General features: G+C 58.0%; 91 protein-coding genes and 9 pseudogenes (1 of these 100 only partly in view). 42 read left to right on the forward strand and 58 right to left on the reverse strand.

Annotated elements, in window-relative coordinates:
- The 6 genes from IEY38_RS16465 to IEY38_RS16490 all read right to left on the reverse strand — a co-directional run.
- Window positions 1–642: the 5' portion of a disk-shape morphogenesis protein volactin gene (locus IEY38_RS16465; protein WP_188979571.1), read on the reverse strand. Its footprint begins 387 nt before the window's first position; only the first 642 of its 1,029 coding nucleotides appear in the window; its start codon is at window positions 640–642; its stop codon lies off the left edge, out of view.
- Between the two features lie 162 nt (window positions 643–804).
- Window positions 805–1,761 carry a DUF7139 domain-containing protein gene (locus IEY38_RS16470; RefSeq protein ID WP_229775345.1) on the reverse strand — a complete coding sequence of 319 codons (957 nt, stop codon included), beginning with the start codon at window positions 1,759–1,761 and terminating at the stop codon, window positions 805–807.
- A 97-nt stretch (window positions 1,762–1,858) separates the two neighbouring features.
- Window positions 1,859–2,209 carry a hypothetical protein gene (locus IEY38_RS16475; RefSeq protein ID WP_188979573.1) on the reverse strand — a complete coding sequence of 117 codons (351 nt, stop codon included), beginning with the start codon at window positions 2,207–2,209 and terminating at the stop codon, window positions 1,859–1,861.
- Between the two features lie 488 nt (window positions 2,210–2,697).
- A complete protein-coding gene (locus IEY38_RS16480; RefSeq protein ID WP_326838520.1) occupies window positions 2,698–3,087 on the reverse strand; it encodes a DoxX family protein in 390 nt (129 codons plus the stop codon).
- 73 nt (window positions 3,088–3,160) lie between these two features.
- Window positions 3,161–3,742: a VIT1/CCC1 transporter family protein gene (locus IEY38_RS16485; protein ID WP_188979575.1), complete on the reverse strand. Its 582-nt coding sequence runs from the start codon at window positions 3,740–3,742 to the stop codon at window positions 3,161–3,163.
- A gap of 6 nt (window positions 3,743–3,748) precedes the next feature.
- Window positions 3,749–4,039, reverse strand: a complete 291-nt coding sequence (locus IEY38_RS16490; protein ID WP_188979577.1) for a DUF211 domain-containing protein — start codon at window positions 4,037–4,039, stop codon at window positions 3,749–3,751.
- A 756-nt stretch (window positions 4,040–4,795) separates the two neighbouring features.
- Between IEY38_RS16490 and IEY38_RS16495 the strand changes: the two genes are divergently transcribed.
- Complete coding sequence (locus IEY38_RS16495) at window positions 4,796–5,692, forward strand: universal stress protein (RefSeq protein WP_188979579.1); 897 nt, start codon at window positions 4,796–4,798, stop codon at window positions 5,690–5,692.
- Between the two features lie 114 nt (window positions 5,693–5,806).
- The gene (gene rdfA, locus IEY38_RS16500; RefSeq protein ID WP_188979581.1) at window positions 5,807–6,421 is read left to right on the forward strand and encodes a rod-determining factor RdfA; all 615 of its coding nucleotides are present in this window, start codon (window positions 5,807–5,809) and stop codon (window positions 6,419–6,421) included.
- An 83-nt stretch (window positions 6,422–6,504) separates the two neighbouring features.
- Here the strand turns inward: rdfA and IEY38_RS21945 are convergent, their stop codons facing one another.
- Entirely contained in the window at window positions 6,505–6,840 is a 336-nt protein-coding gene (locus tag IEY38_RS21945) for a DUF7576 family protein (protein ID WP_446685132.1), read from the reverse strand.
- A gap of 1,275 nt (window positions 6,841–8,115) precedes the next feature.
- Here IEY38_RS21945 and IEY38_RS21690 point away from each other — a divergent pair.
- Window positions 8,116–8,247, forward strand: coding sequence for a hypothetical protein (locus tag IEY38_RS21690; protein WP_268237885.1), 132 nt, complete (start codon window positions 8,116–8,118; stop codon window positions 8,245–8,247).
- Window positions 8,248–8,446: 199 nt separating this feature from the next.
- Here IEY38_RS21690 and lpdA read toward each other — a convergent pair whose 3' ends face one another.
- The 10 genes from lpdA to IEY38_RS16550 all read right to left on the reverse strand — a co-directional run bounded on the left by lpdA (window position 8,447) and on the right by IEY38_RS16550 (window position 20,984).
- Window positions 8,447–9,880, reverse strand: coding sequence for a dihydrolipoyl dehydrogenase (gene lpdA / locus IEY38_RS16505; protein ID WP_188979583.1), 1,434 nt, complete (start codon window positions 9,878–9,880; stop codon window positions 8,447–8,449).
- Window positions 9,880–11,415 carry a dihydrolipoamide acetyltransferase family protein gene (locus IEY38_RS16510; RefSeq protein WP_188979585.1) on the reverse strand — a complete coding sequence of 512 codons (1,536 nt, stop codon included), beginning with the start codon at window positions 11,413–11,415 and terminating at the stop codon, window positions 9,880–9,882. Before IEY38_RS16510 ends, lpdA begins: the two co-directional genes overlap by 1 nt.
- A 1-nt stretch (window position 11,416) precedes the next feature.
- Window positions 11,417–12,433 (reverse strand): alpha-ketoacid dehydrogenase subunit beta, encoded by a 1,017-nt coding sequence (locus IEY38_RS16515; protein ID WP_188979587.1) that lies wholly within the window; start codon window positions 12,431–12,433, stop codon window positions 11,417–11,419.
- Window positions 12,430–13,578: a pyruvate dehydrogenase (acetyl-transferring) E1 component subunit alpha gene (gene pdhA, locus IEY38_RS16520; RefSeq protein WP_188979589.1), complete on the reverse strand. Its 1,149-nt coding sequence runs from the start codon at window positions 13,576–13,578 to the stop codon at window positions 12,430–12,432. The genes IEY38_RS16515 and pdhA overlap by 4 nt, the downstream gene beginning before the upstream one ends.
- A gap of 678 nt (window positions 13,579–14,256) precedes the next feature.
- On the reverse strand, window positions 14,257–14,961 hold the full coding sequence (locus IEY38_RS16525; protein ID WP_188979591.1) for an ABC transporter ATP-binding protein: 705 nt from the start codon (window positions 14,959–14,961) through the stop codon (window positions 14,257–14,259).
- Window positions 14,958–15,785, reverse strand: coding sequence for an ABC transporter ATP-binding protein (locus IEY38_RS16530; RefSeq protein WP_005538682.1), 828 nt, complete (start codon window positions 15,783–15,785; stop codon window positions 14,958–14,960). The genes IEY38_RS16525 and IEY38_RS16530 overlap by 4 nt, the downstream gene beginning before the upstream one ends.
- Window positions 15,778–17,085, reverse strand: coding sequence for a branched-chain amino acid ABC transporter permease (locus IEY38_RS16535; RefSeq protein ID WP_005538684.1), 1,308 nt, complete (start codon window positions 17,083–17,085; stop codon window positions 15,778–15,780). Before IEY38_RS16535 ends, IEY38_RS16530 begins: the two co-directional genes overlap by 8 nt.
- Window positions 17,082–18,179 (reverse strand): branched-chain amino acid ABC transporter permease, encoded by a 1,098-nt coding sequence (locus IEY38_RS16540; RefSeq protein ID WP_188979593.1) that lies wholly within the window; start codon window positions 18,177–18,179, stop codon window positions 17,082–17,084. The genes IEY38_RS16535 and IEY38_RS16540 overlap by 4 nt, the downstream gene beginning before the upstream one ends.
- 297 nt (window positions 18,180–18,476) lie before the next feature.
- On the reverse strand, window positions 18,477–19,595 hold the full coding sequence (locus IEY38_RS16545) for a pyridoxal phosphate-dependent aminotransferase (protein ID WP_188979595.1): 1,119 nt from the start codon (window positions 19,593–19,595) through the stop codon (window positions 18,477–18,479).
- Between the two features lie 189 nt (window positions 19,596–19,784).
- On the reverse strand, window positions 19,785–20,984 hold the full coding sequence (locus IEY38_RS16550; RefSeq protein ID WP_188979777.1) for an ABC transporter substrate-binding protein: 1,200 nt from the start codon (window positions 20,982–20,984) through the stop codon (window positions 19,785–19,787).
- A 1,094-nt stretch (window positions 20,985–22,078) separates the two neighbouring features.
- On the opposite strand from IEY38_RS16550, the gene IEY38_RS16555 reads away from it, so the two are divergent.
- The 6 genes from IEY38_RS16555 (at window position 22,079) to IEY38_RS16580 (ending at window position 29,881) form a co-directional block, all read left to right on the forward strand.
- Window positions 22,079–23,782: a thiamine pyrophosphate-binding protein gene (locus IEY38_RS16555; protein ID WP_188979597.1), complete on the forward strand. Its 1,704-nt coding sequence runs from the start codon at window positions 22,079–22,081 to the stop codon at window positions 23,780–23,782.
- A 61-nt stretch (window positions 23,783–23,843) separates the two neighbouring features.
- Complete coding sequence (locus IEY38_RS16560; RefSeq protein ID WP_188979600.1) at window positions 23,844–24,806, forward strand: NAD-dependent epimerase/dehydratase family protein; 963 nt, start codon at window positions 23,844–23,846, stop codon at window positions 24,804–24,806.
- A gap of 112 nt (window positions 24,807–24,918) precedes the next feature.
- Window positions 24,919–26,187, forward strand: a complete 1,269-nt coding sequence (locus IEY38_RS16565) for a M24 family metallopeptidase (protein WP_188979602.1) — start codon at window positions 24,919–24,921, stop codon at window positions 26,185–26,187.
- Between the two features lie 86 nt (window positions 26,188–26,273).
- On the forward strand, window positions 26,274–27,278 hold the full coding sequence (locus IEY38_RS16570) for an LLM class flavin-dependent oxidoreductase (protein WP_188979604.1): 1,005 nt from the start codon (window positions 26,274–26,276) through the stop codon (window positions 27,276–27,278).
- Between the two features lie 164 nt (window positions 27,279–27,442).
- On the forward strand, window positions 27,443–27,826 hold the full coding sequence (locus tag IEY38_RS16575) for a PaaI family thioesterase (protein ID WP_188979780.1): 384 nt from the start codon (window positions 27,443–27,445) through the stop codon (window positions 27,824–27,826).
- A 54-nt stretch (window positions 27,827–27,880) separates the two neighbouring features.
- A complete protein-coding gene (locus tag IEY38_RS16580; RefSeq protein WP_188979606.1) occupies window positions 27,881–29,881 on the forward strand; it encodes an AMP-binding protein in 2,001 nt (666 codons plus the stop codon).
- A 113-nt stretch (window positions 29,882–29,994) separates the two neighbouring features.
- On the opposite strand, the gene npdG is transcribed toward IEY38_RS16580, so the two are convergent.
- Window positions 29,995–30,666, reverse strand: coding sequence for an NADPH-dependent F420 reductase (gene npdG / locus IEY38_RS16585; RefSeq protein ID WP_188979608.1), 672 nt, complete (start codon window positions 30,664–30,666; stop codon window positions 29,995–29,997).
- Between the two features lie 135 nt (window positions 30,667–30,801).
- Complete coding sequence (locus IEY38_RS16590) at window positions 30,802–32,163, reverse strand: NAD-dependent succinate-semialdehyde dehydrogenase (protein WP_188979610.1); 1,362 nt, start codon at window positions 32,161–32,163, stop codon at window positions 30,802–30,804.
- A gap of 104 nt (window positions 32,164–32,267) precedes the next feature.
- Here IEY38_RS16590 and IEY38_RS16595 point away from each other — a divergent pair, with 104 nt between their 5' ends.
- A complete protein-coding gene (locus IEY38_RS16595; protein WP_188979612.1) occupies window positions 32,268–32,987 on the forward strand; it encodes an EthD domain-containing protein in 720 nt (239 codons plus the stop codon).
- A 1-nt stretch (window position 32,988) separates the two neighbouring features.
- Entirely contained in the window at window positions 32,989–33,573 is a 585-nt protein-coding gene (locus IEY38_RS16600) for an HD domain-containing protein (RefSeq protein ID WP_188979614.1), read from the forward strand.
- Between the two features lie 385 nt (window positions 33,574–33,958).
- Here the strand turns inward: IEY38_RS16600 and IEY38_RS16605 are convergent, their stop codons facing one another.
- From IEY38_RS16605 to IEY38_RS16620, 4 genes are all read right to left on the reverse strand, one after another.
- Window positions 33,959–35,017: a glucose 1-dehydrogenase gene (locus tag IEY38_RS16605; RefSeq protein WP_188979616.1), complete on the reverse strand. Its 1,059-nt coding sequence runs from the start codon at window positions 35,015–35,017 to the stop codon at window positions 33,959–33,961.
- Window positions 35,018–35,473: 456 nt separating this feature from the next.
- Window positions 35,474–36,220, reverse strand: coding sequence for an IclR family transcriptional regulator (locus tag IEY38_RS16610; protein WP_188979618.1), 747 nt, complete (start codon window positions 36,218–36,220; stop codon window positions 35,474–35,476).
- A gap of 52 nt (window positions 36,221–36,272) precedes the next feature.
- Window positions 36,273–37,421: a galactonate dehydratase gene (gene dgoD / locus IEY38_RS16615; protein WP_188979620.1), complete on the reverse strand. Its 1,149-nt coding sequence runs from the start codon at window positions 37,419–37,421 to the stop codon at window positions 36,273–36,275.
- Between the two features lie 170 nt (window positions 37,422–37,591).
- The gene (locus IEY38_RS16620) at window positions 37,592–38,599 is read right to left on the reverse strand and encodes an SIS domain-containing protein (protein ID WP_188979622.1); all 1,008 of its coding nucleotides are present in this window, start codon (window positions 38,597–38,599) and stop codon (window positions 37,592–37,594) included.
- Between the two features lie 245 nt (window positions 38,600–38,844).
- Here IEY38_RS16620 and IEY38_RS16625 point away from each other — a divergent pair, with 245 nt between their 5' ends.
- From IEY38_RS16625 to nagZ, 4 genes are all read left to right on the forward strand, one after another.
- On the forward strand, window positions 38,845–40,212 hold the full coding sequence (locus IEY38_RS16625) for an extracellular solute-binding protein (RefSeq protein WP_188979624.1): 1,368 nt from the start codon (window positions 38,845–38,847) through the stop codon (window positions 40,210–40,212).
- A gap of 251 nt (window positions 40,213–40,463) precedes the next feature.
- Window positions 40,464–41,324: a carbohydrate ABC transporter permease gene (locus tag IEY38_RS16630; protein ID WP_188853619.1), complete on the forward strand. Its 861-nt coding sequence runs from the start codon at window positions 40,464–40,466 to the stop codon at window positions 41,322–41,324.
- Between the two features lies 1 nt (window position 41,325).
- On the forward strand, window positions 41,326–42,243 hold the full coding sequence (locus IEY38_RS16635) for a carbohydrate ABC transporter permease (RefSeq protein ID WP_188979626.1): 918 nt from the start codon (window positions 41,326–41,328) through the stop codon (window positions 42,241–42,243).
- Window positions 42,244–42,318: 75 nt separating this feature from the next.
- A complete protein-coding gene (nagZ, locus tag IEY38_RS16640) occupies window positions 42,319–43,890 on the forward strand; it encodes a beta-N-acetylhexosaminidase (protein ID WP_229775348.1) in 1,572 nt (523 codons plus the stop codon).
- A 39-nt stretch (window positions 43,891–43,929) separates the two neighbouring features.
- Here nagZ and IEY38_RS16645 read toward each other — a convergent pair whose 3' ends face one another.
- Both IEY38_RS16645 and IEY38_RS16650 read right to left on the reverse strand, forming a co-directional pair.
- Complete coding sequence (locus IEY38_RS16645; protein WP_188979628.1) at window positions 43,930–44,634, reverse strand: PIG-L deacetylase family protein; 705 nt, start codon at window positions 44,632–44,634, stop codon at window positions 43,930–43,932.
- Between the two features lie 44 nt (window positions 44,635–44,678).
- The gene (locus IEY38_RS16650) at window positions 44,679–45,896 is read right to left on the reverse strand and encodes an aminotransferase class V-fold PLP-dependent enzyme (protein WP_188979630.1); all 1,218 of its coding nucleotides are present in this window, start codon (window positions 45,894–45,896) and stop codon (window positions 44,679–44,681) included.
- Between the two features lie 131 nt (window positions 45,897–46,027).
- Between IEY38_RS16650 and IEY38_RS16655 the strand changes: the two genes are divergently transcribed.
- Together IEY38_RS16655 and IEY38_RS16660 are read left to right on the forward strand one after the other, a co-directional pair.
- Entirely contained in the window at window positions 46,028–47,158 is a 1,131-nt protein-coding gene (locus IEY38_RS16655; RefSeq protein ID WP_188979631.1) for an ABC transporter ATP-binding protein, read from the forward strand.
- A gap of 1,087 nt (window positions 47,159–48,245) precedes the next feature.
- The gene (locus IEY38_RS16660; RefSeq protein WP_049944162.1) at window positions 48,246–48,998 is read left to right on the forward strand and encodes an IclR family transcriptional regulator; all 753 of its coding nucleotides are present in this window, start codon (window positions 48,246–48,248) and stop codon (window positions 48,996–48,998) included.
- Window positions 48,999–49,246: 248 nt separating this feature from the next.
- Here the strand turns inward: IEY38_RS16660 and IEY38_RS16665 are convergent, their stop codons facing one another.
- From IEY38_RS16665 to IEY38_RS16685, 5 genes are all read right to left on the reverse strand, one after another.
- Window positions 49,247–49,969, reverse strand: a complete 723-nt coding sequence (locus IEY38_RS16665) for an ABC transporter ATP-binding protein (RefSeq protein ID WP_188979634.1) — start codon at window positions 49,967–49,969, stop codon at window positions 49,247–49,249.
- Window positions 49,966–50,730, reverse strand: coding sequence for an ABC transporter ATP-binding protein (locus IEY38_RS16670; protein ID WP_188979636.1), 765 nt, complete (start codon window positions 50,728–50,730; stop codon window positions 49,966–49,968). Before IEY38_RS16670 ends, IEY38_RS16665 begins: the two co-directional genes overlap by 4 nt.
- Entirely contained in the window at window positions 50,723–52,747 is a 2,025-nt protein-coding gene (locus IEY38_RS16675) for an ABC transporter permease (RefSeq protein WP_188979638.1), read from the reverse strand. Before IEY38_RS16675 ends, IEY38_RS16670 begins: the two co-directional genes overlap by 8 nt.
- Window positions 52,748–52,755: 8 nt before the next feature.
- On the reverse strand, window positions 52,756–54,003 hold the full coding sequence (locus IEY38_RS16680) for an ABC transporter substrate-binding protein (RefSeq protein ID WP_188979640.1): 1,248 nt from the start codon (window positions 54,001–54,003) through the stop codon (window positions 52,756–52,758).
- A gap of 129 nt (window positions 54,004–54,132) precedes the next feature.
- Window positions 54,133–56,982 (reverse strand): penicillin acylase family protein, encoded by a 2,850-nt coding sequence (locus IEY38_RS16685; protein WP_188979641.1) that lies wholly within the window; start codon window positions 56,980–56,982, stop codon window positions 54,133–54,135.
- A gap of 194 nt (window positions 56,983–57,176) precedes the next feature.
- Here IEY38_RS16685 and IEY38_RS16690 point away from each other — a divergent pair, with 194 nt between their 5' ends.
- On the forward strand, window positions 57,177–57,647 hold the full coding sequence (locus IEY38_RS16690) for a VOC family protein (RefSeq protein ID WP_188979642.1): 471 nt from the start codon (window positions 57,177–57,179) through the stop codon (window positions 57,645–57,647).
- Window positions 57,648–57,704: 57 nt separating this feature from the next.
- On the opposite strand, the gene IEY38_RS16695 is transcribed toward IEY38_RS16690, so the two are convergent.
- Window positions 57,705–58,031: an EthD domain-containing protein gene (locus tag IEY38_RS16695; protein ID WP_004966576.1), complete on the reverse strand. Its 327-nt coding sequence runs from the start codon at window positions 58,029–58,031 to the stop codon at window positions 57,705–57,707.
- 112 nt (window positions 58,032–58,143) lie between these two features.
- On the opposite strand from IEY38_RS16695, the gene IEY38_RS16700 reads away from it, so the two are divergent.
- Complete coding sequence (locus IEY38_RS16700; protein WP_188979643.1) at window positions 58,144–58,914, forward strand: IclR family transcriptional regulator; 771 nt, start codon at window positions 58,144–58,146, stop codon at window positions 58,912–58,914.
- Window positions 58,915–59,018: 104 nt separating this feature from the next.
- On the opposite strand, the gene IEY38_RS16705 is transcribed toward IEY38_RS16700, so the two are convergent.
- From IEY38_RS16705 to IEY38_RS16715, 3 genes and pseudogenes are all read right to left on the reverse strand, one after another.
- Window positions 59,019–59,831, reverse strand: a complete 813-nt coding sequence (locus IEY38_RS16705; protein WP_188979644.1) for an enoyl-CoA hydratase/isomerase family protein — start codon at window positions 59,829–59,831, stop codon at window positions 59,019–59,021.
- Complete coding sequence (locus IEY38_RS16710; protein ID WP_188979785.1) at window positions 59,828–60,712, reverse strand: 3-hydroxyacyl-CoA dehydrogenase family protein; 885 nt, start codon at window positions 60,710–60,712, stop codon at window positions 59,828–59,830. The genes IEY38_RS16705 and IEY38_RS16710 overlap by 4 nt, the downstream gene beginning before the upstream one ends.
- 79 nt (window positions 60,713–60,791) lie before the next feature.
- A pseudogene (locus IEY38_RS16715) lies at window positions 60,792–61,338 on the reverse strand (hypothetical protein); the annotation flags it as partial.
- Window positions 61,339–61,846: 508 nt separating this feature from the next.
- On the opposite strand from IEY38_RS16715, the pseudogene IEY38_RS16720 reads away from it, so the two are divergent.
- Together IEY38_RS16720 and IEY38_RS16725 are read left to right on the forward strand one after the other, a co-directional pair.
- Window positions 61,847–62,052: pseudogene (locus tag IEY38_RS16720) on the forward strand (IS6 family transposase); the annotation flags it as partial.
- A gap of 62 nt (window positions 62,053–62,114) precedes the next feature.
- On the forward strand, window positions 62,115–63,257 hold the full coding sequence (locus tag IEY38_RS16725; protein WP_188979645.1) for a thiolase family protein: 1,143 nt from the start codon (window positions 62,115–62,117) through the stop codon (window positions 63,255–63,257).
- 9 nt (window positions 63,258–63,266) lie between these two features.
- Here IEY38_RS16725 and IEY38_RS16730 read toward each other — a convergent pair whose 3' ends face one another.
- Entirely contained in the window at window positions 63,267–64,703 is a 1,437-nt protein-coding gene (locus IEY38_RS16730) for a zinc ribbon domain-containing protein (RefSeq protein WP_188979647.1), read from the reverse strand.
- Window positions 64,700–65,872 carry a thiolase domain-containing protein gene (locus tag IEY38_RS16735; RefSeq protein ID WP_188979649.1) on the reverse strand — a complete coding sequence of 391 codons (1,173 nt, stop codon included), beginning with the start codon at window positions 65,870–65,872 and terminating at the stop codon, window positions 64,700–64,702. The genes IEY38_RS16730 and IEY38_RS16735 overlap by 4 nt, the downstream gene beginning before the upstream one ends.
- Before the next feature lie 131 nt (window positions 65,873–66,003).
- On the opposite strand from IEY38_RS16735, the gene paaK reads away from it, so the two are divergent.
- Window positions 66,004–67,293, forward strand: coding sequence for a phenylacetate--CoA ligase PaaK (paaK, locus tag IEY38_RS16740; protein ID WP_188979651.1), 1,290 nt, complete (start codon window positions 66,004–66,006; stop codon window positions 67,291–67,293).
- Between the two features lie 3 nt (window positions 67,294–67,296).
- Here paaK and paaI read toward each other — a convergent pair whose 3' ends face one another.
- Window positions 67,297–67,692 (reverse strand): hydroxyphenylacetyl-CoA thioesterase PaaI, encoded by a 396-nt coding sequence (paaI, locus tag IEY38_RS16745; protein ID WP_188979653.1) that lies wholly within the window; start codon window positions 67,690–67,692, stop codon window positions 67,297–67,299.
- A 110-nt stretch (window positions 67,693–67,802) separates the two neighbouring features.
- On the opposite strand from paaI, the pseudogene IEY38_RS16750 reads away from it, so the two are divergent.
- From IEY38_RS16750 to IEY38_RS16770, 5 genes and pseudogenes are all read left to right on the forward strand, one after another.
- Window positions 67,803–67,994, forward strand: a pseudogene (locus IEY38_RS16750) (IS6 family transposase); the annotation flags it as partial.
- Between the two features lie 225 nt (window positions 67,995–68,219).
- Complete coding sequence (locus IEY38_RS16755) at window positions 68,220–68,705, forward strand: NUDIX hydrolase (protein WP_188979787.1); 486 nt, start codon at window positions 68,220–68,222, stop codon at window positions 68,703–68,705.
- A 100-nt stretch (window positions 68,706–68,805) separates the two neighbouring features.
- A pseudogene (locus IEY38_RS16760) lies at window positions 68,806–68,984 on the forward strand (IS6 family transposase); the annotation flags it as partial.
- A 55-nt stretch (window positions 68,985–69,039) separates the two neighbouring features.
- Entirely contained in the window at window positions 69,040–69,498 is a 459-nt protein-coding gene (locus IEY38_RS16765) for a MaoC family dehydratase (RefSeq protein WP_188979655.1), read from the forward strand.
- A gap of 147 nt (window positions 69,499–69,645) precedes the next feature.
- Complete coding sequence (locus tag IEY38_RS16770) at window positions 69,646–71,097, forward strand: aldehyde dehydrogenase family protein (RefSeq protein ID WP_188979657.1); 1,452 nt, start codon at window positions 69,646–69,648, stop codon at window positions 71,095–71,097.
- A 107-nt stretch (window positions 71,098–71,204) separates the two neighbouring features.
- Here IEY38_RS16770 and paaE read toward each other — a convergent pair whose 3' ends face one another.
- The 6 genes and pseudogenes from paaE to paaA all read right to left on the reverse strand — a co-directional run bounded on the left by paaE (window position 71,205) and on the right by paaA (window position 74,103).
- Window positions 71,205–71,372, reverse strand: coding sequence for a 1,2-phenylacetyl-CoA epoxidase subunit PaaE (gene paaE / locus IEY38_RS16775; RefSeq protein ID WP_004594293.1), 168 nt, complete (start codon window positions 71,370–71,372; stop codon window positions 71,205–71,207).
- On the reverse strand, window positions 71,369–71,803 hold the full coding sequence (paaD, locus tag IEY38_RS16780) for a 1,2-phenylacetyl-CoA epoxidase subunit PaaD (protein WP_188979659.1): 435 nt from the start codon (window positions 71,801–71,803) through the stop codon (window positions 71,369–71,371). The genes paaE and paaD overlap by 4 nt, the downstream gene beginning before the upstream one ends.
- Window positions 71,796–72,629 (reverse strand): 1,2-phenylacetyl-CoA epoxidase subunit PaaC, encoded by an 834-nt coding sequence (gene paaC / locus IEY38_RS16785; protein WP_188979661.1) that lies wholly within the window; start codon window positions 72,627–72,629, stop codon window positions 71,796–71,798. The genes paaD and paaC overlap by 8 nt, the downstream gene beginning before the upstream one ends.
- A pseudogene (locus tag IEY38_RS21835) lies at window positions 72,629–72,928 on the reverse strand (PacF protein); the annotation flags it as partial. The pseudogene IEY38_RS21835 and the gene paaC, both read right to left, overlap by 1 nt.
- A gap of 48 nt (window positions 72,929–72,976) precedes the next feature.
- Window positions 72,977–73,156, reverse strand: a pseudogene (locus IEY38_RS21840) (PacF protein); the annotation flags it as partial.
- Between the two features lie 5 nt (window positions 73,157–73,161).
- Window positions 73,162–74,103, reverse strand: a complete 942-nt coding sequence (gene paaA, locus IEY38_RS16795) for a 1,2-phenylacetyl-CoA epoxidase subunit PaaA (protein ID WP_188979663.1) — start codon at window positions 74,101–74,103, stop codon at window positions 73,162–73,164.
- 106 nt (window positions 74,104–74,209) lie between these two features.
- Here paaA and IEY38_RS16800 point away from each other — a divergent pair, with 106 nt between their 5' ends.
- Both IEY38_RS16800 and IEY38_RS16805 read left to right on the forward strand, forming a co-directional pair.
- Window positions 74,210–74,866, forward strand: a complete 657-nt coding sequence (locus tag IEY38_RS16800) for a helix-turn-helix domain-containing protein (RefSeq protein WP_188979790.1) — start codon at window positions 74,210–74,212, stop codon at window positions 74,864–74,866.
- Between the two features lie 108 nt (window positions 74,867–74,974).
- The gene (locus tag IEY38_RS16805) at window positions 74,975–75,736 is read left to right on the forward strand and encodes an enoyl-CoA hydratase/isomerase family protein (protein ID WP_188979665.1); all 762 of its coding nucleotides are present in this window, start codon (window positions 74,975–74,977) and stop codon (window positions 75,734–75,736) included.
- On the opposite strand, the gene IEY38_RS16810 is transcribed toward IEY38_RS16805, so the two are convergent.
- Window positions 75,733–76,608 carry an amidohydrolase family protein gene (locus tag IEY38_RS16810; protein ID WP_188979667.1) on the reverse strand — a complete coding sequence of 292 codons (876 nt, stop codon included), beginning with the start codon at window positions 76,606–76,608 and terminating at the stop codon, window positions 75,733–75,735. The two genes, IEY38_RS16805 and IEY38_RS16810, sit on opposite strands and share 4 nt — an antisense overlap.
- Before the next feature lie 215 nt (window positions 76,609–76,823).
- On the opposite strand from IEY38_RS16810, the gene IEY38_RS16815 reads away from it, so the two are divergent.
- Together IEY38_RS16815 and IEY38_RS16820 are read left to right on the forward strand one after the other, a co-directional pair.
- A complete protein-coding gene (locus tag IEY38_RS16815) occupies window positions 76,824–77,657 on the forward strand; it encodes an HpcH/HpaI aldolase/citrate lyase family protein (protein ID WP_188979669.1) in 834 nt (277 codons plus the stop codon).
- A gap of 42 nt (window positions 77,658–77,699) precedes the next feature.
- A pseudogene (locus IEY38_RS16820) lies at window positions 77,700–78,422 on the forward strand (class I SAM-dependent methyltransferase).
- Window positions 78,423–78,462: 40 nt separating this feature from the next.
- Here IEY38_RS16820 and IEY38_RS16825 read toward each other — a convergent pair.
- The 8 genes from IEY38_RS16825 to IEY38_RS16860 form a co-directional block, all read right to left on the reverse strand.
- Window positions 78,463–78,927, reverse strand: a complete 465-nt coding sequence (locus tag IEY38_RS16825) for a MaoC family dehydratase (protein WP_188979672.1) — start codon at window positions 78,925–78,927, stop codon at window positions 78,463–78,465.
- Between the two features lie 3 nt (window positions 78,928–78,930).
- Window positions 78,931–80,649, reverse strand: a complete 1,719-nt coding sequence (locus IEY38_RS16830) for an acyl-CoA carboxylase subunit beta (RefSeq protein WP_188979673.1) — start codon at window positions 80,647–80,649, stop codon at window positions 78,931–78,933.
- 2 nt (window positions 80,650–80,651) lie between these two features.
- Window positions 80,652–82,436: an acetyl/propionyl/methylcrotonyl-CoA carboxylase subunit alpha gene (locus IEY38_RS16835; RefSeq protein WP_188979675.1), complete on the reverse strand. Its 1,785-nt coding sequence runs from the start codon at window positions 82,434–82,436 to the stop codon at window positions 80,652–80,654.
- Window positions 82,436–83,602 (reverse strand): acyl-CoA dehydrogenase family protein, encoded by a 1,167-nt coding sequence (locus tag IEY38_RS16840; RefSeq protein WP_188979677.1) that lies wholly within the window; start codon window positions 83,600–83,602, stop codon window positions 82,436–82,438. Before IEY38_RS16840 ends, IEY38_RS16835 begins: the two co-directional genes overlap by 1 nt.
- A 45-nt stretch (window positions 83,603–83,647) precedes the next feature.
- Window positions 83,648–85,330 carry an acyl-CoA synthetase gene (locus tag IEY38_RS16845; RefSeq protein ID WP_188979679.1) on the reverse strand — a complete coding sequence of 561 codons (1,683 nt, stop codon included), beginning with the start codon at window positions 85,328–85,330 and terminating at the stop codon, window positions 83,648–83,650.
- A 170-nt stretch (window positions 85,331–85,500) separates the two neighbouring features.
- Entirely contained in the window at window positions 85,501–86,904 is a 1,404-nt protein-coding gene (locus IEY38_RS16850) for a UbiD family decarboxylase (RefSeq protein WP_188979681.1), read from the reverse strand.
- Window positions 86,901–88,406, reverse strand: a complete 1,506-nt coding sequence (locus tag IEY38_RS16855) for a UbiD family decarboxylase (RefSeq protein ID WP_188979683.1) — start codon at window positions 88,404–88,406, stop codon at window positions 86,901–86,903. The genes IEY38_RS16850 and IEY38_RS16855 overlap by 4 nt, the downstream gene beginning before the upstream one ends.
- A gap of 3 nt (window positions 88,407–88,409) precedes the next feature.
- Window positions 88,410–88,904, reverse strand: a complete 495-nt coding sequence (locus tag IEY38_RS16860) for a ubiD operon protein (RefSeq protein WP_188979686.1) — start codon at window positions 88,902–88,904, stop codon at window positions 88,410–88,412.
- A gap of 292 nt (window positions 88,905–89,196) precedes the next feature.
- Here IEY38_RS16860 and IEY38_RS21845 point away from each other — a divergent pair.
- Window positions 89,197–89,596, forward strand: a pseudogene (locus IEY38_RS21845) (ABC1 kinase family protein); the annotation flags it as partial.
- Window positions 89,587–90,122: pseudogene (locus IEY38_RS16865) on the forward strand (DUF4010 domain-containing protein); the annotation flags it as partial. The pseudogenes IEY38_RS21845 and IEY38_RS16865, both read left to right, overlap by 10 nt.
- A gap of 292 nt (window positions 90,123–90,414) precedes the next feature.
- Here the strand turns inward: IEY38_RS16865 and IEY38_RS16870 are convergent.
- The 4 genes from IEY38_RS16870 to IEY38_RS16885 form a co-directional block, all read right to left on the reverse strand.
- Entirely contained in the window at window positions 90,415–91,602 is a 1,188-nt protein-coding gene (locus IEY38_RS16870) for an orc1/cdc6 family replication initiation protein (protein WP_005538780.1), read from the reverse strand.
- A 715-nt stretch (window positions 91,603–92,317) separates the two neighbouring features.
- Entirely contained in the window at window positions 92,318–92,749 is a 432-nt protein-coding gene (locus tag IEY38_RS16875; RefSeq protein WP_188979793.1) for a Zn-ribbon domain-containing OB-fold protein, read from the reverse strand.
- Window positions 92,750–92,781: 32 nt separating this feature from the next.
- On the reverse strand, window positions 92,782–93,951 hold the full coding sequence (locus IEY38_RS16880) for a thiolase C-terminal domain-containing protein (protein WP_188979688.1): 1,170 nt from the start codon (window positions 93,949–93,951) through the stop codon (window positions 92,782–92,784).
- Window positions 93,952–94,190: 239 nt separating this feature from the next.
- Window positions 94,191–95,309 (reverse strand): oxidoreductase, encoded by a 1,119-nt coding sequence (locus IEY38_RS16885; RefSeq protein ID WP_188979690.1) that lies wholly within the window; start codon window positions 95,307–95,309, stop codon window positions 94,191–94,193.
- Window positions 95,310–95,758: 449 nt separating this feature from the next.
- On the opposite strand from IEY38_RS16885, the gene IEY38_RS16890 reads away from it, so the two are divergent.
- The 5 genes from IEY38_RS16890 to IEY38_RS16910 all read left to right on the forward strand — a co-directional run bounded on the left by IEY38_RS16890 (window position 95,759) and on the right by IEY38_RS16910 (window position 101,098).
- Entirely contained in the window at window positions 95,759–96,955 is a 1,197-nt protein-coding gene (locus IEY38_RS16890) for an ABC transporter substrate-binding protein (RefSeq protein WP_188979795.1), read from the forward strand.
- On the forward strand, window positions 96,955–97,839 hold the full coding sequence (locus IEY38_RS16895) for a carbohydrate ABC transporter permease (protein ID WP_188979692.1): 885 nt from the start codon (window positions 96,955–96,957) through the stop codon (window positions 97,837–97,839). The genes IEY38_RS16890 and IEY38_RS16895 overlap by 1 nt, the downstream gene beginning before the upstream one ends.
- A 1-nt stretch (window position 97,840) precedes the next feature.
- Window positions 97,841–98,743, forward strand: a complete 903-nt coding sequence (locus tag IEY38_RS16900) for a carbohydrate ABC transporter permease (protein ID WP_188979694.1) — start codon at window positions 97,841–97,843, stop codon at window positions 98,741–98,743.
- A 10-nt stretch (window positions 98,744–98,753) separates the two neighbouring features.
- Complete coding sequence (locus IEY38_RS16905; protein WP_188979696.1) at window positions 98,754–99,893, forward strand: ABC transporter ATP-binding protein; 1,140 nt, start codon at window positions 98,754–98,756, stop codon at window positions 99,891–99,893.
- A gap of 293 nt (window positions 99,894–100,186) precedes the next feature.
- Complete coding sequence (locus IEY38_RS16910) at window positions 100,187–101,098, forward strand: glycerophosphodiester phosphodiesterase (RefSeq protein ID WP_188979698.1); 912 nt, start codon at window positions 100,187–100,189, stop codon at window positions 101,096–101,098.
- Window positions 101,099–101,151: 53 nt separating this feature from the next.
- Here the strand turns inward: IEY38_RS16910 and IEY38_RS16915 are convergent, their stop codons facing one another.
- Together IEY38_RS16915 and IEY38_RS16920 are read right to left on the reverse strand one after the other, a co-directional pair.
- Window positions 101,152–101,943 (reverse strand): HAD-IIA family hydrolase, encoded by a 792-nt coding sequence (locus IEY38_RS16915; RefSeq protein ID WP_188979700.1) that lies wholly within the window; start codon window positions 101,941–101,943, stop codon window positions 101,152–101,154.
- A gap of 121 nt (window positions 101,944–102,064) precedes the next feature.
- Entirely contained in the window at window positions 102,065–103,366 is a 1,302-nt protein-coding gene (locus tag IEY38_RS16920) for an MgtC/SapB family protein (RefSeq protein WP_188853494.1), read from the reverse strand.
- Between the two features lie 300 nt (window positions 103,367–103,666).
- Between IEY38_RS16920 and phnD the strand changes: the two genes are divergently transcribed.
- The 4 genes from phnD to phnE (IEY38_RS16940) are packed head-to-tail and all read left to right on the forward strand — an operon-like array spanning window position 103,667 to window position 107,291.
- On the forward strand, window positions 103,667–104,845 hold the full coding sequence (gene phnD, locus IEY38_RS16925; protein ID WP_188979703.1) for a phosphate/phosphite/phosphonate ABC transporter substrate-binding protein: 1,179 nt from the start codon (window positions 103,667–103,669) through the stop codon (window positions 104,843–104,845).
- 15 nt (window positions 104,846–104,860) lie between these two features.
- Window positions 104,861–105,676, forward strand: coding sequence for a phosphonate ABC transporter ATP-binding protein (gene phnC / locus IEY38_RS16930; protein WP_188979705.1), 816 nt, complete (start codon window positions 104,861–104,863; stop codon window positions 105,674–105,676).
- Between the two features lie 5 nt (window positions 105,677–105,681).
- On the forward strand, window positions 105,682–106,497 hold the full coding sequence (phnE, locus tag IEY38_RS16935; RefSeq protein WP_188979707.1) for a phosphonate ABC transporter, permease protein PhnE: 816 nt from the start codon (window positions 105,682–105,684) through the stop codon (window positions 106,495–106,497).
- Window positions 106,497–107,291 carry a phosphonate ABC transporter, permease protein PhnE gene (phnE, locus tag IEY38_RS16940; protein ID WP_005538798.1) on the forward strand — a complete coding sequence of 265 codons (795 nt, stop codon included), beginning with the start codon at window positions 106,497–106,499 and terminating at the stop codon, window positions 107,289–107,291. Before phnE (IEY38_RS16935) ends, phnE (IEY38_RS16940) begins: the two co-directional genes overlap by 1 nt.
- The last annotated feature ends 480 nt before the right edge of the window (window positions 107,292–107,771 follow it).

Below are 107,771 nucleotides of genomic sequence, written 5' to 3' on the forward strand. Positions count from 1 at the left end.
ATCGACGGGCGTGCCGGTCGCCTGTGCAGCCTGCTCGTCGATCCAGTCGCCACCGCGTGCGATGGAGAACTTCATTACGGGGACTGCATAGTACGACAGACAGACGTTGGTCATCCCAGCGCCAAAGCTGATACCGAGGCCGGTGAACTCACGGTTGGCAAGCTCGGAGTAGATGACGGCCATCCCCTCATTGATCGGTTCCGGGCTGTAGCCCATATCAGTGAGTAGGGATTCAATCGTCTTTTGATGATATAGCGTCGAGACATCGGCATCGATTGGGTCCGCGGGAACCGAGAAAAACAGGCGCTCATTCGGGAACTCCGGCTGTCCCACCACCTGTTCAGTAATGAGCTTAATCATCGGAATAGCTGACTGCTCGTCGCTTGAGAGAATCCCGGCTTGCATCGGGCGGCGTGTCTCCTCACTGAAGATATTCGCGAAGTTCAGGGCGTCATCACCAACGATGTAGACCCGATCATCCTTGCGGATGTGGAGAACATCACTTCTCGACAGCATCTGTTCGGCCATGTCGCTGTAGTCAATTTCGACGAAGGAGTTCCGCTGCTGCACGAATACCGTTTCGTTACCATCTTGGCGTGCAGACAGGAGGTTCATCGTACCGACATCGAGACCTTGGGGCATACAGTTGCATTCCTCCCACCAAGTTGAAAAAACTATCTTGTTTTGTTGCAATAGTTTACATGTTATTTATGATAACAGACGGAATGGTTCGTAGGAACATATTAGTACAATATAAACCAAACAACAAGAGAACCACCGCGGAGTGTCTAGTGAGCAGACGACTTATTCAAAGAGCAATGACCGAAGACGAGTAACAATGCTTCGTTGCTCTTTGACACCGGTTTCCACATCGTCGTCTTCGCCCTGCTCATTTCGAAACTGCGTGAGAGCGTTGACCTGTTCTTCGGTACCGGTGCTTCGGTCCGTCTTTGATTGGCCACCCTGTAGTTGCCTGAGTCCATCTACTGCGTCATCAACGTCATTGCTGTCGGCTCGTGTCGTGGTCGCCTCGGAGTTCTCGATAGCCGTCCGATCGAGATCAGAGTCCGTTTCTGGCATATCCAGATTTAGCCGCTTAGTTTTTGGCTGCTGTTCGACACCACCCCACGATAGTTCCGCTCCGTCTAGTGCCTGTTCGATATCGTCGTCCACATCTGCTTTGCTGACAGACTCTGACTCGCTCTCGACCGACTCAACTGGTTCAGCTGCGTCGCTTGGGGTTGCCGCTTTCTCGAGGTAGTGTGCAACCAGCGCTGCTCCTGTGGAGGCCGCAAGCATGACTAAGCCAGAGGCGTAAACGCTAATCGTCCAGACACTACCGTTGATTCCGCCACTGTTCGTCCATCCATACGGAAAGACGCTAATCAGAATTATCGTTGCGGCGAGACAGAACAACGTGCCGGCGGCACTGACGACCCAGGTCTTGAAGCCGACTGGCAGGAGTACGACGACGCTCAACAGCACGGAGGGCAGTCCGACGAATCCGACGACGAGTGCAACCTCGCGAATCTGCCAGTACGGTGCGCTCCCGGACTCCAGAGCGTTACTGTACAGAAAGAGGCAGAATCCGACGACGGCAAGCGTAACTCCAGCAAAAAAGAGTCCGAACCCAACATAGATATCTCGCTCTTTAGCTGGTTCACCGATATATTCGTGATAAATCGACGCAAGCGTGTCGCGATAGCCCGACACTGGGTCGGCAGACTCGGGGGACCTGTCCGATGTAGATGCAGAGCTCATTCCATTTGTTATTTGGTTCCGATGGGTGTTAAAGATGGGCTTACCCTATTTCGTTCGATCCTGCGCGCGGGAGACGAGGGGGAGGCGACACGCTAGTTCAGGGGCGCGGGGGAGTCACCCCTTCCTTGATCGTGACCCCGTCGTTCTGAATGTGGACGAAGATCGTCTGTTCGGGCTCGTCGGAGACTGTCACGGCAGCGACTGACTCGTGTTGTCGATCGAGAACGGCCTTAACCCTGTAGCAGCCAGCCTGTAACAAGTTGACCGAACAGCCAGACTGGCCTGACAAGAGCTGATAGCGGGCTGTATGACAACACACCTCACTGTCGTATATTTCTATGCGGACATCATGTTTGGTATCGCTGGTGTTTCTGATGTGGAGGTCTTCATGCGCTAGACGCCACTGTTCGCTGTTCGTCGGGAGGAGTTTACGACTTCTGGAGGGCATATCGACATGTATCTATGCTGCAGTTACGAATATGTCTTATGGATTGACAGTATATCTCTGTGTCATTAGTGTGAATCCACGTGTAGTGTCAATGTGTACCGGTTTCCAATCACTATCCATTCACATTTAATCTGTCAAAGTAGATCCCCAGAGTGTTGGAAACGCAAAAAGCCAAATGTCATCTGTGCCGTGCATCCTCTTCGCGGATGACTCCACTGTCGTAGACACGGGCATCGCGTTGCGTCTTCCAAGCGGATATCCGCTGAAAAACTGGCGGTCGCTCGCGGTAGTTCTGGGTCTCGGCATGATGGTGGTGAGCAGCTCTCCCGGCCTCGTTGGGAAATCCTCAGGGCCCAGCGGCGCTGGCTACCAGTCACGTCCACGCCGACAGCTTCGGCTCACAACTAGTGACGACGGTGATGTTCAAATCCATCGTAGACGATGAAATACGACCGAGCCGGCCCGGCCACTCGGGGCGTTCTCCACGCTCAGTCGGTGTACCAGTACGCCCAGAGAATCAACACGCCTTGCAGCGGCAACCGTGCCCAGCGGGCCAGCGCAGACGGATCGCCGCCACCCGTCCCCTCAATGGTAACCATGGAGACGGCCATATACACGTTCGCGGGAAAGATTGCGAGGAGCAATGCGATCGTCGCCCATGCAGCGTACGAACGCGTCCGGGGCACCAACAGGCCGAGCCCGACAGCGATTTCGGCGACACCGGACAGGTACACCAGCGCAAGTGGCGCCGGCAAGACCGGTGGCACGATCTGGACGTATAAGTCTGGCACGACAAAATGCAAACCTCCCGCGGCGACATACAAGAGCGCCATCACGTAGCACAACGGCCGTTTGAGCTGCCGCAAGCCAACACGCATCTACAACCATGTATGGCGGCCAATGGAAAGCAAGTTGGGATTTGTCCTCCAGTCAGAACAGAGTCGCAGTCTCTCACCCCGGAAGAAAGAGATTAAGAATTGCGACGACCAACCCGGCGAGTCCCATCCGCGCTGCGGCAACGTACCACCGCTGGCCCGAAATCGAACCCATGTAAGCGCCGAACGCACCCAACACACCGATACCCAGGCCGACCGCGATGAGTGCCGCCTCTGCCATTGTGACAACGGTCCCCTCGACAACGAACGGGGTCAGTGGAATCAGAACACCGATGAGTGGCCCCAGGCCGCTCATTATGGCGTGTACGAAGCGGGCACCGCTCTGGTCGCGTTGAACGCGGGTATCGTCGAGATCTTTGAGCATCGCTCGCTCGGTGCGCCTGATTTCGGCCCGGGTTTCGGCTCGTTCGATTTCCCAGACGCTCCAGACCGCAGAGGTCCCGAGACCGACTGCCGCGCCCAGTCCGATTTTGATTACAGTGTACCCATCGGGGACCCCAGAAAGGACAGCGCCGACGATAATGCCGATGCTCGTCAGCGTCCCGTCGAAGCCGTTCGAGATGAAGTACCGGCGCGAGATCGCACGGACATCTTCCTTCCCGAGAAGACGCCTGAGGAATTGTCGAATGGACGCCACTGCGCATCAGGCATCCTGTAACGTCCGTCGATCTCTCACGATGCTGTCACCGCAGGCAACCTGATCCACGGAGTGTACTGACCCGCCGAGATTATCGATCGTTTCTTCGATCGCTTCGAAGTCCAAGTCTTCACTTTCGAACGTGAGCTTGACGTTTTGCACTTCCTGATCTAATTCGATCAGTGACGAAGTGACGCCCTCGACGCTCTCAATGTCGGCCAGTTGGTTGGTGAACGTCAGTAACGGCGGGTCATGTGGTTTCAGTACATCGATGACAAGGCGTCGGACTGCTGCCATATCACATCACGGGAGGGGGTACAGTAAAAATGTGAGGAGTGTTTAGTTTGTATCATTGTGCCAACCAGCAAGTTGGGCCAGTACACAATAATTGTTGATCGATATATGATCGGCTATAATCTCTCAAACAGAAGTCAAATTGCGCTGGCTTTAGTTGGCGGTTCACTGGCAATGATAATCATTATGAGTAGGATAATACGAGCTAATACAATAAGTAAATTTGGGCTTTGGAATTATTGAATGATAATTGGAATAGTTCTCTTAAATGGCATCCCTATATATTTGTTCTTGAAATACGTTCTAGTACTTCCTCTACTAGCCACAATTTTAATGATTGGACTTGTGCTGTGGAAAGATTGTGCGGCGGTTGTCGATAGTCCAGCACCACTCTTTTTTGGGTGGTGGTTTGTACCGTTAGCAGTGGCGCTCGTCTTGGGTGTTGTTGAGTATCTCGCACGTTGAATAATCACATAGTACCATTCACCTGTGTGTTACTGCTTTTTGTCGGCTGTTACGTGAATGTCAATCAGGCAAGATGTTATTAAACCACACTGTGTAGCTCTTCGAACAGCGTCTCTGAAAGACCATGCATCTGAAAAGACGTCGAAAGACAGTTTGCTGCGCAGATAATGGCACAGCAGGATCTCAGAGACCACAATCGAGGCGGGGACGCAAGCAGGGAGCCCGCTCCGACCACCGCGCTACGTCCGCCGCCGCGAAGATAGCGGACCGGCAATCAAACAAGCGACTCCCAGTATGTACGACACCATCCTGTTCCCGACTGACGGGAGCGACGCAGCAGAATCGGTCCTTGAATACGCACTACAGATTGCAGCCGAACACGAGGCGACGATTCACATCCTCAACGTCGCAGACACTGGCCGAGACAGCGTCACCACAATCCGTGGTGAGGTCATTGACGTTCTCGAAACAGAAGGGGAGCGCATCGTGGCGGAAGCCGCACAATATGCGAAAGACGAAGGCGTCCCTGTCGTCTCTGCGGTCCTTCAGGGAGACCCGCACAAGTCAAGAGTCGACTACAGCAAACAGTCCGACATTGACTGTATCGTTATGCCGACGCACGGACAGCGTGGGATCAAGCGAATCCTGCTCGGAAGTGTCACCGAACGTGTCATCAACACGGCAGCGGTTCCCGTCGTTTCGGTCAACCCTGCCGGAGATCGACCATTCGTGTATCCCCCCAAGCACGTCCTCGTCCCAACGGATGGAAGTCGTGGCGCAGCACTCGCAGTGGCAGAGGGGATCAATGTCGCGAGGGCAACGGGAGCAACGCTCCACCTATTTCACGTTGTCGAGACCGGCGGCCTCGGGCCGGATGCACGCTCCGTCTTGAAAGAGGGCGAGTTGACTGAACGGGCAAATGAAATGCTGGCCGAAGCGACCGAGAAAGTCGAGGAGACGTCGCTTGACTCGGTCACCAGCGTCATCGAACACGGGAACCCCGCGAAGGTGATTTGCGACGACATCGACGAGAACGAAATCGATCTCGCGATCATGGGGACACACGGACAGACTGATTTCAGCAGGTACGTCATGGGTGGTGTCAGCGCCAAGATCATCCGGCAGTCCCCGGTCCCGGGGACGTGGGTTCGCGAGCCCGAATCCGAATCAGATGAGCAATCCAGTTCGTGAATCGGCCAACTTGTTCCAGAGCACGAGCTTGATAAAGCTCTCCGTGTGAAAGCTCGACAGTCCTCACGGTATGCGGGAGTGTTTAGTAACTATGGGGTTCATCTAAATCGGAACATGACCACAGACGACTCACAGTCCGGGGGGGGAACGAACAAGATCGATGCCGTAATTCGAAAATACGATCTTGTCGGGATGGGTGCAGAGCTCGAAGATCGGTGGGTCGGCGCCGACGGAGAGGAAGAAAGTACCCGAGACCTCGCTGACTATTTCAATCGATCGGTGCTCGAGTCCGCCATCGAAGGGAGCGACGCTCCGACATTGAGTGGGGACATCCAACAGGTCTATCAGTCACTTCGCGAAGACGACGCGGACGCCCCACTCATACGCTCACGTCTCGAACAGAGCGGGGTCGATATCGAATCGGTGATGGACGACTTTATCTCCCACCAGACGGTGTATCGCTATCTCAAGAACGACCGTGGGGCGGCCCGGCCCGAGCAGACGCCCGCAGAACGGACAGAAAACGCCATCGACTCAATACAGCGTCTTCGGGGCCGAACCACCGCTGTAACGAGGCAGACTATCGAGAGCCTCGAAAAGAACAACGCCATCTCGGCAGGCGATTTCAACATCATCAACGAGGTACAGGTGCTGTGTGAGGACTGCGGCCGTAGCTACGATATTGTGGCGTTTCTGGAACAGGGTGGCTGCGACTGCCACTCCGAATGAGGACTCGGGCCGTAGTATCAAAACGAAGCCGGTTCCCAAGTCAGTCGTTCTGTAAACTGACAATGCGCCACGCCAGCCAGCGATCAGCCAAGCCTCGGGAACCGAGCAGTCTTACAGTCGACACCGCAGAACGCGTATTCCGAAACGTTGCCAGCACTATCTCTGGTCGTGACATTACGGTACCGGACGTTTTCGTCAATTGATGCCCCGCAGTGGTCACAGTGTCGCGTTTCAATCGAGCTAATTACGATCCTGATAGATTGGCTCTCAACGCTTTCGGGGGTTGCACTCCGCGCTCGGTCTGCGTTTGCGATGTCTGCTGATTGTTGGCTACGGTACTCCTGCGTGTTTTGTGCGTTCATGATGTCGCTGATTATGGGTTTGTAGTTAGTGTCGCAGCGCTTCGTGAGATGGGTCATCGCGACCCGAAAACCGTCGGCTGGTGTTTGGGAACCAGCCAGGACCGACGTTTTCCACCTGTGTGCCGGCGTTTGCCCGCACTGTGGTGGTCTACGTCAGTTTAAAATTTGAAAAATGTAAAAAACGTAAAGCCGGATGTGAAAGGATCTGCACCGATCAAGTGCCGGGACAGCGGGCTTGCCTGCCAAGCCATACAGTTGACGCCCGGATTCATGCGATTATCTTTAATGGATGTACACTTAATAGTTTTGTGAGTGGTGTTCACACTCGACGAATATAATTGGACGAGACCTGTGAGTACAGCAAGGCTGCACAACGTAGCTAGGGTCTGCAGCAGTCATCCCTATAAAACGCCTGGCTCGCTTTGAGCTTATGAGCGAGCCCATCTCAGTGGCGAAACCATAGGCACTAACCAAATGATTAAATACGAAAGTTCCGTACCGGATAGTATGGAACCGGGTACCAAAACGGTAGAAACGCCCCGGAAAGCGAGCCAATTAGCGACTGTAGCGTCCGGTTATACGATCTTTACACTTTCTCCCTGATAACCCACGTAGACCACCACAGTCCGGGCAGTAACCCGGTATAGGCGGAAAACGTCGGTGAAGCGACAGTAGCGGCCCCAGAGTACTGTGTAACAGTAGACGGAACAAGTCCGACCCCTGTCAACAACGAATCGATACAAACGATGAATGGACAAACTGAGCTGGACCAGTCACTAGCAACTGTTCGTTGCACTATGGAAGCCAGCAGCAACACGGCCGCTGCCGAACCGAATATCCAAAATAAGTCAACTCGAATCTTGGTCGGCGGGTCACCGAGCTACCGCTGTGATTACTGTGGACAAGTGATCAGCGAACAGATGCAGTTCAGCGGGGTTACGATACGTGATCCGGACGGAGAGATAACAGAGCATTTCTTCTGTGAAGAGAACTGCATGACATCACAGTACCCCGACATCTAACCCACTTGTTTTGATTGCGACCAGACCAAATCGTAGATATTCGACGATATGGTACATAATTCAAGATTTTCTGATTGTATCCGACGCTATAGAAAAATCAAATGACAGGAAATAGCAGCATACGATACAATGACTGAACTTTGTCCTCAAATAATGGGTTGAGTGCATCCACAGCTACACTAAATCCAAACAGATACTCTATTGCCTCGTTCTGAAACATTGGTCGATATATAAATATTCTCGGAATGTTAATATTGGACGGTACAGAATAAGGGACGGTTTTATTTGTTTCCATCAGCCATGACATCTCATGACATGCTACAACGCGAGCAAGGGAATTCTGTACGAAAACCTTCCAACAGACGTACCGAGACCCGAAGAAGAGGAGAACAAGCTGAGCGCCAGTGACGGTGGCGCAAGCCAGACGGTCGCTAACGACTGAATCCGGAACGTGTCTGGTGTCCGACGCTGGGGACTAGCTTCGATCTCTACCTACAAAATAACGTAGTGGTCACTCAGCGGATGTTCTGTTCCCAAACTGTTGTTTCGTCTCAGTAAACAATATCCGATAGGCTATAGCTGGGTATAGATACATCGGTTTTGAGGGTGAATCTGATTCCTGAGGTATCAATATCGACAAGTCAGTTTTGTCTGTGGATCGCTTTCCCTCTCGCATTCTGTGCGGCTTCCATTACCGCTTCACTTAATGTTGGATGCACATGGACAGTGGAACCGATGTCCTGAAGCTTTGCACCCATTTCGATCATGACCGCGATTTCTGCAATCAGTTCGGATGCCTCCGGACCGACAATCTGTGCACCGATCACACGCTCAGTTTCTTTTGCGGCGACAATTCGGACAAAGCCTTCTGTCCGGTTTGCTGTTAGTGCCCGTCCAGACGCCTGGAACTGGAACTCACCTGTAACTGGAGTAATACCCTCGTTTGCAGCTTCGTCCTCGGTCAGCCCAACGGTTCCGATTTCCGGATCAGTGAACACCGCAGCCGGGAGTGCACGGTAATCGACTGCGGCGGGCTCACCGGCGATTACTTCCGCTGCAACTTCCCCCTCTTTCGATCCCTTGTGTGCCAGCATCGGCTCACCCGCAACGTCACCGACTGCGAAAATGTGCTCCTTATTCGTCCGACATCTGCTATCCGTTGGAATGAACCCCTGAGCATCGGTTTCGACGCCGACAGCTTCGATACCGAGCGTTTCAGTCACCGGGCGTCTGCCCACGGCAACGAGTATTTTGTCAGCAGTGAGTTCTATCTCGCTATCATGCGCCGCTTCGTCGGTGGGAACAGCAGTCAGGACGGCTTCACCCTCCGATTCTGCCCAGCTGTCCGCCGTGTACCCGAAGTAGAAGTCAACACCGAGACGCTCTGCTCGCCTCCGGACTATCGAGGCAATATCTTCCTGATAGCTGGGAAGCGCCTGCTCTAGCATCTCGATTACCGAGACGTCGCTCCCGAGTCGGCTGTAGACTGTTGCTAGCTCCATACCGATGTATCCGGCACCAACGATCACGAGTTCGTCGGGTACCGTTTCGAAGTTCAGAGCGCCATCGGAGGAAACGATACGGTCGTCGTCGAAGTCGAACCCTGGGACTTCAATCGGCCTGGACCCCGTTGCGATGATGCAGTGGTCGAATTTCAGTGATTCAGAGCCCTGCCCCTCTCCCTGATGGACGATTCTGATCTTGTTTTCATGGGCAAATTCGGCTGTTCCTTTCATCAGATTCACGCCGGCTGCCGTACATAATTGCTCGATACCGCTCGTTAGTTGATCGACGAGTCCGTCTTTCCAGCTAATCATCTCGTCGAGCGCAACTGTTGGGTCTGCGTAAATCCCCAGTTCCTCCGCCTGTCCCGCCTCTGTTGCCAGTTCTGAACCGTTGAGCAGCGCTTTAGAGGGGATACAGCCACGGTTGAGACAGGCTCCCCCATACTCACCCTTTTCAACGAGCGTGACATCGAGATCGAGCTGTGCAGCACGGATTGCGGCAACGTATCCGCCAGGGCCCGCGCCGATAATCAGTACGTCAGTCGAGGTAGTGACATCTCCAACGACCATTATTCTAGTAGTAGCAGGTTTGGATTTCGTAGGTACTTCTGTACGGAGTTCGTGAACCGTGCGGCGTCTGCGCCGTCGAGCACTCGATGGTCGAACGAGAGCGATAGTGTCATCACGTGACGTGGTTCTATCGTTTCTTCACCATCGGCTTCGACGACCCGTGGCTTCTTTTTGATCTCTCCCAGTGCCAGAATGGCGCTTTCCGGCTGATTGATGATCGGGGTTCCGTACTCCCCGCCGATCCCGCCGATGTTCGAGATCGTGAACGTCCCGCCACGCATTTCCTCCGGCGAAAGACTCCGTTCCCTCGCTCTCTGGGTTTTTTCGTTAGTTTCCGATGCGACTTCGAGCAGGCCCTTCGCATCAACATCCTCGACAACGGGAACCAGCAGCCCGGCATCAGTCGCCGTTGCGACACCGATGTTGTAATACTGCTTTTCGACGATTTCCTCGTTTGCTTCGTCGAGAGAGACGTTTACCTGTGGGTTCTCCTGCAGGGCCGCGGCACACGCTTTCATCACGAACGGCATGTACGTCAGTCGGATATCGTGCTCCTCGGCCGCCTGTCTGAGGGTCGAACGAGCGTCGACCAGCGCAGTCACGTCGACCTCGTCCTGATGAGTGACGTGTGGGGCCGTAGATTTCGACTCCGTCATCGCGGCTCCGATCGTCTGCCTGATCCCGTTGTACGGCGTCCGAGACTCCGGGCGTGCCGACTCGTCAGCCGCTGCCCTCTCGGCTACTGCTTCTTTATCGTTTTTCTGTGCCTGCTGTTGGGCCTTTGCGTACTCTTGGACCGCTTCGAGCGTGACAAAGGGTTCTCCGTCCTTTCGTTCATCAGTGGGGACAGTATCGAGATCGATCCCTTCCTCCGCTGCGACGTGTCTGGTTTTCGGGACGGCCACCGTCGTCTCCCGGTCTGCCGTTTCTCTCGCCTGAACTGAGCTGACAGACTGCGTCGAAGGTGCCTGCTGTTTTTGTCGCTCTGCAGCAGCGGTCTGCTGGTTTGACTGCTCCTGAGTTGAGGAGTAAGAGTCCGTGTTCGCGTGCGCGCGAACATCCGATTCTGTTATGCGTCCCAGAGACGAGTCCGCAATGTTGGAGATATCGACGCCCAGTTCGCGGGCCAGACGCCGTACAGACGGCGGAGCGGCGACCTGGACGCGCTGTGTCACCGCTGGTTCTGACTGCGTATCTTCGGCTGGCTGTGTTGGTGCTTCGTCGTCGGTTTGGTGCCCGCTGTCCGCAGTAGCGTCGTCTGCAGGCGTTGGTTCAGTTCCGTCCGGTTCGTCTTCACCATCGACCTGGAAGACGATAATCACATCACCAACTGGGACTAGCTCTCCTTCCGCGGCGCGAAGTTCTTCGACAACACCGTTTACCGGAGATGGGACGTCAACGACAGCTTTGTCAGTCTCGACTTCCGCTACTGGCTGGTCTTCCGAAACTGAGTCGCCCGGCTCGACCCGCCATCGAAGCAGTTCGCCCTCAGCGACGCCTTCACCGACATCGGGTAGTTCGAATTCACGTACCATATTAGAACTCGACTGTTTCGCGGATGCCGTCCTGGATACGGACCGCCTGTGGTAAGTAGTAATCCTCCAGCGAATGGAGTGGCATGGGGGCATCGAAGCCGGCGATTCGTTTGATTGGCGCTTCCTGATGAACGAGCGCTTCTTCCTGAATCGTCGTTGCGATTTCCGCCCCTAGTCCGCCGGTCTTCGGCGCTTCGTGTACAATCGCGGCTCTTCCGGTCTTTTTGAACGAGTCAGTAATCGTCTCTGTATCGAGGGGTGACAGGGTCCGCAAGTCGATGACTTCGGTATCGATGCCGTGTGACTGGCTGAGATTCTCCGCGGCGATCAGGGCGGGGCGGGTCATTGCTCCCCACGTGTAGACTGAAATATCGCTTCCGTCACGCCGGACAGCAGCCTCACTCAGCGACACTTCATACGGTTTCGTTGGGACATCTTCACGGAAGGCGCGGTAGATCAACTTCGGCTCTAGGAAGATGACTGGATCCGGGTCGTGGATAGACGCCGCCAGGAGCCCCTTCGCGTCGTAGGGCGTGCTCGGCGAGACGACCTTGAGGCCGGGCTCGTGCACGAAGAACGCTTCCTTTGACTCGGAGTGGTGTTCTGGGGCGCGAATCCCGCCGCCGTATGGAGCCCGTATTACCATCGGCACCGAATACTGCCCCTGGCTACGGCTCCTGAGGCGCGCAGCGTGACTGACGATCTGGTCGAACGCAGGGTACATGAAGCCCATGAACTGCATTTCGGGAACAGGCTTCATACCGGTCTGGGCGAGACCGATCGATGCACCGACGATGCCGGCTTCTGCCAGTGGCGTGTCGATGACGCGGTCTTCGCCGAACTCTTCGTACAGCTGGTCGGTGGCTCTGAAAACACCACCGTTCTTCCCGACGTCTTCGCCCAGAACGACGACGCTATCGTCCTGTGCCATCTCTGTGTACAACCCGTCCTGTATCGCCTCCACGAGGGTGAGACTCTGGGCTTTCTGGCCCGTCTGCGTACTGGCTGTCGAACTCATTCCAGCACCTCCGAGAACGCGCCGTCGTCGTACTTCTCGCGCAGCCTGTTCAGTTCGTCCCGCTGTTGTTCGAGCCGCGCTGGAACGTCCTCGTACACGTGCTCGACGATATTGTCCGGACTCGTCTCTGTCTGCTCCGCCGTTTCTATCGCCTCGCTGACTTCCTGTTCGATTCGGTCTTGGATCTCACTCTCGAGGTCGGAGTCGAGGATGCCCTCGTTGTACAGATACGTTTCGATGCGATCCACAGGGTCGCGGTCCCGCCAGACCTCCTCCTCCGATTCGTCTCTGTAAACAGACGGGTCGTCCGCAGTGGTGTGCGCACCGAAGCGATACTGGACGGACTCAATAAGGGTTGGGCGTAGCTCCCCGGGACCCGGATTCCGGGCTTTCTCCAGTGCCTCACTAGCGACTTTGTAGACCGCCAGCGGGTCCAGCCCGTCGACTCGAACCCCGTCGATACCATATGCCTGTGCCTTTTCAGCGATGGTTTCGCTCGCGGTCTGTCGTTCTCGGGGGACCGAAATCGCCCATTGATTGTTGTTGCAGACGAACACTGCGGGGACATCGAACACCCCGGCGAAGTTCAGTCCTTCGTGGAAATCTCCTTCGGAGGTCGCACCATCACCGAGATGACACAGGACAGCCGTATCGGTCTTTCCCTGTAGCTTGTGTCCCCACGCCATTCCCATGGCCTGTGGAACCTGGGTCGCAATCGGAATATACTCCGGCATCACGTTGACGCCCTCGGGGATTGCGTATCCTTCTCGATGGCCCCTCAGTGGCTCGAAAAGGGATGCAAGGTCCATCCCATGAGCGTACTTCGCCGCGTGTTCCCTGTAGGTCGGGAACAACCAGTCTTGCTCGGCAAGTGCCAGGCTCGTAGCGACCTGTGACCCTTCTTGTCCGGTCATTGGTGCGTACGTCGCTAGCCGCCCCTGTCGCTGGAAGCTGATCGCCCGCTGATCGAAGTGACGAGCGAGCTTGATTGTCTCATACAACTCAAGTAACTGCCTGTCTGAAATATCCGGAACAGACGCCTGTGGTAAGACGTCGCCTTCAGCATCCAGTATCTGGACTATATCCGAGTCTTCTCTGACGGCCGCTGGCACATCTTTACTTCCTGCTTCGTTTTTCATGTTCATTGTTTTCGATGATGTTTTATATTCGACAGACGCTCCCTCAACAGACCCTGATAACCCGAACAGCCGCTGAGTACGGCTCTCCGAGCGTGTTCAAGGCTGGCGTTTTCCACCGGGCACAGGGACCACCTGTGCGCCGGCAGTCTACGCCAGTTTAAATGTCGAAAATGTAAAAGATGTAGCTGTGGAAGAGGGCAGTGCCCAATCCATTAACTGCCGGGGCAGCTGACCTGCAGGGCAGGCGATAGGGTTCAAGCCCGGATGCATATGTGGAGTCTGACATGGTAGATACTTATTGTTTGTGCGATACTCGTTCACACGCCACAGTAGCTATCCCAGCGTGAACGGGGACAGGTACTGGTCCGAGGAGTCGTGGCGACAGCAATAAGTAAAACATAGTTGACCATTATATCCGCGTGTCCTATCTTGTGATGATGGTAACACAACATATATTCAGACGCTAATACGGGTAAGTCGATATAACGAGGTGCTGTGAAGAATTAAATACATTCAAATATCTATAATTTCACGGGATCCAGATCCGCAGTATGGAAATCGGCTTGCTGATTATAGACCGTCAAGGACTCAACGACCCATCCGTCTCAACGGCCCGACAGTTTCTCGCGTAGACGCTCTCCCGTGGCAATTGGCAGTTTCCAAGCCAGCGCTGGAGTCCAGAAGCTACCCGCCGAGGAAGTCCTCGCGAACCTGTTGGTCGTTGAGAAGTGCTTCACCACTGTCTTCGTGTCGATTCTGTCCCTGCACGAGGACATACCCTCGGTCGCACCGCCGCAATGCCTCTTTGGCGTTTTGTTCGACGAGGAGAACGGCGGTTCCGGCGTCGTTAATCTCGTCGATGCGGTCAAACATCTCATCGACGAGGTCTGGTGCGAGGCCTGCGCTGGGCTCGTCAAGTAGTAATAGATCCGGATCGAGCATGAGCGCCCGCCCCATTGCCAGCATCTGCTGTTGCCCTCCAGACAGCGTCCCTGCCTTCTGCCCTGATCGCGTTTCGAGTATCGGGAACCGGTCGTAAACCGCCTGTAGCCGCTCTTCCGGGAACTGGTCCAGCGTGTATGCACCCATCTTGAGGTTCTCCGTGACCGTCAGCGGCTCGAACACGTTGTTGCTCTGAGGGACGAAGCTCAGCCCATACGAGATGATATCTTCCGGCTGTTCGCCGGCGATATCCCGGTCATTGAATACGATCTCGCCCCCCATATACGTCGTCAGTCCGAACACTGACTTCATCACAGTGGATTTGCCCGCACCATTAGGGCCGACGATGGTGATGTACTCCTCCTGCCCGACTTCCATATCGACGTCTGTGAGAATCTGCAGATCACCGTACCCGGCGTCGAGTTGCTGGACTGACAACAGACTCATATTTTCACCTCTTCTCCGAGGTAGGCATCAAGCACTTTGTCGTTGTTCTTCACTGCGTCCGGTTGCCCCTCTGTGAGCACACTCCCCTGATGCATCACGATGACCGTATCGCAGTTGTTCATGATGACGTCCATGTCGTGTTCGACGAAGAGGAAGGTGTAGCCCTGCTCTTTGAGCGTATGTAACCGGTCGATGAGTTTCTCCTCGAGCGTCGGATTGACTCCCGCAAGCGGTTCATCCAGCAGTACCATCTCGGGGTCGGTCATGAGCACACGCGCCATCTCCAGCAGCTTTCGTTGGCCGCCTGAGAGATTGCCGGCGGATTCGTGCGCGACGTGCTCGATCTCGAACAGTTCAAGCATCTCCCAGGCCTGTTCTCGGAGTTCCTTTTCCTGTTCGACGACCTGTGTTCTGGCTCGCGGGAGGACTGCCCGCCAGACTGCTTCGCCAGCCTGATTCTGTGGTGCCAGCATCAGGTTTTCCAGTACGGTCATCTCCGATAGCTCTCGTGCGATCTGGAAGGTCCGGACGAGGCCCTGGTTTGCGACCTGATCCGACCGGTACCCCGTTATCTCCGTGTCGTTGAACTCGACTTCACCCCCATCCGGACGTTGCACACCGGTAATCAGGTCGAACGTCGTCGACTTGCCAGCTCCATTCGGACCAATCAGACCGGTGATCGACCCTTTTTCGACGTGGAAAGAGACATCAGCGACAGCGGTAATACCGCCGAACGTCTTTCGTAGGTTCTCCACTTTGAGTATCTGTTCTTGCTGTCCCTTCTGAGTCTGGTCGTTCCGTGCTGAGTGTGCGTTCTTACTCATTGTCGTCCTCGCGAGTCGCCTGTTGTGAGAGGGCAACGCTCGATGCGATCGCTTTTCGATGGCCGAGCAGGCCGTCCGGATGCCGTTGCATGAGATACACCAGAACGATACCTAATAGCATGAGACGGAGCGCGGAGATGCTCACGTCTTGCACGGAATAGGCCAGCAGCGGCGTGATATCAAGGGTCCCCAGTTCGGCAAGCGCACCGACAAGCGTGTCGGGGGCGTTGCTAAGCTGGAGGTACTCCGCCACGACCCGGCGGATGAACGAGGGTCCCTCGAAGAGCAGGCTCGCGAACAGGGCACCGCCGACGATACTCCCCGTTGGTGACCCGGTCCCACCGATAAACAGCGCAATGAAGATGTAGAACGTCTGTATCGGTTTGAACATCCGTGGCGATGCATAGCCCCCGGAGAGCCGCCAGAGGATAGCGATCAGGCCCATGAGCGCACAGCCGAGCGCGAACGTCTTGATCTTGAACAGGCGCGTGTCTTTGCCCAGCGCCTGCGTGACCTGCTGGTCCTCGCGGATGCTCTTGAGGACCCGTCCGAAGGGAGACTTCCCGATACGGATCATCAGCCAGTACAGGAGGCCGAGACAGAGACACAACGCAACCACGTACGCCCAGCCGATGACCAGCGTCTGCTCAATTCCCAGTGGTTCCACGGCGCTGAATATCGCCGCACCCAGGGCATTTGGCGCTGGGGCTGTTGCGGCCGGATCTGTGTAAAAGAGAATCCGGATCGGGTTCGATGGCAGGGACAGCCCCGTCGCACCGCCCGTTCCGAATGCAACGCCGGCGATGCGAGTGTTCGCAAACTCCGGCGCACGGAGTGTGAGGCGTACGATTTCCGAGAACGCGACAGTGACAATCGCAAGATAGTCGGCACGAAGTCGGATCGCAGGCAACGCTGCGAGGCCGCCGACGATCCCAGTCACGAGGATAGCACCCACAATCGCGACCGGGAGCGGCAGCCCGAAACCGGGCGGACTGGCCGTCACTGGGGCGGTCAGTATCCCCATCGTGTACACACCGATCGCCATGAACCCGGCCGCTCCGAGATTGAACAGGCCCGCGTATCCCCACTGGAGGTTCAGTGCCAGCGCTAACATTGCATAGATCGCCGAGAGGAACGCGACACGACGGAGCGTGTTGACTGTGCCATTCAGCTGGAATCCAAGCACGACACTGAAAAGCGCGTACAAGCCCCCGATCGCGAGTGCCAGGGCGATGAGCAAGCGCACGTCGTTGTTACCAAGCCAGCCCTCAGCCCACGTCTGGAGAGAGCCAGTACTCATGCCGTCGTCCTCCCACTGAACAGTCCCGACGGGCGTACGAGCAGCATGACGATCATGATAACAAACGCCGCAACCAGCAGGAAGCTGGCTGGAATCCAGACGAGTGCGAGTCGGCTCGCGATGCCGAGAATGACGCCGCCGACCATGGCGCCGTAGATCGAACCGACACCGCCGAGGATGACCGCTGCGAACACCAGTAACAGCAGGTCCCACCCCATCGTCACTGTGAGCGTCCCCTGCTGTAGTGCAATAAGAAAGCCTGCACACCCGGTAAGCCCGCCGCCGATAATCCACGTGAGCTTGACAACGCGCTCCGTCGGGATGCCCGTGACTTTTGCGAGATCCTTGTTCGCAGCCATTGCACGCATCGCCGTGCCGATTTTGGTGTACTGGAGCAGAATGTGAGTGCCAAGCATCAGAAGTGCGGCAACGACGACCAGCGTAATCTGGTGTCCGCCGAACGTGACGCCCGCGACAGTAAACTGAGGGACGTTGCCACCTGTCAGCCCACGACTGTCGGTCAGGAACGAAAAGGTGAGGAAGTTACGAAGGAACAGTGCGACGCCGACGCTGGCAATCATCAGTGTCACACCATCGGCACTGCGCATCGGTTTGAACACGATGCGATCCAGCAAAAGCGAGAGGGCAGCTGTCAGGACCGCAGCGACGAGTAAGCCAGCCAGAAGCGCCAGTGGGGTATTGACGACATTGATCCCAAGCTCGTTCGAACCGACTGCGATTGGGCCGCCGATAAGGATGAGCGATTCGACAGAGAACTCACCGAGTCCGGCAATCAGAAACGCCGTCGCCCAGCCGGCGAACGCACCGCTCGTAATCAGATCACCGTGGGCAAAGTTCGCGAAGTTGAGGATACTGTATGTCATCGAGAGGCCGACACCAGCCAGTCCAAGTGACATTCCAAGCACCAACCCGTTCCAGAGATAACTGACGAGGTCTGTGACGGCAATTGTTCCAGTGCCTAACTGTCGAAAGATGTCGAATACGAGAAACACGCCGATAACTGCGAATATAGCGAGTACTGGGCGGTTATATACCAGATTCTGTCCACGGCTGTAGTAGTCTCGTGCCGCCATACTTTGGTGCTCTGTACCCAGTGTTAAAAATCTTGATGTAAAATCGTCATAGAATCTCAGGGAACCAAAGATATGCGGCGATTTCGTGCTAGTGTTACACACGGTACCAGTTGACACCACCAGACAGGTGACAGATAGATCAGACGGGCTTTGCAACCGCAGGTGTCGATAGCAGGATTCGGTTGCACGATTGCGTACGCATACGCCCGCGACGAGAAATATGACACCGCTCATCGGATGACGAATATGAAACCGCTTGCTGGACGAAGCAGTCAGTCGCGACTCCCTGGTGTTGCCCTACAGAGAGTTCGTGACCGTTCGCATCACTTCCAGCGCCTCTTTCAGTTCAGCTGTACTCGTGGCATACGAAATGCGCGCCTGCCCCTTGCCACTCGGCCCAAACGCTTCGCCGGGGACGACGATAACATCGTTGTCCAGCATCTTCTGAGTCCATCCGTCCGGGACGTGTGGCATCGCGTAGAACGCACCCTTCGGCACTGGCGTGTCGAGGCCGATATCCTCCAACCCATCGAGAAGGACATCTCGACGCTCTTCGAAGGCCGATACCATTTCTCTCACCGGTTCCTGTGGGCCGGTAAGCGCCGCTTCGGCAGCGTACTGTGATGGGGCACTGGCACACGCCTGCACGTACTGGTGCACCCGGAGCATCCGTTCGATTCGCTCCGAACTGGCCGCCACCCACCCGAGCCGCCACCCTGTCATCGAGTACGTTTTCGAGCACGCACTGGCCTGAATTACCCTATCGGAGCTGGCGAATTCCGCCGGAGAATGGGGTTCACCATCGAAGACGATCTTCTCGTAGACCTCATCGGAGAGGCAAATGACTTCGTGTTCATCCGCTATCCGCGCGAACTCTGCCATGTCTCGCTTCGATTGCACTGCACCGGTGGGGTTCGCGGGGCTGTTAACGATAAACAGAGACGTGTTGTCCGTAATGGCATTCTCGACAGCAGCGGGGTCGAGGGTCAGGTCGTCTCTGAGTTCGACCCGCTTTGGCTCGCCGCCGGCGAGTAGCACCAGTTGTTCATAGGCCAGAAACCCGGGGTCGGGGCAGAGCACTTCGTCGCCTGGCTGGACGTGGGCTTCGATCGCGACGTGAATCGCCTCGCTTGCGCCGGCAGTAGCGATGATGTTTTCCGGCGGTATGTCCTGACCGTTATCAGTTGCATAGCGGTCACTGATGGCCTCTCTGAGTTCTGGAATGCCCTTGTTGGACGTGTATGAATCACCCATCCCGTCCCGAATCGCACTCACCGCTGCCTCCCGGGCGTGTTCTGGAGTTGGGAAATCAGGCTGACCGAGACCCAGATTGATTGCGTCTTCGCCTGCCGCCTCGAAGACTTCTCGGATGCCGCTGATATCCATCTCTTCGACGCGTGCTGCGTACTGAGACATCAGTTCATGAGTATAACGGTATTTGATTATAGTCTTTCGGTTGTACGACAGGTGCCGTCCCTCCAATCTTGCCAGACGGTGGGATGAATAGTTTCTATCTGTGTTACGACAATGGTACAAAAGCCACCTGAGTTATCATATCTGAAGAGTAATTGTAGTCAGGAGTGGGAATGCCCAGCGGTACTTCGATTACACCTGCACCTGCTCGATATTCTCTGTGCCGTCCTCTGTGTACCTGAAGTAGTTGTACACGGCGCTGGCCAGGTCCCCATTGTCGTCGAACTCAACTGGGCCCGAGACACCCTGATAATTGATTTCGTTTCCGTCGGCCGCCAGCGAAACGCCTTCTCCCAGGTTTTCAGGCCCGACTGTTTCGCCACCGGGATCTGTGACTGCCCGCATTTGATCGCGAATTGCGGTCCCGGCAGCTTCACCGGCTGCCGCGCGTGCCAGCATCAGAACCGCCGCAGCATCGAACGACTGCTGATTGAACGGTCCCGGTGCAGAGCCGTACTCCTCTTCGTATGCAGATCTGAAGTACTCGATCCCCGGTCCGGCCGAGGACGGATTGGTCCCGCGGACGTTTGTCATGTCGTGTCCCACATTCCCGGGTAAGTCGTCGGCTCTGAGTCCATCCGGCACCAGAATATCCATGTCCGCTCTGTCGAAGTTCCCGTAGAAGTTCCGGAAGATCTTGTTCCCGCTCTCCGGGTAGCCGATAATCACGAGCGTCTCCGGGTCACCGTCAAGGGCGTTTTGCAACTGTGACGTGTAGGAGGAACGACCCGCCGAGTACGAGACCTGATTCAGAACCTCACCACCGTACTCTTCTTCAAACGTCTTCGTGAATCCGTTCGATAGGCCGTTCCCGTACGCGTTATTGAGAAAGAGGATAGCTGCGCTCTCTTTCTCGAGCCGTTCGGCCGCGATCTGTGCCAATAGCGATCCCTGCAGCTTGTCCGTTGGCGGCGTCCGGTACACGAAGTCGTTATCTTCCAGTGTGGAGACATCCGGCGACGTCGCCGATGGTGAGCACATCACGGTCTGATTCGGAATTGCGACGTTCTCTGCGACCTGCAGTGTCACCGATGACGCCAATCCCCCGCAAATCATCGGATACCCACCATTCACGAGGGCTTCTGCGCCACTCACACCCCGGCTCGGCTTGGTCTCCGTATTCTCAAACTGCGTATCGACCGAGAACCCGTTGTCCGCGTCTCGGACCTGTTTGACAGCTAGTTCTGCTGCATCCCGAATTGCGGGGCCCACTTCAGACAAACCACCCGTTACCCCCATTAGGATGCCCATGCTGATGGTGTTACCACTACTACCACCGTCTGTCGAACAGCCTGCAAGTCCGACAGCGCCTGCGGCACCAATGCTCTTCATGACAGTTCGACGGCTGACTGTATCGTGCATCGCAACACTCCCCATGACACAATCTTTCGTGATAAACGTTATTATGAACCGTAGCGGTTCTGTGCAGATACGAAACGAGCCCCGAGAGGGAACGAGTCCGAGCCAGTCTCGAACACACCGATACGTAGACGGTCATCATCTGACGGACTCGTGTTGTCCGCGCTGTCGAGTGCGTGCCGCACCAATCCCGATACCCGTTCGAATTATACGAACGGTGTCGAGACAGGGCGTCGTACGTACCCTGTGACCTCGACAGCGCGCTTCTAGCCCACATAGGTACAGGTATCCGATGCGAGAGTTCTGATTCGACCATGTAATCGGCCACCAGCGCTGGACTAGCTATGCCGAACGTGTAGTCCGGTTCTCGCATCGGAATGCAGTCTCAGATTCGGCGATCCGTCGTCACTCTCCGCTGGCACAGGCAACTATCCGGAGGACTCTGGTATATAAATCAATCGTAGAGCATCGTGGTTCGAATCAGTAGAACAAACAGACAGCCAGACCCACTGTAACCCCCGTATGTAACTTGATGGCTGAGTTCCATCTGCGACGGGCCCCTCGAAACCACTACAAGTCTTCGTTGCAGGATTTGTTACACCTATATGAGTGTAACACCATGCGAAGATCGTGGGACAGACACTGTTACAGTAGTAACGGTGTAATCCGCCGGCCGACTGTCCGATGCTCCAAGATGCAGTTGTCTTACTCAGCAGGCCATATTTTACTTACAAGGGCTTCACCGACCCTCAGACGGTTTATTACTCCAGCAATATATGGATATATGTATTCTACGTTGGGGTTTGCTCTGTTCTAATTATTAGAACGGCTTTGTGGGCAATAACAGAGAGTACGAGCCCCAGAGGAGTTGTGTCCGCTAGAAACTGGTACTATGGCATGATCGAATTACTTGAACCCCCAACAGTACATCTTGTTTCGCAGGGCTCCGGGTGTATGGTTACCCAATCATGATTGCTGTAGCGTTGCACCCCAAACTCTATATCTTGGGAGTTACCCACAGTGGGACGTAACGCGATAATCGATAATGACTCCCAAATTCACTACCCATGACTGAAACAGGAAAGCGCCTTGTCGAAGAACTGGACGAGCAAGGCGTCGAGTACGTCTTCGGATATCCCGGTGGTCGTGCCATCGAGATTCTCGACCACGTTCCTGATGCCGACGTCGAGATGGTCCGACCACGCGATGAGCGCGAAGCCAGCGTCATGGCCGAGATGCGCGGCCGACTCACCGGCAATCCCGGAGTCCTCGCAGGACAGGGGCCCTGGATCGGGAGCCTCGGTGCAATCGGCCAGATGGAAGGAAAGCTCGCTTCCTCCCCGATGGTCGTTATTACCGAGGCCAGCGAGCGTGGCGACTATTCCACGCTTGCGCCATACCAGCAGGCTCGCGGTGATTACGGTGGGCTAGACCTGCCGTCAGCGCTCGACGCCTACACCAAGGAAAACTGGTTCCCGCGTTCACCAACGGAGACAGTACGGAGCCTTCAGCTCGCGTTCAAACATGCGACTGCCGGCCGGCCCGGACCGACTGCAATAATCCTCGACGGCGACGCCGTTACCGAGGAGATGCCCGAAGATCCGATTCCGCCGGTCTGGGATGGGCATGATCAGGTGCAGAACTGGGAATCGCGACCGGCCCAGGAGGATGTCAAGACTGCGATTAGCGCGCTGAGCGAGGCTGATCGCCCAGTCATCATCGCCGGTAACGGCGTTCATGCGGCCGACGCATACGACCAGCTTGAAACTGTCGCTGAGGCTACTGATGCCGTCGTCACGACCTCCTATCTCGGCAAGTCGACGTTCCCCGAAACCCACGACTTGGCTGCGGGCGTTATCGGCTCCTTCGGTCACGAAGGGGCAAACCAGGTTGTCAGCGAAGCGGACGTCCTCCTCGTCGTGGGCTGTCGCATGAATCCGATGGACACGAACTGGCAGTCCCCGGAGTTCATCCGGCCCGACGAACAGACCATCATCCACGCTGACATCGACACACGCAACGCTGGCTGGGTCTACCCCGCAGATGTCGCACTCATCGGTGATGCCGCACAGAGCCTCGACGACTTGGCGGCGACCCTCCCTGAGAGTGCTGGAAACGACTGGGCACGTGACCGTGCGGCCGCAGCGCAGGAGTCATTCTATGCACCCGTATGCGAGTCGGATGCGTCGCCGATTAAGCCACAGCGTGCGGTCAAAGAAATCGAGGCTGTCGTTGATTCGGAGACCATTGTGACCGCCGATTCCGGGAACAATCGGTTCTGGTTGCTGAACTACCTTCAGACACCGGACACCGGGACCTACTACGGCAGCGGTGGCGTCGGCGCGATGGGGTGGGCAACCCCGGCCGCGGTGTCAGCCGCCATCACAACGGAGAAGGATGTCATCGCCGTCGCCGGCGACGGTGGCTTCACGATGACGATGACCAGTGTGGAGACAGCCGTTGAGAACGGCGTCGCGCCCACGTTCGTCGTCCTCAACGACACCAGCCTGGGGATGGTCCGGCAGATGCAACACGAGGAGGGCGACATCGCTGGCGTCGAGTTCCACGACACCGACTTCGTGAAAGCAGCCGAGGCGTTCGGCGCCGAAGCGACGCAGGCGGTGACGCCTGCTGAACTCGCGGCGGCACTCGAGGAAGGGACCAGCGCCGAGGTCCCATTCGTCATCGATGTTCGCATCGACCGTGACGAAGAGATGGTCGAGTCCCTCCAATCCTCGTTCTACAAAGAAGTCGGCGGGCTCCACGAGTGAAGTCCCGGACATGGTTTAGCAAAGAATATAAATCAACTACGCAACACACATTGATACAACAATGACAGATACGACGGTACTCGTCACTGGCGGAACCGGCTTCCTCGGCTCGTATGTGGTCGAGGACCTCATCGAACACGGGCACGACGTCGTCGCCTACGACCTCTCGACGGACGACCACATCCTCTCGAAGTTGGGTGTCGCCGACGATGTGACCATCCGGCGCGGTGATGTCTCGGAGGCGACGGACGTGATCCGTGCGGTCAAAGAGACGGGGACGACACACATCGTTCACCTTGCGGCACTGCTGACGAACACAGCACGAGACAACCCCCGGGCTGGCCTCGATGTCAACATCAAGGGGACGAACAACGTCTTCGAGGTCGCACGCACTCTCGACGACCAGATAGAGCGTGTCACCTGGGCTTCCAGCGCTGCGGTGTACGCGCCGCCACACAACTACACTGCCGAATACGTCGACGAGGACGAACTTGTCTATCCCGATACGCTCTACGGCGCGACCAAAGAGTACAACGAACATCAGGCCCGTGTCTATCACGAGGATTACGATGTTGACCACGTTGGACTTCGCCCGACTGTGGCGTACGGCCCCTACCGTGAAACCGGTGGGTCGGCGTTCCTCGCAAACATCATCGAGAAGCCGGCGCTCGGCGAACCGTTCAGCGTCGAGTACGGCGATCAGGTGATCGACTGGCAACACGCCCGCGATATCGCACAGGCGTTCCGGAAAGCGACGTTCGTCGACGAGGACAATCTCAGCCAGCGAATCTACAACGTCCGTGGCGTCCTCGCGACGATCCGTGAAGCCGCCAACGCTGTCCGGGAAATCGTCCCGGACGCCGACCTCGATGTCTCCGACGAGGGCGAACTCCCCTGGACCCAGAACCTCGATATGACCGCCGCGCAGGAGGACCTCGGCTACGAGGTCGAGTACGATCTCGAATCCGGGTTCCGGTCCTACATCAACACCCTCCGGGAAGAAAACGGGCTCGAACCGCTCTGAGACACCTCCGACCGTCGAATTGTGACATGTGTCTCGCTGGAGCTCGGTTTTTCCCTCAGCGGATCAGAATGAACCCGGTGTTTGATTAGGGACCTCCCTGTACGCATAGGTGATGTACGAGCGCGACTTCATGGAAGGAACGCGTGGCACCATGGCCGTCGACTGGGAAGAACGGATCGACGTCCAGCGGATGCGACGCGAGCGGAAAGAACGAGCCCTCGACCGGCTGCAGGACTCCGAACTCGGGTCGATGCTGCTGATCAACGACCCGAACGTCCGGTATATCACCGGGCTGGCTATGACCGGCGGGAGCGGGGCAGATCACTACACGCTCCTGACTGAAGACGGCGACGTGGTCCACTGGGACACTGCGGATCACGCATCGAACCAGCGGTTCAACTGTCCCTGGCTCGACGACATCCGGTATGCCTGTCCCGGACTCGGCAACGTGCCCCGGGCGTCAGGCAGCGCTTCAGCGCGCGACTGGCTCAAAGACAAGATGGCCGAGACGGTGTATACGGCCATGGAGGAGTACGGTGTCGACCGGGAACCGATGGGCATCGACGTGGGGAACGGGACGCTAATCCAGAAGTTCGAGGACCGCGGCGTCGATGTCGATACCAGCGCGGCGACTGATATCATGCTCGACGCGCGGAAGACCAAAACCCGCGACGAGATAGAGTGTCTGCGGCAGGTCGCTGCCATCTGTGAGGCAGGCTTTCAGAAGATTACGGAGAGTGCAAAACCGGGCAAGCGTGAATCAGAAGTCTGGGGCGATGCGGTCGGCGAACTCTGGGGACACGGCGCAATGGCCCAAGGCGGCTACGTGACTTCCGGCCCGAACACCTGGCCAAAACATCAGGCAAACACGACCGACCGAATGATTCGGCCGAACGACCTCGTCTACGCGGATTTCTACAACATCGGCTATCTGGGCTACCGCTCCTGTTACTACCGGACGTTCAGCATGGGTGAGCCGACACAGGCGCAGAAAGATGCCTACGAGAAGGCGCGTGACGACCTCTACGACGTCCTCGAACGGATTGAGCCAGGGGCCACGACCGACGAAATCTGCAAGGGCTTCCCCGACAGAGAGGGTGAGCATATGGACTGGTATGACGCCGACGAGTTCTGGCAGATGACGACCAACCACTGGGCCCATGGGCTGGGGCTACAGCTCTACGAAACGCCGCTCATCTGGCGCGGCCTCTCGCCGGACCACCCGATCGAAATCGAGGAGGGCATGACGATGGCTGTCGAGACGATGCAACCCGCAGAGCGGCAGGGCGTCCGCGTCGAAGAGATGGTCGTTGTCCGCGAAAACGGCGTCGAGATCCTCAGCGAATGGCCTGTTTCGGAGATTACGCGGATCGACTACTGACTGGCAGGCATCGCGACCGGTCTCACGTACTGTTCGGTTGCCGGCGTGCCACTACCGTTAAGTCGGTTGCGCCGTAACGGAAATTTATGCAACTGGGAACAGGCCTGTTTACCTGTCAGCAGCGCCCGGACGACGACCGCGAAACCAGCAATATTTACGACGAAATGCTCGAACTGGGGGAAGTTATCGACAACGCGGGTCTCGATAGCGCCTGGGTCTCAGAGCATCACTTCCTTGACGACGACTATCTATCAGGCGTCACACCGGCACTTGGGGCGTTGGCTGCAGTCACCGACAACATCGAAATCGGGTCCTGTATCGCACTCGCGCCGCTGTATGATTCAATCCGGCTCGCTGAGGATATCGCGACGGTGGATCAGATCTCCGGTGGCCGCACGACGCTCGGGATGGCCATCGGCTCCAACGTCTCCGAGTTTGACGCCTTCGGGATTCCCGACGACGAACGGGCTGAACGGCTAGCCGATACGGTCGACACGCTCCGGGGTGCCTGGTCTGACGGGCCGCTCGACTACGAGCCGGAATTCCACGACATCTCGTCGGACGTCACTGTGACACCGAAACCCGCACACGACGTGCCCCTCATGCTCGGTGGGGCGTCGCGGCCTGCCGTCCGGCGGGCCGCCCGGACCGCTGACGCATGGTGTGCCCCGTCGTCGCTGTCAGTCGATGGCGTTCGGAAGCGCGTCGAGGACATCCGAAACGTCCGTGACGACGAAGATATCGAGGGCGACTTTCAGGTGTATGTCCTCCAGCACGGGTTCATCGGTGACTCCCGCGAGGACGCGTGGGAGCAGATGCGCGACGGCTACCTCTACATCCAGCGCCGGTACGAGGAGATATTCTCCGGCGAGACAGTTCCGGAACTGGACGACGACCGCAAACAGGAACTCAAAGAACAGGCGATCTTCGGGACGCCCGAACAAGTCACGGCGGAACTCGAAGCGTACCGCGAGGCGCTGGGCGACGACATCCACTTCATCTTCCGGACGTACCACCCCGGAACCGGAACGCAGGAGATGGCCGAGTGCATCCGGCGGCTGGGTGAAGAGGTGCAGCCGAAAATCAGCTAGGACTGGCACATGATGTCGGTGACTGTTGGAACATCAGATACTGTCTGACCCGAAGGGGATGCGACATCACAAGCGCTAGTGACTCGCTAGGTGCTGCCCGTGGGTTTCGGACCCCTGTGAACACCAATACTTATTTCCCCAGGTGAAGAACCGAATTGATGAGTATGGACATCGAAGCATTCTTCGAGAACATGCCGTTTGCCGACCTGCTCGATATCGAGATAACGACTGTCGATAACGGGCACGCGGAAGGCCATATCGAAATGCGGGAAGAACTGTCATGGAACGAGGAACAAATAATGGCCCACGGCGGCGTTACGTTCACCCTCGCTGACACCGTTGGCGGGGCCGCTCTCGTGTCCCTCGTCGACCAGCCGGTGCCGACCATCGATATGCGAATCGATTACCTCGAAGCCGGAACAGGAGACCTCAGAGCGGAAGCGGACGTAGTTCGTCACGGTGGTGACGTTGGCGTCGTCAATGTGGAAGTGTACGCCGAAGACGATGCGCAGGTCGCAGATGCGCGCGGCGTCTACAAGACGGGATAGCTCGATTGCAGCGACTGCACAGCTTCCGGACACTGTCACAGCCACGTGAATCCAATGTCAGACACACTCACAGCACTCGAAGCGGTACGATACGAACCGAGCGAGGCGTTCGTCACCCAGAGCAACGTCTACGCGTTCATGCAAGAGCACGGCATCGAGAACTTCGAAGAACTCCACAGACGGACAGTCACCGATATCGACGGTGAGCCGGCGTCCGGACTTGACTGGTTCTGGGATGAGATAGTCGACTATCTCGACTTAGAGTTTTACCAAGAGTATGAGCAGGTCCGCGATGACACAGACGGCCCACAGTTCACGGACTGGTACGTCGGTGGAGAACTCAACATCGCGCACAACGTCGTCGACCGTCATGCAGCCCCCGACGCTGAGAACCGAAATACAGTCGCGACAATCTGGGAAGGAGAGGACGGAACAGTCCGTGAGGTCACCTATCACGAACTCCACCAACAGGCCAATCGTGTCGCTAATGCACTCGAAGAGCGCGGTATCGGAATTGGTGACACCGTCGGGCTATATATGCCGATGGTCCCGGAAATCGTCCCACTGCTGTATGGCTGTTTCAAGGTCGGTGCGATTGCCGTCCCCATCTTCTCCGGCTTCGGGGTCGACGCAACAGCAACCCGCATCGAAGACGCCGAGTGTTCTGTCCTGTTCACCGGCGATGGTTTCTACCGCCGGGGAAGCGAAATTGACCTGAAATCGGCCGCGGACGAGGCTATCGAAGCGGCCGGCCACGTCGAACACACCATTGTCTATAATCGGCTGGATTCTGTAGAGTCTGCCCTCTCGTGGGACCCCGCCCGTGACGAATGGTGGGCGGATGCAGTCGGGTCCCAGTCTGCCGACTACGAGACCAAGTCGCTCCCCGCCGACCACGAGTCGATGCTGCTGTACTCATCCGGGACAACAGGCAAACCAAAGGGGATCGTCCACACGCACGCCGGCGGGCTCGTCCAACCGGCGAAAGAAATCTTCTTTTCGTTCGACCACAAGCCCGCAGACCGGTTTTTCTGGGTCTCGGATATCGGCTGGATGATGGGGCCGTGGACGCTGATCGGCAATCACGCCCACGGTGGCACCGTCTTCCTGTATGAGGGGGCCCCCGACTATCCCGAGCCGGACCGGTTCTGGGAAATGATCGACACCCACAATCTGTCGGTGTTCGGGATTTCACCGACAGCGATCCGTGCGCTACAGAAGCACGGCGACGAGTGGCTGGAGGGCCACGACCTCTCGACGCTGCGCCTGCTGGGTTCGACCGGCGAGCCGTGGGACCCGGACTCCTGGGAGTGGTTCCTAGAGAACGTCGGCGGCGGTACGACACCGATTATGAACATCTCCGGGGGAACGGAGATATTCGGCTGTTTCCTCCAGCCGACGCCGCTGCATTCGCTGAAGCCAGGGACGCTCGGTGGCCCGGCGCTCGGCATGGACATCGACATTGTCGATGCACAGGGGGAATCCGTTGCCGAAGACAACGAGAAGGGGTATCTGGTCTGTCAGTCGTCAGCGCCATCGATGACAAAATCGCTGTGGAGCGGTGACGAGCGGTACCTCGGAGAGTACTGGTCGCGGTTCAACGATATGTGGGACCACGGCGACTGGGCGCAGAAAGACGAGGACGGCTTCTGGTTCTTACACGGTCGGTCGGACGATGTCCTCAACGTCGCCGGCCGGAAGGTCGGCCCGGCCGAAGTCGAGAGCGCACTTATCGAACACGATGCGGTCAACGCCGCTGTTGCGATCGGAGCGGACGACGAAACGAAGGGGACTGCGGTTGTCACATACGTCATCCTCAACGAGGAGTACGAGGAGTCAGAGGACCTTCGCGAGACATTGCGTGCGCAGGTCGGGACAGCGCTTGGCAAGCCGTTCCGTCCGCGTGAAGTCCGCTTCGTCGATGCATTTCCGGAGACGCAGTCCGGGAAAATTGTCCGACGAATCATTCAGAATGTCTACGAGGGTGCAGAACTGGGTGACCTCGCGAGTATCGAGAACCCCGACGCGATCGACGGAATCGACAACGCGCGGTAAAATACTTCCCTGTCTGGTTGTGACTGTTTTCGGGCATAGGCAAAAGCGAGAACGCAATCGACCTCGCTACGATACTATCGAACCACGGCGGAGGACGGAAGCGCGGCCGGCGTCTACGTAAAGCTCACACCGACATCGTGCATATCCTCGTTGTATCGAGCGATGTTGATGAGCAGTGGCGTCAGACTCTCGACTTCCGCGGCGTTCGAAAGCGGCCCAGCAGGGATCGGTCGGACGCCCGCAAGATCAGCAGTCAGCGACACGACTCGGTCACTGACCGCCGGATCGTCGGCGACTACCAGCGTATCCACATCGAGCGTGGCCTCTAGATCCGCCAGCCGATCCGCTGCAAGGTTGTGGAACGCGCCGGCCACTGGAACAGATTCAGGGGCCCGCTCCGCGACAAACTCGGTAACGCTCCCCGTCGATGGTGGTCGGTAGTGAAGTCCATCCCCATCACCGTTCATCCCGACAGCGGGGCTTATGAGCAGTTGGTCCGAGAGTACATCATCCTCAGTCAGTGCTTCAACTGTATCGCCGACGTGATGTGGAGGAATGGCCAGGATAACCACGTCTGCACTGGCCGCGGCGCTACTGTTGTCCGTCCCGTTGATTTCAGTCTCGACACCGTGGGCGGCCAACCGTTCTCCGTACGCTCTGGCTCGCTCGCTGGCTTTTGCAGCGTCCCGCGAGCCGATCGTAATCGCATGGTCCGTGTCGGCGGCAAACCGCATCGCGAGTCCCTCACCGATGTCACCAGTACCGCCTAGTATAGCTAACTCCATGCACCCGCATAACGCCCCGTGAAACAAGAAGCTTTGTCCTGTCACCGAAATCGCTGGCTGCCGTGGGCTGCTGGCAGCAGACGGGAGTCGAGCGCGTCAGCAATAGAAGCACCACCCAGTGGCAAACGCGAACGGTTATTCGATCCAGACCGTCTTTTTGTTGACGAACTCTTTGATTCCCATCTCCGAGAGTTCACGACCGTAACCGGCGTCTTTGATGCCGCCGAACGGGACCCGTGGATCTGATTTGGTCATTTCGTTGATGTAGACACAGCCCGCGGAGATGTCTCGTGCCAGACGCTGGCCGCGTTCTCGGTCCGCCGTCCAGAGGCTTGCACCAAGGCCAAACCGGGTGTCGTTCGCGACTTCGATTGCTTCCTCTACATCAGCGACCTCGTAGACGGTCGCCACTGGGCCGAACGTCTCCTCGGTGTCAGCGGGGCACCCCGAGGGGACATCAGTCAGTACTGTCGGTGGATAGAAGGCCCCCGGCCGGTCAAGCGGTTCGCCGCCAGTCAGCACCGTTGCACCGGCGTCAACGCTGGCCTGTACCTGATTGTGGAGTTCGGCCATCAGGTCTGGATCAGCCTGTGGGCCGACATCGGTTTCGTCGGACATCGGGTCGCCGACAGTGAGGTCTTCGAAGGCAGCGACGAGTCCATCAACGTACTCCTCGTAGACGTCTGTGTGAACGATGAAGCGCTTGGCGGCGATACACGACTGGCCGCCGTTCAGTGTCCGTGCTTGCACCCCAGTTTCGAGGGCCGCATCGAGGTCTGCGTCGTCGAGGACGATAAACGGGTCAGACCCACCGAGTTCCAGGACGGTCTTTTTCAGATGTTTGCCGGCCGTTTCGGCGACGGCACGGCCGGCGGGGCCACTTCCGGTCAGCGTTGCCGCACGGACACGGTCGTCTGCGAGGATGTCGTCAACGTCACTGGAGCCAACCAACAGCGTCTGGAACGCGCCGTCAGGGTAGCCGGCTTCGGCAAACACTTCTTCGAGCGCGAGCGCACACCCAGGAACGTTTGAGGCGTGTTTGAGGAGGCCCACGTTGCCGGCAGTGAGATAGGGCGCGGCAAACCGAATGACCTGCCAGAACGGGTAGTTCCAGGGCATCACTGCAAGCACTGGCCCGAGCGGGTCATGGACCGTTTTTACTTCTGTCCCTGGCGGACTGGGGTGGTGCTCTGCGGAGAGATATTTGTGCGCGTATTCGGCGTAATGATCACAGGCCCAGACACACTTTTCGACTTCAGCAACAGCCTGCGTGATTGGTTTCCCCATTTCCCGGGTCATCAGCTCAGCGTACCGCTGTTTGTTCTCCCGTAGGACCTCGCCGGCGTTTACCAGCAATTGCTCGCGCTCGCGCAACGGGACATCGCGCCAGTCCTCGAACGTCGACGTGGCACGGTCCAGTTTCCGTTCGACTGCCTCGTCATCGTCAGGGTCGTACACGTCCAGCCGCTCGCCCGTAGCCGGGTTGACTGCCTCCATATCGGTTCAATCTTCGGCGTCATGCATACATTAATCTTTACTGGCCTAAACACTCTGACAGGAAACAACGTTAGCTTTTATACTCATAGGTCAGAAATGTGCTGATGATGTACAAGCACGTAGCTCTGTTAGTCAGACAGGACGATATGTCTCACGAGGAGTTCGTCGACTACTGGCAGACCAATCACACGCCGATCGCGAAGGACATCGAGGGCGTGGTTCGCTACCAGCAAGTCCTTCCAACAGAGCCAGCACACGCCGAATTTGACGGGCTGGCGGAGCTGTACTTCGAGACGCTTGACGACCTGCATGAGGCGCTGGGCAGTCCCGGCTCCCGGGACTATGACCCTACCAAGGAGGTAGCCGCAAAGGCCCGCAAAGACGTGAATAACTTCCTTGCTGTCGAGGAGCGGCCGCGTATTATCGGCGAAGAGATCGTGCAGAAAGACGAGGTCGATGGCGATACTGACGGTCTCTACAAGCACTCGGCGTTTCTCGTTCGGCAGGACGACATGACCCACGAGGAGTTCGTCGACTACTGGCAGACCAACCACACACCGATCGCCCGTGAAATCGAGGGCGTCGTCAAGTACAATACGGTCATCCCAACAGACCCCGAGAACGCCGAGTTCGACGGCGTCGCCGAACTCTACTTCGACGACATCGAGAAGCTATACGACGCGCTCGGCAGCGAAGGCTCACGGGACTACGCACCGGACAGAGGGAAAGCGAAAGCGGCCCGCGAGGATGTGGATAACTTCTTAGCTATCGACGAGCGGCCCCGGTTTATTGGCCAGGAACAGCTCGTCAAGGACGAGGGGTAGTATGCCCGACTACGAGGCGCAAGTCACGGAGGCGTTCCCGGAACTCGACTACATCTCATCGGACGACCTTCGTAGCAAAGTCATCGAAGCGTGGACACTCGCGCTTGAACGAGGTGGGTGGCGCGACATTACGGATATTCCCTACGCCTGGAACATCCACGAAGTAACCAACGTCAGGCACGTCCGCGGGGTCACCAGAATCGCACGGGAATCCGCTATCGAACAGCGGGAGTTCCACGGTGCCGATCCCGATATCGACGTCATCGTCGCAGCGACATTACTCCACGACGTCGGAAAGTGCTATGAGTACGTCGACTTCGTCGAGGACGAGAAACTACTCGATCCGGACCCGAGATACGCAACCGAAGAGGTCCCACACTCCCTGTCAGGCTATGCACTTGCGCACGAGGTCGGCTGTCCGCTGGCGGTCCAGCGAGCGATTCCGCACTTTATCGGCGAGATCCCGACGCGGACACTGGAAGCCGAACTCGTCAAGAGTGCGAACTCCGCGTCCTCGAACGCGATTACGCAGTCAACGATGGGTATCACGCTACAGGAGTGGGTCGATGAGTACTCCCAGACGTAGCCACTGGCGCGAACGATAGCACCCCTGCTGAAGAATCGATCGGTGGAGTCAGTCCTTCATAGGCACGGATAGTAACTGCGTAATCCAACGCCTTGTTGACCGTCGGTAGTTTCGAGATCGCCAGTACCCGAAGACACTATCCACTGGTTTCCCTCGCCCGTATTTTGAGTATAGCAGTTTATTTCTACTCGTTTAGCAGATGTTTGCGTCTAAACATAGGAGGTGTGCCTCCATAGAACAATACTTATTGACATAAAAAGCTCTAAAACAGTGATATCTACCCAAACAAGCCTAAAAGAAAATTAAGATTATTATTAATACGCGTGTGTGGGAGAGGATGCAACTCTTTGAGCCGAATACGTGTACATTGCGGGTATGCTGTTACTTAGGTGCTAAACTCAATGTACGATTTGATAGTATCCGGCGACTCCTCGAATGCATCCGCAAACTCCGACACAGAGCACTGGGTAGTCATGATAGACGCAAGGAACCAATCCGGGTATTCTGCAAGAGTGGTACGAGCGCGTTTGTAATGCCGGACGTTGGAATTCACGCTCCCGAGCAACGCTTTGTTCTGGAGGACCAACTGCCTGTGGAGCGCCCCACCGTTGACAGTAAATTCCCAGTCCTCAGGGATGCCGAGGAGGACACCGACTCCATTCGCACCGAGTGCCTCGACCGTCGAAAACGCGTGTTTTGCGTGCCCCGTCGCCTCGAACACCAGATCCATCGGCTCGTGGACTGTAGGGATCTCGTCCACGGCCGTCTGTCGAGAATTAATGTAGGTGGCCCCTAGTTCCTCAATAATATCGATGGTCGGGTCCGGCCGTTCACGACGGCCGAGACAGTACGTTCGCTCACACCGGTCTGCAAGCATCGCCAATGTAAGCAGTCCCAGCGGTCCGTTTCCGAGGACGAGTCCAGCAGAGTTCTGCCACTCGAAGGTCGACCTGGACCGCTGTGCCAGCTCGAGTGCCTTTTCGGCATTGCTGATCGGTTCGACCAGAAATCCGACATCCGCAAGCGATTCCGGGATCGAAACGAGAAACGACTCGGGTGTAGTGAAGTACTCGGCCATGTAGCCGTGCGCCCCCGCAATCCCCCGTTCAACATACTCACCGGGTGGAGCCATATCAGGCTCGCTGTTCTCGAAGAACCGACTTGACGTGTTTGCGGGCCGCCGGACTGTCGGGACGGCAATCTCTCCTTCGTTCAACGCGGTCCCGTTCGAGGACTCGACGACGCCGACAGCCTCGTGGCCCAGTATCTGGTAGTCGCTACCCTCGGGAAACTCGCCGTGTGATCCCGATAGCACCTCGAAGTCCGTTCCGTCGATGCCAACACGGAGAGTCCTCACGAGGGCCTCTCCCTCGTCCGGTTCCGGGCGCTCAATGTCGATCCGTTCTGGCCGAGTCTTCCCCCGCTTGACAGCGATTGCATCCATTGTTGTAGGTATTCCCGTGAGTGAAACGCACCGTCCATCAACAGTTGAATGTTTCGACCAGGAGACAGAAGTCTCTCGTCGAGGGAGTTTCGCATTATGAAAAGTTGTTTGGGCGCTGGAAGCATACTGAACGAGAGCGGTGGAAAAGAAAGCAGGTGAAAGAGGCTCGATACAGCACCGCTACGGTACGATATATGCATATTTAGGAGGGGCTGGGTTCAATTGAGCGAATCGGGATAATAAGTGTACGGCTGTTATGCCATTCGCAGCCCGCTGTCGGATGGTTTCACTAAAAGAAATACTCTCTTTCGAATGAAAATCTTTGTTGAGATATGTATGGCAATGCTGAAACTGCCGGCGGGCAAATAGGACCGGAGCTGATGTGGCTGTACTGAGCTTTGCCGATTCCAGGTTATCCTGAGAGTGCTTCCGTGAACAGGAATGGCTGCGATCGACTCAGATCTGCTCCGCATTGAGTTGCCTGACGGCGCTCAGGATCATCCCGGGGACATCCTCCTGTAACCGCTTCCCGCTCAGCCGGTCAGCGTGTCCCGCCACGTATACAGCTGCAGTCGTGGACTGGTCCTGAATCGGAACCGCAACGCAATTTACGTCCGGATACTGCTCACGACGCTCGAACGCGATCCCCCGGTCCCGGATATTATCGAGTTCGGCGGTAAGCGTCTGGCGGTCCGTAATCGTGTTTTCGGTCATCGCAGGCAGATCAGTGTGGTCTAAAATAGCATTGACCTCCTCTGGACCGGTCGCTGCGAGGATTGCCTTTCCCGGAGCGCTGCAGTGAAAACACGGGGAGTTTACATGTCTCGGAGAGTCGTCAGCAGCGGTATGATAGACATCGGCGATTTGCTTTTCGCACTTGATAACCAGTCCGGCAGACTCGCCGGTCGTCGCTGATATCTGGTCTATCTGGGACTTCGTGTCGTGGTAGATGGGTGCCTGTGATTTGATGTGTTCGCCGATATCGGCAAACTGTAACGTCAGCTGATAGTCCCCTGTACTCTTTGTAACGTAGCCTGACTGCAACAGCGTATTCAGGTGCTTGTACGTCGTACTCCGAGTGTACCCGAGTTGTTCGGCCACCTCTGAGACGCCAAGCGGCCCGTCGGCATCTCTGAGCACGTCGACGATTGCGAACGTCTTCATCGGTGCGGAAAGTGTTGCTGTCTCAGTTTCGTCGGGCATAAGATTACTACTCCCGTCTATATCTTAAGTTTTTATTATTATGAAACGGTCGTTACCAGTCTGCGACGCTGCCGTCCTCGTGCCGCCATATCGGGTTGTGCCAGTCGAGATCGGCTTCTGCCTTCTCCCGAACCACGTCTAGCGCGACATCGATACCCAGTCCCGGACCGTCCAGCGTCTTCAGATAGCCGTCGTCGAACGCAAACGGGTTCGAATTCAGCAGATCATGTGCGGGACTGGTCGTCTCAGAGTGGACGTCGAACCCCTGATCTTGGACTAACAGGTTCGGAACGACCGTATCGACCTGGATCGACGCAGCCAGCGCAATTGGGCCCAGTGGGCAGTTCGGTGCAATGGCGACATCGTGTGACTCCGCCATGTTAGCCAGTTTGACCATCTCTGAAATACCGCCGGCGTGAGAGACATCGGGCTGAATCACGTCAATCGCCCCCGTTTTGAGGAGATCTTTGTAATCCCATCTCGAATACAGTCGCTCACCTGCTGCGATGGGTGCGTGTGTCTGGGCCGCGATGTTCGGAAGGTGTTCGATGTTCTCGGGAAGCACCGGCTCTTCAATGAACATCGGTTCGACAGATTCAACGCGGTTGGTAAGGGTCTTGGCCATCGATTTTGATACTCGGCCTCTGAAATCGATCCCGATATCTACTCCGTCATCCACCGCTGTTCGAACGTGCTGAATTCGTTCTGTGATCTCGTCGAGCGACGCTCTTGTCTCGATGAACCGGGTCTGATTCGTCGCATCCATTTTGAGTGCAGTGTAGCCAGCCTCGGCCAACCGCGTCGCTTCTGCAGCGACATCCTCCGGCCGGTTGCCGCCGATCCACTTATACACTCTAACCTTGTCGCGGCTTTTCCCACCCAGCAGTTCGTACACAGGTGCGCCGAAGTGTTTCCCCTTGATATCCCAGAGTGCCTGATTGATACCAGCGATGGCAGACATCAGGATCGGTCCGCCGCGATAGAACCCGCCACGATACAGCGCTTGCCAGTGATCCTCAATTCTAAACGGGTCCTTGCCGATGAGGTACTGATCCAGCATCTCCTCAACCGCTGCCCGAACTGTTTTCGCTCTGCCTTCGATAACAGGCTCACCCCAGCCCAGGAGCCCAGTGCTGGTTTCTAGTTTCAGGAAAACCCAGCGGGGTGGGATTTCGAACAGTTCGTATCCGGTGATTTGCATACTGCTGCATCGTATCCGGAGTGTGATTAATCTTCATGGTATAACGACATAATCCAGCTCCCGCCGAGATAAAATATCGGTTGTGCGGCTGTGTATCGTGACTTCCATCACTGTAGGCCTCTCATCGACAATCGGGATGCCTCATTCACCTGAATCGCTGATCCAGCCCGCTACCCCAGTGCACTCCACTCGATATGTTTCGAGAGCTCCGGTGGATCGTCCGGATTGTATCCCTTCTTGACAGCCGTCTTGTACGTGAGCGATTGCAGGATCTTTAACGGCACTATCGGGTGATCCGGCGAACGAGACGGCAGTTCGATTGAAATGTCTCCACCGTAGTCGTTCGTCGGCCGCCGCAGGACAATTGTGGTCACTCCGGCGTCGCATAGCTTTGAAACGACCTCGCTGGTCAGCGATGCCTCCGATTCTTGGGTAGCAATGACGAGTGCCGGCTCACCGGCAGCGTTTGCGATGGGTCCGTGGCTGATTTCCGGTGTCGGGAGTGCCGTCGTATGCAACAGTGCACCCTCGCCGAACTTCGTCGCCGCCTCGCCTGCAAGCCCATATTCGATCCCCTGTCCGAGAGTGTAGAGTGTCTTGGCCTCCGCGAGGACAGCGACGGCTGTCTGAAAGTCCTGTTCGACGACGTTCCGGCACATGCGTTGTAGTTCGCTCGGTGTGTACTCACTGTATTTGCTTTCGAGTAACGAGAACGTCAGCATCAACGCGGCATCGACGGTTTTGGTGGCGAGGACTGCTTTCTCGGTCCCCGCTGGCGTGACGAGGACCACGTCCGCTACTGACCCGAGCGACGAATCATCGGTGTTTGTGATGCCAATAACGAATGCACCCTTCTCCTTTGCTCGTCGAGCGGCTGTAACGGTTTCAGACGTCTCGCCGGACTGGGAGTAGGCGACGACAACAGTTTCCTCAGTAATCGGTGGACCGGCGAACAGGTATTCTGACGCGGCGTACGCCGTTGCATCGATGCCGCGCTGGAACGACGCATACTGACCGATCACACCGGTCCAGTATGAGGACCCACAGCCGATGAAGTGGACCCGGTCAGCGTGTGCAATACGCTTGCGTGGCTCGGAAAGGTCGCGCGTGCTCATTTTGAAGTCATTCAGTCGGTCGATACCGGAACGGATCTCGTCGTAGACTGCGTGTGTGGTCATGGTTTGATGTTCATGGGACAGCACTGTGGTCAGTTGTTTCAACGACAACGCCAGCAGAGGGTCCGGTCAGCCAGCAACCATCCGACTGATCGGAGTCTCTCTGCGATCACTTAGATTACCGATTGATGGCAGTGTCTTATAAAACCATACGATAGGTATTTGTGGTAGCTCATGGGATCGCACCGTTGCGAAGAATGTCCTAAACAATTAATTATATATACTACTTAGGTCGTTGGTGATAGCATATGTCAGACAATAGTTTGCGGAGCGGCCAGCGACGTCGCTTCATCAAAAGCGCCGGGGCGGCAACGGTCGCGCTGCTCGCGGGCTGTGGCGGCAATGAAAGTTCGGAAAGTACCGCCGGAGACGGCGAGGGTGGCGACTCCGGCGCGAGCACCGGGGAGCAATCGAACAATATAACCACCCTCACAGTCCGGCACTTCGTCAATGACCACATTGAGACGTTCTACGAGAAACACAATCCCATACTGAAGAAAGAACACGGGATCAAGGTGGATTTCGAGACGATGGGTTGGGGCGTCGCTCGGAAGAAGCAGAACAACAGTATCTCCACCCGGACCGGTCCGGACGTCGAAGAGATAGCGTCGACGTGGATGCCACAGCAGGTCAACTCCGACGGCTGGATGGACCTCGAAGAAGCCGGCGTCTCGATGCCGACAGACAAGATCTACGAATCGCCACTTCAGATAGGGAAATTCGACGGCGTCCGTGCTGGGTTCCCCTGGTTCTGGGGACCCCGCGGGCACATTTATTATAAGTCGCTGTTCGAGGAAGCCGGTATCGATGGTCCCCCGTCGACCTGGGACGAACTCGCGAATGATGCGTCGAAATACAACAAGCAGGCCGAAAAGTGGGAACAGGAAGGCTACAACACGAGGTACCTGTTCGGCATTCCTGGGGCGAACAACTGGGCAGTCGTCCAGTACTATATGATGCTCATCTGGCAAAACGGTGGGAGTGTGATTGACGGGTCCAAGCCGACATTCGACAGTGACGCGGCGGTGGAGGCGTTGAATTTCTACAAGGATCTGTCCACGACGCACAAGGCATCCCCACAGGCCTCAGTCGAGTGGAACGGCGTTGCACGGAACAACGCGTTCAGCAGCAAACGGATAGCTTCGACGTGGCAGGGGCTCAGGGTTGCAAACGATATTGACGCCGAACTCGGCGTCGGCAAGCCGCCGGCCGGTCCCCGGGGAGAGTCGTCGACCTTCTTCGGAGTGAACCTCATTGGCATCCATCCCTGGACGAAGAAGAAGAGCGAAGCCGCGACGTTTATCGAGTATCTGATGCAGCCAGCGGTCAACGCAGAACTCGCGAAGGGTTCTGGCTTCTTGCCGACGATCAAGAGTAGCTTCGAGCAAGACGCCTTCCAGGGTGAGTTGTATCAGTCCTTCAGTGAAGACGTTCTGAACAACACAAACGCCAAGACAGCGCCGCAAGTCGTGGGCTGGGGTGATGTCTCCGGTGCGATCAAGGGAGCCGTCACGAAGGTACTCACGAAGGCAGCAACTGACTCCTGGTCCGAAGGCGATACCCAGAAGGCACTCCAACAGGCTGCGATGCAGGCAGAGAACGCGCTTCAGGGATAAACTCCGAAAACAGGTCGTTTCAGTGTGGTTCTCCGCTTGTCCGGCCGAATAGCTACTAGCTTTGTGTCGGGACCGTGTCACTCTAGCGTCGTACAGAACGATTAAATACATTGCATAATAATCGATTGTGTATGCTCCTGTCCGCGTACCAGCGAGTCAAACGTCGACTCCCAGCGGTTCATATCCCGTACGTTAGCTCGTTACCTGCAAGCCAGCGCTTCGGACTCAAGCTCATTGCTCCGGCTCTGGCAATGATGCTTCTCGTCCACGGGATTCCGGTCATCCTCGGGTTCGTCATGAGTTTCTACGAGTTCCCGTCGCTCAGATACACCGACTGGTTCCGCCCAGAGACGTTCGTCGGGCTTGACCACTTCGCGAAGGTCTTCCAGAAGGACACTATCTATGGCGCACAGTTCTGGAACTCGCTCAAAGTCACCATTCTGTACACGGTTGGATCGGTGATAGGGACGTACGTTCTCGGACTTGTCACCGCACTCACCCTCGATAAGCAGTTCCGGGGCAAGCTCGTCGCGAGGACCGTGATCCTGATTCCGTATGTGACACCGGTTGTCGTCACGCTGCTCACCTGGCGGATGATGTTCCGGAGCGATACTGGAGTCATCAACGCGTTACTCCGTCAGGCCGGACTCATCGAGGGGTCCCTGTTCTGGCTGCTGGGCCCAAACTCGCTGTATGCGATAATCATCGCGAACGTCTGGCGGAACTTCCCGTATGCGGCGATCATGTTGTACGCCGGACTGCAGTCGGTTCCGGAGCAGTTGTACGAGGCTGCAGAGATAGATGGGGCCGGCCGATGGGGGAAACTGCGGTACGTGACGCTGCCTCAGTTGAAGCCCGTCTCTGCCGTCATTCTACTGCTATTGATCCTCTGGACCTTCATCAATTTCCCCGTCCCGTATATCTTGCTGGGAGGGTCACCGAGCGAATCGGGGAACGTTCTGATGTTGCTCATCTACTCCTTTGGCTTCAAACAGAGTGCATACGGGATCGGGTCTGCGCTCAGCGCGATGCTGTTCCTGTTCTCGATGACCATCGCATACGTCTATTACAAGCGCGTTGTGGCGTCTAGCTACGACGGAGGTGCTATCTGAGATGCTCAGTTCGCTCATGGCTGCTGTTGGGTCAGAAAGTACGATCGTCCCGGACGAAATGCGGCTAACCGCGGATGGCAAAGAGCTCATGTACCAACTGCTCTGGCGCTCCGTGCTCATCCTCGTTCTCATATTCGCGATATTCCCCGTCTGGATGATGTTCACGACATCGTTCAAAACCCGCGATGAAGTGCTGCAACTCGGGCTCGATATACTCCCAGCGGACCCCTATGTCCAGAACTACTTCCTGATGTTCCAGCGGTTCCCGCTTGTCGACTACTACGTTAACAGCCTGGTCATTTCGAGTGTGACCACCGTCCTCTCGCTGCTTATCGGTGGACTAGCTGCCTACTCGTTGTCGCGATACGAGTTCCCCGGCAAGGAGAAGTTCGAGATGGGGGCACTCGCAACGCAGATGATCCCCGGCGTACTCATCCTCATCCCGATGTTTCTGTTGTTCATTGTCATGGACCAGTCCGCGAACATTCCGATGAAGGACACGTACCATGGGATGATCTTCCTCTATACGACGTTTACCGTCCCGTTCACTATCTGGATGCTTCGTGGGTATTTCGATACGATTCCGACAGCACTGGAGGAAGCCGCGCGAATCGACGGCTGTACGCGGACACAGGCCCTGTTCCGCGTCGTGATGCCGCTTGCAGCACCGGGCCTGGCCGCGACTGGGATGTTCGTATTCCTGCTCGCGTTCAACGAGGTGCTGTTCGCGTCAGTCCTGGCGACTGACAACGTGACGCCGTTCTCCATCGGAATTCAGAACTTCCAGCAACAGGACCAGACGATGTGGGGACAGATGATGGCTGCCTCGACCCTCGCCGCTGTGCCACTGCTCGCAATCTTCGTCGTGTTCCAACGACAGATCGTTTCCGGACTAACTTCCGGGAGTGTCAAGCAGTAATCTTCGGGCACAGTTTTGTAGCTGTTTGTGATCGCAAACGTAGTTTTATATCCCCAGCACGTCGGGTGTTGTTATATGCAGACGCAGACAGTAGCGAGTATGCCATTGGAACAGAAAGTCGGCCAGTTATTCATGGCTGGATTCGATGGCTCCGAACCGACTGATGGGATACGGGAACTGATTCGTGAGTACAACCTCGGAAACATCATTTACTTCGCCAGAAATATCGCATCTCCATCGCAGGTGACAGCGCTCTCAGCGGAGTTGCAGTCAGAAGCCAGGGCGGTCGGCGCTGGCCTCCCACTGTTCGTCGCCACCGATCAAGAAGGGGGTGTCGTCTCACGCCTCGACTGGGGCACACAGCTACCGGGTCAGATGCTCATCGGGGCCTGTGATGACGACGCGATGGCTCGAAAAGCAGGTGCGACCGTCGGACGAGAACTACAGAGCCTCGGGATCAATCTGAACCTCGCACCGGTCCTCGATGTCAATAACAATCCAGAGAACCCCGTAATCGGTGTCAGGTCCTTCGGGGAAGACCCCGAGCGTGTGGGCGCACTGGGCGCAGCCATGGCAGAGGGCCTCCAGTCCGTAGATGTCGCTGCCTGTGGGAAGCATTTCCCAGGGCATGGCGACACGGCAGTCGACTCACATCTCGATCTGCCGGTGGTTGCCCACGAGCAGCCCCGACTGGAGCGCGTTGAGTTCCCTCCATTCGAAGCTGCGATACAGGGGGGTATCGACGCGATTATGACCACGCACGTCGCTTTTCCGGCAATAACAGGTGATGCGGAACTGCCAGCGACGATATCGTCAGCAGTCCAGACAGCACTACTTCGAGAGCAATTCGGGTTTGATGGATTACTCGTCACGGACTGTCTCGAGATGGATGCGATTGCTGACGGCGTCGGCACCACCGAAGGGGCCGTCCGCGCAATCGAAGCCGGATGTGATATTGTCACCGTTTCGCACACTGTCGAGCGTCAGCGCGCAGCAATTGAAGCCGTGCTTACCGCCGTCCGAACGGGACGGCTTACCGAGGAGCGAATCGACCGGTCGTTGCATCGTATCCAGCGGTATAAACAGCAACGAGTGGGTACATCCGAAACTGCCGAAGTGTCGGAGTGGCGTCGCTGTGCGACCGCGTCGAAACAGCTCGCAACTGAGATTGCAAACTGCGGGATAACACTCGTCAGGGACGAGAGCGAGACACTCCCGTTCGATACGTCACGTCACCTGCACGTGGTCAGCTTTACCGGGACGCGGGGGTCGCCCGCCGAGGACGACCGATACAACCCAGAAGTGGTCGCTGCTGCGCTCAGAGAGGTCGGATTTGAAATTACGACACATACCATGGCTGGCGGTGAGACTGTCGATATAACGCCAGCAGACGAGCAGATTGTGGCCGTCAGTTACGATGCTCTGTCGAACGAGGCACAGGCAGAGACACTCCAGACACTCGTTGCGGACCACGACCAGCTGGCTGTCCTTGCTGTGCGGAACCCGTACGACCTCGCTGTCTGTCCGGACGCGGCGACGTTTTTGACGACGTACGACTACTCGCCAGGTGCGATTCAGGCAGCGGCGAAAACACTGGCGGGGACAGTCGAACCAACTGGAACGCTCCCGGTCACGATTCCCAAGTGAGGTATCTTCAAAGACGGTGCTGCTGAAGTGCCCGAGAGGCTATCCGAGGAATTCCTGTGCAGATTCGTGGAGCGGGACGAACCCCTCCGCACTCCGGGCACCAGCCTGTTTCCCGAACACGAGATTCTCGGCGCGAAGTCCGTCGATGAGATTGTCGAACTCGGCATCGATGCCCCCGTGCTCGACGAGGAACTCCACCTGTGACTCGTGTTTCTTGATTGCTGTGACCTTTTGTTCCAGATACCCATCGATATCGATGAACATGGAGGGGGTAAACTCCGAAGTCGGCTTGCCGAAGTAGTAGATGTTGTCCGGATCGCAGGGTTCGAAATCCGTCTCAACGAGGGGGAGCGACGCCATGTAGTAGGCGTCCGTAACTAACCGTGAGGTCGCCCGGTGGTCTGGATGCAGATCGTCTTTGTAATGCGTGAGGATTATGTCCGGGTCGTACTCCCGGATTACATCAACCATCTCGACACGGTTCTCTAGGGAGTAAGTGATCCGCCCGTCTTTGAACTCGAGAAAAGCGACTTCTGACGCGCCTAATACCGCTCCCGAGTCGCGGGCCTCCTGTTCACGCACTCGCCCGACCGCTTCCTGTGAGTCCGTTCGCAGCCCGCCGTATTCTCCCCGAGTCATGTGGACGATACTGACCTCGTCACCACGTTCAGCGTGCTTTGCTATCGTACCGCCACAGAAGACATCTGCGTCGTCTGGGTGGGCAACTACTACGAGGATATCCATACTATGCTATGGTATTGTAAGTTATTATTTATATTTTTTCTTCGTCACAGATGTGTGAGCAGGCGGTCGACGACGTACGTAGCACCGTCTTCGTCAAGGCACATTGGATTGAGAACAATCTCTCCAACGTCGATACGATCCTCACCGACATACACGCGGGGGTCCTCCCGCTGAAGCTCTGAGACCAGCGTCGCTGCCGAGGGGGTGGATTGGGAGCTAGAGATATCGACAATAACGTGAGGTGCCACACTTTGCTCACCGCCAGCGACAACTGTGGTCGCCACGCCCGCTGACTCGAGCTGGCTCGCCATGCTCTGGGCGAGATTCTCCCACTCGGCAACAAGCGCTTCCTGATCCTCCTCGATGAATAGTTCCAGCGCGCGAATGAGGCCGACAAGTTCCTCCTTACCAACCTTGAGCGACCGGCCGATACCCTGTCTGGGGACTCCATCGAATCGTTCCGTGTCGATAAGCGAACTGGGTGGGTTCCAGACCCGGCGATCGACGTGCATATCTTGATGTTGGACGGCGATTGAACGGATATACCGACGTTTGCCGGCGATGAGACCCGTCGTCTGTGGGCCACGGATTCCTTTGCCACCGCTGAACACCACTATGTCCGCTCCCTGCTCGACGAAACGAGAGAGGTTTTCAATGGGCGGAACTTCGGCGGCAGCGTCGACAATCACGGGCACATCGTGTCGGTGTGCAATTTCCGAGACAGTAGAGAGTTCGGGCTGCGTGTATGTTTTCTGGACGTACGCAACCCCAGCAGTGTTTTCGTCGATGGCGCTTTCGATTTCCCAAGGTTCAACGTTTGTTGCACCGGTTCCGAGGTGGTAATCGTTTGTTCCGACATCGACGATGTTTGCGCCAGCCGCCCGCAATGCGTGGTCGTACCCCGTTCGGTGAGTCCGGGGCATCACAATGTCGGTTGGTGCGTCTGTCGGATGGGGCAACTCCGACATAGTCTTCGGGTCGTCCCCCGCGATCGCGGCAGCTGCGGCCAACAACAGACCGGCTTCAGCACCTGGCGAAACGTATCCGGCTTCCGCCCCAGCGATTTCAGCGATCTGTTCGGACGCCTTCGCTTCTAGATCACTCAACTGAACGAATTCGTCGGCAGCAGCGCGCATGGCGTCTGCGGCTTCCTCTCGAATAAGGCTGCCACCGATCCGCGTTTTCGTTCCCGCTGCATTGATGACCGGCGTGACACCCAACTGACGATACACCGACTCTGACTCTGTTGTGAATGGAACCATAGTTGTGCTCTTTTCACTACCGCTAGTCCCGTATACGAACTCAAATCCGCTCCAGGTATATGAAAGGTTCCCATCTATAATCGAAGAACACAAACTATTATATATCTCTGTGAAGCAATAACGGGTATTGCATGGCACAGTTAGCGCTCGATAACCTTGTCAAGACGTTCTCCGACGGGAGCGACGAGGTTGTCGCTGTCGATACGGTGGACATGTCGCTGAACGACGGCGAGTTTCTAGTACTGGTCGGCCCATCCGGCTGTGGAAAATCGACAACCTTGCGGATGATTGCCGGGCTTGAGACGGTGACTGAGGGCGATATTTTGATCGGAGACGAGTCCGTTATCGGTACCGAGCCCCGTGACCGCGATATCGCGATGGTGTTTCAGAATTACGCGCTCTATCCACATATGACCGCAAAGGAGAATATGTCGTTCGGCTTGAAGATGACGACAGATCTGGAGACGGAGACAATTGAGCAGCGTGTAACCGAGACAGCCGAGATGATGGGCATCGAGGACCTCCTTGATGATCCGCCAAAGGAGCTATCTGGCGGCCAGCAACAGCGAGTGGCGCTCGGGAGAGCAATCGTTCGGGACCCGGCAGTGTTCTTGATGGACGAACCGCTAAGCAATCTGGATGCCAAACTCCGGACAAAAATGCGGACCGAACTAAAGAGCCTCCAGAACGAACTTGACGTGACAACGATTTACGTTACCCACGACCAGACGGAGGCAATGACGATGGGAGACCGTATCGCTATTCTGGACGACGGCGTGTTACAGCAGGTTGGAACGCCGCTTGAGTGTTATCACCGTCCAGCCAATCGGTTTGTCGCCGGATTCATCGGGTCGCCCTCGATGAACTTCATACCTGCCGCTGTCGAGGACGGATCGCTAGTGCATCAGGAGTTTACCTACGCGCTGTCCGCTGAAACCGCCGCTCAACTCGACGGGTACGAGGAGGTCATCCTCGGTGTCCGGCCCGAAGATATTCAGCTCAGCACCGCGACAGGCCCGGAGCAGACAGTTACGGCGACCGTCGATGTCGTCGAACCACTTGGAGACCTGTTTCATGTGTACGTGACCATCGACGGGCAGCAGTACACGGTCACCGTCGAGGATGGGTCGAGCCTCGGGAACGGCGTCACGGTCGGATTGCGGTTCCCAGAGGATGCCATCCATCTCTTTGATGCGGACTCCGGTACGGCGATCAAAAACAACGAAACGGAAATCGACGAAGAGAGTCCGGTCGCAGCCTGATTTTTTCTGATTCCGCCCCACTCGATAGTACGTGTATGGAGAATAACCGAGAAGGGTGCCCAGTGGTAGTAACGGCCGGGAAGGAAACTGGGGGGAAGCGGCTCGGAACCGACCCATTGTAACAGTGCTCTGAGAGCAGGACTGGCTGATGCTATGATATGATACCTGCTTGCCCAGTATTCAATATTCCCTCTCTGCGAGGGAGTTCGGGAATTCGTGTCGTAATATGAAATTTAGTCACGCAACCACCAAGAGTAGCTAACAAGGCGGAGCGGCTTGCTAGGTGAACCATTATCGTTGTGAGGCATCATGACCGCAACAGCGCCCTGTTTCGTAATACGACATCTCTGGGACCGTCAGATAACAGGCGTACAGATATTATCGGGGTGGTCGGCTGATCTACACTATCCACTAGACGGCCGAGAGTAGCGGAGAGACAGATGCAACCCTGACTGAGATTCAACACCTGTGAACAATCCTCACTGTCAGTTGGATGGTTACACTGCAGATCTAGAGCCCGCATACCTCAGCGGGAGGCTCACGGAATAACATGCGTACGGCTGTTATTCGATTCGGAATCAGTCTGAGAGTGTCCGGTTGTAAGTGATAGTATCGACGTTGGAGTGAAGACCAGTATCGAGGCACTACAAGAAGTGGTTTGCGAGGAGAGTGCTGAGTACGAACAGGGCAAGTCGAAACGGACTAGGAGACCGTGACGGGACTGGTCCTGGTAAGATTGCTATCCGTGTCACGTTTTTACTTGCATTTCGTATGCTGGGACCTAGTTCAATCAGATTGAACAGGGTAGTGATCGAGAAAGTGTCAGAGTCCGAGATCTGCATTGGCCGGAACCAGAACACCGGTATGATGCCGCCTTATTCCGTTTTTGAGTGGCATACCGTGGTCAATGGGGACGCAAACGGAACAGACGGAATTTCGCAGGGTTACTGGATTGCCGAGTTTTGGGTAGGTATATCATGGTGCAGTCGCCGCCACGCCACTGAGAATACACCAGCGATCACAGCCCCCGGACATAGAGTTCAATCTTGTTGAATAATTTTATAAACAGGTAGCCAAATATACGCGTATGACAGGACAAGGCCCAATAGAGTCCGCCGGAAGGGTGCTGGATATTATTGAAGCACTGAAAACGGAACAGGCACTCGGCGTCACTGAGCTGGCAGAGCGGGTGGAGATGCCCAAGAGTACAGTCCACGTTCATCTCTCAACACTTCAGAGCCGAGGCTACGTCGTCCAAGACCAGAACAAGGCGTATCGGCTGAGCTTACGGTTTCTGGATATTGGGATGAAAGTCCGCGAGCGACAGGAAATGTACCAGGAGGTCGCCCCGAAACTGAACGAGATAGCCGACGAAACTGATGAAAAAGCGTGGTGGATCGTCGAAGAGAACGGAAAAGCGGTCTTTCTGGCCAAAGCGCTCGGCAGTCGGGCGATTCAGACAAATTCACAGATCGGCCAGTACACCGAGCTGTACAGGCTCGCTGGTGGCATGGCAATCCTCTCAGTGTTGCCGAAACACCGGCGGGAGACAATCCTCGGAAGCTACGACTACCCTCTCCCCGACGGTCGGGATCGGCAGGAACTCGAAGCAGAACTCGACGAGATTCAGGACCGCGGCGTCGCCTACGGCATTGACCAGTTCCTCGAAGGCGTAGCCGGCGTCGGTGCCCCGCTAGTAGACAACGCCGGCAACACGTACGGTGCCATCAGTGTCTCGGGACCAGCGAACCGGTTAGACTCGGATCGCATCGAGAACGAACTGACCGACCTCATCCGTGGAATCTCCGGCGAGCTACAGGTGAATCTCTCGTATCAGTAGTTCTACTGACTTGAACACCGTTGATCTGGGCAAAGACACCTGTGAGACCACTCGATTCCCTCCGAATAACGCTGTGACACGATGGGAGCCGATTCAATAGAATAGAACGTGCCATGTGGTGTGTTCACATCTAGACTGTCGATACCGCTCGATGCATAGAGCTCGAATTATGGTCGGTAAACCCCGTCTCGAACGGGGCCCGACACTATACGACCCGGTGACCGGGGTCCAGATCGTTGTCGCCATAGTCAGTCAGTGACACCGACGCCGAGGTGTCTGTCGAGTACTTCCTCGTTGTTCTGGATCTCCGCCGCAGTCCCCTGGTGGACGATCTCACCTTTTTCCAGGATATACGTGTACTCTGAGACCGCCAGTGCTACTGGAATGTTCTGCTCAACGACCAGCACTGTGATCCCCTGCTCGTTCAGTTCGAGGATTAGGTCCTCGATCTGCCGGACCACGTATGGTGCGAGCCCTTCGGTCGGTTCGTCAAGCAACAGCAGATCCGGGTCGGCAGTCAGTGCACGGCCGACCGCGAGCATCTGCTGTTCGCCACCCGAAAGGACTGACCCGTCCTTGTGTTCGCGCTCTGCGAGGTTCTCGAACATATCCAGCACGTCGTCGACTGATGGCCCGTCAGGTGACTCAGCGCTGATCTCACCCATTCTAATGTTCTCTCGAACGGTCAGCTCGGGGAAGATCCGACGCTCTTCGGGAACGAACCCGATGCCGCGTCGGATCGTCGCTTCGGAATTGAGTGTCGTGATGTCCTCACCGTTGAACGTTATTGTCCCTCCAGTCGGGGTAATGTTGCCGACAATTGAGCGGAGCGTGGTTGTCTTGCCGACGCCGTTTCGCCCGACCAGCGACACAACGCTTCCACGTTCGACATCCATCGAGACGCCCTGTAGCACTTCGGTCATCCCGTACCCGGCCCGGACACCTTCGAGGGAGAGTAGTGGGTCGGTCATTCTCTGACACCACCGAGGTACGCATCGCGGACGTCTTCGTTATTTGCGATCTCTTCGGGTGTCCCGCTTGCGAGTTCTTCGCCGCGAGTAAGGACGGTGATCCGGTCCGAGACACGCATCACGAGGTCGATATCGTGTTCGATAAGCATCAGCGACCGATCTGAGAGGACCTCATCGATAAGGTTCATCGTGGCCTGTGTTTCCTCGCTACTCATTCCGGCGGTCGGTTCGTCAAGCATGACGAGGTCCGGGTCTGTCGCCAGCACGAGACCCAGTTCGAGTCGGCGCTGGTCGCCGTACGCCAGGGCCTCCGCGTGCTCGTCGGCCCTGTCTTGGAGGCCGATCTGTTCCAGCACCGTCCGGGTTTGCTCCGCGATCTCCTCGAAGCCGTTCTTGTCGCGAAACAGCGCTTCGCCGGGGTTGATTTCGTCACTGTAGACCGACTGTGCTGCCAGACGCACGTTTTCTCGAACGGTGAGGCCGCCGAAAACATTGGTAATCTGGAACGACCGTCCCAGTCCGCGGCCAACCCGTTCGTGTGGCGCGACGTTAGTAATATCCTCACCCTTGAACCGCACGACGCCTTCTGACGGCGATAGTGCGCCAGTGATGAGATTAAACGTCGTTGTCTTCCCGGCCCCGTTTGGCCCGATAACGCTCCTGAACTCACCATCCGAAACCGACAGCGACACGTCGTCAACAGCGGTGAGTTTGCCGAACCGCTTCGTCAGTCCGTCCGTTTCGAGTACAGTCTCAGTCATCGCTTCTCACTTCCGGCTCATCCATATCTACGGCACCATCCGCGTTGTTGGCCGTCTCCAGTCGCTGTGCGACGAGGGACGGAATCGATACGATACCGCGTGGGACGAACAGCACGAACAGAATAAACATCGTCCCGATGATAAGCCGCCACTGGTCGGTGTACGACGAGAGGAATTCCTCGGCCCCGAAGAAGACGCCGGAGCCGATCATGGGACCGTACAGTGTTCCCATCCCACCGAACAGCGCAATGACGATGACCTCCCCTGAGTGGATCCAGTTGAGTGTCTGGTCCGGCGAAATGATGACAGTCGACGGACTGACTGCGAGGAGGCCGCCGGCCAGTCCAGCCATGCCGCCGCTGATGACGAACGCTCGGCGCTTGTACCTGTTGACGTCGTACCCGATGAACTCCGCTCGCTCTTCGCTTTCCCGGATCGACTGCAGGACGCTGCCGAAGGGCGCGTTCATCATGCGCCGAGCGAACAGGAACGACAGCACGGCAATGAGTAGGGCGAGATAGTAGAACACGAACTGCTGTCCGAGTTCGTAGCCGAGGAGCCCGAACTCAATATTGGAGAGCGATTCCCCGACAGTACCGAGTCCGAGGAACGCCTCGAAGCCGAGCAGGCCGTCGCTCCCGCCGGTAAAGTCGAACTTGAACACAGCACTGTAGAGCAGCTCCGCGAACGCCAGCGTGATCATGGCGAAGTACACGCCGGAGACCCGAATCGAGAGGCTGCCGACGACCCAGGCCAAGACAGCACAGATGAGAATCGCCCCGAGTAACACGACAAAAACCGACTGCGAATAGTGTAACATGACGAGCGCGGCGGTGTATGCACCGACGCCGTAGAACATCGTGTGGCCGAGCGGGACCAGTCCGGCATAGCCCATCACGATATCCAGACTCAGTGCGAAGATAGCCCAGATGAGTATCTCGTTGAGGACGACGAGGTAGTACTGATCTCCCATGAACAGGATCGCGATCGGGGCAAGCGCGAGCGCGACAACGGCAATACCACCGAGTCGTACCCGTGTGCTGTCTGCCAGTACCCCGCCGTACCCGCCGACGAGAATCTCGCCTTCGCCGTCCGACTCTTCACCCCGCGTTCCGAACAGACCTTGCGGTTTCACGAGCAACACCGCAATCATAAGCAGGTACACGGTCAGCCCTTCCAGATTGGGGACAGTCAGCGTCGTGTCACCGAACGTGGCCAGAACGCTCCCACTGTAGGCCCGCATCAGCGTCTGGACGACACCGACGAGTAACCCACCGAAGACGGCCCCTCTGAAGCTACCGAGGCCTCCGAGGACGACGACAACGAATGCTGGAATGATGACGCTGTTCCCCATGCCAGTGTTCACGTTCTGGTAGCCGCCGAGGACAATCCCGGCGACGGCAGCGAGCGCCGCACCGACACCGAAGACCAGCGTGTAGTACTGGTCGATGTCAATACCGACGTTGCGGACCATCTCACGGTCCTGTGACCCGGCACGGATGATCATCCCGTACTTCGTCCGGTTCAGCAGGTACCACGTCACTACCGCGAGCAACGCGGCGAAGACGATCATGAAATAATTGTACACGGACACCTGCACGCCCAGTATGGACACGGGCCGGCTTAGATACTCCGGGACGGCTAGCTGTCGTTGCTGTGTCCCCCAGATAAGACGGATCACGTCGTTGATCACGAGCACGAGCCCGAACGTCAGGAGAATGTGATACAGCGGGTCTCGACCGTACAACGGCCGGACGGTCGTTCGTTCGATAGCGGCACCGATGAGACCGACGACGACCGGTGCAACCACTATCGCGATCCAGAACCCAGTCCCCGCGCCGAACGGCGCAATGATGCTCAGCGAGAAATACGCGCCGAGTGCGAACAGTTCGCCATGGGAGAAGTTGATCACGTCCATCACGCCGAAGATGACCGACAGTCCGGCGGCTAACAGGACGTAAACCATCCCCAGGGTGAGGCCATTCAGCAGTTGTTCGATGAAGTCGGCAGCAACCATCGTACTACCTACATCTCACAGCCGAGGTCACTGGCCGGGGGCAGCGTCTCCGAACCCGGGACCTGCTCAAGGAGTTCGACATCCGCTGAATCACTACCGCCTTCAACGAGTTCAGCTATCCACGTCGGATTCGTGGCCTGATGGTCGCTCTCCCGAAGCGTGATGTCCCCCAGTACTGTCGTGAACGTCCCACCTTCGAGTGCGTCCCGGACATCCCCTGGTTCGGTACTCCCGGCTTCGTTCATTCCCTTGGCCATCAGTCGGATCGAGTCGTAGCCGACGCGGGCGAAGTTGCCGGGCTCTCTGTCGTTCTCGCTGGCGTAGGCCTCGACGAATGCCTGATTGTCCCCGGTTTCGAGCGAGGGATCGTACCGAGCGCCACCGAAGGTGCCGACGCTGTTCGATCCGGTCCCGGCACGGACGCTCTGGAACGTCTGGGTCGGGCCGACAACAGCCATCTGATTGGTAAGACCCTGGTCTGCAGCCTGGTTAGTGAAGTTCACCAGATCACCACCGGTCATCCCCAGCATGACCACGTCAGCCTCGGAATTGCTGATCTGCGTAATGAACGAGCCGTAGTTGCTTGCACCCAACTCCGACGTTGATGTCCCAACCTCGGTGTAGTCGTCGCTAGCGTTCTCCATGCGCCTGCTTGTTCGGTTGTATACCGAGTCGCCGTACGCGTAGTCCGCGTAATGGAACCAGACGTTGTTCCCCAGATTGTTGACTGAATACGCCGATATCGCCTCGGCAATCTGTGCTGTATTCGTCTCAAAGCGGAACACCCATTCGTTGCAGGCAGACCCGGTGATCGGAACCGCCGCACCGCCGGGGAAGTAGATGTGCTCAGATTGAGCGGCAAAATCGTTCAACCCGAGCGCGACGGAACTGGAAATCGCACCGAACACGAACTCGGCCCCCTCCTCCTGAACGACACGCTGTGCCTCAGACTGTGCGGCCCCAGCTTCGGTTTCTGTGTCACCTGTCACCAGCTCGAACTCGAAGTCGTAGTCGTCGTTGTTGTTTATTTCCGCTACAGCGAGCTCAGCCCCAGTCCGCTGACCCGGCCCAAGAGAACTATACGGGCCAGTCATTGGATTCAGGCTCGCAACAGTCACTGCCTCCTCTCCTCCTGTGGACCCGCCCTGACAGCCGGCGAGGCCAAGCACGCCGACCGCGCCAGCGGCGGCGATGAACTGTCTCCGTGAACGGTCGATTCCCACACTACTGTCTGGTGAGGTACCTTCGCTCGACATAGGTTCATTATCTATTGTTAAGCAAATCATATTAAAGCCTTGCCCCTGTCGGCACGTATCGCGCTGTTCGAGGGGGACAATAGCTGTATTACCGCCTCTCGTGGCTCCTGGTTCCCACCGTAGTGGTGGCTAGCTGGTGGTGTCGTTCTGTCTGTACAGCCACGCCAGCGCAGTCCCGAGTACGGCGGTCATCCCAGTGAGTGTCGTGAAACCGGGGCCACTGGCGGCAGTCCCAGTATTTGTCTCCGTCGCTGTGGCCGTGTCCTCTGTCTCGGCAGGAGTTGTCGCTCCGCCAACAACAGTGCTTTCGTCTGTCTCAGTGGCCACACTCGTCGGCGTGTCATCGGTGCCACCGACAGCCGGGCTTGCTGGCATCGTCAACTCACGGGTTTCAATCGTTGCAGACTCAATCGCGGCGTCAGCGAACAACAGCTGTTTGTACTCGAAGTTCTCGAACATCGCCAGCTGGTCGTCGTAATGTTCGCCGGTAGTGTCATCTGGGGCGACGTAGCCGTCGTTTCCGGGCGGAAGGATGTTCTCTGCCCTCGGGTCGTCGCTGAGCCGGACGACGTGATTCTCAGTCCCGCGGTTCAGCAGCGCCGTGTTCCCCGCGGACGTGACGCCGATAGGCATCCCGAACAGCGCGAGGTTATCAAACTCGTGTAGTGCTGCCTCCCGCCGCCAGGTCTCCGGCGAACCGTCGTATTGCTCGGCGAGTTCGCTCACAGCGGTTTGGAACGCACTGACTAGCGCGTCCGTGATATCTCCGTCGGCGTACTCGGCCTGCGTTGACAATGCTGTCTCTGCCGGGTTGAGGACCCGCATCAGGGTGCCGCGACCGTAGTCGTAGCCAAGGAAGTACGATGCCGGCCCGTATGCGCTCCCGAACGTCTCGCTGAAAACCTCCTCCAGAATGTATGGGAACGTCGCGTCCCAGATCGTGTACCCGGCGGAGTGGCGTCCCTCGTTGTCTTCGCCGTCGGCCTGTGCGAAGTGGTCCCACGAGGCCAGTTCGTCGCGTGCTTGCTGTTCGGTATCGGAGAGATCTGCGTCCGCAAGCGCGTCAAGCAGATGGTCTTTGTACCGAATCGAACGCAAGTCAGTAAAAGAGATGTCGTAGATAACAGTCTTCAGGAACTCGTAATCGACTGTCCCTTCCTGTGCTAACCGCTGTTCGACCAGATTGATGATCCGTTGCACGCGGTGGTCGGTCGACCACGAATAGCTCAGATCACCGTTGTTCCAGTCCGGTGCGGGTTTGTTGTTCCACTGTGCCGAGTACCCCGGGTCGGGATTGATCGCGTAGGGGACGTCACCGTCAGCCGCACGTAGGTAGTCCGCCGACGTGAGTTCGTATTGTGTTCCATCGGCCGGCAGCCGAGTGTCCCATTCGACTGCTTCGCTATCCGGGTACCGACCCAGATGAACGTACGCGATGTCACCATCCTTGTCGGCCCACATGAAGTTCAGCGCATAGTCACAGCGTTTTGCTGACTCCCGGAACTCTTCGGCGTCCGTCGCGAATTGACACTCGTAGAAGGCCCGCCAGCAGTTCATATGCCGGCCGGCGTATGACTTCGTCTGCGCCAGTGCTTCCCCGTTGTCGGGGTCCCACTGGGTCACAACGCCGTGGCGTGTGAACCGTTCAGTGTACGTCACGTCCTCACCATCGGCGACAGTGATTGTCTGCTCGTTCGTCTCGACCTCGTACTCCTCGCTCTGGAAGGTGTACGTGTCCGGTCCCGACGAATTGGTCGTGATCGACTCCGTGAACATCTGGATGCAGTTGTCGATTCCGGCAGTTGAGGTCATCGCCCCGTTGCGATTGTGTCCGAACATGATGAACGGATACCCGGTGACGGTGACGCCAGCGACATCGAAATCCGGCCCATGGAGGCTCGCCTCGTACATTATCGAGGGCGTATTGAACCCCATCTGTGGCCCGCCCATTAGTAGCGCATCGCCACTGGCCGTGATATCCCCCTGAACAGCAAGAGCGTTGCTGCCGTACTTGATCGGGAGGCCAAGACTGTCGAGTCCGGACGCAAGCGTTCGCATCCGCTCTATTTCGCCTTCGTGCATCCCTTCGGCGTCAGTTGGCGGTGTATACTCCCCGCCAGTAACTAAGTTGCTCGGCGTCACAGACGGGCCGCTTGCCCCACGGGTCACCCTGCTCGTCTCCTGTCCCCCGGAGACGTTGGGTGTCGACCCTGCGCCTACGTCAGTATAGGGAGGGGAGTAGGCATCCGACGGCTGGACCGTCGAGGTCGGGCAGCCGGGATCGTTGCCCCACTGCAAGTCCTCGAATAGCTCCATCGCCCGCTGTTGGCTACCGGTTTCCTGCCCGAGTGCGTCGAGAACAGTCGCACCGAGCGTCTCAAGCTGGAAGCCGCTGAAATACGCCATACTGGCGACGAACATGCCGGCGGCGTCCGTCGTGGTGAACTCCTCGGGCTCGAACCCGTGCTCCTGAAACGCCTGATGGAATTCCAGTTCCTCGCTGTCACGGACTTCAGCAATGTACCGGTTGATACCGTCGGTAAACGCCTGCAGGACCGCTCGCTGGTCCGCCGTCAACTGTTCAGCGGCCTGCTCGTCGAGTGACGGCTCGCCGGCGGTGTTGCGTCGCGCCTCGATATCGAACTGGACCCAGTCGGTGTCTCCGTCGCCAGAACCGAGAACCGCCGCGACAGTCCCGTGATAGTATCGCCGGTACAGTTCTAGCTGGTAGAGCCGGTCGACCGCAGTCGCGTATCCGAACCCATAGAACACCGGAGCACGGCTGTCAGCGTCGCGGGCGTAGATGTGTGGCACGCCGTAGTCGTCTCGTCGTATCGTGACCGTCGCGTCATCTTCCTGTGCGTACGCTAACTCCGTCTCCACGGCTCCGATACCGGTCATGCCGGTAACCGCTGCGCCAGTCTTCAGAAGCGATCGTCGCGAGAGGTGCTGCCATGACTGCTGGTGCTGTGCTGGCATCCCGTAGTCGACAGTCTGGATATTTAATAAATATTTGGGAACATTTCAGAGGGAGTCGAGTGTGTCTGTGCACATTCGTTAGTAGTCGGGTAGCGCGGGAACGTGTGCGATGACAGGAAAGTTAGCGTCCCATTGAGATCAATACATACTGTCCGACCCAAGCATATAATTGAGAGGCTGACACAGTCCTCGTCATGTCTCAGGAGACGCCGATCCGTGTCGATCACATCGGAATCGCTGTCGAGGATATCGACAACGCTGAACCATTTCTGTTTGCACTCGGTTGTCGGAAACTCATCGAAGAATCCGTCGAGGGGCGGTTTCGCTGGGCGCAGTACGATTTCGATCGGGACGCGTCACGGCTGGAACTCATCGCACCGGAGGCACCGGACACGTTCCTCACGTCGTATCTCGAGGATCACGGTCCAGGTCTACATCACGTCACGCTCGAAGTGGCTGCTATCGATGCGGTCAAAACAGTACTAGAGCGCAACGGGTACAGCGTCGTCGAGTACCGCGAGTATCAGGACTGGACTGAGGCGTTTGTGCCACCATCAAATCCGACCGGAGCGCTCTTTCAGTTGTTCGAGTATCACGACAGCTACGACGCTGATCGGCCGCCTGCCGGGAAGCTCTACGTCGATGGCAACCGGCTTGACGGCTGAGATCTGGCGCAGTTCGCTCTCGGAAAACGCGTCGGTCGGGAGACAGGCGGATCGCTATCAGTCGTCTCTTTCGTCGAGCTGGACCGTTTCCTCGACGATAAGCCGGGGGCCGGCCTCCAGATCGATAAACTCAGCCGCGTCGGCCTGAACTGTCTCGGCAAGGTCTGAGTCAAACGCGTCGCTGAGTGCGTCCATGTCCTCGAAATACAGCTCAAGCACGCCGTCGTACGCTGCACGCTCCGGGTCTGTCGGTACAGACGTCACGTAGCGTTGCAGTCCCGGCAGATCCTTCGCCAGTTCCGAGTGGTCGCCTTGCCATCGGTCGGCGAACTCCTCGTGAGTGTAGCCATCTCTCCGGACGAGCAAGTCGACGATTTTTGTCATGCGTTCCCGGTATCGTCACGGGTTGGCTTTTACCTACCGATCTGACAGGGCCGCTCCTGATTCAAGCTACTCGAACAAAACACTTGTAAGCCGATTAGTCATGTGTGTACGTATGGCAATCCCGCCCGCTGTCAACAGGCCGGTCAGAACGATCGAGAGAGCAATCGAGATCATGGAGTATCTCAAGGAGAACGACACGGCCACAGTGTCGGAGATGACAGACCACCTCGACTGTGCGAAGAGTACGACGCACAGGTACATGAAGACGCTCGCGGCCAACAGTCTCCTCGTCGAGGACGGCAACGAGTATCAGCTCGGGATCCGCTTTCTGGACTACGGCGAAGTGGCACGGAACAAATACCGGCTCTACGACGAGGCGAAGCCGAGAGTCGACGAACTCGCGGAGGAGACCGAGGAGAAGATCTGGTGTGCGGTTGAAGAACACGGCCGGAGCGTCCACATCTATGGCGCACAGGGTAAACACTCGGTACAGACGTACGCCAGGGTCGGCCATCGGAATTATCTCCACCAGCACGCCGCGGGGAAGGCCATACTCGCACACCTTCCGGATAGCCAGATCACAGAGACCATCGACAGGCATGGCCTGCCCGGCCGGACGCCACAGACGATCACCGACAGGGACGAACTCTGGGAGGAAATCGAGACGATTCGTGACCGCGGGTACGCGTTCAACTTTCAGGAGTCTGTGGAAGGGCTGCATGCAGTCGGGGCCCCAATTACGGACGAAAACGACGTTGCCATCGGGGCGATCAGTGTCTCCGGCCCGGCAAGCCGGCTTGAAGGACCGTTTCTCCGGGACGAACTGCCAACGCTGCTACTGGGCGTCGTCAACGAGATCGGGATCAATATGGCCCATCCCTGAGGCCACCAGCGCAGTACTAGCAGGGCAGCAGGCAGTCTTCTATTTGTACTTCGCTGAGTGTGGCTGGGATCGAACGGGGTCCCCCGTTCCGGGGACGAGCACACTCACTCGCTGGCCCACTCCGGCTCTCTGTCTTCGAGGAACGCGTCGATCCCTTCGTCCTTGTCACCAGTTGCGAACAGTTGTGCGAACAGTTCGGCTTCGTACTCGATGCCGGCTTCGAGGTCCATTCGGGAACTGGCGCGGACGGCTTTCTTTGCGAGTTCGAGCGCCGCGGGGCTTTTCTCTGCAATCGACGCCGCGATATCGTAAACTCGGTCATCGAAAGAATCGTCGTCGTGAACTTCATCAACGAGGCCGATGTCGGCGGCCTCAGTCGCGTCGATGAGTTCGCCGGTGAGGATCATCCGCATCGCGTGACCCTCGCCAACCAGACGCGGCAGTCGCTGTGTGCCGCCACCGCCGGGCATGATTCCGAGGTTGATTTCCGGCTGGCCGAACTTCGCATCCGTATGCGCGATCCGGATATCAGCCGCTTGAATTAGCTCACAGCCGCCGCCGAGGGCGTGCCCATTGATACGGGCGATGACCGGTATCGGGCACTCGTCGACGTACTCGTAGACGCGAGGTCGCTTGCTCGCCTCCCGTTGCTCTAGCATATCCCGGTCGCGGAGTTCCGTCACGTCCGCACCCGCAACGAATGCGCCCGTGTCTGCCGCGCCAGTCAACACGATGGCGCGAACGTCGCTGTCAGGGATTGCGTCGAAGACCTGCTTGAACTCCGACCGCAACTGGGTGTTGAGTGCGTTTCGGGCCTCCGGACGGTGTAATTCGACGGTGGCGACGTTTTCCACGCGGTCGCCGACGCTCACCGAAACCGTTTCACAGTCCGCCGCGGCGTCAGCGAGGTCAGTCATGCGTCCCCCCAATCGCCGCTGGTGCCGACGATGTCGCCGTCCTCCCAGACGTAGAACCCCTCGCCGGATTTCTTGCCGAGTTTGCCCGCACGAACCTTCCGTTTCAGTATCTGTGGCGGACGGAACCGTTCACCGAGCTCGTCACGCAGGTATTCGAGGATGTCGAGTCGGACGTCGAGACCGACGACGTCACCGAGTTCGATAGGTCCCATCGGGTGATTGTAGCCGAGTTCCATCGCGGTGTCGATGTCCTGCGGTGTTGCAACGCCCTCCTGCACCATCCGCATCGCTTCGACGCCCAGCGAGACGCCAAGGCGGGAGGAGGCAAAGCCCGGTGCATCGGCCACCTCGACCGGAGTCTTGTCGATCCCGTTCACGAACTCCCGGGCACGCGCAACCGTCTCGGCACTCGTCTGTTCCGCGACGACGATCTCGACGAGCGCCATAATGTGCACCGGGTTGAAGAAGTGGAGGCCGATAGCTCGTTCAGGAGAGTCGAGGACGCTCGCTATCTCAGTCAGTGACAGCGAGGAGGTGTTTGAAGCAATAAGCGTCGCCGGGTCGACGTGGGATTCGACCTCGGTGAGCGTCTCGTGTTTGATCTCCATGTCTTCGGGGACTGCTTCCACAACGAGGTCTGCCCCGGTCACGGCCTCTTCCAGCGATGTCGTCCCCGTGAGGCGGTCTAACGTTGCCTCGGCCGTCGATTCGGTCACTTTCTCCCGAGCAATCCCCTCTTCCAGATTCGACTCGATGGCGGCCAGGCCGTCGTCGACCATATCCGCCTCGATATCGCGGAGAGAGACGTCGTGACCGGCCATTGCCGACACCTGAGCGATACCGTGACCCATGGTACCGGCGCCTAGGATAGCTACGTGCATCATTTCTCAGCACAGTAGCGAAGAATAAAAAACGTTGCTTGCGTCTCACCAGTAGGGTTTAGTTAGTAGCATTGTGCCATCAGGCGAAGCTCTGCAATCGGTTTTTGGAGGGTTCCGGGTCTACGTGACTAAAACAGTGTGAATACGACGACGTTTGACGCTTTAGATCCTGAAAAGCCTGTTCGACAGCGTTTCGATTGCCGTGGCGACACATCTGAAATCGAAGTCCAATTCGTCGAGGGGTAGTTTGGAGTATTGAACGCCATCGGCAAGAAAGACAGCAGTTTCGACATCGTGTTTGTGCCGAAGTTCGCGCGGGAAAGTTTCTGTGAGGGTGGTCGAAGTCGTCGCAAATTGCCGGACATGAAGCGGTTCGTTCGACTGGGGATAGGCGGCGTTCACAAGAGCACAGCTCTTGTGCAGCCCATCAGAATGGCAGAGCCATTCTGAGGACGGCGTACAGCCATAATTGCTGATCGGTATGCGAACCACTGTTTCGTCAAGCGCAATCTGAGTCGATGACTTACCCGAGTCTGGCTGTAGATCGGCCTTCTGAACCCAGTCGTGGACGGCTTTCGAGTGCGCTGGACACCCAGTATATGAAGTAATTCGACGATATTCGACAACTGTTCCAGAATCACGACGTCAACAGGAAGAGAAATCAACAAGGCTCAATGGTATCTCCGGATAATCTGTTAAGTTCTGTTTTGGTTACGAGATAGCGGGCATAGTGCTCAGCGTCATAAACTGATTTGCCCTTTTCCCATGAATACGGCCGTCTAGCTTTGATAACGACACCTCGATTTGTTTGATTTATTACTGTTGCATCTGGACCAGCAGTAAACGATCCAATGTCCCAACTGTCAAGGCAACTGTTATTTTTGAGACGAGTGGACACATAGCTCGTTTCAGCCTCTAGCGCACGCTCCTTTGCTTCAGTTATGTTTATTTGTACATCAGAGGTTGGAGATACTTGGCTATCAGTTGATATCGGTGTTGCTGTTGTTTACTCATTATTTGACAACATGCATCCCGACAATGGCAGACTAAGGACAATAGCGATAAGCAAAATTCTCCTACATCGCATATATGTTTGTTTTTTGTTAATATTAAATATTTTCGGGCTTTCAAACAGTCGTGTATGGCTCTCAATATCTCCAAACTGCGCTTCAACGAGCAGGACTCCGATTTCAGATGTGTCGCCACAGAAATCGGAACGCTGTCAAGCGGATCTTTTGAGAGCTCAAGCGACGAACCGCGTCGTTTTCGAACTGTTTCAGCCACGTCGAACCGAAAACTGGCTCCAGAGTTTCGCTCGCTGGCACAACGCTCCAAACTAACTATCGTCTCACCCCAGTGTGGCCTGCATTTAATATAGCGGCCACGGTAGGAGCCGGTGAGGATGACTGCTTCCGACTCGCAAGCCGTTGTTGTCGACGCCGTACGAACGCCACAGGTACCAAAGGACGGTGTACTGGCTGGGACACATCCCGAAGACCTCGTCTCCGCTGTGCTTGCTGCACTCGTTGACCGGACCGGTGTCCCGGCCGTCGAGTGGGACGACTTTCGGCTCGGGTGTGCAAACCAGGAGGGGGAGCAGGGCCGAAACCTCGCCAGGCAATCGATACTTGCCGGCGGATTTCCCGAGACGGTGCCCGGGGCGACAACGACCCGCCTGTGTGGCTCGTCACTGACGACGCTCGTCGACGCCGCTCGCGCCATCGAGGCGGGCGACGGGGCGGTGTATCCAGTCGCTGGCGTCGAACACATGAGCACCGTCCCCTTCTCCGACTGGCTGCATCCCGCTATCGAGCGGCGGTACGACCCCGACAGGCTGCCGATGGGGCAAACAGCAGAAACAATCGCACGAAACCACGATATCAGCCGTAACGCGCAGGACGAGTTCGCGTTGCGTTCACACGAGCGGGCGGTCGCTGCCATGGACGGCGGCCGGTTCGACGCGGAAATCGTGCCAGTACACACCGACGAGGAAGCGATAGAGGCCGACAAAACGCCACGGGCAGACACGTCAGTCGAGCAGTTGAACGAACTCCCAACGGTGTTTCGCGATGACGAGGCGGCGACGGTCACGCCGGGGAACGCCTCGCCGCTGACCGACGGGGCTGCTGGGATGCTTGTCACTTCTGCGGCGTACGCGGAACAACACGGTCTCGATGTCCTCGGCCGGATCGAGACGCGTGCCGTCGCCGGTGTCGATCCACTGGTAATGGGGCGGGGGCCGATCCCGGCAACGCGTGCGGCACTGGACGACGCCGGCCTGACAATCGACGATGTCGATCTCGTGGAACTCAACGAGGCGTTTGCAGCCCAGAGTCTCCACTGCAAGCGCGAACTGGGGATTCCGGACGAACGGCTCAACGTCAATGGTGGGGCTATCGCGTTAGGACATCCCCTTGGCTGTTCGGGGGCACGAATCACGACAACGTTACTGCACGAGATGCGGCGGCGGAATGCGGCCCACGGACTGGCGACGATGTGTGTCGGTTTCGGTCAGGGTGTCGCAGTTGTGTTCGAGCGTGACTGACAGGGGTGGCTACCGGCGCTGACTGGCGACCTGTGCTTTGAAGCCGTATCTGATGACGCCCTCCTGCGTGTAGATGCGCCGCGTTGTCAGCACGACAGGTGTGCCGATCGTGACTTCGGCTGTTGTGTCAAGCACCTGTGCAGGGACGCTTACTGTCTGCTCGCCCGATGGACTATCGAGCGCGACGATAGCACTATCGAACTGGCCGCTTTTCGACTGCTGGGCGACGAACTCCGGTGGCGCACCGCCCTGTTCGATAGTCGTCACTGCCTCGACCGTCCCTGTCCCAGGTAGTTCGACAACCTCGAAATCACTGGTGCGCTCGTGACAGTCCGTACAGGCCCCGGTCGGTGGGAAATTCAACGCCCCACACGCGGAACACCGGCCGGCAACGAGTCGGTGACGTTGCGGGATCGTCCGCTGCCAGGACGGGACGCTAACGTAGGCTCCGCCGCCCTCGGGTTCGTCGCGTGTAATCTCGCCTCGCCGCCTGAGGTACTCGGCGTAGGACAGGGAGACAGCACTGTCAAGCGCAGTGTTGACCGGAACGGGACCAGTGGCGACGAACAGCGTCGCACTCGCACCGCTTCCGTACGCGGCGATCAGCGCGCGTTCGGCGTCGTCTGTAAACGCTGTCGCCGCCCCGAGAAATGCGCTTGCCGCGCCGGTGTCTCCGAGCGTACTGACTGTGTCCGCGGCGGCGATAGTCTCGGCGTCGACCCCGAGTGATCCTGTCGCCCGATACGGGAGTTTTCCGTCCGGAGACTGGACCGCTGCCGCATCGACTGTCTCCATCGACACGTCCAGTCTGTCTGCCGCACTGCCGAGTGCGGTCGTGAACGCGTCGCGGTCGTACTGCGTAACACCCAGCCCGGTCGTCCGGTCGTCCCCGCCGGTTCTGAAACGCGTTCCGGGGTACGCCTCCGTGTGTGATGCCCGGTCGATGACGGTTCCAGGACCGTCATCGTCGACAACGAGCGCGACACTCCCAGCACCGGCGGCGTGTTCGACCTCGCTGTCAGGGTCGCCCCGCGGACAGTCGCCGATGATGACGAGGCCGATGTCCTCCCCGAACGGCCCGCCGTCCATGGTTGCGTCCAGTGCTTGCGCACCGGCGTGCGTGGAGCCGGTCATCGTCTGCGTTTTGGCATCATCCGGGACGTTGAGAATACTGCAGAGTCTCGCTGCAAGATCCTCTTCGGCCATCGGCGGTGTCGTCGTCGCGAAGGCCAGATGCGCGACATCCGTTCCGGACGCATCGGCCGCAGTGAGCGCACGTCGGGCCGCTTCGACACCCATCGTGACGGCGTCCTCGTCGGCGTCGGGGACCGCCTTCTCGTCGATCCCTGCTGCATCGAACCGACCCCACGCGGCTTCGAACTCCGCGGCATCGATCCGCAAGCGAGGCGCGTACGAGCCGATTGCCGCGAGCCCCGACGCAGTCATCGTGCAGCCTCCCGTTCAAGGATATGGACAACAGCGCTGCCGCCGCTCCCACCCACGTTGTGCGTGAGTCCGTACTTCGGGGCCGGTAGCTGCCGGTCGGCAGCGCTGCCGGTGAGCTGTTTGAACGCCTCGACGATCTGTCCGGCACCGGTTGCGCCGATGGGGTGGCCCTTCGATTTCAGCCCGCCGGAGAGATTGACCGGCATCGCTCCGTCATCGTCGGTCGTTCCCTGTTCAAGTAACTGTGGGGCCTCGCCGCGGTCACAGAACCCGAGGTCCTCGTATGCAAGCAGTTCGGCGATCGTGAAGCAGTCGTGTACCTCAGCGAAGTCGAGGTCGTCAGGGCCGACTCCGGCACGGTCATAGGCTGTGTCTGCGGCCATTTCCGAGGCAGAAATCGAAGTGTAGCTGTCTCGCTGGAAGAGGCCGACGCGATCGCTGGCTGCGCCGACTCCAGCGACCCGGACCGGATCATCAGTGTACTGCTCGACGACATCCTCACTGGCGACGAGCGCGACCGCTGCGCCGTCAGAGGTCGGACAACAATGATAGAGGTTCAGCGGGTCTGCGACAACCGGAGCGTCGACGGCGTCTTCGAGGGAACACTCGAAGCCCAAGTGAGCCTTCGGGTTCTTTGCGCCGTTCCGATGGTTCTTGACCGCGACCATCGAGAGATGCTCCTCACTGGCCTCGTACTCCCGTAGATACGCACTTGCCATCTGTGCGTAAACGCCGGAGAACGTCGTCCCGGTCAGCCGTTCCCACTCTGTTTCACCGGAGACGCCGAGCCAGTACTTCGTCACATCGCTGCTCATGTCTGTCATGACTTCGACGCCACCAGCCAGCGCCACGTCGGCCATCCCGCTTTTGACCGCCTGCACTGCCTGTCGGACGGCGTAGCCCGACGCGGCACAGGCATTTTCGACGCGCACGCTGGGGACGCCGTGCAGCCCAGCGTGTTCGGTTGCTGCCGGTCCCGAGAGACCGAGTTGTCGACCACCCACGCCGAGTGAGCCGACGACCGCTTCGTCTATCGCAGCCGTATCGATGCCGTGGTCGACACTGTCGATGGCTTCGCTGACTGCGTGGTCGAACAGTGATCTGTAGCTCTCTTCGGGCATCGAGCCAAACGGCGTTTGCCCTGCGCCGATAAGATACGCATCCCGCATACATGGAACTCTGAGGGTACTGAAAAATAGCTTTGCATCACGTACCGACAGTCACACAGCAAGCACGACCGATGGTCGGAGTGGTCAATCCCAAACCATTTTATCACTAACATTCAACTCTATCATTGAAGATGGTGTACAAGCCACTGGAGGCGTCTGACCGGACAGAGTTACGTGCGTTGCAAACTGACCGATTACAAGAAATTGTCACACACGCCTACGAGAACGTCCCGTTTTACCGGGAGAAGCTCGACGAGGCAGGCGTCTCGCCCGGAGACATCCAGAGCATCGACGACATCACGAAACTGCCGATGACGACGAAAGAGGATTTCCGCGACGAGTACCCCGACGGCCTGTTCGCCGTAGACGATGAGGACGTCGCCCGGATCCACGCGTCGTCCGGGACGACCGGGAAGCCGAAAATCGTCTCCTACACGGATGACGACCTCGACAACTGGAGTGAAGTCGTTGCACGTTCGCTGGCTGCGAGCGGGACCGAACCGGGCGACACCGTCCAGAACGCCTACGGATACGGGCTGTTCACGGGCGGATTGGGACTCCACGACGGAGCCGAGGAGCTGGGAGCCACAGTTATCCCTATTGGGAGCGGCCAGACCCAGCGACAGGTCGAGTTGATGACCGATCTGGAGAGCGATGTGTTCACCTGCACTCCGTCGTATGCGCTGTACCTCGCCGAAACGGCCGAGGAAATGGGCCACGACCCTAGCGACCTGCCAATCTCGACGATTATCTTCGGAGCGGAACCGTGTACCGATCCGATGCGGGCAGAAATCGAAGAGCGGCTGGGCGTCGACGGCATCGATGTTTACGGGCTCTCGGAGATCATCGGTCCCGGCGTCTCATGTGAATGCCACGAAGCGCAGGACGGGCTTCACGTCTGGGAAGACCACTTCTACCCGGAAGTCATCGACCCACAGACGAAGGAGCCAGTCGAGGAAGGCGAGGAGGGCGAACTCGTTCTCACAACACTCACCAAAGAAGCGTTGCCGGTCTTCCGATACCGGACTGGGGATCTGACGACGCTGAACTACGACGAGTGTGCGTGTGGACGGACGATGGTACGGATGGACAACGTCACCGGTCGGACAGACGACCTCCTCATTGTCCGTGGCGTGAATCTCTATCCCAGCGAAATCGAACACGCTGTGTTGGATATCGACGGCGTTGCTCCGCATTACCGGATCGACCTCTACAAAGAGGACAACCTCGATATCTTGGAACTCACCATCGAACGGACTGCGGAGCAAGGGCCGGGCGACAAAGCACTCGAAGACGAAATCATCGAACGGCTGGAGAACGTGCTCGCGTTCACCCCAGACGAACTCGAACTCGTTGCGCCCGGCAGCATCGAACGAACGCAGGTCGGCAAAGTAAAACGCGTCTACGACCACCGTGACTGACTGTCAGGGCCGGTAGACTCGTCCGCGAAACGTCGCGATGCGCTCGCCATCCTGCGCAGTCACCGTTACCTCGTACTCCGCGGTGCTATCCGCGAGATGCGTCTCCTCGGCGGTTGCAGACAGCGTTTCACCGGTTTCGACGGCGTCTAAATACGAGATGTTTGTCTCCAGTGCGACTGCCGCCTCCCCGTGAGAGTTCGACGCCGCGGCGAACGCTGCATCTGCGAGTGAGTAGATTGCACCGCCATGCGGCGTCCCATGAAAGTTCAGCAAATCCTCGGTAATCGTCAGTTCAGTCTGGGCGTACCCCGAGTCGAGTTCGACGACGTCGATGCCGAGGGTTTCGCAGTACGCGTCCGATTCGATGCGCTCTCTGACTTCGTCGGCGACGCCGGACATACGGCCTGTAGTTCTATCAGGAATAATAAATATATACCGGTCACTGCTGCTGTCAGCGAGGTCATGTTTAATTAATCGTCAAAAGTGAGACGGAGAATTCTTGCTGGGCTATGGCAGAAATCGCTCGTCTCAGCGATACTGGTGTGTGGATTGATTTGGATTTCGTGGAGCGTGAGCGGATGCCCGAACCAGCGGTGGCGCTAGATATTCAAACGCATGTTGCGGAGCTATCGCTGTCGAATACCGTCGGTTTACTCGGTACGTTGTGCCTCCAACGGTCGCGGAAAGCGATTGAACACTACCCGACATACAGACACAAGTTGCACACAATATCGTTGCTGAACTCGTGGTCAAAGAGTCAATGGGTAACCTGCAAAATCCCGATAGAAAAATCCACAGTTGACTCAGGTAAATCCCAATGTTGTAAGCTGACAATATGCACGGTCTCGTCGTATTTTGTCGAGACCCTCCGATTTCTGACAGTGATAGCGAGAGTTTTTTATGTGTCAGAAGATAGTTATATGTCGATGAAAGAGTATTCATACGTTGTAAACATTGATGGAATCGTTGTAAATGATAATGATTATTTGTTGATAGAAAGAGAGGCAGACGAAGAGCATGCAAGCGGTGCGTTAGCGTTTCCTGGAGGGAAACTTGAAGCAGAGCCAGGGAATCAGAATGCCATCGAAAATACGGTTTCGCGCGAGATTCATGAAGAGGTCGGGGTTACTATCGGCGATATCCAGTATCTGCACAGCAATACGTTCGAAACGGAGGATAACACGAGCTGCATGAATATTGTGATGCTTTGTGAGTATGCAGGAGGCGATGCCCATCCTCGTGCGAAAGACGAAGTCGCAGATGTTCACTGGATGTCGTACGACGAGATCAAGTCCCACGACGACGTTCCTTCTTTTACGGAACGGTTCGCGGACGTAGCGGAAAAGAACCGAACTCAACAAGATGGGTCTGGTGAATCGCAGAACAGCGACGGATTCCACCGTCGGAACTAGTGAGGTGAAGCGGGAGAGCGCTCACCCCAGCGGTGGTGTAAAGTGGATTAATTCGGATTTTGTGGAGCGCGAGCGGACACCCGAACACCAATGACGCCGTCAGCGAGGCGGCCTTCGATATCAGAGATATCACCACGGACATCGGAACGCCGTTGAGCGAGTTTTTCGAGAACTCAGACAACGAACTTTGTCGTTCTCAAATTGTTTCGGTCAGGTCACCCAGAAACAGCCGAAAATTGGTTGCAGAGTTTCGCTCGTTGGCACAATGCTCCAAACTAAACACTACCGTCAGCGGAGCGTAAAAATATAAATGGCTGCTATTAGATGAAAAAATATGGCATACAGCTACGAGCCACACCACTTCGAGGACTTCGAAGAGGGACAGGAGTTTATCAGCGTCGGCCGGACGGTTACTGAGTCGGATTTTGTTATGCACTCTGCCCTGTCGGGAGACTGGACAGAGCTGCATACGAACAAGGAATACGCGGAAGAACAGGAGTTCGGTGAGCGGATCGCACATGGGCCAATGACGTTCGTGCAGGCGACCGGCTTCGTCTACCGGACCGGGATCGTCGAGCGGACGGCATTCGCGTTCCTCGGGATGAACTACATGGACCTCCCGAACCCGGTCCACATCGGCGACACGCTCCAGTTGGAAATCGTCGTTGACAACACCAAGGAGGTCGGACGCGACGACGCCGGATTGGTCGTCCTCGACACCGAAATGGAAAACCAGGACGGGACTATCGTCTTCGAGGGCGACATGAAGTTCCTGATCAAGAAGCGCGAGTGAGTCCACTGATGCGTCCGAAAGCGATGCATCGGTAGCGGATAGTACCGCAATTTTGCGACTTGAAACCCATAGATAGCGCTCTCGTCGCCCAGACATTAATAATCAATAATAACAACTAAGACGCCGCGCACTCCCTCTGTTATTGCAATGGAGTACACCGGCCCGACAGACCTGTATATCGGTGGAGAATGGCGAGAAGCGACCAACGGCGACAGCATTGAGACGGAGGACCCGGCAACTGAACAGCCCTACGCATCGGTACAGAAGGCTGAGGCGTCCGATATCGATGCTGCAGTACAGGCGGCACAGGCGGCCGTCGCAGAGGGTTCCGAGTGGGCGACGATGGACCCCGGAACGCGCCGGGCGAAGCTCCATGCGATGGCCGACGCCATCGAGGAGATGAAAGACGAACTGTCCATGGTTGAATCCCATGACAACGGGAAAACGCCGTTCGAAGCCGGGCTGGAAATCGACATGGTCACCGATACGTTCCGCCACTACGCCGGCTGGACGGACAAGATCCGCGGTGACGAGATTCCTGTCGAGAACGGCCGGCTCAACTACACTACTCGTGAGCCGGTCGGTGTGACCGCACACATCGCGCCGTGGAACTATCCCTTCCAGCTCGCCGGCCGCGGCCTGGCACCGGCGCTGGCGGCGGGGAACAGCGTTATTCTCAAGCCGTCCGCTATGACGCCGCTGTCGGCACTGTACTACGCGAAAGCCGCCGAAGAAGCGGGCCTTCCGGACGGCGTCGTCAACGTCGTTCCCGGGAAAGGCTCCGAGGCCGGCGACGCACTCACCGGACACGAGGGCGTCGATCACGTCACCTTCACCGGGAGTACAGGTGTCGGAAAGACGGTTCAGCGCAGTGCTGCCGATGCGGTCGCCGACGTAACGCTTGAACTCGGAGGGAAGGGACCGGCAGTCGTGTTCCCCGACGCTGACCTCGATGCCGCCGCCCGCGGCATCCAGTACGGGATTTTCATGAACGCCGGGCAGATGTGCTGGGCGAACTCGCGTATTGTCGTCCACGAAGATGTCTACGACGAGATGGTCTCCCGGATGGCCGAAATCGCCGAAAACATCCCGCTTGGCGGCGGTATCGACGACGATGGCCAGATGGGACCAGTCGTCAGTGCGGGCCAGCAACAGGAGATTCTCGATTACATCGAGACCGGCAAGCAGGAAGGAGCGACTGTTGTGGCCGGCGGTGGCGTTCCCGCGGACAGAGACACCGGTCACTTCGTCGAGCCGACCGTCTTTGCCGACGTGGACAACGAGATGACGATTGCACAGGAGGAGATCTTCGGTCCCGTGCTTACCGCAATCGAAGTTAGCGACGAAGAGGAGGCCATCGAGGTCGCGAACGACTCGCCGTTCGGCCTCACTGCCTGTGTCTGGACGAACGATCTGACTCGCGCCCACACCGTCACAGACAGCTTGGACTACGGGATGGTGATGGTCAACGAGACGCCCAACACCTGGCCACAGACTCCCTTTGGTGGGACGAAACAGAGCGGCCACGGCCGCGCACAAGGCGAGCAGGCCATCGAGAGCTACACAGAAGTGAAAAACGTCCATATAAACCTCGGCTGAAGCTCCCGCTGACGCGTCGTGGTCACGCCGCCAGTCAAGTGCCATCAATGGCACCACCGCTCTGTGTCACACTATGAAACTACGATCAAAAAGCGAGTAATAACTGCTTACTCGAACTTCTTGAACTGCTGCAGACACTCGTTGCAGTAATGGATCGACTGACATCGGGACGGGCCGCGTGGGTGTTTCCGCTCTGTGTCGGTCGAACCGCAGTACGGGCACTCCGCGCCCGTCTGTTCGCCGCTGGTCGTGACACTGGGGTCCGGTTCGCTCATCCGTCGAAACTCATTCCGAAGTCCCGCAGTGCTTCTTTGCCCTGTTCGGTGACCAGATCGATCGACCAGTCCGGGGCCCAGACCAAGCGGACCGACGCGGTCTCGATTCCGTCGACACTCTCGGCAGCCTCCTCGACCTCATCGAGGATGATCTCGCGCGCCGGACAGCCGCTGTAGGTGAGTGTCATGTCAACCGTGACGTCACCGTCGGACACGTCAAGCCCGTATATGAGGCCCAGATCGACGATGCTGACCGGCATCTCCGGGTCCTCGACCTGATACAGGGCCGCCCACACGTCGCGCTCGATGCCCTCGGCGTCTTCGCCCGTGGCCGGCACATCGTCCGCCGCGTGGTCTTTTGTCTCGTAGTCAGTGTACGAACACGCAGTGGCATCAGAGTCCGCACGTGGCCGGTCGTAGTCACTACTCATCGTCGTCCGCCATTATCAGCGTCGCTTTGTCACGTCCCAGATTCCGGTAGCTGGCCGTCATTTCTTCGTGCAGGTCATGCCAGTGGTCAGTGTGTTCGTTGTCCCGGCCCGTCGGCGTAGCGGGGGCGGCATCGGTTGGCACGTCGAATCCCAGTTCGGTCAGGAACGATTCGACGCGAGTCTCCCACTCGGTGCGCATCTCGTCGAGGGTCATCGTTCGGATGCCCAGCCGGTCGATGTCGGCCTCCACGTCGCCGACGGGTTCGAACAGCGTGAGGGCGTACGGATAGAGTTCGTCGATAGCCGCCTGGACGCGTTCGCTGGCCTCCTCGTCGAGAGCCATCCGGTCGAGCCAGCTCTCGGCGTGTTCGAGATGATAGCCCTCTTCGCCCTGGATGCGACTCGTTCTGTTCCGGATGATCTCGTACGATGAGTCTTCGAGGGCTGAGAGGCGAATGTCTTCAGCAACGTCGTAGAGGTACGCTCTGACGATAGCATCGGCCCAGTCACCTTCCGCAAACGGTAGCTCGACGAGCGTACTGTGCTGGAAGTCGCTGGGGTCGCTCTCGTAAATGAGCGATTCCTCGGAATAGCCGAGTTGTTGGACTGCATCGTACCACAGTCGTGCGTGGCCCAGCTCGTCCTGTGCGTTGTTCGAAATCGAGAGGTCCGATTCCAGTGTCGGCGCTCGGACCTGCCAGAACGTGTAGCGTTCGGCCTGAATCAGCTCATCGTCGGCGAGACGAAGCAGTTGTGCCTCGACTGCGCGCTGTTCTTCCTCCGAAAGGTCGGTTGGACCGCCGAGGTCGGACTCGGTTGTTGCCATTATATCTCACCTCGCTGTTTCTCCGCTTCTATCTGTTCGGACTCGGAGGCTTCGACCTCCTCAGCAGCCGGGTTGACGTTGTACGTCTGTGCGAACCGGTAGGACTTGTTGGTCGTGCCACCGAAGCTCACGTCGTCCTCGGTGACTTCGCCGATGTACTGGTGCTGGACGACCCAGAGACTGTTTGGGTCGTCGTCAGTGAACGCTGCAATCGCCGCCTGTTCTGCGCCGGCGGTGCTGGCAGCGTCGACATCACCGCAGTGCGTGTGATACCCACCGGGCTTGTCCTGCCGGAAGACAGCCCACGGTTTCTCGGCGCCATCTCCGCTCTCGTCACGGCGCTCTGCGTCGGGATCGACCTGCGTGATTTTCTCCTGCGGGGCAACCCAGAGTGCATGGGTTGGCTTCCGTCGTCCGTGCTGGATGACCGAGAACTGCTTCGCCATCTCTCGATCGGGTGCGTGGACGTCCCGGCAGTGAACGAAATCCGCGTCCGGACTCTGTTGTCGGAATACTTCCCAGATCATCGTTCTCAGTCCGCTGCCTGTGTCTGCGGGCCGCTGTTCGTCGTTGTCTGGTCGTCCATCATGTCCCGGACCCACTGAACCGCTTCCTGGGCCTGCCGCCGACCGGAGATCTGCTCGATACTGCCGTCGTATTCGTTCTGCGAGACAGTGAAGAACTCGTCCCAGTCGAGGTCGTCCTCGACGACCTCGTAGGTCCCGTCACCGTTGTCCCGGATGCGTGGCTCGTCGGGCATCTCCAGCCCGTACTTTTTCGCCTTCGGGATGTACGTGTTGAGGAACGCGTTCCGAAGCTCGTCGTTCGTACACGTCTTCAGCCCGACTTCCGCGGCGAAGTCGTGATGGGTGCTCTGGTCGTCGGTCGGGCCGAAGAACTGCAGGATTCGGGGCCACCACTCCTCGAAGGCCTCCTGGGTCATGCGCTGTTCCTTCCGGGAGCCGTTCATCAGTTCGCGGAGGATCGACTCACCGTGTTTGACGTGCATCCCCTCTTCGAAGCAGATCTTGTCCATCGCGTGGGCGTATGGCTCCCAGCTGGACTTTTTAAGCGTCGCCTGGCGGCGCATCGCCGCCCCGTCGACGAAGAAGGCGATCATCGGCGTCTCGACGTAGCTCTCCATCGGGTAATGGAAGCAGTTCAGGAACTTCCCGTCCCCGTTTGCCAGATCGTCGAGCATCTCGTCGCGGGTCTTGATCCCGAGCGACTCCGCCGCGCGGTAGAGCATCTGCCCGTGACCGATTTCGTCCTGAACCTTCGCGCTGAAGGCCATCTTTCGCTCGATGCTCGGCGCTTTTCTGATGAAGGGCCGTTCGAGGTACGCCCCCATGATCTCGCTGTTGGCGTGGAACTCGAGCATCCGCGTGGCTGCCTTCCGATACTCCTCGGGAAGGTCGTCTTTCGGGCTGAATTCCCGGGGTCCAGCACGGTCTTTGACTTCGTCGACGTTCATATCTATCCCAAAAATCGTGAGGAATGTTCTTACTAATTTGCCCCTATATAGACGGGTTTTATATGCACGTCGGCATATACACGAGGCAATGATAGAGGAGTGCCTCATGGTCGAGTTTCGCATCGAGGGCGACGACTGCCCGCTGGCGGATGCGAGCAGTGCCACTGGGACACCAATCGAGGTGGCTCCGCCACTCCTCCGCGATGACCGTAACGTGTTGCTACGGTTCAGTGCACAGGCAAGTGACGGTCTTATCGACTACCTCGATAGTGACGACCGAATCCGCTATCTCTACCAGTCAGTTACCGACGGTCGGTACAACTACCGGTGTCTGTCGCTCCAGCAGTGTGTCGTGCACAAACTCATTAGCGCGGGGTTCATGGTGGAATCGCTGACATATCGGGACGGGAACGCGATCTTGACGGGTGCTGTAGTGGGCCACGAAATTCTCCAGACTGTCATGGAGACGGCCGGTGAAACCGTCGGCGTGAAGCTACAGCGGGTGTACGCACTGCGTACGACAGAAGACGCATCTATTGCACAGCAGTGGGACCTGACCCCGGCACAGACGGAGAGTCTCCGATACGCAGTCGAGATGGGCTACTTTGTCGTCCCACGGCAGACAACAGCTAGCGAAGTCGCTGCCGAACTCGGTATCAGTAAGTCTGCATTCCTCGAACGACTCCACCGCGCACAGCATTCGTTGTTCACACAGCTGTTTAGCGGCGTCGACGAAGGCCGTCCGGGCGACAGCGGAGAGTAGCGGCGATGGCCTTCCAAGCGACAGCGGTGAGTAACGGCGACGACCGTTCGAGCGACGACTGTTCGAGCGACGACGGAGAGTAAAGTACCCGCGCGTCTGAGTACGACCATGCGCGTTGAAGACGGCGCTGTTCGACGGATTGTATTCGATCGTCCCGATGTAAAGAACGCGATGACCGCGGCGGTCGCAACTGAGTTAGCCGATGCGCTCGACGACCTCGACCCGGCGACACACGATGCCGTCCTCCTCACCGGCGACGGTGATGCGTTCAGTGCCGGCGGGGATATCGAGGCGATGAGCGAGCGTGAGGAGACAACGACCGAAGCCTACGAGCGGGTCCGGACAACGCTAGGCCGGGTCGCCAGCAATATCCTCTCAGCCCCGGTGCCTGTCGTGGCGAAAGTCAACGGCGACGCGGTCGGTGCCGGGCTCTCACTCGTAGCGGTCGCCGATTTCGCGTACGCCGCCAGGTCCGCGCGGTTCGGTGCGTCGTTCATCAGCGTCGGTCTCGTCCCGGACATGGGCGCAACCGCCATCCTCCCCCGACTCATCGGGCTCAGGAAAACGAAAGAGCTTGCGTTCACCGGGAAGCTGATCGACGCCGAGAGCGCCGCCGAAATGGATCTGATCAACGAGGCTGTCGACCCGGCCGAACTCGATGCACGAACAACTGACCTGCTCGAAACGCTTCAGGCACAGCCGACGGCGAACCTCGGGCTGGCGAAGGAAGCGATCCACGACAACATTGGCCAACCCCTAGAAACCGGGCTGCGTCGAGAAGCACGCATCCAGTCACTGGCCTACGATACGCCGGCACATTCGCAAGGCGTCGAAGCGTTTCTGGACGGGCGAACCCCGGACTTCGACTAGCGGTCGAAAAAGTCCTGGGCGTTCTCGAACAGAATCTTCCGCTGGACATCCGCGTCGAAGTCGGTGTCGCGAGCGAACGATTCGAGCCACGTTTCGGGGTCAATCATCGGATAATCGGTGCCGAACATCACCTTGTCTTTGAGGACTGTCCCGGCGTAATGGAGTACCTGGTCGTCGATATACTTCGGCACCCAGCCAGAGAGGTCCATGTACACGTTGCCTTTCTGCTGGCAGATCGCAAGCTGCTCTTTCTCCCACGGGAAGGCGGGATGGGCGATGAGGATATCGAGGTCCGGATGTGCAGCAGCTACGTCGTCGATAAGCATCGGGTTGCCGTACTTGATTTTCAGGCCGCGGCCGCCGGCGCTACAGGCACCCAGTGTCGAGTTCCCGCCGTGGAAGACAACGGGAACGCCGAGATCCTCGATGGTACTCCACAGGTGGTCGTGGCGTTCGTCCGAGGGGTCAAAGCCCTGTGCGATCTGCTGGAACTTGAACCCCGAAAGGTCCAGATCCTCGACACACCGGATCGCCTCCTGCACGCAGTCGTCTTTCAACGGGTCGACGCTTCCGAATCCAACGAAGAAATCGGGATACTGGTCCCGGACCTCGGCGACGTAGTCGTTCGGGACGGGTGGGTTCCCGGTGTTCGTCTCCGCGTCCCAGCCGAGCAGGACCGCGCCACCGACACCCGCCTCGTGGTATTCGGCGAGCATTTCGTCGTAGTCCCACGTCTCCAGATCAGTGCCGAACCGATCGGCGGCGTCTTGCATCATTTCGCCGCCGGCGTCGTGGAGGAACTCACTGGTCGGCTGATGCGCGTGCGTGTCGAACAGTTGCTTGTCGGCGACACCAGGGAGGTCAGTTGTCACAGAGAGAGATTTTACCCAGTGTCATAAAAATCCATGCTGTTTGTGCTGTACAGCAGCCCCGTCGAAGTGACTGGGTAGTCATGGCACCGATAGATGATTGGAGACACCGGTGATTCTGACTGCGACAGGCGGCCGAGTGACCAGCGCACGATCACTCCGGATTGGCCAGACGGTAATCCCCTACCATCTTACTGCTGGGGGGTGAAGGCGCAGCTATGGTTCGTCGCAGTGTTCTGTTTGCGCCGGGTGACAACGCGGAGTTGATGCGGAAAGCAGCCGACGGCGACGCTGATGTTGTCGTCTTCGATCTCGAAGACGCGGTTGCACCGGCCGATAAAGAACAGGCGCGTGAATCGGTTCAGTCGGTACTCTCGACTGTCAGCTCGAACAGCCACGTCTGTGTTCGTATCAATCCGGTGGGAGTCAGCGCCACAGCCGACCTTGCTGCGATACTGACGGACACCAGTCCCGACAGTGTGATGCTCCCGAAGGCCAGTTCCGCCGACGACATCTCGGCACTGGAACGGCTCCTCGATGAATACAGCGCGGATCTCCCGGTGCTTGCGCTGGTCGAATCAGCCGCTGGCGTCCTCAACGCGGCTGAGATTGCAGCCGCTGATTCCACTGATGCGCTCCTCTTTGGGGCCGAGGACCTCGCGGCCGACATCGGTGCCAGTCGGACCAGCGATGGGCGGGAGGTACTCTATGCACGCCAGCGGGTCGTCGTTGCGGCCAGCGCCGCGGGAATCGACGCAATCGACACGATTTACCCCGACTACGGCGATCTGGACGGGCTCCGCGAGGCGACTGAGTTCGCTGCCCAACTCGGGTACGACGGGAAGATGGCGATCCACCCGGATCAGGTCGCGGTCATCAACGACGCGTTCACCCCCAGTGACGAGGAGATAGCATGGGCCGAACGCGTCGTCACGACCGATGAGGAGACGGACGCCGGGGTTTTCGAGGTCGACGGAGAAATGATCGACGCACCGCTCATCGCACAGGCGAAGCGTGTCCTCGACCGCGCTCGCGAGGCCGGTCAGCGGTAGCCAACGGCAACACCTATCCGAGACCTGACTGTGCTGTCGTGTATGAAAGACGTCGTCCGGCAGAACTTCGATGCCAGCGTCGACGCCTATATGACCTACGAGCGGCGGACCAATCGGTTCACCTCGCTCGCTCGTCTGCTCGCCGCTGAGATGAACGCTCGTACTGACAGCGGACTCGGGACAGTACTTGATGCGGGGGCAGGAACTGGGGTGAGCACACGCGTTTTCGCCGAGACGGCAGCGGATACTATTGCGCTCGACATCAGTCGCGAGATGTTGCGGGAAATCGACTTTCCTGCCCGATTGCAGGCCGATTTCGACCACCTCCCGCTCAAAGACCGGTCGGTCGACGGCGTCGCGTTTACTGCCTCCCTTTTTCTGGTCCCTGAACCAGCTACTGCAGTACGAGAAGCCGCCAGAGTGCTCGGCGCGGACGGCGTGGTCGGGGCCGTCGCACCGCTTGGCTGGTTCCGGCCTGACGGCACGGACGTGTTCGAACAGTTCGAGCGTAAGTCACGCTCCCCAACTGGCACATCAGTTGTCGAAGACGCCGTCGCTGGTGAGTTCTCGACGACGACAGGGACCTGAAATTTTTCGACGACTGCCGAAAACATCCGGCTGTTTCACGCGATTCCCGCGATGGCCGCACGGCTCTATCCGAAGCTCGATACGGAGAAACGAGTGCGACAAGCCCGCGAACTCCTCAGCGCTCTCGACGGGACGTTCGAGCAACGATGGCGATGGGTCATCGGTGTCCCAGAGTAGGCGACTGGGGCCCCGCTTCGTCCATCAAACGGTCCCGGCGTCACTCGGCGGTATCACGTTTCAGTGACAACACGGTGCGGTCGAACTCACAGACGAGGACCCCGTCCGCATCTGTGAGCTTGAACACCTCGACGTGCATCGTGACGACCCCGCGGTCACCGTCGCTGGTCTCGCGTTTGTCGGTCACGGTCGACTGCGCGCGGATCGTATCGCCGTGAAACACCGGGTTCGGATGCTCGACGTTGTCGTAGGAGAGGTTCGCGACGATAGTGCCATCGGTCGTCTCCGGGATGGTCAGACCGACAGCTAAACTCATCGTGTAGAGCCCGTTGACCAGTCGCTCGCCGAACTCCGTCTCCGCCGCGAATTCGGCGTCGAGATGCAGCGGTTGCTGGTTCATCGTCATATCGCAGAACTGCTGATTGTCGCGCTCGCTGATCGTGCGGCGCTTCTCGTGTTCGATGGTCTCGCCGATCTCGAACTCTTCGTAGTATAGTCCTGTCATAGCTCAGAGGACGGTTCCGTGTTTCTTGTCCGGGAGGTCTTTCTCGACGGTCTCGTAGAACGCAAACCGGTTTTCCAGTTCCGTTCTGAGGTCGCTCGGCGGGACGATGTCGTCGACGACGACTTCGCTGGCCATTCGATGAATGTCGATATCCTCACGGTAGGCCTCGCGGAGTTCCTGCTCCTTTTGCTGTCGTTCGTCCTCGTCCTCGATTTCGGAGAGCTTGCGGGCGTAGACGGCGTTGATAGCCGCTTCGGGACCCATGATCGCGATCTCCCCGCTCGGAAGGCCGATCGTCGACTCGGGGTCGTACGCGGGACCGGACATCGCGTAAATGCCCGCGCCGTAGGCTTTCCTGACAACGACGGACTGCTTCGGCACTGTCGCCGAGGACGTGGCGTAGATCATCTTCTTGCCCTGTTCGAGGATGCCCTCCTTCTCGACACCTGACCCGGCCATGAACCCCGGCGTATCACAGAGATACAGTAGCGGGATGTTGTAGGCATCACAGGTCCAGATGAACTGGGCGGCTTTCTCCGCCGCGTCAGGGAAGATGGCACCCGCGCGCTGGGCTGGCTGGTTGGCGATGACCCCGACCGGGCGGCCGTCTATCCGGGCAAACGACGTGATGATCTCCTTGCCGTACTCGGGCCGGAGTTCGAGCGTCGACCCGGCGTCGACGACCCGCTCGATCACGTCGAACATGTCGTAGCCTTTGTTGGGCTTTTCCGGGACGACGGAATCGATACCCTCCGGCGATCGCTTCGGGGCCGTCCCGCTGGTCTGCGGTGGGTCTTCGTCGGCGTTGTCGGGCAGATAGCCGATGAGTTTCGCGACGAGTTCGCGGGCGTGTTCCTCGTCGTCGGCGATGAGGTCCGCGCTCCCGGAGTGCTGTGCGTGCACGTCAGGGCCACCGAGGTCTTCGAGGCTGATCTCTTCGCCGGTGACCATTTCGACCATCCGGGGGCTTGCGATCGCCATTGCGCTCATGTCCCGAACCATGACGGTGAAGTCCGCGAAGACTGGCGTGTAGGCCGCGCCGGCGATACAGGGACCGTACAGCACACAGATCTGCGGGACCCGCCCAGAGAGCATCGAGTGGTTGTAGTAGAACTTCCCGATCCCTTCGCGGTTGGCGAAAAAGCCCGTCTGCTGGTCGATACGGCCGCCCGAGGAGTCCATCAGATACAGCACTGGTCGCCCGGTTTTCAGTGCCCGCTGTTGCATCCGGAGGAACTTCTCGACACCCTTTGCGGCCATGCTGCCGCGTTTGACCGTGTAATCGTTGGCCATGAAATGCAGGTCACGGCCCTCGAACTCCGCAGCCCCCGTGATGAGGCCGTCGGCCGGGAGCTGATCGTCGGCGTCGAACTCCGCAAACTTCCCGTCCTCAAACAGGAAGTCGTCGCCGAACCACAGGTCGATACGGTCCCGGACGAACAGCTTTCCCTCCTCGGGCAACTGCTTTTTGTACTTTTCCGGCCCGCCTTCGAGGATCTCTTCAATCTCCTCGCGCAGGGCCTCCTCGCGTTCGGTCGGACCGAGGTAGTCGTCGATCGGTTCCGTGGATTCGTCCCGTCGATCGCCGTCGTACGTGGCACTGCCGACCGCTTCGCCGCTGTCGACGACAATAGTAATATCGTCCTCGAAGTGTGTCGCCAGCGCCTCGGCGATAGCCTGTGCTTCAGATTCGGTCGCGCCGTCTGAAATTCTGACTTGCATACTTACTCCTCCAGTACAACCAGAGTGTCACCCATGTCTACGGAGTCGCCCTCCGCGATCGGGACGGATGCAACGGTTCCGCCCGTGGACGCCACCACGTCGTTTTCCATTTTCATCGCCTCCAGCACGCAGACGACATCACCCGCAGCGATATCGTCGCCGGGCGTGACTTCTGTCGAGAGAATCGTTCCCTGCATCTCGGCCGTGATCGCACCCGACGTGGTCACGTCCGCGGTACCGCCACCGGACGAGTTGCCGCCCGAAGCGCCACTGCCGGAGCCGACACTGGCGTTTCCATCACGGGAGACGCGGGGCAGTCCGTCCGTAACGACGACATCGAAGCGCTTCCCATCGACTTCGACAGCGATTTCCTCCGTCGGTGCCGGCGAGGCGTCGCCGCCAATCTCGTCAGTCCCCCATCGCTCGACAGCCGCGTCGAGGGCATCGTCGGGGAGTTCCTGATCGAGGTATTTCGTCGTGTGGGTCCCGGCGGCGAAGGTGTCGTCGTCCAGCATCAGCCGATGGAACGGGATGGTCGTATGGACTCCCTCGACAGTGAAATGATCGAGAGCCCGCCTCGACCGGTCCAGACAGTGCTCCCGGTCCTCACCGGAGACGATGAGCTTCGCGATCATCGAGTCGTAGTCGCCCCCGATCTCGTCGCCCTGGGAGACCGCGTGGTCGAGCCGGACACCGATACTGCTTGGCGGCGCGTACGTCGTCAGCGGTCCCGGCGTCGGCGCGAAGTCTTCGGCCGGGTTCTCCGCGTTGATCCGGTACTCGACGGCGTGCCCGTCAATCGACACGTCATCCTGTGTAAAGTCCAGTTGCTCGCCCGCGGCGACCCGGAGCTGCCAGCGAACGATATCGATCCCGGTCACTGCTTCGGTGACGGTGTGTTCGACCTGAATTCGGGTGTTCACCTCCATGAAATAGAACTCCCCGTCTTCAACGAGGAACTCTACGGTGCCGGCGTTCGTGTACCCGGCTTCACTGACACCGCGTCGTGCGGCTTCGCCGATCTCTTGACGCAGTTCGGCATCGAGCGCCGGACTCGGGGCTTCCTCGATAACTTTCTGGTGACGGCGCTGTAGTGAGCAGTCGCGCTCGCCGAGGTGGCGAACGTTGCCGTGTTCGTCCGCGAGCACCTGTACTTCGACGTGTTTTGGCGCTTCGAGGTATTTTTCGACGTACACCGAATCGTTGCCGAAGTAGGCTTCACCCTCGCGCTTCGCGCTTTTGAGCGCCTCCGCAACTTCAGCCTCGCTCCGGACGATCTTCATGCCGCGACCGCCACCACCGCCCTCGGCCTTTATCGCGATGGGGTAGCCGTACTCTGCGCCCAGTTCCCGTACTTCTTCCGGGTCGTCGACTAGATCCGTCGTGCCGGGGACGACTGGGACGCCGGCATCCTGCATCACCGTCCGGGCTTTCGTCTTTTCACCCAGCGTCTCCATCGCGTCGCTCGGCGGACCGACCCACGTGATGCCGTCGGTAGCCTCGACGCGGCCAGCGAACTCGGCGTTTTCCGCGAGGAAGCCGTACCCCGGGTGGATCGCGTCGACCCCGGCCCGCTCAGCGACATCGAGGATCGCTGTTTGGTCGAGATACGACTCGCTTGCAGGTGCCGGGCCGACGTTGTATGTTTCGTCGGCGTACTCGACGTGGCCGGCGTTGCGGTCGGCGTCGCTGTAGACGGCGACCGTCTCGATACCAAGCTCTTCACACGCAGCCATCACACGAACCGCGATTTCGCCGCGGTTTGCGACAAGGACTTTCTCGAACATTAGTAGGATCTGGGGAAGCCGAGGTGCTGCCCGATATGGTTGTAGGCCATCTGCTGGGAGACCGGGGCCAGCCGTGTCAAGTTGATTTCGCGCCACCACCGCTCGACGTCGTACTCCTTCGCGTAGCCCCAGCCGCCGAACGCCTGCATGGATTGCTTGACCGCTTCGATGCCAGCACTGACGGCCGTCGCCTTCGCGACGTTCGTCTCGTATCCACATTCCTTGCCCTGATCGTAGAGCCAGGACGCCTTCTCGCGCATGAGTGCCGCCGTTTCCATACGGGCGTACGCCTTGGTGATCGGGAACGAGACCGCCTGATGGGTCCCGATAGGCGCATCGAACACCTCTCGGTCGCTGGCGTACTCGATAGCAGTGTCGGCGGCTAGCTTGCCGATACCGGTCCCGGCGGCCGCAAAGCCGATGCGTTCCGGATTCAGCATATCGACGAGGGTCCACCAGCCGTCGTCTTCCTCGCCCAGGAGGTTCTCCTCGGGGACCCGAACGTCCTCGATGAAGACCTCGCAGGACTTCGAATAGTTGATGCCGTGTTTGGGGATCGGCGACGCGTCGATGTCGGGATCGTCCATATCGACGATAAACAGGCTTATGCCGTCGGTCCCGCGCTCTACCTCGTCACGTGGAGTCGTTCGCGTGACGAGGATCATGTTGTCAGCCCGGTCTGCGAAGGTTATCCAGGCTTTGTTCCCGTTCAGCACGTACTCGTCACCGTCTTTCTCGGCACGGGTCGCGACATTCAGCGTGTTCGTCCCGGCTTCGGGCTCCGTGATACCGATAGAGAAGTTACGCTTCCCATTGGCGATGTCTGGCAGATAGGTCCGTTTCTGTGCTTCGGTTCCGTGGTCCCTGATACCGACAGCGGCCATACCGGCGGTGAGCACCAGATACCAAGTGCCCGCCATGCCACAGCCTTCGGCACAGAGCGTCTCCATGACCAGCCCCATCTCCTGTATCCCCATATCGGCCCCTTCGTACTCCTGTGGGACCAGCAGGCCGTGGAAGCCGGCTGCGGCCAGTTCGTCCCAGAATTCCTCTCCGAACTCGCCTGCTTCCTCTTTCTCGCGCCAGTACTCCGGTCCGTACTCGGTCGCCACGTCCGCTGCGGTCGACCGAATCATCGAACGTTCCTCGGTAGCTTCGAAATTCATTGGTGATATGTATACGTTGGTACTCGTACTGCTTGATACCCTCTGTCAGGATTCGACTTCAGCTTCTGCTTCGGCGTCGTCGTGGAGCTCGGTTCGGCGGATCTTCCCGGTCACAGTCTTTGGCAGTTCCTCGCGGAACTCGATTTCGCGTGGGTACTCGTGTGCTGAGAGCTCTTCTTTCACGTAGCTCTGGATGTCCTCTTTGAGAGGGTCGGACGGCTCCGCGTCCTCGCTCGGCACAGCGTAGGCCTTGACGATGTTCCCCCGCGCTTCATGTGGCTTGGGGACGACGGCCGCCTCGGCGACCGCTTCGTGTTCGCCCAGCGAGCTCTCGACCTCGAACGGCCCGATGCGGTAGCCGGAAGAGAGGATCACGTCGTCTGCCCGGCCCTCGAACCAGAAATACCCGTCCTCGTCCTTATGTGCCAGATCGCCCGAGAGATACCATTTCCCGTCTGGCCCGTCGATGAACGCCCGCTGGGTCTTTTCGGGCTTGTTCCAGAACTCGGCGAAGAAACACGGGTAGTCGCCCCGCTGTGCGATCTCACCTGTCTCACCGGGTTCCAGAACCGCACCGCTCTGTGGGTCGACGATATCGGCCTCGATTCCGGGGAGTGGTTTCCCCATCGACCCGGGCCGGAGTTCCATCGTAGGATAGTTGTTGATGATCATGTTCCCGGTCTCGGTCTGCCCGTACGTGTCCAGAATCGTGACGTCGAGTTCCTCCTCCCCCCACTCGACGACACCGGCACTGAGTGGTTCGCCGATGGAGAGGGCATGACGCAGATCGAGGTCGACATCGGCGAGGACCTCCTCGTTCTCCCGAAGCATCCGGTACGCTGTCGGAACCGAAAACAGGACGCTGATCGGGTATTCGTCGAGCAGGGCGGCCCACTCGTCGGTATCGAACTCGCCCTCGTACGTGAACAGCGACGCTCCCCAGAACCAAGCACCGAGTGTGTTGATTGCCCCGGTCAGCCAGCCGAGGTCGCCCGTCGACCAGTACAGGTCGCCGTCCTGAAGATCCACGGCGTACTTCTGTGTTGCCGCGACACCGGCGATCCAGCGCTGTTTGTGGAGGACGCCCTTGGCCAGCCCGGTCGTCCCCGAAGTGTAGTACAGCAGTGCGTCATCCTCCCCGCTGGTCTCGGCAACCTCGTACGCCGTGCTCGCGCCGTCGAGCGCAGTATTGAACACCACGTCACCGGCGGGTGCGCCGCCCCCGCGGTCAACGGTAATCACGTGTTCGACCGCGGGCGCATCGTCCAGTGCGTCTTCGACCGTGTCACGATTGTCGGTCGTGGTGACGACGACCTTTGCGTCGCAGTCGTCCAGACGGTACGAGATGCCATCGGGACCAAACCGCTCGTTGACGCTTCCCCAGACCGCGCCGTGTTTGAGCGTTCCGACCAGCGCCACGTAGTGCTCGGGGATGCGCGGCATGTACGAGAAGACCCGGTCACCCTGCGCGACCCCGAGGTCGTCGAGGACGTTAGCAAACTGGCTTGAGCGGTCGGCAAGCTCCCAGAAGGTCATTTTCGACAGCTCTCCGTCGGTCCCGACCTGATAGAGTGCGACCTGTCCCCGGTCGGTCGCGTGTCGGTCGGCAACTTCGTGCCCGATGTTCAGGTCGTTCGGTGCGTCCCAGTCCGCTGCCGCGTAGATATCGTCCCAGGAGAACTCGTTCCGCGCTGTGTCGTAATCCGGGAGGTTGTGGCTGGTGACCATACACCGCTCGGAATACCGGATTCTGGTATAACTGTATCGGTTATTTTTTGAAAAAAATATATTGTATTTATTTTACTTTCTTTTTCTACGTAGGTATTATTTGGACTCAGTAAGGTGAAAACAGAACTGATTACAATATATTTGAAGATATATACATTCGAGAGACATATTTAATCGGACGATTCGTTTGCAGTCGTCTCTCCGGGAGCGGTGGCGAGTTCGTCCCACAGGACACGAGCTACGTCGCGGACGTCGTTCGGGAACGAATTCTCGAACGTGACTCGCGGCGCGATGTAGGTTTCCTTCCAGCGTGGGTCCCACGCTGCGTTCACATACAGGCGCGACCCGGTCGCGTTGTCTCGTCGATAGTGAGGGCGTGTCGCTGCCGGTGCATCCGGTTCGCTGAACGTCCAGTCGCGGGCCGGGTGAGATTTCAGCCAGATATCAGCCAGAACGCGGCCGAAGTCCTGTGGCGGAACGTCTTCGTCGACGATAACGACTGTGTCGAAAAGCGACGAGAACGAAAAGAGGATGTTCGCGAGTTGCCATTCGAAGCCGCCATAGAGCACGTCACTCGCCACGAAACAGATCCCGAGTTCGGCCTCCGCCGGGAGCATAATCCATTCCACTGGCGAGATACCCCAGTAGTTGTTGACCCGGTGATAGAGCGCTGCGGCGGTCGCGAGTCCCGTGAGACGGGTGTCATCCGCGAGCGGACGACCGACGGGAGAGATGGGGATGACCGGGTTTTCAGTAGTGCGGACGCGCTCGACCGACAGCGAGAGCGGGCCGCTCTCGACGACGTACTCCCAGCCCTCTCGACGGTCGGAGCGGAAGTCCGGCTGGCGGTCCACGACCGTCGTCTCCATGACGACCTCCGCCGCACTCGGGACGAGTCCGCCGTTGGTCGGGACGAGCGGGATGGTTCCGGCCACCCCACAGGACTGGATCGGTGTGGCAGTTTGCTCGGTGACAGCGAGGAGGTATGCCGTCGTGATCGCCGCCGGCGGCACGCCGAGCGCTATCGCCATCGTCGTCCCTTCACCGACAAGCGACGACAGAGGGTCCGGAACACGCACTCTGAGTGTGTCGCCACCCACAACCGAGCCGTGAACCGGTGCCCAGTGTGTGCCGTCAGCGGTCGAGACCGAGGCGACGCCGAGCGTCACTGCAGGCCACGTATCGGTTTCGCCCTGCGGGAACTGCAGGTCCTGTGCGTCGATATCTGTCCCCGAGGCCGCCTGACCCGTGTACGTCGGTTCCGGATTCTCGCCGACCGGGCCAAGAGTGCTGATCGTTTCTAGTAGCTCGACGAGCGTGGCTTCCGGGTCGAGTCCGAGGCCGAGCGACAGCCGCGACCACGGTCTAGCCTCGCGCTGCTGGGTCTGGTCCGGGCCGCTGAACACACCGCTCACTAGGTCACTGCCGGCGGATCGCTGGAATCGAAGTGCCGGCCCACTCGCACGGAGCGCCTCCGCTGCAAGCACGTCCACCGGGACCTGGAACGGGCCGCCGAGTCGGACGAGGTCGTCGTCGCCGGCCAGTCCGCGAACGTACTGCGTGAACGGTATCACTGTGGTTTCTCCTCCCGCTCATCGAGTTGATCGAATCGTGCGGCGTCCAGTCCTGCTTCGACCAGTCGTTCCTGCGCTCGCTTCCGTGTTTCTGTGGTCGCCGTCGTATCCGCCGCGTCACCGTCAGTCGTCGCGTCGATGTAGGCTTTCGCCGTCTTGGCCTTCGAAGTTCCCACGTCCGCACTTCCCTTTTCGTCTGGCGTCTGATAGATGTTGAGCGGAACTTTCGGCATCCGCTCGACGCCGAACTGGTGGAAGTCGGCGTCCGGATCGGCCTCAAGTGCGATGGCCGTCAAGACTGCCCGTGGATCGAGCGGGTCGACAGCAGCGTCGACAAATACGAAGAAGTCGATGTGGAGCATTCCCCACGTCGTGAAAATAAAGTTCGCCAGTTCATGGAGATAGCCCGGATACGGTCGATCCGTCGCGATGACCCAGACAGTGCGAGAGGTGAACCGCCACGGGACCGCCATCGCAACGTCGAATCCAGCAGCCCGGAGTCCGACAGTCGCGTCGGGACCGGCTGCGACGAGCCGAAGCGTACTGGTCGAGTTCTGCCCGTATCCGACACCGCTCCCCTCAACACAAAACGGTATCCGCGGTTCGTGGCGATGGGTGATCGCATCGACCTCGAACACCGGCATGGAGCGTCGCGGGCCATTCATGTAGCCGAAGTAGTCTCCGAACGGTCCCTCATCCAGCCGGTCGTCCGGCCGAACGTGCCCTTCGAGAACTAGCTCGGCCGTCGCCGGGACGTACAGGTCATTAGTTTCGCACTGGACGAGGTCCACGGGCGCGTTTTTCAGGCCGCCCGCGAAGGCCGCTTCGCTCCGGCCTGTCGGAATCCACATATCCGCAGTACACTCGACAGTGGGTTCCGAACCGATAACGACCGCAACTGGCATCGGTTCGCCACGTGGCTCGTAGTCGTAGTAGTAGCGGTTGGGAACCTGCTCACCAGCCAGTAACAGCAGACTAGCCCGGGAACTGTCGTGGATCATCATGCGATGGCTCGACCAGGTCCCCCACTCCGTGTCGGGGTCCGGTGCGACGATGGTGTGGTGGTTCGAGTACCGTCCCCCGTCACCCTCGTGGATATATGGCCACGGGAACGACAGGAGGTCGACCCCGTTCCCCGTCCGCACTGTTTCTTTGCAGGGGGCCTCGTTGCTCGCGACAGTTCGGGGCGCTTGCGGCGCGTTGAGGCAATCGATCACTCGGTCGTAGTACGTACGGCCCGAAAGGCCAGCTGGGAGTCCCAGCGCGCTGGCGAAGTGATCCCAGGGGCGCGTCTGGGGGCCGCGGTACGGATCGCCAACCAGTTTCGACTCCGTCTCTAGCCCCGCAATGGACTCGAACACCGGAATCGGGCCGTCACGGATATTGGCAAGCATCGTCGCTGCACTTGCTTCGAGGTCCCACGACACCGGCTGGTCAAAAGTCCGGAGCCAGCCGGTCGTGTCGAGCAAATCGAGGTACTCGCGGAGCGAATTAACTGACATCTGTCACTCCTGTTTCTTGAGGACGCGCCTCAGTGGGTCGTCGTCGAGTTCGCGGCGGACCTCCGCGTAGGCGTCAAGCAGGGCCGGTCGTTCTGTGGCGAGGTGGTCGAACGCGATCTCACGAAGCGCATCAGACGTTGACTCGTACTCGCCAGTCTCGACGAGATACCGCAAGAGCACCTTCAGATCGTCGGACCGAGTGTTGAGGATGTTCGACGCCGTCTCCTGTTCGGCCGCCAGATGGGTCACCAGCTCCTGATCGAGACCGGTCGCATCAGTCTCGTCGAGCAATTCGACGTATCTGGTCTCGCTGACGCTCTCGTGTGGCCCAGCGACGATTGTGAGCGGTTCCGGGTCAGTGAGTGCATCGGGGTCTTTGGCAATCCGGACGCGTGCCTCGAAAATACGTTTCGTTTGGGCATCCGTGATCTGTAGTGTGGTTTCTGTCTGTGCTTCCTCTGGGAGATGGTCTGCTGACGTGATGTAGTGGCTCGACATTACCTGTCCTCAGTTGTTTTGCTGATGTTCTTAGCAACCTCTTGTCCCAATGGCATATATGTACCGTCGTCAGTCCACCGTTTCACTGACCCGTACATCCCGGGCACAGTTTATCGCTCGAATCGCCCCCTGTGTGAACTGAAACGTACGGATCACTAGTGTCGAAGGTGTCTCAATAGAGGTGGATTTATACGAGACAATATAATGTTTCCTTCAGTTGTATATGCCACTTGATCGAAGCCAGAGTATGTACTGCCAATTGACGCCACTCAGCCGTTTGTCGCTTCGATAAATGAGCGGATTGTTTCGCCGGTATCTGGTCGTCATCGTCCGATTTCTACCCTTTGCACTGGCATTTCTCCGTGACCGTCGGCGGTTCGTCCTGTTTGGCTCACGACGATAGGTTCCAGGCGAGAAACATCGACAGCGAGCCGAGCAGATCCGGGATACAATGCTCGAACTCGGACCGGCTTTCATCAAAGTCGGGCAGGTACTCTCGACACGCCCAGATATCGTTCCACCGGTGTATGCCGACGTTTTCGGAACGCTTCAGGACGAAATTCCAGAGGGAGCAGGGGGAGATCCAAAGCACGTCGTTGCGGAAGAACTGGGCGACAAACTCGATCAGTCGACGCTCGAACCGGTCGCCAGTGGGTCGCTTGCGTACGTCTATACGGCAGACTATCAAGGCGGGTCGTTCTCGATTGTCGTCGCATCGATCGTCATGTTCCCGCGTGCACTCGTCGAAGTCGCCGTCGTCAACCCGGCCTTACTCCCTCGCGTCGTCGTTCCGCTCGGAGTGATGACTGGTGTTGGCGTGCTTATCGCCGGCATCGTCTACTGGCAATCGACGACAGAGTCCACGGTCGAGACCGATCTCAAGAACCCGTTTCGTCTCCGACCGGCGCTGTTTTCGCGATCGTGCTCCTCGTGTCCCAGTCCGCAAATACCTGGTTCGGCGATTCAGGCATCTATGCAACTGCGTTTCTCTCGGGGCTCGCTGACGTCGATGCGATCACGCTTACGCTGAGCGCGCTCGAAGCGGATGGCGAGATATCGCCCGAAGTCGCGACTACCGGCATCGTCATCGGCGCTATCGCGAATACGCTCACGAAGGCTGGACTCGCGTGGCTACTGGGAACCGTCGACTTGGGCCGGCGAGTGACGGTCGCTCTTGGAATCGTCGCCGTCGCCGGCATCGCTGTCGTCGTCCTGTGATTTGCTGTGCCGACGCCACCTGGGCTCGACAAACCGCGTTTGAACGGCGTGAAAGTTGCCTGCGAACGCCCGAAGTGCCGAGAAGCCCGCAAACAGCGGTTCGATAGAACACGTCGGGACGAACCGCTCAGCATTGCCGACAGTCAGAGTACGTCATCGGTATCGGACAGGCCCCGCATTCGTTGGCTTTCAGTGGCTTGTCGCTCGCGGTCCGGAATTGCGTCGATAGTCTATTTCTTCTCTCCGTCTAACAGCGGAACCAGTGGGGTGGCTAACAGCGGAACCAGTGGGGTTACGGGCTTTTTTTCAGGAGTTCTGACAGCCCTGTTTTGATCGAGCTGATGGATTGCTCTAACTCGAATTCCTTGTACTTGCCACCGCCTTTCCCTCGGTTGTACTCCGCTGAGGACACAATGCCGAGTTGTGTGAGTTCACCGAGATAGTCACGGACCGAACGCTCTGAAACCGGGTCCAGTCCCTCATCACGTGCTAACTCCTGATACGCGCCCAGAATGTCTCGTGTCCGGGCCGGGGTGTCGTCGTCTTCGGCGAGCCCGGTGAGTGCATAGAGAACGAGTTGGCCGTGATCGGAGTAGTTACGGATACCTTCAACGACTTGGTCGGTTTGAAGCCGTTGCCGGGCTTCGCGTACGTGATGTTCCGTTACGAGTTCATCGTCGTACTCCCGAGCAAGATCACCGGCCTCAAGGAGGAGGTCAAGCGCCTGGCGGGCATCCCCGGAGTCTTTCGCGCCGTACGCAGCACACATTTCTATGACACCGTCATCGAGGACATCGTCCTGAAATGCGACGGCCTCACGCTGTTTCAGAACGAGTTGAAGCTCGTTGGCGTTGTACGCCGAGAAGGACACTTCCTTTTCACAGAGACTCGACCGGACTTTCGAGGACAGTTGGTTGCGAAAGTCGAGATCGTTTGAGATGCCGATGACGCCCAGTTTCGCTTCGGAGATATCACCGTTCGATCTGGCACGGGGAAGCTTGTACAGCAGCGAATCGTCCTCGATGTGATCGACTTCGTCGAGAACGATGAGTACCGTTCCGCCCAGATCATCGAGTGCGTCGAAGAGGAATTGATACACCGAAGCCTGTGGATATCCGGTGTTTGAGATTTGATTCGCTGGGTCACGAAGTGTGTTGACGATTGCGACCGCGGCCTGATAGCTCGAATTGAGTCCATCGCAGTTGACCTCGACCGTACTGAGGTCCAGTCCGTCGACATCTGCTGCATCGCGTTCCAGAGCGGAGAGAAGGTATCGGGTGGCAGCAGTCTTCCCGACACCGCTTTTCCCGTACAGAAAGATGTTCGAGGGGGTTTCGTTGTTGATGACTGGCTGGAGAGCAGCGTGATACTGCTGGAGTTCCTCGTCACGTCCGACTAGCTCTTCAGGGGTCCACTCTTCGAGTAGTGCCTCGCGTTGTTCGAATATTGTGGAGGTGGGCGAAAACGTAATATCGCTCATTTGTGTGTAGTTGCAACACGGAGTGTCTTAACCTTTGGTTCCGCTGCTTCCGCTGTTCGGTTGAGTATATAAATGAACGACCCCGCCACTTCCGCTGTTAGATGGGAGGGAACATCTGACTGATCACACCCCCACCCCACCGGTTCCGCTGTTAGATGAGAAATGGGATAGTGATCCTCCTACTCCTCTACCCCACCACTTCCGCTGTTAGCACGGTAGCAGAGAAAGGCTCTCCTCGAGGGACAAGAATCGAGTAACCTCGAGTGGTTAGACAGCAAGATTTCTGGGATTTCAGCGGTAGGTCGACACACCCACCCCACCACTTCCGCTGTTAGTTCGATAAGAATGGACATGGGCTGCGGGAGTACGCTATTTCTCCAGTCTGAACAGATCGAGTATCTTGGGATACCCCTTTCTCGACCCCTACCCCCACCCCACTGCTTCCGCTGTTAGCAATGAAAGTTAGTGGTGACCTATCCAGATCACAGCCTCAACATTTCTAGAGCTAGTGAATAACTTCAAGTATATCGGCGAAAAACGAAACCCGTATACCGTTATCACAAAATAGCAAAGCACCCCCTCCCACGGGGGTGGTGCCGTCTATTTATCTCCTAACAGCGGAAGCAGTGGGGTGGGGGTGTGCACCCATTCCTGTTGCAGTCGCTGGGCCAGGTCATCCACAACTCCCAGTCGAGTCAGAGAGTCGGCCCGTCCCTCACCGCGGTTCGAAGACGTGGACTGGCCAGTCGCTCTCGTAGTCGAGTGCGACCTCACGCTCTGTGGCCGTCGGCTCTCGTACCGTGAGTTCGACCGCGTCGCCGATAGTAACATCGGCGTAGTCGGCGGTGACTCGCCCAAGCAGGCGGCCACCGTCCGCGAGTTCCACGACGGCAACCGTGTAGGGCGCGTCCGCTGCGAACGCCGGCGGCGGCGTGTGGACCTCCGTGTACGAGAAGATCTGGCCCTCGGGGGACTGCGGTTCGACATCGACGGAGCGGCTACCACAGGCATAGCAGGCCGGTCGCGGCGGCAACAGGACCTGTCCACAGTCCACACAGACCCCGCCCAAGAGTTCACCATCGGCGAGCGCATCGAAGAATCCCGGTAGTGTCCGTGGATCGGTCGCATCGAGGTCGCTGTCAGACATTGTGCTTCCGCCGGCATCGAGGTCGCCGTCAGTCATTGTGCCTCCGCCGTCGTGAGCACGTGGCCAACGGTAACCGCATCCGCGACGCCCCCCTCGTTGAGCAACAGGGCTGTCTCGGCATCCTCGACTACCCGGTCGCCTGCGGCTCCCGTGAGTTGTTCGTAGGCTTCGAGCGCCTGCAAGAGTCCGGTCGCACCGATGGGATGACCGCGGGCCTTCAGTCCGCCGCTCGGGCTCAACTGCACGTCCGTCCAACCGTTAGCCCGCTCCGCTGGCGGCTGGTAGCTCTGATAGCCCGTTCCTGTGGGAGCGAAGCCAGCCGCTTCCGCGAGGAGCGCCTCACAGACGGTGAATGCGTCGTGGACCTCCGCGATGTCGACGGCCTCGGCGTCGATGCCTGCTTCTTCGTAGGCCGTCTCGGCGGCAATGCGAGCGCCCGCGATGTCGGTCATGTCCCGCTCGGCGACCGCGATGTTGTTCGCGGAGGCCCCGCTGCCCGCGACGCGCACCTGGGGCTGGTCGAGATCTGCCGCCATCTCGCCGGTCGTCACAAGAACGGCGGCGGCACCATCCCCGACCGGCGCACAGTCGTAGAGCTTCAGCGGCGGAGCGACGGGGTCCGATTCCAGCACGGTCGCCACGTCGATTTCTTTCGGGAACTGCGCTCGGGGATTGCGAGCGGCGTTGGCGTGGTTCTTCACTGCAATCTCGGCAAGATCGCGTTCCGTGGCATCGGTCTCGTGGAGATAACGCTGACCGAGTAGTGCGTACTGGCTGGGTGCGGTGATGCCAGAACGTTGCTCGATGGCGCGGTCGAACGCCGCCGAGAGTGCATCCGTCGCGCCGCTGGTGCCTGCGGACGTCATCTTCTCGACGCCACACGCGAGTACTGCCTCGTGTTCACCGTTGCGGACGTCCTTGACTGCATGACGCAGCGCGAGCGCACCCGCGGCGGCACACCCCTCGACTCGCTCTGCGGGGACGTGACGGAGGCCGGCCCACTCGGCCAGCAGCGTCCCCTGCATAATCTGGTGTTCGTAGCTCTCCGACTGGTTGCCGACGTACACCGCCTCGACAATCTCGCTAGGGTCGGGCAGTTCGTCGAACGCCTCTGCAAGGGCCACTGAGAACAGGTCGCGGCCCGGGAGGTCTGTTCGGCCGAGTGGTGAGGCACCGACCGACGCGATAACTGGCTCTGGCATCTGTACCACTCACGTCTCAACAGACCTAGTTAGTCGTTCTCATTTTATATATGATTGATATGTTTTGCTGGCTAACTACACACATCGTTTCCTGTCAGCCCGCAGGAAAGAGGCGCTCTCAGAACGGTTGTCTTCCTGATGGCACTGTTTTCAGATACGTGGCCCTGACAGCTATGGGCGCTGTGCCGAACAATTTGGCTCCCTGAAAACGAAGGAAGACTGTCTCACAGCAATTACTCTTAGTCGTCGGCCGAGGCACCGTCTGTCGGCACCTCATGCTCGGAGAGTGAAGCGGACGGAGCGAGGAACTCAGCAGGGTCAAACGCGGTCAGTTCTTCGCCGGCTTCGACTTTATCAGGCCAGTCCGGATTAGCGAGTGCGCTCCTCGCCAGCGTTACGAGGTCGGCACCGGCATCGACCTTCTCGCGTGCCGCGTCAGGCGTGCCAAGCCCGCCGTTGTCGATGACGACCGTCTCATCGTCGGCGTACTTAGCCGCGGCTTCGGCCAGCGTCGGTCCGTCGTCGCCAAACGCTGGCGTGGTCGCATCGGGTTCCGTAACGTGGATGTAGTCGGCACCAGCCGCCGACAGTTCATCGAAAAACACCGCTGCGGCGTCCTCACCTTCGGGCCACCGGTGGGTCTCGTCAAGGGCGGTCGACTGTGAGACACGGATGCCAACGACGAAATCGGCAGGTGTCGCCTCGTCAATCGCGGCGACAACCTCACGCGGATAGCGCACCCGGTTTGCGGGCTTACCGCCGTACTCGTCGTCACGCTGATTGAACTCTGCCGAGAGGAATTCGTGAAGCAGGTACCCGTTCGCACCGTGGATTTCGATACCGTCGAACCCCGCGTCGATGGCGTTCTCCGCCGAGTTGACGAACGAATCACTGATCTCGGCTAGCTCATCGACGGTAGCTGCTTTGGGCGTAGGAAATTCACCGCTCCCGCCGTAGGCTTCGGCCTTTTGTCCCTCCGGTTGCACCGCCGACGGGGCAATCGTCTGGTCCCCGTCGACATGTGGATTCCCCTGACTCTGTGCCCCGGCGTGCATCAGCTGGGCGAAAATCGGGACACCAGCGTCATGGACTGCCTCGGTAACCTGTTCCCAGGCCGCCGCCTGCGTGTCGGTTACCAGTCCGGGCTGGTTCAGATACCCTTGGCTGTATGCATCGTCAGGATACGTCCCCTCCGTAATGAGAAACGAGAAGCCGCCTTCGGCGAACCGCTGATAGTACTGTGCCATCTCCGCGGTAGCACGACCGTCGTCAGTGGCGCTCACACGTGTCATCGGTGCGAGGCCGACTCGGTTGTCTAACGACAACTCATTGAGTGTAGTTTCGTCGAACAGTGTCACGTCGACGGATAAGCGGATAACACAATTAACGGGTGGTTCAGCATATGCCGAATAGTGCCAGCCATTATCAAATATCGTCTGCTGGCGGAGCGGATGCAATTCGCTCCCCTCCGATACGGCGTGACCGGGCGGAAACTCCACAGTGCATTTCAGGGCCGACGGCCATTCACGAGCCCCCGCAACTGACAGCGCCTACTGTTCTGTCACAAGACCTTTGTATACATATTGGACAGTATAGAGAGCAATTATAATCATTCATCTTTCATGCATTGCTGGCTCCAGATATGGTTCACAGTGGTGGCGGGTACGACCATGTATCGCGGCGGTCGGTTCTGAAAGCATCGGGGACTGCACTCACGGTTGGGACCGTGGGTCTGGCCGGGTGTAGCAGTAGCAGCGGTGCCAGTGTTCGGCCGGTCGACGAGGACAGCCTCACTATCTGGCATGCTATGGGTGGGACTAACGGCGAGACGCTGCAGGGACTGGTCGACCAGTTCCAGTCCGAGACGGGCATCAAAGCCAACCTCGTTTTTCAGGACTCCTACGAGGGAGTTCTGACGAACACGCTGAGCGCACTCGATTCCGGTGAAGTCCCCGATGTCTTCCAGATCGACAGTCTGTTCGCCCAGCAGGTCCTCGATACGGATGCGGTTGAGCCCGTCGAGAACCTGCTGTCCGACGACTACCCGGTCGATGACTTCCTGCCGAACGTGACCTCGTTTTTCACCATCGATGACACGCTCACATCGATGCCGTTCAACAACTCCAACGCCATCCTCTATTACAACCGGTCGGCGTTCGAGGAAGCCGGGCTTGACCCGGACAGCCCACCGACGACACTAGAAGAAGTGCGGAGCTACTCACAGACGCTTGTCGACGAAGGCGTTACCGACGCCGGGATCACCTGGCCGAACCACGTCTGGTTCGTCGAGCATTTCTACTCCGTCGACGGGCAGACGCTACTCGACGCTGAGAACGGCCATGCCGGCCAGCCGACGACGATGCAAACTGACACCGAGACGGCCCGGTCCCTGTATGAGTGGTGGCACGAAATGGCTGACAACGGCCTGTTCAGCAACCCTGGAATCGAGGCTTGGGGGGAAGCAACGTCCACATTCCTTACCGAGAAAGCCGCTATGTTGATGACCTCGACGGCGTCTGTCACTGGTATCCGATCCGGCGCGGAGGAAAACGGGTTCGAGGTAGACAACGCGTTCTATCCGACGATTGACGGCGACCGGACTGGGCCAGTTATCGGCGGGGCTTCGTGGTTCGTCCCCTCCGGATTGCCACAGGACCGCCAGGACGACATCGGCAGCTTCCTCGAATTCATGGGCCGGCCGGAGTCACAGATCACCTGGCACAAGGGGACTGGCTACTACCCGATCCGACAGAGCGCAGTCGAGCAACTCGAAACCGACGGCTGGTTCAGCGAGAACCCGATGTACCGAACCGCGTTCGACCAGTTGACCCAGGCCGAGAACACGCCGGCGACAAAGCGGATGCTCATCGGCCCGGCTCGACAGGTTCAGACGACAATTCAGGATAAGTCAGTCGAGCTGTTCAGCGGCGAGGTCGGCGTCGACGAGGGGCTCTCCGAGCTGAAATCGGCCGTCGAAGAACAGCTTAACCGATACTACAGCTAATGTCCACGCGCGAAGTCTTCACAGACCGTCTGCAGGCCGGCGTGTTGCTGCTACCGACGATGGTTGTGTCGATGGTGTTCCTCTACTACCCGACGGTCCGTGCGGTCGGACTCAGTTTTTACCGGGCTTCGCTTGCTCGAGGTGACGTGTTCGTCGGGCTTGAGAACTACAGACGGTTAGCCGGCTCTTCGGAATATCTCCGGAGCGTGCTCATCTCGGTACTGTTCGCGGCGTGTGTTGTCGTCGGCGTGATGGCCGTTGCCCTGTGTATCTCCTTTCTCATCCACGAGATCAATGTTGGGAAGGGAGTGTATCTGGTGGCGGTTATCTGGCCGTACGCACTGCCGCCGGCTGTCGCCGGGCTGGTGTTCCTGTTCATCGCCCACCCGAACATCGGTATCTTCACGAGCTACATCGAGGCCCTCGGCGTCGATGTCAACTGGTTCAGCAACGGTCCGCAGGCGTTCGTCGTCGTGCTGATCGCGGCAGTGTGGAAGCAGGTCGGGTACAACGTCATCTTCATGACAGCCGCACTCGGTAACGTCCCCGAGTCGCTGACTGAGACCGCCGAACTCGACGGCGTCTCTCGAACGCAGCGACTGCTCCGCGTGTACGTCCCGATCATCTCGCCGACGCTTGTGTTTCTGGTCATCATGAACACGATATACGGCTTTTTCAGGACGTTCCCGATGGTCGATCTCATGACGAAAGGTGGGCCCGCCGGTGCGACAAATATCCTCATTTATGACCTCTACCGGACCGCCTTCCAGTTCTACGAGTTTGGATTCGCCTCGGCGAAGTCCGTTGTGCTGTTCATCGCTGTCGGGCTGTTGATGTACGGTCAGTTCCGCTTGAGTGACAAATACGCCTACTACGGAGGATAACATGCTCGGCTCACTCCTTACTGCGTTGACTGCCGCTGTTGAGCGCTCCCAGTCCGCGGGACGAACTACCAGTGAACGCATCCGGCGGTTCGAGACGGAGCAGCTCACGCTACACGTGCTCGCAGCGACCGTCGTGTTCCTGATCGTACTGCCAGTGTTGATCGCGGCGCTTGTCTCGACGAAGCGGGCCGGGATCGTTACCTCGATCGGCGACCTGGTACCTGGCGGCCACGCACTGTCGAACTACCGGCGTGCCCTCATCGGCCTCGAATTCTGGCGGTTCATGCTGAACTCATTCGTCATGTCTGTTGCCGTCGTCGTCGGAAAGCTGATCGTGTCGCTGCTGGCCGCGCTGGTGATCGTCTACTACAGATTTCCCTACAAGAACGCGGTGTTCCTGTTTATTCTCTTTACTCTCTTGCTCCCGGTCCCGGTCAGGTTTGTTCCACTGTATCGCCTGACGACGGAACTCGGCATGAACAACACCTTCTTCGCGATCACAGTCCCGTATCTGGCCAGTGCGACGACAGTGTTCATCCTGCGCCAGCACTTCTTATCGATTCCAGCCTCACTCGTTGAGACGGCGAAGGTCGACGGTGTCGGTCCATTGCGGTTCCTGTGGTCTGTCCTGATTCCGATGTCCCGTGCCGTTCTCGTGGGCGTGTCGGTGATTATGTTCGTTTACACGTGGAACCAGTACCTCTGGCCGCTGGTGATCATCAATGCAGAAAGCCTGCAGGTCGCACAGGTCGGCTTGAATCTGCTTCGAGGACAGGCCAGCACTGGGGAAGTCGCTTGGTCCATGGTGATGACCGGGTCGATACTGACCCTGTTGCCACCGCTGGCGCTGCTGGTGCTGTTCCGACGACAGCTGCTAGAGACATTTACGATCCAACAAAAATGAGAGGAGAGCAATGACTGACGTAACCCTACAGGACGTACGGAAAGAATTCGATGGTGTCGTCGCGGTGAAAAATATCGACCTCCAGATCCCGGATGGCGCGTTCGTGACTGTGGTCGGGCCGAGTGGCTGTGGCAAAAGCACTACACTTCGGCTGATCGCCGGGCTAGAGCAGGCCACTGAGGGGACGATTCAGATGGGCGATCAGGAAGTCACTGGCGTCGAACCGAAAGACCGCGATGTCGCGATGGTGTTCCAGAACTACGCGCTGTACCCACACATGACCGTGCGCCGGAACATCACGTTCGGCATGAAGTCAGCCGGCGACTTCAGCGACGAGGAGATCGACCGCCAGGTGGAGGAAGCTACAGCGGTGCTCGACATCGACGACTTGCTTGACCGAAAGCCCGGCGAGCTATCCGGCGGTGAACGACAGCGAGTCGCACTCGGTCGCGCTTTAGTCCGGGACCCGGAGGTGTTCCTCATGGACGAACCGCTGTCGAACCTCGACGCCAAACTCCGGATCAAGATGCGGGCCGAACTGGCGAAACTCCACAGCGAATTCGAAACCACCACCATCTATGTGACACACGACCAGACAGAGGCGATGACCCTCGGTGACCGGGTGGTGGTAATGAACGACGGTCGCATCCAGCAAGTCGACAGCCCACAGCGGCTGTACGACTACCCTGAGACTCGGTTCGTCGCGGAGTTCATTGGCGACCCCGCGATGAACATGCTCTCCGTGGACATCTCCCGTGATGGGACTGAATACGAGGCCGTCGGCCCGTCGTTCCGCATCCCGTTACCAGAGGCCGACGGCTTGGAAACAGCCGCCGGTGCGAAGGCGCTATTAGGCGTTCGGCCTGAGAGCCTTTCGGTAGCTGATTCGGCCGACCGAAGTTCCTTCCCCGCTGAGGTAACCGTCACCGAACCGCTCGGTGATAGCCTCCTGCTGGAGTGTCGGACCGGCGATCAGGAGTTCAAACTACATGCCGAACCCCGAACGGCCGTCGAACCGGGTGACCGAGTTCCGTTGACAGTTGAGACCGAGCGGCTCCACCTGTTCGATCCACAGACGGGCGAAGCCATCTATCACGCAGCGGCGGCGCAATCGCCCGAAGTAACCAGTACCGTCGATAGTACTATCTGACTTCGCGGCAGATCCGCTCCGTACTACTGGCGAGACAGGGCCGGCAAGCACAGCTCCGTCCGTCTCGTGTGCTGTCTGTCGTTTCAGCATAACTACATCCGAGATTCTACTAATATTTATACTATATACTAATATGTACTCCCAGCCAACAGCCGGTTCTGTCGCTCTGAAGTGTGAATAAACTCAAGAAAACAGAACAGTATATAGCAATATTACCGATCAATAGTTATATATAGATTGTGTAGGTAATAGGCCACGGAATGGTTCGAATACCAGACATATGCCGTCGAACTGTGCTGAAGAGTACGTCCGCTGCCGCACTCGGGTCCATTGTGGGCACTGCGGCTGGCAGGGAAAACGATCACAGCAGTACCGAACCGCCTATCGCTTCCCCACCGATCCTTGCTGCACACCGTGGCTACCGCGGTCTGTACCCGCAAAACACCATCGCCGCAGTTCAGCAGGCAGCGTACGGCGGTCCTCGCAGTCACGAGTACAATACCGATATGATGGAATGCGATATCGTGCCTGCAGGCGGGAAACCTTGGAAGGGTGAGGACTTCGAAATCGTCGTTTTCCACGACGATAAGCTAGACGACCTGACAGACGAATCCGGGTACGTCTGGGAAAACGATGCGCAGACCGTTCTGAACGCTGAAATCCGTGACAGTGGTCAGACGATCCCTCGATTAGACGAGTTCGTCGAAGCGACGCCGGACAGTATCCCGCTCGATATCGAGTGGAAGGCTGCTGGTGTCTCTCCTGACGATGACGCGTCGGAATCCGATGTTGAGACCTGGGATCCGTTCACGGCACAGGCACTCGAAGTCCTTTCTCACCACGAAAACGACGTTATCATTCAGTCGTTCCAGAAGGCCGCCCTGCAGTCCGTCCGAAACGCGGACTCCAGTATTCCGATAGCGTACCTGCTCTGGGACTCAATCGAGGACGGTCTTTCTGTCGTCCGTGATCTGGACGCGGAGTACATCCAGCCGCCGTACAATATGATCATGAACACGCCCTTCTTCAACGAGGACTACTACCTCGAAGACCCGGATTTCGCCGAGATCGATCTGGTCGAGACCGCTCACGAGGAAGGTCGGAAGGTAATCCCGTACACGATAACGACATGGCATCAGGCGGAGAAACTCGTTGAGGCCGGTGTTGACGGAATCATCGCTGACTACCCCGGCGTGCTCGACTGAACTTTTGGGGTATCGAGACCGCTGGAAACAGTTACTCCCACCTTTTTCCGGACCTACTGTCCGTTTTCTACGATCGCTGCCAGTTCTGAAAGGTCGGTCACGACGTGGTCAGCGCTCACGTCACTCTCCGCTAAGTCCGCCGTACTGGTAACGCCAGTTAGTGGCAGTACCGTCTCCATCCCGGCCTGGTTTCCCATTCTGATGTCTGTCCCGAGGCGATCACCGATCATGAGACAGCGCTCCGGCTCACTACCGAGGCGTTCCAGCGCCATCTGAAGGATTACGTTGGACGGCTTGCCGATCAACTGGTCTAATTCCTGCCCGGCTACCCCTTCTATTGCCCCGATCATCCCCGCTGCATCGGGTATCTCACCCCCATCTACCGGACACGTTCGATCCGGGTTGGTCGCAACGAACAGCGCGTCGTTTTCAGTGAGTGCGATTAGCGCATCCTGTAGGACCTGGTAATCGAAACCGAAATCAAGTGACGCGATAACGGTGCCTGCTCGCTCTGGATCGGTTGTCGTTTTCAGCCCAGCGGCGCGCAACTCCGCAACCAAGGCGTCCTCGCCGATGACGTAGATTTCGCGTTCCGGATACTGCGCGGATAGATAGTCCGCTGATGCGGTGGCGGACGTGATGATGTCATCACTGCTGCAATCGATGCCCAGTGCGTTCAGCTTCTCGCAATACTTTTCACGCCGATCAATCGGCTTGTTGGTGACGAATAGCGTCGAGAGCCCCGCCTTACGTACTGTCCGTACCCCCTCTGCAGCGTTTTCGACTAACGAATCCCCGCGATAGACTGTACCGTCGAGGTCGATAATTGCACTGGTGTATGTCATCTAGCGTCCTCCATCTCAAACGGTGATGCTTCCACAGAAGCCGCTGCTGCCGAGATCACAGGCGCTTTCTTCACTGCAGGGACCGTGGCGACCCTCGAAACACGCCGATAGCTCTGTCCGTTCATACTAATTGGATGCTGATAACCACGCCACCGATTCCGATCAGCGACAAGTAGAGTGACTTTCGTACCACCGGCGCTAGCAGTGAGCGGTTGATACTCGTTGCAAACCCGATTTTCACGAGGATACTGGAGAGCGTCCCGGCCAGCACACCCTGCGCCGCTACTGCCGGCGATATCTGCCCAGTCGACGTCAGCGTCACTGCAGTCGTTGTCGTCGTGCCGCTCGATACGATTCCGCTGAGGAAGCTCGTAATCAGGAAGCCGGCTGTTCCGAATATGCGCTGTGCTCCGGCGGTGAGAACCAAGACTGTGAGGAAGAGCAGTCCGAATTTCAGCGCGTTCGCGCTGCTAAACGGCGAGTCGAAATCCAGTTCCAGATCGCCCTCCCAGTCGCTATCGTAATATGCGAGTCCGACACCACTAATGGCGATCAGGCCCAGCGGAAGTCCAACACTGACAGCCGACTCGGGGACGAATGCAACGATGATCGCCAAATTACGGACCGCCATCGCTGCATCAGCGATCAGTATCGTTCCCACTGCGAGCTCTGTGATGCCAGTGTTGTTCTTTGCACGGCCCGCGATTTCGCCGATTACGGCGGTAGAGTTCACTAGCCCACCGAAGAAGCCAGTTACAGCGATCCCCTTGCTGCCGTATCGCTGCATCACGATATAGTTGACAAACCCGATCCCACTGACTGCAATCACGAGCATCCAGACCAGTTTCGGATCAATCGCATCCCATGGTCCGTACGTTCCGCCGGGCAGGAGCGGATACACGACAAACGAGATGATCGCAAACTCACCTGCGCTGCGTACCTCTTCTCGCGATAGCTGGTGTGCAAACTCGTGTAGCTCCCTTCGAAGGACTAGCAGGAACGACGACGTGATGCCAATAATGACGCCGATCAGAACGTGATTGGCTCCAACCAGTATGCCGACCGCGTACGCGACAAGTAGTGAAGTTGAAGTTGTCAGGGACAGGCCGAACTCCGACTCACCGTCGTCGCTGGTCCACTGTGCGACAATTCCCCTGATTCCGAGCAGTCCCCCTTGCACGAGTACCAATGCCCCGCCTGAAGCAAGTAGGATCGTCTCGTTGAGCGACATTGCGGCAGCGCCGACCAGGCTGGTCAACGTAAACGTGCGGATTCCCGCAGACTTGTTGGCCCACTCTCGTTCGAGCCCGAGCAGCATACCCAGCGCACCTGCTATAAAAAGGTGGAGTATCTCAGTATCGACAGTTATCCCCTCTATACCTCCGAAAACAGCCGTATTCGCGATTGCACTCATTACAGTCATCTTATGTTACAAACGGTGGTTCCGTCATTTTTATATAGTCTATATACTACTATATTCTATATGGAGACAAATATACTGATGGGTAATAGGTGTTGGCCTTGAGGCTCGCTTGAATATTGTCGTAGCCCCTGCGGAATTCGAAGATCGCCCTCGATTACTGCTTAGTGTCTAGTAGCATCCATATATGCTATTCTAATACTAGCTCTAGTTTCTATACGAGGAGAGTCTAAAACTCGGCTTGATTGGCTTATAGTTTTTGTCAGAATTAGACATAAATGCTTTTTAACCCAGGTTTCGCACATGTCTGTGTCGACAATGAAACAGAACCCAGTTGACCGACGATCTGTGTTGAAAATTGGCGCTACTGCGCTTGCAGCGGGCGTTGCAGGCTGTTCTCAGGAGAGTAGCCAGAGCACCGAAGCATCTGGTGGTGACAGCACTGATAGCAGTGACGGTTCCAGTAGCGGTGACGGTAGTTCCGGACAGAGTACCAACTATCCCGAGTTCGATCCGGCGAACCCGGAGTTCCCGCAGCTGATGCAGACGCTCATCGAGGCGGGGTTCGAGACGGGGTCCCTGCAGGACCTGAAAAACATGAAGGAACGCGAGAAGCCTCGCTACGGTAACCCCGTCCAGAGTACTCCGGATAATCAAGACGACCTGATTGACCCGGACCGCATCGCGTTTGCGATGACACCGACGGAGGACCCGGCAGTCTACCGGGATACGATGAAACCGCTGATGGACAACATCGCCGAAGAGACGGGGAAATCGGTCAAGTACTTCCCCCTCAACTCGTACGCGTCCCAGATTGAGGCGATGCGATCCGAACGCCTCCACGTCGCCGGTTTCTCTACTGGGCCAACGCCTTTCGCTGTGAATCTGGCCGGTGCTGTCCCGTTCTCGCTCCAGATCTCGCAGGAGGGTGACTTCGGATATCGGCTGTGGCTCGCCACACAGGCGGATAACGACGACATCTCGTCGCTTGAGGATATCAAGGGCAAACGTGTCGCACACGCCGAACCGTCGTCTAACTCCGGAAACCTCGCTCCGCGTGCGCTGTTCTCGAACCAGGGTGTCACTCCAGGCGAAGACTACGAAGTGAGCTATTCCGGCGGCCACGAACAGAGCATCCTCGGAGTGGCAAACGACGACTACGATGCTGCCCCTGTTTGTAGCACCTGTGTCACGCGTGTTGCGGAGGCGGACAACATTGATCCGACGAATCTCAAAGTCGTCTGGGCCAGCAATCCGTTCCCCACGACGAGCTTCTGTTACCGCTACAATCTAAAACCAGAAATTCAGGAAGGCATCAGGGCGGCATTCCTCGATTACGACTACTCGGACACCAAGATCGCGGAGGTCTTCGGTGGTCGCGGAAAATGGACGGAGATTGATTACGCTACGACCTACGATATCATCCTCCAGATTCAGGAGAACAACGAGATCAAGTACAACACCGAGAACATCGAAGGCTAAGAAGAGAACCGAATAATGCTCACTGTAGATAATTTGGAAAAAACGTACGACTCCGGTGATAAAGCACTCAAAGGTGTCTCATTCGAAGTCAGTGGTAACGAGATCGTTGCGATCATCGGGCCAAGCGGGGCCGGAAAAAGCACGCTCGTTCGTAGTATCAACAGATTAACCGAGCCAACTGCCGGGCGTGTCTCGCTCGATGATACAGAGGTGACTGGCCTGGATAAATCAGCCCTTCGCGATGTCCGTCGCGATATGGGAATGATCTTTCAGGAGTTCAATCTCGTCGAGCGCCTCACGGTGATGGAGAACATACTCTCCGGTCGCCTTGGCTATCTCAGTACGTGGAACGCATTCCGTCGGAACTTCCCACCAGAGGATATCAAGCGCGCACGGGAGATCCTCAGTCGGGTGAATCTAGAGGGAGTCGAGAACAACCGTGCAGATGAACTCTCCGGCGGCCAGCGACAGCGGGTTGGTATCGCCCGTGCCGTCATTCAGCGGCCGAAGATCCTGCTCGCTGACGAACCGACGAGCGCGCTGGACCCCGACACCTCCCGGGAGGTCATGAGCCTTCTGACGGACATCGCTCACGAAGACGATATCCCGATCATCATCAACATCCACGAAGTCGATTTGGCGGTCGACTACGCGGACCGGATCATCGGACTCAGTGACGGTGAGATCGTCTTTAACGGCCCACCTGACGATCTAGATCAGGCAGCCAGAGACAAAATCTATCGCGGTGGTGAATCCATTGCGGACCGCGAAGGGCCGAGTGCAGGGAGCAGCACCGACTCTGACGACGTCATTGCTGAACGAGGTGACTAATCAATATGGCTGCTGAATCTGGATCGGCCGTTGAAGGATCTTGGGAGCGCCCCACAGTCTTCTACAACAAGAAGGTCAAGTATCTCATCTACGGGCTTATCTTGTTGTTCTTCGCGTATAGCTTCTGGAACCTTCGGATCTCCCCCAGCCGATTCGTTCGAGGGATCGGAGCCGGTGTCGAACTCGTCACAAGTATGCTCCCACCAGCGTACACTCCGTCCCAGCGGGAGCTGCTCATTCAGGGCATTGTCGAGAGTATCGTGATGACGATTGTCGCCACGACAATCGGCATCATCGTCAGCGTGCCGGTCGCCATCATGGCTTCCAACAACCTCTCGCCGAAGCCAGTTTACTACGTCGGTCGCAGCATCGTTGCAGTCACGCGCTCGCTCCACGAGCTCATTGTTGCGATCATTATGGTCAAAGCGGTCGGATTCGGGCCGCTCGCTGGTGTCCTTGCCCTCGCGTTCAAAACGATCGGTTTCTTCGCGAAACTCCTTGCCGAGGAGATCGAAGATATCGATCGTGGACAGATGGAGGCGATCACTGCTGTCGGCGGGACGCCCGTCCAGACGTATCTCTACGGCGTCCTCCCACAGGTAATGCCCCGGATCATTGGGCTGTCGATTTACCGGCTCGATATCAACCTCCGTCACAGCACTGTCGTCGGGATTGTCGGAGCGGGTGGTATCGGGATCACGCTGTTGAACTCCTTCGACAAGTACGACTATCAATTCAGCATGGCGATCATCGCTGTCATCGTCGCGATTGTCATGGTCGGTGAGGGTGTCAGCGCTCTCGCCCGGAGGCGGATCCAATAATGTCAAACAGTACTGACTCCTGGAGTCGGTTCGATCGCCGTGAGCGATTGCTCCGGTTCTTTGGGCTACTGGCTGGCCTCGTCATTCTCGTCGCAGCCTGGCGCGCCATGGAAGTGAATTACGGCTACGCCGTGACTGCCCCGCGTGAGCTGGCCGATCTCTTCGGTCGGATGTATCCTCCCAATGTAGGGTACTCCCGGAAGATTGTCGGGCCGCTGCTCGAGACGATCAATATCTCGATCCTCGGCACGGCACTGGCCATCGTGATGGCGATCCCGGTCGCGTTCCTCGGTGCCAGCAACACGGCACCCAACAAGCCGGCGTACCTGCTGGGGAAGTTCATCATCTCGTTTACCCGTTCGGTCAACGTCATTATCTGGGCGCTGATCTTCGTGGTTATCTTCGGCCCTGGGGCCCTCGCTGGCGTGCTGGCGATTTCGATCAGGTCGATCGGGTTCACTGCAAAGCTAATCGCGGAAGCCATCGAGGAGATCGACCGCGGGTCTGTCGAAGCGATCACGGCAGCCGGGGCATCGCCCGTTGATGTACTCATCTACAGTATCGTTCCACAGATCAAGCCGGCGTTCATCAGCGTCGCGACGCTTCGATGGGACATCAACGTCAGAGCGTCGACGATCATCGGGTTCGTCGGTGCAGGCGGGATCGGTGTCCCGCTACAAACAGAGATCAACTACTTCAATTGGGAAGCAGTCCTGACGATACTCATCTCTATTCTGGGCCTTGTGCTCATCAGCGAAGCCATCTCAGCCTATCTGCGCAAGAAAGTAATGTAGGCGAGCAGCCACCACTCGTCGCCTATTATTATCCGCTCAACTGATTCTATAATATTGTATAATTATTGTCAAAAAACTTATACGCTTGGGGGTGTATATAGCCAGTGGGGCCAACGCCAGTGTCTGCCAACCTGGTTCCCCCCCCTTCTCCGTCTTATGAGCGCTTCTATCGACGGATTCAGCATCGTAAGGCAGGCCATTCTGCAAGGATGGATAGCGGGGTCGTTGGTGCGACCTGAATACCGAATTGGATATCCACTCAAACCGTGCTGCTCGCACCAATAGTATACGTGTACTTACGATGTATTACACCAGGGCCACGCTATACTCGAACCGATCTGTAGCCGCACCGCTGCTGGAAAGACGCGGCAGTGACGGCAGACGAACTTCTGGATACGTGTCACGAGGGGTGCATCTCCTCACGTCAGGTCAGCAAAAGAATGGTGGGCAGCCGGGGGGGGGGGGGGGGGGGGGGGGGGG

Source organism: Haloarcula sebkhae (assembly GCF_014647415.1).
Lineage (GTDB): Archaea > Halobacteriota > Halobacteria > Halobacteriales > Haloarculaceae > Haloarcula > Haloarcula sebkhae.

Excerpts from the sequence above, each read along its gene's own strand:
- IEY38_RS16470 (WP_229775345.1), bottom strand. The coding sequence starts at position 1,761 with ATGAGCTCTGCATCTACATCGGACAGGTCCCCCGAGTCTGCCGACCCA.
- IEY38_RS16475 (WP_188979573.1), bottom strand. The coding sequence starts at position 2,209 with ATGCCCTCCAGAAGTCGTAAACTCCTCCCGACGAACAGCGAACAGTGG.
- IEY38_RS16480 (WP_326838520.1), bottom strand. The coding sequence starts at position 3,087 with ATGCGTGTTGGCTTGCGGCAGCTCAAACGGCCGTTGTGCTACGTGATG.
- IEY38_RS16490 (WP_188979577.1), bottom strand. The coding sequence starts at position 4,039 with ATGGCAGCAGTCCGACGCCTTGTCATCGATGTACTGAAACCACATGAC.
- IEY38_RS16495 (WP_188979579.1), top strand. The coding sequence starts at position 4,796 with ATGTACGACACCATCCTGTTCCCGACTGACGGGAGCGACGCAGCAGAA.
- rdfA (WP_188979581.1), top strand. The coding sequence starts at position 5,807 with ATGACCACAGACGACTCACAGTCCGGGGGGGGAACGAACAAGATCGAT.
- IEY38_RS21945 (WP_446685132.1), bottom strand. The coding sequence starts at position 6,840 with ATGACCCATCTCACGAAGCGCTGCGACACTAACTACAAACCCATAATC.
- IEY38_RS21690 (WP_268237885.1), top strand. The coding sequence starts at position 8,116 with ATGACATGCTACAACGCGAGCAAGGGAATTCTGTACGAAAACCTTCCA.
- lpdA (WP_188979583.1), bottom strand. The coding sequence starts at position 9,880 with ATGGTCGTTGGAGATGTCACTACCTCGACTGACGTACTGATTATCGGC.
- IEY38_RS16510 (WP_188979585.1), bottom strand. The coding sequence starts at position 11,415 with ATGGTACGTGAATTCGAACTACCCGATGTCGGTGAAGGCGTCGCTGAG.
- IEY38_RS16515 (WP_188979587.1), bottom strand. The coding sequence starts at position 12,433 with ATGAGTTCGACAGCCAGTACGCAGACGGGCCAGAAAGCCCAGAGTCTC.
- pdhA (WP_188979589.1), bottom strand. The coding sequence starts at position 13,578 with ATGAACATGAAAAACGAAGCAGGAAGTAAAGATGTGCCAGCGGCCGTC.
- IEY38_RS16525 (WP_188979591.1), bottom strand. The coding sequence starts at position 14,961 with ATGAGTCTGTTGTCAGTCCAGCAACTCGACGCCGGGTACGGTGATCTG.
- IEY38_RS16530 (WP_005538682.1), bottom strand. The coding sequence starts at position 15,785 with ATGAGTAAGAACGCACACTCAGCACGGAACGACCAGACTCAGAAGGGA.
- IEY38_RS16535 (WP_005538684.1), bottom strand. The coding sequence starts at position 17,085 with ATGAGTACTGGCTCTCTCCAGACGTGGGCTGAGGGCTGGCTTGGTAAC.
- IEY38_RS16540 (WP_188979593.1), bottom strand. The coding sequence starts at position 18,179 with ATGGCGGCACGAGACTACTACAGCCGTGGACAGAATCTGGTATATAAC.
- IEY38_RS16545 (WP_188979595.1), bottom strand. The coding sequence starts at position 19,595 with ATGTCTCAGTACGCAGCACGCGTCGAAGAGATGGATATCAGCGGCATC.
- IEY38_RS16550 (WP_188979777.1), bottom strand. The coding sequence starts at position 20,984 with ATGAAGAGCATTGGTGCCGCAGGCGCTGTCGGACTTGCAGGCTGTTCG.
- IEY38_RS16555 (WP_188979597.1), top strand. The coding sequence starts at position 22,079 with ATGACTGAAACAGGAAAGCGCCTTGTCGAAGAACTGGACGAGCAAGGC.
- IEY38_RS16560 (WP_188979600.1), top strand. The coding sequence starts at position 23,844 with ATGACAGATACGACGGTACTCGTCACTGGCGGAACCGGCTTCCTCGGC.
- IEY38_RS16565 (WP_188979602.1), top strand. The coding sequence starts at position 24,919 with ATGTACGAGCGCGACTTCATGGAAGGAACGCGTGGCACCATGGCCGTC.
- IEY38_RS16570 (WP_188979604.1), top strand. The coding sequence starts at position 26,274 with ATGCAACTGGGAACAGGCCTGTTTACCTGTCAGCAGCGCCCGGACGAC.
- IEY38_RS16575 (WP_188979780.1), top strand. The coding sequence starts at position 27,443 with ATGGACATCGAAGCATTCTTCGAGAACATGCCGTTTGCCGACCTGCTC.
- IEY38_RS16580 (WP_188979606.1), top strand. The coding sequence starts at position 27,881 with ATGTCAGACACACTCACAGCACTCGAAGCGGTACGATACGAACCGAGC.
- npdG (WP_188979608.1), bottom strand. The coding sequence starts at position 30,666 with ATGGAGTTAGCTATACTAGGCGGTACTGGTGACATCGGTGAGGGACTC.
- IEY38_RS16590 (WP_188979610.1), bottom strand. The coding sequence starts at position 32,163 with ATGGAGGCAGTCAACCCGGCTACGGGCGAGCGGCTGGACGTGTACGAC.
- IEY38_RS16595 (WP_188979612.1), top strand. The coding sequence starts at position 32,268 with ATGATGTACAAGCACGTAGCTCTGTTAGTCAGACAGGACGATATGTCT.
- IEY38_RS16600 (WP_188979614.1), top strand. The coding sequence starts at position 32,989 with ATGCCCGACTACGAGGCGCAAGTCACGGAGGCGTTCCCGGAACTCGAC.
- IEY38_RS16605 (WP_188979616.1), bottom strand. The coding sequence starts at position 35,017 with ATGGATGCAATCGCTGTCAAGCGGGGGAAGACTCGGCCAGAACGGATC.
- IEY38_RS16610 (WP_188979618.1), bottom strand. The coding sequence starts at position 36,220 with ATGCCCGACGAAACTGAGACAGCAACACTTTCCGCACCGATGAAGACG.
- dgoD (WP_188979620.1), bottom strand. The coding sequence starts at position 37,421 with ATGCAAATCACCGGATACGAACTGTTCGAAATCCCACCCCGCTGGGTT.
- IEY38_RS16620 (WP_188979622.1), bottom strand. The coding sequence starts at position 38,599 with ATGACCACACACGCAGTCTACGACGAGATCCGTTCCGGTATCGACCGA.
- IEY38_RS16625 (WP_188979624.1), top strand. The coding sequence starts at position 38,845 with ATGTCAGACAATAGTTTGCGGAGCGGCCAGCGACGTCGCTTCATCAAA.
- IEY38_RS16630 (WP_188853619.1), top strand. The coding sequence starts at position 40,464 with ATGATGCTTCTCGTCCACGGGATTCCGGTCATCCTCGGGTTCGTCATG.
- IEY38_RS16635 (WP_188979626.1), top strand. The coding sequence starts at position 41,326 with ATGCTCAGTTCGCTCATGGCTGCTGTTGGGTCAGAAAGTACGATCGTC.
- nagZ (WP_229775348.1), top strand. The coding sequence starts at position 42,319 with ATGCAGACGCAGACAGTAGCGAGTATGCCATTGGAACAGAAAGTCGGC.
- IEY38_RS16645 (WP_188979628.1), bottom strand. The coding sequence starts at position 44,634 with ATGGATATCCTCGTAGTAGTTGCCCACCCAGACGACGCAGATGTCTTC.
- IEY38_RS16650 (WP_188979630.1), bottom strand. The coding sequence starts at position 45,896 with ATGGTTCCATTCACAACAGAGTCAGAGTCGGTGTATCGTCAGTTGGGT.
- IEY38_RS16655 (WP_188979631.1), top strand. The coding sequence starts at position 46,028 with ATGGCACAGTTAGCGCTCGATAACCTTGTCAAGACGTTCTCCGACGGG.
- IEY38_RS16660 (WP_049944162.1), top strand. The coding sequence starts at position 48,246 with ATGACAGGACAAGGCCCAATAGAGTCCGCCGGAAGGGTGCTGGATATT.
- IEY38_RS16665 (WP_188979634.1), bottom strand. The coding sequence starts at position 49,969 with ATGACCGACCCACTACTCTCCCTCGAAGGTGTCCGGGCCGGGTACGGG.
- IEY38_RS16670 (WP_188979636.1), bottom strand. The coding sequence starts at position 50,730 with ATGACTGAGACTGTACTCGAAACGGACGGACTGACGAAGCGGTTCGGC.
- IEY38_RS16675 (WP_188979638.1), bottom strand. The coding sequence starts at position 52,747 with ATGGTTGCTGCCGACTTCATCGAACAACTGCTGAATGGCCTCACCCTG.
- IEY38_RS16680 (WP_188979640.1), bottom strand. The coding sequence starts at position 54,003 with ATGTCGAGCGAAGGTACCTCACCAGACAGTAGTGTGGGAATCGACCGT.
- IEY38_RS16685 (WP_188979641.1), bottom strand. The coding sequence starts at position 56,982 with ATGCCAGCACAGCACCAGCAGTCATGGCAGCACCTCTCGCGACGATCG.
- IEY38_RS16690 (WP_188979642.1), top strand. The coding sequence starts at position 57,177 with ATGTCTCAGGAGACGCCGATCCGTGTCGATCACATCGGAATCGCTGTC.
- IEY38_RS16695 (WP_004966576.1), bottom strand. The coding sequence starts at position 58,031 with ATGACAAAAATCGTCGACTTGCTCGTCCGGAGAGATGGCTACACTCAC.
- IEY38_RS16700 (WP_188979643.1), top strand. The coding sequence starts at position 58,144 with ATGGCAATCCCGCCCGCTGTCAACAGGCCGGTCAGAACGATCGAGAGA.
- IEY38_RS16705 (WP_188979644.1), bottom strand. The coding sequence starts at position 59,831 with ATGACTGACCTCGCTGACGCCGCGGCGGACTGTGAAACGGTTTCGGTG.
- IEY38_RS16710 (WP_188979785.1), bottom strand. The coding sequence starts at position 60,712 with ATGCACGTAGCTATCCTAGGCGCCGGTACCATGGGTCACGGTATCGCT.
- IEY38_RS16725 (WP_188979645.1), top strand. The coding sequence starts at position 62,115 with ATGACTGCTTCCGACTCGCAAGCCGTTGTTGTCGACGCCGTACGAACG.
- IEY38_RS16730 (WP_188979647.1), bottom strand. The coding sequence starts at position 64,703 with ATGACTGCGTCGGGGCTCGCGGCAATCGGCTCGTACGCGCCTCGCTTG.
- IEY38_RS16735 (WP_188979649.1), bottom strand. The coding sequence starts at position 65,872 with ATGCGGGATGCGTATCTTATCGGCGCAGGGCAAACGCCGTTTGGCTCG.
- paaK (WP_188979651.1), top strand. The coding sequence starts at position 66,004 with ATGGTGTACAAGCCACTGGAGGCGTCTGACCGGACAGAGTTACGTGCG.
- paaI (WP_188979653.1), bottom strand. The coding sequence starts at position 67,692 with ATGTCCGGCGTCGCCGACGAAGTCAGAGAGCGCATCGAATCGGACGCG.
- IEY38_RS16755 (WP_188979787.1), top strand. The coding sequence starts at position 68,220 with ATGAAAGAGTATTCATACGTTGTAAACATTGATGGAATCGTTGTAAAT.
- IEY38_RS16765 (WP_188979655.1), top strand. The coding sequence starts at position 69,040 with ATGGCATACAGCTACGAGCCACACCACTTCGAGGACTTCGAAGAGGGA.
- IEY38_RS16770 (WP_188979657.1), top strand. The coding sequence starts at position 69,646 with ATGGAGTACACCGGCCCGACAGACCTGTATATCGGTGGAGAATGGCGA.
- paaE (WP_004594293.1), bottom strand. The coding sequence starts at position 71,372 with ATGAGCGAACCGGACCCCAGTGTCACGACCAGCGGCGAACAGACGGGC.
- paaD (WP_188979659.1), bottom strand. The coding sequence starts at position 71,803 with ATGAGTAGTGACTACGACCGGCCACGTGCGGACTCTGATGCCACTGCG.
- paaC (WP_188979661.1), bottom strand. The coding sequence starts at position 72,629 with ATGGCAACAACCGAGTCCGACCTCGGCGGTCCAACCGACCTTTCGGAG.
- paaA (WP_188979663.1), bottom strand. The coding sequence starts at position 74,103 with ATGAACGTCGACGAAGTCAAAGACCGTGCTGGACCCCGGGAATTCAGC.
- IEY38_RS16800 (WP_188979790.1), top strand. The coding sequence starts at position 74,210 with ATGGTCGAGTTTCGCATCGAGGGCGACGACTGCCCGCTGGCGGATGCG.
- IEY38_RS16805 (WP_188979665.1), top strand. The coding sequence starts at position 74,975 with ATGCGCGTTGAAGACGGCGCTGTTCGACGGATTGTATTCGATCGTCCC.
- IEY38_RS16815 (WP_188979669.1), top strand. The coding sequence starts at position 76,824 with ATGGTTCGTCGCAGTGTTCTGTTTGCGCCGGGTGACAACGCGGAGTTG.
- IEY38_RS16825 (WP_188979672.1), bottom strand. The coding sequence starts at position 78,927 with ATGACAGGACTATACTACGAAGAGTTCGAGATCGGCGAGACCATCGAA.
- IEY38_RS16830 (WP_188979673.1), bottom strand. The coding sequence starts at position 80,649 with ATGCAAGTCAGAATTTCAGACGGCGCGACCGAATCTGAAGCACAGGCT.
- IEY38_RS16835 (WP_188979675.1), bottom strand. The coding sequence starts at position 82,436 with ATGTTCGAGAAAGTCCTTGTCGCAAACCGCGGCGAAATCGCGGTTCGT.
- IEY38_RS16840 (WP_188979677.1), bottom strand. The coding sequence starts at position 83,602 with ATGAATTTCGAAGCTACCGAGGAACGTTCGATGATTCGGTCGACCGCA.
- IEY38_RS16845 (WP_188979679.1), bottom strand. The coding sequence starts at position 85,330 with ATGGTCACCAGCCACAACCTCCCGGATTACGACACAGCGCGGAACGAG.
- IEY38_RS16855 (WP_188979683.1), bottom strand. The coding sequence starts at position 88,406 with ATGTCAGTTAATTCGCTCCGCGAGTACCTCGATTTGCTCGACACGACC.
- IEY38_RS16860 (WP_188979686.1), bottom strand. The coding sequence starts at position 88,904 with ATGTCGAGCCACTACATCACGTCAGCAGACCATCTCCCAGAGGAAGCA.
- IEY38_RS16870 (WP_005538780.1), bottom strand. The coding sequence starts at position 91,602 with ATGAGCGATATTACGTTTTCGCCCACCTCCACAATATTCGAACAACGC.
- IEY38_RS16875 (WP_188979793.1), bottom strand. The coding sequence starts at position 92,749 with ATGTCTGACAGCGACCTCGATGCGACCGATCCACGGACACTACCGGGA.
- IEY38_RS16880 (WP_188979688.1), bottom strand. The coding sequence starts at position 93,951 with ATGCCAGAGCCAGTTATCGCGTCGGTCGGTGCCTCACCACTCGGCCGA.
- IEY38_RS16890 (WP_188979795.1), top strand. The coding sequence starts at position 95,759 with ATGGGTGGGACTAACGGCGAGACGCTGCAGGGACTGGTCGACCAGTTC.
- IEY38_RS16895 (WP_188979692.1), top strand. The coding sequence starts at position 96,955 with ATGTCCACGCGCGAAGTCTTCACAGACCGTCTGCAGGCCGGCGTGTTG.
- IEY38_RS16900 (WP_188979694.1), top strand. The coding sequence starts at position 97,841 with ATGCTCGGCTCACTCCTTACTGCGTTGACTGCCGCTGTTGAGCGCTCC.
- IEY38_RS16905 (WP_188979696.1), top strand. The coding sequence starts at position 98,754 with ATGACTGACGTAACCCTACAGGACGTACGGAAAGAATTCGATGGTGTC.
- IEY38_RS16915 (WP_188979700.1), bottom strand. The coding sequence starts at position 101,943 with ATGACATACACCAGTGCAATTATCGACCTCGACGGTACAGTCTATCGC.
- IEY38_RS16920 (WP_188853494.1), bottom strand. The coding sequence starts at position 103,366 with ATGACTGTAATGAGTGCAATCGCGAATACGGCTGTTTTCGGAGGTATA.
- phnD (WP_188979703.1), top strand. The coding sequence starts at position 103,667 with ATGTCTGTGTCGACAATGAAACAGAACCCAGTTGACCGACGATCTGTG.
- phnC (WP_188979705.1), top strand. The coding sequence starts at position 104,861 with ATGCTCACTGTAGATAATTTGGAAAAAACGTACGACTCCGGTGATAAA.
- phnE (WP_188979707.1), top strand. The coding sequence starts at position 105,682 with ATGGCTGCTGAATCTGGATCGGCCGTTGAAGGATCTTGGGAGCGCCCC.
- phnE (WP_005538798.1), top strand. The coding sequence starts at position 106,497 with ATGTCAAACAGTACTGACTCCTGGAGTCGGTTCGATCGCCGTGAGCGA.